The sequence below is a fragment of the Streptomyces sp. NPDC006925 genome (assembly GCF_042869575.1).
GTDB lineage: Bacteria > Actinomycetota > Actinomycetes > Streptomycetales > Streptomycetaceae > Streptomyces.
The window spans coordinates 1,282-113,106 of record NZ_JBIAGB010000020.1 but is presented as its reverse complement, the minus strand read 5'-3'; the positions used below and the strand labels follow the sequence as shown (position 1 = coordinate 113,106).

Annotated in this window: 100 protein-coding genes, 1 tRNA gene and 2 pseudogenes (1 of these 103 only partly in view); 41 read left to right on the top strand and 62 right to left on the bottom strand. The window is 72.3% G+C overall.

The window, feature by feature from the left end; genetic code table 11:
* Together ACFYNS_RS24155 and ACFYNS_RS24150 are read left to right on the top strand one after the other, a co-directional pair.
* Nucleotides 1-432 carry the 3' portion of a MarR family winged helix-turn-helix transcriptional regulator gene (locus ACFYNS_RS24155; RefSeq protein ID WP_388605019.1) on the top strand. 81 nt of this gene lie to the left of the window's left edge, so only the last 432 of its 513 coding nucleotides appear in the window; its start codon lies beyond the left edge, outside the window; its stop codon occupies nt 430-432.
* Nucleotides 429-869 (top strand): MarR family transcriptional regulator, encoded by a 441-nt coding sequence (locus ACFYNS_RS24150; RefSeq protein WP_360299642.1) that lies wholly within the window; start codon nt 429-431, stop codon nt 867-869. Before ACFYNS_RS24155 ends, ACFYNS_RS24150 begins: the two co-directional genes overlap by 4 nt.
* Nucleotides 870-1,024: 155 nt before the next feature.
* Here the strand turns inward: ACFYNS_RS24150 and ACFYNS_RS24145 are convergent, their stop codons facing one another.
* Both ACFYNS_RS24145 and ACFYNS_RS24140 read right to left on the bottom strand, forming a co-directional pair.
* Nucleotides 1,025-1,765, bottom strand: a complete 741-nt coding sequence (locus tag ACFYNS_RS24145; protein WP_360299645.1) for an alpha/beta hydrolase — start codon at nt 1,763-1,765, stop codon at nt 1,025-1,027.
* A gap of 181 nt (nt 1,766-1,946) precedes the next feature.
* Nucleotides 1,947-2,639 carry a TetR/AcrR family transcriptional regulator gene (locus ACFYNS_RS24140; protein WP_360299648.1) on the bottom strand — a complete coding sequence of 231 codons (693 nt, stop codon included), beginning with the start codon at nt 2,637-2,639 and terminating at the stop codon, nt 1,947-1,949.
* Between the two features lie 53 nt (nt 2,640-2,692).
* Here ACFYNS_RS24140 and ACFYNS_RS24135 point away from each other — a divergent pair, with 53 nt between their 5' ends.
* The 3 genes from ACFYNS_RS24135 to ACFYNS_RS24125 all read left to right on the top strand — a co-directional run bounded on the left by ACFYNS_RS24135 (nt 2,693) and on the right by ACFYNS_RS24125 (nt 5,757).
* Complete coding sequence (locus ACFYNS_RS24135) at nt 2,693-3,811, top strand: NAD(P)/FAD-dependent oxidoreductase (RefSeq protein ID WP_360299651.1); 1,119 nt, start codon at nt 2,693-2,695, stop codon at nt 3,809-3,811.
* Nucleotides 3,812-3,916: 105 nt separating this feature from the next.
* A complete protein-coding gene (locus ACFYNS_RS24130) occupies nt 3,917-4,624 on the top strand; it encodes a class I SAM-dependent methyltransferase (RefSeq protein WP_360299654.1) in 708 nt (235 codons plus the stop codon).
* A gap of 149 nt (nt 4,625-4,773) precedes the next feature.
* The gene (locus ACFYNS_RS24125) at nt 4,774-5,757 is read left to right on the top strand and encodes an aldo/keto reductase (protein WP_360299657.1); all 984 of its coding nucleotides are present in this window, start codon (nt 4,774-4,776) and stop codon (nt 5,755-5,757) included.
* 93 nt (nt 5,758-5,850) lie between these two features.
* On the opposite strand, the gene ACFYNS_RS24120 is transcribed toward ACFYNS_RS24125, so the two are convergent.
* Nucleotides 5,851-6,417 (bottom strand): histidine phosphatase family protein, encoded by a 567-nt coding sequence (locus tag ACFYNS_RS24120; protein ID WP_388605016.1) that lies wholly within the window; start codon nt 6,415-6,417, stop codon nt 5,851-5,853.
* A gap of 283 nt (nt 6,418-6,700) precedes the next feature.
* Between ACFYNS_RS24120 and ACFYNS_RS24115 the strand changes: the two genes are divergently transcribed.
* The 4 genes and pseudogenes from ACFYNS_RS24115 to ACFYNS_RS24100 form a co-directional block, all read left to right on the top strand.
* On the top strand, nt 6,701-7,975 hold the full coding sequence (locus tag ACFYNS_RS24115; RefSeq protein WP_360299663.1) for an APC family permease: 1,275 nt from the start codon (nt 6,701-6,703) through the stop codon (nt 7,973-7,975).
* Between the two features lie 196 nt (nt 7,976-8,171).
* Nucleotides 8,172-9,002, top strand: a complete 831-nt coding sequence (locus ACFYNS_RS24110; RefSeq protein WP_388605014.1) for a helix-turn-helix domain-containing protein — start codon at nt 8,172-8,174, stop codon at nt 9,000-9,002.
* An 83-nt stretch (nt 9,003-9,085) separates the two neighbouring features.
* Nucleotides 9,086-9,553 carry a cupin domain-containing protein gene (locus ACFYNS_RS24105; RefSeq protein ID WP_388605012.1) on the top strand — a complete coding sequence of 156 codons (468 nt, stop codon included), beginning with the start codon at nt 9,086-9,088 and terminating at the stop codon, nt 9,551-9,553.
* 78 nt (nt 9,554-9,631) lie between these two features.
* Nucleotides 9,632-9,880: pseudogene (locus ACFYNS_RS24100) on the top strand (SGNH/GDSL hydrolase family protein); the annotation flags it as partial.
* 127 nt (nt 9,881-10,007) lie between these two features.
* Here the strand turns inward: ACFYNS_RS24100 and ACFYNS_RS24095 are convergent.
* Complete coding sequence (locus tag ACFYNS_RS24095; RefSeq protein WP_388605011.1) at nt 10,008-11,468, bottom strand: PLP-dependent aminotransferase family protein; 1,461 nt, start codon at nt 11,466-11,468, stop codon at nt 10,008-10,010.
* Here ACFYNS_RS24095 and ACFYNS_RS24090 point away from each other — a divergent pair.
* The 3 genes from ACFYNS_RS24090 (at nt 11,467) to ACFYNS_RS24080 (ending at nt 13,839) form a co-directional block, all read left to right on the top strand.
* On the top strand, nt 11,467-12,465 hold the full coding sequence (locus tag ACFYNS_RS24090; RefSeq protein WP_388605010.1) for a DMT family transporter: 999 nt from the start codon (nt 11,467-11,469) through the stop codon (nt 12,463-12,465). The two genes, ACFYNS_RS24095 and ACFYNS_RS24090, sit on opposite strands and share 2 nt — an antisense overlap.
* A 25-nt stretch (nt 12,466-12,490) precedes the next feature.
* Nucleotides 12,491-12,697 (top strand): DUF1918 domain-containing protein, encoded by a 207-nt coding sequence (locus ACFYNS_RS24085; RefSeq protein ID WP_019360079.1) that lies wholly within the window; start codon nt 12,491-12,493, stop codon nt 12,695-12,697.
* Between the two features lie 269 nt (nt 12,698-12,966).
* On the top strand, nt 12,967-13,839 hold the full coding sequence (locus ACFYNS_RS24080) for a 3-hydroxybutyryl-CoA dehydrogenase (RefSeq protein ID WP_177214260.1): 873 nt from the start codon (nt 12,967-12,969) through the stop codon (nt 13,837-13,839).
* A 502-nt stretch (nt 13,840-14,341) separates the two neighbouring features.
* Here the strand turns inward: ACFYNS_RS24080 and ACFYNS_RS24075 are convergent.
* The 3 genes from ACFYNS_RS24075 to ACFYNS_RS24065 are packed head-to-tail and all read right to left on the bottom strand — an operon-like array spanning nt 14,342 to nt 15,507.
* A complete protein-coding gene (locus tag ACFYNS_RS24075; RefSeq protein WP_360302222.1) occupies nt 14,342-14,725 on the bottom strand; it encodes a hypothetical protein in 384 nt (127 codons plus the stop codon).
* A complete protein-coding gene (locus ACFYNS_RS24070) occupies nt 14,712-15,086 on the bottom strand; it encodes a metalloregulator ArsR/SmtB family transcription factor (RefSeq protein ID WP_360302219.1) in 375 nt (124 codons plus the stop codon). Before ACFYNS_RS24070 ends, ACFYNS_RS24075 begins: the two co-directional genes overlap by 14 nt.
* A complete protein-coding gene (locus ACFYNS_RS24065) occupies nt 15,073-15,507 on the bottom strand; it encodes an SRPBCC domain-containing protein (RefSeq protein ID WP_360302216.1) in 435 nt (144 codons plus the stop codon). Before ACFYNS_RS24065 ends, ACFYNS_RS24070 begins: the two co-directional genes overlap by 14 nt.
* A gap of 336 nt (nt 15,508-15,843) precedes the next feature.
* Between ACFYNS_RS24065 and ACFYNS_RS24060 the strand changes: the two genes are divergently transcribed.
* The 4 genes from ACFYNS_RS24060 to ACFYNS_RS24045 all read left to right on the top strand — a co-directional run bounded on the left by ACFYNS_RS24060 (nt 15,844) and on the right by ACFYNS_RS24045 (nt 18,366).
* Nucleotides 15,844-17,058 carry a multiprotein-bridging factor 1 family protein gene (locus ACFYNS_RS24060; protein ID WP_388605007.1) on the top strand — a complete coding sequence of 405 codons (1,215 nt, stop codon included), beginning with the start codon at nt 15,844-15,846 and terminating at the stop codon, nt 17,056-17,058.
* A gap of 100 nt (nt 17,059-17,158) precedes the next feature.
* The gene (locus ACFYNS_RS24055; protein ID WP_360302211.1) at nt 17,159-17,455 is read left to right on the top strand and encodes a hypothetical protein; all 297 of its coding nucleotides are present in this window, start codon (nt 17,159-17,161) and stop codon (nt 17,453-17,455) included.
* A 141-nt stretch (nt 17,456-17,596) separates the two neighbouring features.
* Nucleotides 17,597-17,800: a hypothetical protein gene (locus ACFYNS_RS24050; RefSeq protein WP_360302208.1), complete on the top strand. Its 204-nt coding sequence runs from the start codon at nt 17,597-17,599 to the stop codon at nt 17,798-17,800.
* Nucleotides 17,797-18,366 (top strand): hypothetical protein, encoded by a 570-nt coding sequence (locus tag ACFYNS_RS24045; RefSeq protein ID WP_360302205.1) that lies wholly within the window; start codon nt 17,797-17,799, stop codon nt 18,364-18,366. Before ACFYNS_RS24050 ends, ACFYNS_RS24045 begins: the two co-directional genes overlap by 4 nt.
* A 157-nt stretch (nt 18,367-18,523) precedes the next feature.
* On the opposite strand, the gene ACFYNS_RS24040 is transcribed toward ACFYNS_RS24045, so the two are convergent.
* The 8 genes from ACFYNS_RS24040 to infC all read right to left on the bottom strand — a co-directional run bounded on the left by ACFYNS_RS24040 (nt 18,524) and on the right by infC (nt 27,841).
* Nucleotides 18,524-20,275: an MFS transporter gene (locus tag ACFYNS_RS24040; protein ID WP_360302202.1), complete on the bottom strand. Its 1,752-nt coding sequence runs from the start codon at nt 20,273-20,275 to the stop codon at nt 18,524-18,526.
* Between the two features lie 120 nt (nt 20,276-20,395).
* Nucleotides 20,396-22,951, bottom strand: coding sequence for a phenylalanine--tRNA ligase subunit beta (pheT, locus tag ACFYNS_RS24035; RefSeq protein ID WP_388605004.1), 2,556 nt, complete (start codon nt 22,949-22,951; stop codon nt 20,396-20,398).
* Nucleotides 22,951-24,072: a phenylalanine--tRNA ligase subunit alpha gene (gene pheS, locus ACFYNS_RS24030; RefSeq protein ID WP_360303280.1), complete on the bottom strand. Its 1,122-nt coding sequence runs from the start codon at nt 24,070-24,072 to the stop codon at nt 22,951-22,953. Before pheS ends, pheT begins: the two co-directional genes overlap by 1 nt.
* Before the next feature lie 164 nt (nt 24,073-24,236).
* Entirely contained in the window at nt 24,237-25,355 is a 1,119-nt protein-coding gene (locus ACFYNS_RS24025; protein ID WP_360303282.1) for an ATP-binding protein, read from the bottom strand.
* A gap of 103 nt (nt 25,356-25,458) precedes the next feature.
* Nucleotides 25,459-26,262 (bottom strand): RNA methyltransferase, encoded by an 804-nt coding sequence (locus ACFYNS_RS24020; RefSeq protein WP_360303284.1) that lies wholly within the window; start codon nt 26,260-26,262, stop codon nt 25,459-25,461.
* Nucleotides 26,263-26,400: 138 nt separating this feature from the next.
* Entirely contained in the window at nt 26,401-26,784 is a 384-nt protein-coding gene (rplT, locus tag ACFYNS_RS24015) for a 50S ribosomal protein L20 (RefSeq protein ID WP_019360089.1), read from the bottom strand.
* Nucleotides 26,785-26,864: 80 nt separating this feature from the next.
* On the bottom strand, nt 26,865-27,059 hold the full coding sequence (rpmI, locus tag ACFYNS_RS24010; protein WP_019360090.1) for a 50S ribosomal protein L35: 195 nt from the start codon (nt 27,057-27,059) through the stop codon (nt 26,865-26,867).
* A gap of 101 nt (nt 27,060-27,160) precedes the next feature.
* Nucleotides 27,161-27,841: a translation initiation factor IF-3 gene (gene infC / locus ACFYNS_RS24005; RefSeq protein WP_388605035.1), complete on the bottom strand. Its 681-nt coding sequence runs from the start codon at nt 27,839-27,841 to the stop codon at nt 27,161-27,163.
* Nucleotides 27,842-28,229: 388 nt separating this feature from the next.
* On the opposite strand from infC, the gene ACFYNS_RS24000 reads away from it, so the two are divergent.
* Nucleotides 28,230-28,604 carry a DUF1844 domain-containing protein gene (locus tag ACFYNS_RS24000; protein WP_075000409.1) on the top strand — a complete coding sequence of 125 codons (375 nt, stop codon included), beginning with the start codon at nt 28,230-28,232 and terminating at the stop codon, nt 28,602-28,604.
* A 46-nt stretch (nt 28,605-28,650) separates the two neighbouring features.
* Here ACFYNS_RS24000 and ACFYNS_RS23995 read toward each other — a convergent pair whose 3' ends face one another.
* Nucleotides 28,651-29,415 (bottom strand): MIP family channel protein, encoded by a 765-nt coding sequence (locus tag ACFYNS_RS23995; protein WP_360303677.1) that lies wholly within the window; start codon nt 29,413-29,415, stop codon nt 28,651-28,653.
* 130 nt (nt 29,416-29,545) lie between these two features.
* Nucleotides 29,546-30,343: an SseB family protein gene (locus ACFYNS_RS23990; RefSeq protein ID WP_388605001.1), complete on the bottom strand. Its 798-nt coding sequence runs from the start codon at nt 30,341-30,343 to the stop codon at nt 29,546-29,548.
* 69 nt (nt 30,344-30,412) lie between these two features.
* On the opposite strand from ACFYNS_RS23990, the gene ACFYNS_RS23985 reads away from it, so the two are divergent.
* Nucleotides 30,413-31,300 (top strand): serine hydrolase, encoded by an 888-nt coding sequence (locus tag ACFYNS_RS23985; RefSeq protein ID WP_388605000.1) that lies wholly within the window; start codon nt 30,413-30,415, stop codon nt 31,298-31,300.
* On the opposite strand, the gene mycP is transcribed toward ACFYNS_RS23985, so the two are convergent.
* Both mycP and ACFYNS_RS23975 read right to left on the bottom strand, forming a co-directional pair.
* A complete protein-coding gene (mycP, locus tag ACFYNS_RS23980; protein ID WP_388604998.1) occupies nt 31,224-32,450 on the bottom strand; it encodes a type VII secretion-associated serine protease mycosin in 1,227 nt (408 codons plus the stop codon). The genes ACFYNS_RS23985 and mycP overlap by 77 nt on opposite strands.
* Nucleotides 32,447-33,337: a hypothetical protein gene (locus ACFYNS_RS23975; protein ID WP_360303338.1), complete on the bottom strand. Its 891-nt coding sequence runs from the start codon at nt 33,335-33,337 to the stop codon at nt 32,447-32,449. Before ACFYNS_RS23975 ends, mycP begins: the two co-directional genes overlap by 4 nt.
* Before the next feature lie 603 nt (nt 33,338-33,940).
* Here ACFYNS_RS23975 and ACFYNS_RS23970 point away from each other — a divergent pair.
* Nucleotides 33,941-35,155, top strand: coding sequence for an amino acid deaminase/aldolase (locus ACFYNS_RS23970; protein ID WP_388604997.1), 1,215 nt, complete (start codon nt 33,941-33,943; stop codon nt 35,153-35,155).
* 52 nt (nt 35,156-35,207) lie between these two features.
* Here ACFYNS_RS23970 and ACFYNS_RS23965 read toward each other — a convergent pair whose 3' ends face one another.
* The 5 genes from ACFYNS_RS23965 to ACFYNS_RS23945 form a co-directional block, all read right to left on the bottom strand.
* A complete protein-coding gene (locus tag ACFYNS_RS23965; RefSeq protein ID WP_388605033.1) occupies nt 35,208-36,110 on the bottom strand; it encodes a DUF2510 domain-containing protein in 903 nt (300 codons plus the stop codon).
* 87 nt (nt 36,111-36,197) lie between these two features.
* Entirely contained in the window at nt 36,198-37,487 is a 1,290-nt protein-coding gene (locus tag ACFYNS_RS23960) for a haloacid dehalogenase-like hydrolase (protein WP_388604995.1), read from the bottom strand.
* Nucleotides 37,488-37,617: 130 nt separating this feature from the next.
* A complete protein-coding gene (locus ACFYNS_RS23955) occupies nt 37,618-38,412 on the bottom strand; it encodes a 3-oxoacyl-ACP reductase (protein WP_360302575.1) in 795 nt (264 codons plus the stop codon).
* On the bottom strand, nt 38,409-39,812 hold the full coding sequence (locus ACFYNS_RS23950; RefSeq protein WP_360302578.1) for an aldehyde dehydrogenase family protein: 1,404 nt from the start codon (nt 39,810-39,812) through the stop codon (nt 38,409-38,411). The genes ACFYNS_RS23955 and ACFYNS_RS23950 overlap by 4 nt, the downstream gene beginning before the upstream one ends.
* A gap of 12 nt (nt 39,813-39,824) precedes the next feature.
* Complete coding sequence (locus ACFYNS_RS23945) at nt 39,825-41,192, bottom strand: glutamine synthetase family protein (RefSeq protein ID WP_388604993.1); 1,368 nt, start codon at nt 41,190-41,192, stop codon at nt 39,825-39,827.
* A gap of 90 nt (nt 41,193-41,282) precedes the next feature.
* Between ACFYNS_RS23945 and ACFYNS_RS23940 the strand changes: the two genes are divergently transcribed.
* The 3 genes from ACFYNS_RS23940 to ACFYNS_RS23930 all read left to right on the top strand — a co-directional run bounded on the left by ACFYNS_RS23940 (nt 41,283) and on the right by ACFYNS_RS23930 (nt 44,525).
* A complete protein-coding gene (locus ACFYNS_RS23940) occupies nt 41,283-42,011 on the top strand; it encodes an FCD domain-containing protein (protein ID WP_360302584.1) in 729 nt (242 codons plus the stop codon).
* Nucleotides 42,012-42,164: 153 nt separating this feature from the next.
* Nucleotides 42,165-43,628, top strand: coding sequence for an ethanolamine permease (gene eat / locus ACFYNS_RS23935; RefSeq protein ID WP_360302587.1), 1,464 nt, complete (start codon nt 42,165-42,167; stop codon nt 43,626-43,628).
* 174 nt (nt 43,629-43,802) lie between these two features.
* Nucleotides 43,803-44,525 carry a gamma-glutamyl-gamma-aminobutyrate hydrolase family protein gene (locus ACFYNS_RS23930; protein WP_388604991.1) on the top strand — a complete coding sequence of 241 codons (723 nt, stop codon included), beginning with the start codon at nt 43,803-43,805 and terminating at the stop codon, nt 44,523-44,525.
* Here the strand turns inward: ACFYNS_RS23930 and ACFYNS_RS23925 are convergent.
* The gene (locus ACFYNS_RS23925) at nt 44,515-45,435 is read right to left on the bottom strand and encodes a LysR family transcriptional regulator (protein ID WP_360303043.1); all 921 of its coding nucleotides are present in this window, start codon (nt 45,433-45,435) and stop codon (nt 44,515-44,517) included. The genes ACFYNS_RS23930 and ACFYNS_RS23925 overlap by 11 nt on opposite strands.
* Nucleotides 45,436-45,505: 70 nt before the next feature.
* Here ACFYNS_RS23925 and ACFYNS_RS23920 point away from each other — a divergent pair, with 70 nt between their 5' ends.
* Nucleotides 45,506-46,645 (top strand): C4-dicarboxylate ABC transporter, encoded by a 1,140-nt coding sequence (locus ACFYNS_RS23920; RefSeq protein WP_360303044.1) that lies wholly within the window; start codon nt 45,506-45,508, stop codon nt 46,643-46,645.
* Here ACFYNS_RS23920 and ACFYNS_RS23915 read toward each other — a convergent pair.
* From ACFYNS_RS23915 to ACFYNS_RS23905, 3 genes are all read right to left on the bottom strand, one after another.
* Nucleotides 46,572-47,300: a helical backbone metal receptor gene (locus tag ACFYNS_RS23915; protein ID WP_360303045.1), complete on the bottom strand. Its 729-nt coding sequence runs from the start codon at nt 47,298-47,300 to the stop codon at nt 46,572-46,574. The genes ACFYNS_RS23920 and ACFYNS_RS23915 overlap by 74 nt on opposite strands.
* A gap of 200 nt (nt 47,301-47,500) precedes the next feature.
* Entirely contained in the window at nt 47,501-50,125 is a 2,625-nt protein-coding gene (locus tag ACFYNS_RS23910; RefSeq protein WP_388604988.1) for an ABC transporter permease/substrate binding protein, read from the bottom strand.
* Complete coding sequence (locus tag ACFYNS_RS23905; protein ID WP_388604986.1) at nt 50,118-51,215, bottom strand: glycine betaine/L-proline ABC transporter ATP-binding protein; 1,098 nt, start codon at nt 51,213-51,215, stop codon at nt 50,118-50,120. The genes ACFYNS_RS23910 and ACFYNS_RS23905 overlap by 8 nt, the downstream gene beginning before the upstream one ends.
* A gap of 331 nt (nt 51,216-51,546) precedes the next feature.
* Here ACFYNS_RS23905 and ACFYNS_RS23900 point away from each other — a divergent pair, with 331 nt between their 5' ends.
* Complete coding sequence (locus ACFYNS_RS23900; protein ID WP_360299477.1) at nt 51,547-52,452, top strand: 5'-3' exonuclease; 906 nt, start codon at nt 51,547-51,549, stop codon at nt 52,450-52,452.
* 65 nt (nt 52,453-52,517) lie between these two features.
* The gene (locus ACFYNS_RS23895; protein ID WP_360299471.1) at nt 52,518-53,375 is read left to right on the top strand and encodes a siderophore-interacting protein; all 858 of its coding nucleotides are present in this window, start codon (nt 52,518-52,520) and stop codon (nt 53,373-53,375) included.
* Between the two features lie 67 nt (nt 53,376-53,442).
* Here ACFYNS_RS23895 and ACFYNS_RS23890 read toward each other — a convergent pair whose 3' ends face one another.
* From ACFYNS_RS23890 to ACFYNS_RS23840, 11 genes are all read right to left on the bottom strand, one after another.
* On the bottom strand, nt 53,443-54,654 hold the full coding sequence (locus tag ACFYNS_RS23890; protein WP_360299468.1) for a phosphatidylinositol-specific phospholipase C1-like protein: 1,212 nt from the start codon (nt 54,652-54,654) through the stop codon (nt 53,443-53,445).
* Between the two features lie 337 nt (nt 54,655-54,991).
* Entirely contained in the window at nt 54,992-57,811 is a 2,820-nt protein-coding gene (locus ACFYNS_RS23885) for a DEAD/DEAH box helicase (RefSeq protein ID WP_388604984.1), read from the bottom strand.
* A 153-nt stretch (nt 57,812-57,964) separates the two neighbouring features.
* Nucleotides 57,965-58,927 (bottom strand): twin-arginine translocase subunit TatC, encoded by a 963-nt coding sequence (tatC, locus tag ACFYNS_RS23880; RefSeq protein ID WP_360299463.1) that lies wholly within the window; start codon nt 58,925-58,927, stop codon nt 57,965-57,967.
* Nucleotides 58,928-59,035: 108 nt separating this feature from the next.
* Nucleotides 59,036-59,320 (bottom strand): Sec-independent protein translocase subunit TatA, encoded by a 285-nt coding sequence (gene tatA / locus ACFYNS_RS23875; protein ID WP_360299461.1) that lies wholly within the window; start codon nt 59,318-59,320, stop codon nt 59,036-59,038.
* 218 nt (nt 59,321-59,538) lie between these two features.
* Nucleotides 59,539-59,781, bottom strand: coding sequence for a hypothetical protein (locus ACFYNS_RS23870; RefSeq protein WP_360299458.1), 243 nt, complete (start codon nt 59,779-59,781; stop codon nt 59,539-59,541).
* Nucleotides 59,782-59,852: 71 nt separating this feature from the next.
* Nucleotides 59,853-60,821: a WYL domain-containing protein gene (locus tag ACFYNS_RS23865; RefSeq protein WP_360299456.1), complete on the bottom strand. Its 969-nt coding sequence runs from the start codon at nt 60,819-60,821 to the stop codon at nt 59,853-59,855.
* A gap of 14 nt (nt 60,822-60,835) precedes the next feature.
* Nucleotides 60,836-61,846 carry a WYL domain-containing protein gene (locus ACFYNS_RS23860; RefSeq protein WP_360299453.1) on the bottom strand — a complete coding sequence of 337 codons (1,011 nt, stop codon included), beginning with the start codon at nt 61,844-61,846 and terminating at the stop codon, nt 60,836-60,838.
* A 121-nt stretch (nt 61,847-61,967) separates the two neighbouring features.
* Nucleotides 61,968-62,342 carry an FKBP-type peptidyl-prolyl cis-trans isomerase gene (locus tag ACFYNS_RS23855; protein ID WP_075000434.1) on the bottom strand — a complete coding sequence of 125 codons (375 nt, stop codon included), beginning with the start codon at nt 62,340-62,342 and terminating at the stop codon, nt 61,968-61,970.
* A gap of 58 nt (nt 62,343-62,400) precedes the next feature.
* A complete protein-coding gene (locus ACFYNS_RS23850) occupies nt 62,401-63,381 on the bottom strand; it encodes an FKBP-type peptidyl-prolyl cis-trans isomerase (RefSeq protein ID WP_388604981.1) in 981 nt (326 codons plus the stop codon).
* A gap of 187 nt (nt 63,382-63,568) precedes the next feature.
* Nucleotides 63,569-64,930 (bottom strand): Pup--protein ligase, encoded by a 1,362-nt coding sequence (gene pafA, locus ACFYNS_RS23845; RefSeq protein ID WP_360299448.1) that lies wholly within the window; start codon nt 64,928-64,930, stop codon nt 63,569-63,571.
* A gap of 9 nt (nt 64,931-64,939) precedes the next feature.
* Entirely contained in the window at nt 64,940-66,364 is a 1,425-nt protein-coding gene (locus ACFYNS_RS23840) for an MFS transporter (RefSeq protein WP_388604979.1), read from the bottom strand.
* Between the two features lie 84 nt (nt 66,365-66,448).
* Here ACFYNS_RS23840 and ACFYNS_RS23835 point away from each other — a divergent pair, with 84 nt between their 5' ends.
* Nucleotides 66,449-67,723: a LacI family DNA-binding transcriptional regulator gene (locus ACFYNS_RS23835; protein WP_360295996.1), complete on the top strand. Its 1,275-nt coding sequence runs from the start codon at nt 66,449-66,451 to the stop codon at nt 67,721-67,723.
* A 193-nt stretch (nt 67,724-67,916) separates the two neighbouring features.
* On the opposite strand, the gene prcA is transcribed toward ACFYNS_RS23835, so the two are convergent.
* The 9 genes from prcA to ACFYNS_RS23790 form a co-directional block, all read right to left on the bottom strand.
* Nucleotides 67,917-68,675: a proteasome subunit alpha gene (prcA, locus tag ACFYNS_RS23830; protein WP_360295993.1), complete on the bottom strand. Its 759-nt coding sequence runs from the start codon at nt 68,673-68,675 to the stop codon at nt 67,917-67,919.
* A gap of 34 nt (nt 68,676-68,709) precedes the next feature.
* Nucleotides 68,710-69,555: a proteasome subunit beta gene (gene prcB / locus ACFYNS_RS23825; protein WP_360295991.1), complete on the bottom strand. Its 846-nt coding sequence runs from the start codon at nt 69,553-69,555 to the stop codon at nt 68,710-68,712.
* A complete protein-coding gene (locus ACFYNS_RS23820; protein WP_388605031.1) occupies nt 69,507-69,950 on the bottom strand; it encodes an endonuclease VII domain-containing protein in 444 nt (147 codons plus the stop codon). The genes prcB and ACFYNS_RS23820 overlap by 49 nt, the downstream gene beginning before the upstream one ends.
* Nucleotides 69,951-70,144: 194 nt before the next feature.
* Entirely contained in the window at nt 70,145-70,363 is a 219-nt protein-coding gene (locus ACFYNS_RS23815) for a ubiquitin-like protein Pup (RefSeq protein ID WP_019356397.1), read from the bottom strand.
* Between the two features lie 145 nt (nt 70,364-70,508).
* Nucleotides 70,509-72,020, bottom strand: coding sequence for a depupylase/deamidase Dop (gene dop / locus ACFYNS_RS23810; protein ID WP_360295988.1), 1,512 nt, complete (start codon nt 72,018-72,020; stop codon nt 70,509-70,511).
* A 230-nt stretch (nt 72,021-72,250) separates the two neighbouring features.
* Complete coding sequence (gene arc, locus ACFYNS_RS23805; protein WP_360295985.1) at nt 72,251-74,017, bottom strand: proteasome ATPase; 1,767 nt, start codon at nt 74,015-74,017, stop codon at nt 72,251-72,253.
* A 273-nt stretch (nt 74,018-74,290) separates the two neighbouring features.
* Nucleotides 74,291-74,842 carry a hypothetical protein gene (locus tag ACFYNS_RS23800; protein ID WP_360295982.1) on the bottom strand — a complete coding sequence of 184 codons (552 nt, stop codon included), beginning with the start codon at nt 74,840-74,842 and terminating at the stop codon, nt 74,291-74,293.
* Between the two features lie 221 nt (nt 74,843-75,063).
* Nucleotides 75,064-75,969 carry a tRNA (adenine-N1)-methyltransferase gene (locus ACFYNS_RS23795; RefSeq protein WP_360295979.1) on the bottom strand — a complete coding sequence of 302 codons (906 nt, stop codon included), beginning with the start codon at nt 75,967-75,969 and terminating at the stop codon, nt 75,064-75,066.
* A gap of 51 nt (nt 75,970-76,020) precedes the next feature.
* On the bottom strand, nt 76,021-77,307 hold the full coding sequence (locus ACFYNS_RS23790; protein WP_360295977.1) for a site-2 protease family protein: 1,287 nt from the start codon (nt 77,305-77,307) through the stop codon (nt 76,021-76,023).
* A 138-nt stretch (nt 77,308-77,445) separates the two neighbouring features.
* Here ACFYNS_RS23790 and ACFYNS_RS23785 point away from each other — a divergent pair, with 138 nt between their 5' ends.
* Nucleotides 77,446-78,399 carry a RecB family exonuclease gene (locus ACFYNS_RS23785; RefSeq protein WP_360295974.1) on the top strand — a complete coding sequence of 318 codons (954 nt, stop codon included), beginning with the start codon at nt 77,446-77,448 and terminating at the stop codon, nt 78,397-78,399.
* 42 nt (nt 78,400-78,441) lie between these two features.
* Complete coding sequence (locus ACFYNS_RS23780) at nt 78,442-79,113, top strand: response regulator transcription factor (protein ID WP_019356404.1); 672 nt, start codon at nt 78,442-78,444, stop codon at nt 79,111-79,113.
* A 120-nt stretch (nt 79,114-79,233) separates the two neighbouring features.
* Here ACFYNS_RS23780 and ACFYNS_RS23775 read toward each other — a convergent pair whose 3' ends face one another.
* From ACFYNS_RS23775 to metH, 3 genes are all read right to left on the bottom strand, one after another.
* Nucleotides 79,234-80,829, bottom strand: a complete 1,596-nt coding sequence (locus ACFYNS_RS23775) for an ABC transporter substrate-binding protein (protein WP_360295971.1) — start codon at nt 80,827-80,829, stop codon at nt 79,234-79,236.
* Nucleotides 80,830-81,230: 401 nt separating this feature from the next.
* Nucleotides 81,231-81,932 carry an HAD family phosphatase gene (locus ACFYNS_RS23770; RefSeq protein WP_075000446.1) on the bottom strand — a complete coding sequence of 234 codons (702 nt, stop codon included), beginning with the start codon at nt 81,930-81,932 and terminating at the stop codon, nt 81,231-81,233.
* 143 nt (nt 81,933-82,075) lie between these two features.
* On the bottom strand, nt 82,076-85,597 hold the full coding sequence (metH, locus tag ACFYNS_RS23765; RefSeq protein ID WP_388604975.1) for a methionine synthase: 3,522 nt from the start codon (nt 85,595-85,597) through the stop codon (nt 82,076-82,078).
* Nucleotides 85,598-85,840: 243 nt separating this feature from the next.
* Between metH and ACFYNS_RS23760 the strand changes: the two genes are divergently transcribed.
* The 7 genes from ACFYNS_RS23760 to ACFYNS_RS23730 all read left to right on the top strand — a co-directional run bounded on the left by ACFYNS_RS23760 (nt 85,841) and on the right by ACFYNS_RS23730 (nt 94,204).
* On the top strand, nt 85,841-86,611 hold the full coding sequence (locus tag ACFYNS_RS23760) for an IclR family transcriptional regulator (RefSeq protein ID WP_360295965.1): 771 nt from the start codon (nt 85,841-85,843) through the stop codon (nt 86,609-86,611).
* 374 nt (nt 86,612-86,985) lie between these two features.
* Complete coding sequence (locus ACFYNS_RS23755) at nt 86,986-87,750, top strand: MIP/aquaporin family protein (RefSeq protein ID WP_360295962.1); 765 nt, start codon at nt 86,986-86,988, stop codon at nt 87,748-87,750.
* A 49-nt stretch (nt 87,751-87,799) separates the two neighbouring features.
* Entirely contained in the window at nt 87,800-89,344 is a 1,545-nt protein-coding gene (glpK, locus tag ACFYNS_RS23750; RefSeq protein ID WP_360295959.1) for a glycerol kinase GlpK, read from the top strand.
* A gap of 5 nt (nt 89,345-89,349) precedes the next feature.
* Nucleotides 89,350-90,966, top strand: a complete 1,617-nt coding sequence (locus tag ACFYNS_RS23745; protein ID WP_388604973.1) for an FAD-dependent oxidoreductase — start codon at nt 89,350-89,352, stop codon at nt 90,964-90,966.
* 186 nt (nt 90,967-91,152) lie between these two features.
* Nucleotides 91,153-92,313, top strand: coding sequence for a hypothetical protein (locus ACFYNS_RS23740; RefSeq protein ID WP_388604971.1), 1,161 nt, complete (start codon nt 91,153-91,155; stop codon nt 92,311-92,313).
* Nucleotides 92,310-93,002 carry a FadR/GntR family transcriptional regulator gene (locus tag ACFYNS_RS23735; RefSeq protein WP_388604969.1) on the top strand — a complete coding sequence of 231 codons (693 nt, stop codon included), beginning with the start codon at nt 92,310-92,312 and terminating at the stop codon, nt 93,000-93,002. The genes ACFYNS_RS23740 and ACFYNS_RS23735 overlap by 4 nt, the downstream gene beginning before the upstream one ends.
* Nucleotides 93,003-93,217: 215 nt before the next feature.
* Nucleotides 93,218-94,204 (top strand): PAC2 family protein, encoded by a 987-nt coding sequence (locus ACFYNS_RS23730; protein WP_388604967.1) that lies wholly within the window; start codon nt 93,218-93,220, stop codon nt 94,202-94,204.
* A gap of 178 nt (nt 94,205-94,382) precedes the next feature.
* Here ACFYNS_RS23730 and mshC read toward each other — a convergent pair whose 3' ends face one another.
* The 4 genes from mshC to ACFYNS_RS23710 form a co-directional block, all read right to left on the bottom strand.
* A complete protein-coding gene (gene mshC / locus ACFYNS_RS23725) occupies nt 94,383-95,612 on the bottom strand; it encodes a cysteine--1-D-myo-inosityl 2-amino-2-deoxy-alpha-D-glucopyranoside ligase (RefSeq protein WP_388604965.1) in 1,230 nt (409 codons plus the stop codon).
* Nucleotides 95,613-95,911: 299 nt separating this feature from the next.
* Nucleotides 95,912-96,883, bottom strand: coding sequence for an SCO1664 family protein (locus ACFYNS_RS23720; protein WP_388604963.1), 972 nt, complete (start codon nt 96,881-96,883; stop codon nt 95,912-95,914).
* Nucleotides 96,847-97,437 carry a DUF3090 domain-containing protein gene (locus ACFYNS_RS23715; RefSeq protein ID WP_019356417.1) on the bottom strand — a complete coding sequence of 197 codons (591 nt, stop codon included), beginning with the start codon at nt 97,435-97,437 and terminating at the stop codon, nt 96,847-96,849. Before ACFYNS_RS23715 ends, ACFYNS_RS23720 begins: the two co-directional genes overlap by 37 nt.
* A 75-nt stretch (nt 97,438-97,512) precedes the next feature.
* Complete coding sequence (locus ACFYNS_RS23710; protein ID WP_360299034.1) at nt 97,513-98,217, bottom strand: histidine phosphatase family protein; 705 nt, start codon at nt 98,215-98,217, stop codon at nt 97,513-97,515.
* A 106-nt stretch (nt 98,218-98,323) separates the two neighbouring features.
* Here ACFYNS_RS23710 and corA point away from each other — a divergent pair, with 106 nt between their 5' ends.
* Entirely contained in the window at nt 98,324-99,319 is a 996-nt protein-coding gene (gene corA, locus ACFYNS_RS23705) for a magnesium/cobalt transporter CorA (protein ID WP_360299031.1), read from the top strand.
* Between the two features lie 181 nt (nt 99,320-99,500).
* On the opposite strand, the pseudogene ACFYNS_RS23700 reads toward corA, so the two are convergent.
* Nucleotides 99,501-100,282 (bottom strand): annotated as a pseudogene (locus ACFYNS_RS23700) (ferritin-like domain-containing protein).
* 327 nt (nt 100,283-100,609) lie between these two features.
* Nucleotides 100,610-101,662: an LLM class F420-dependent oxidoreductase gene (locus ACFYNS_RS23695; protein WP_388605029.1), complete on the bottom strand. Its 1,053-nt coding sequence runs from the start codon at nt 101,660-101,662 to the stop codon at nt 100,610-100,612.
* An 86-nt stretch (nt 101,663-101,748) separates the two neighbouring features.
* Between ACFYNS_RS23695 and ACFYNS_RS23690 the strand changes: the two genes are divergently transcribed.
* Complete coding sequence (locus ACFYNS_RS23690; protein WP_360299025.1) at nt 101,749-102,795, top strand: aldo/keto reductase; 1,047 nt, start codon at nt 101,749-101,751, stop codon at nt 102,793-102,795.
* Nucleotides 102,792-105,050: a helix-hairpin-helix domain-containing protein gene (locus tag ACFYNS_RS23685; protein ID WP_388604960.1), complete on the top strand. Its 2,259-nt coding sequence runs from the start codon at nt 102,792-102,794 to the stop codon at nt 105,048-105,050. Before ACFYNS_RS23690 ends, ACFYNS_RS23685 begins: the two co-directional genes overlap by 4 nt.
* A 45-nt stretch (nt 105,051-105,095) precedes the next feature.
* On the opposite strand, the gene ACFYNS_RS23680 is transcribed toward ACFYNS_RS23685, so the two are convergent.
* Nucleotides 105,096-105,929 (bottom strand): hypothetical protein, encoded by an 834-nt coding sequence (locus tag ACFYNS_RS23680; protein WP_388604958.1) that lies wholly within the window; start codon nt 105,927-105,929, stop codon nt 105,096-105,098.
* Between the two features lie 47 nt (nt 105,930-105,976).
* On the opposite strand from ACFYNS_RS23680, the gene ACFYNS_RS23675 reads away from it, so the two are divergent.
* The gene (locus ACFYNS_RS23675) at nt 105,977-106,165 is read left to right on the top strand and encodes a DUF5703 family protein (protein WP_276474428.1); all 189 of its coding nucleotides are present in this window, start codon (nt 105,977-105,979) and stop codon (nt 106,163-106,165) included.
* A gap of 248 nt (nt 106,166-106,413) precedes the next feature.
* Here the strand turns inward: ACFYNS_RS23675 and ACFYNS_RS23670 are convergent, their stop codons facing one another.
* The 3 genes from ACFYNS_RS23670 to ACFYNS_RS23660 all read right to left on the bottom strand — a co-directional run bounded on the left by ACFYNS_RS23670 (nt 106,414) and on the right by ACFYNS_RS23660 (nt 109,266).
* The gene (locus ACFYNS_RS23670; protein ID WP_388604956.1) at nt 106,414-107,277 is read right to left on the bottom strand and encodes a chaplin family protein; all 864 of its coding nucleotides are present in this window, start codon (nt 107,275-107,277) and stop codon (nt 106,414-106,416) included.
* A gap of 168 nt (nt 107,278-107,445) precedes the next feature.
* Nucleotides 107,446-107,679, bottom strand: a complete 234-nt coding sequence (locus tag ACFYNS_RS23665) for a chaplin (protein WP_388604954.1) — start codon at nt 107,677-107,679, stop codon at nt 107,446-107,448.
* A 255-nt stretch (nt 107,680-107,934) separates the two neighbouring features.
* Nucleotides 107,935-109,266: a M20/M25/M40 family metallo-hydrolase gene (locus ACFYNS_RS23660; protein ID WP_360299014.1), complete on the bottom strand. Its 1,332-nt coding sequence runs from the start codon at nt 109,264-109,266 to the stop codon at nt 107,935-107,937.
* A 139-nt stretch (nt 109,267-109,405) separates the two neighbouring features.
* Between ACFYNS_RS23660 and ACFYNS_RS23655 the strand changes: the two genes are divergently transcribed.
* Both ACFYNS_RS23655 and ACFYNS_RS23650 read left to right on the top strand, forming a co-directional pair.
* A tRNA-Leu gene (locus ACFYNS_RS23655) sits at nt 109,406-109,490 on the top strand.
* Nucleotides 109,491-109,790: 300 nt separating this feature from the next.
* The gene (locus ACFYNS_RS23650; RefSeq protein WP_388604953.1) at nt 109,791-110,480 is read left to right on the top strand and encodes a DUF2625 family protein; all 690 of its coding nucleotides are present in this window, start codon (nt 109,791-109,793) and stop codon (nt 110,478-110,480) included.
* A 412-nt stretch (nt 110,481-110,892) separates the two neighbouring features.
* Here the strand turns inward: ACFYNS_RS23650 and ACFYNS_RS23645 are convergent, their stop codons facing one another.
* A complete protein-coding gene (locus tag ACFYNS_RS23645) occupies nt 110,893-111,789 on the bottom strand; it encodes an Ig-like domain-containing protein (protein ID WP_388605028.1) in 897 nt (298 codons plus the stop codon).
* Nucleotides 111,790-111,825: the final 36 nt, after the last annotated feature.

Below are 111,825 nucleotides of genomic sequence, written 5' to 3'. Positions count from 1 at the left end.
GCGGTGGCTCCGCTGGGCCTCACCCACGCGCAGTACAGCCTGGTCGCGTCGCTGTACGGCATGCAGCGCGACGGCGAGCGGCCCAGTCAGCGCCGGCTCGCCGACCACACCGGCCTGGAGGCGCTGTACGTCTCGAAACTGGCCCGGGCCCTGGAGTCGGCCGGGCTGATCGAGCGCACCCGCGACCCCCGCGACCCGCGCGCGGTACAGCTCTCCCTCACCGAGCGGGGCCGAGCCGTCACGCGGGAGGCCATCACGGTGGTGCAGCAACTGCTCCACCAGCTGCTGGAGCCGCTCGGCGGCCTCGACGGCCCGCGGACGGAAGCCTTCACCGAGGAGCTGAAGACCCTGCTCGACGTACCCCTCACGCCAGGCGCGCCGCACGACGCCACCGCACCCGGCGACGGCATCACACAGAGGAGAGCACCATGACCACCACAACACCGGCCGACGCCCGCATGCTCGGCCTGGCCCACTACGCCGCCCGCGGCGTCCTGGAACATGTCCTGGCCCGGCACGGAGTCACGTTCCTGCAGCAGGTGACCCTGCGGGCCCTCGTCACCGCCGAGGCCCCACAGACACGGGAGGAGGTCGTCACCCGGGTCCGGGGCTCCCTCAAGGCCGACCCGGTCGAGATCCACGCCACCCTCGACGAACTGCGGGCCGGGCAGCTGGTCCTCGCGGACGACCCGCACCTTCGCCCCACGGACAGAGGCCGAGAACTGCTCGCCGCCGTCGGAGCGGAGACCGCCCCCATTTCCGCCCGCATCTGGGGCGGCATACCGGAAGAGGACCTGGCGGCCGCCGGCCGCGTCCTCACCCTGGTCACCGAGCGCGCCAACGCGCAGTACACGGAGCTGACGGCCTGACCGCCGCTTCGCGGGTGACCCGGAGTGCTTCAGCCGGCGCGTGCCGGCTGAAGCACTCCGTCACGGGCAGCGTCGGCGGAGCACTCCCCGTCGGCCGCGCCGGGACCGCGCAGCGCCCGGCTGCTCATGCCGCCGGATGACCCGCCGCCACTGCCTCACTTCAGGTGGCGGGTGAAGAACCGGGCCGCGGCCTCTCCGGCGAACTGCGGGACGCCGGTGTGGCCGCCCATGTTGGCGTGCAGGGACTTCTCCTGGGAGCCGAAGGCGTCGAACAGGTCCAGGGCGGCCTGCCGGTCGTTGCCCTCGTCGTCCCACTGCAACAGGACGTGCAGCGGAACGGTGACCCGCCGGGCCTCCTCGAACATGACGCGGGGCACGAGGCTCCCGGCGAAGAGGCCGGCGGCCGCGATGCGCGGCTCCACGACCGCGAGGCGGATGCCGATGGAGATCACTCCCCCCGAGTACCCGACCGGGCCGCCGATCCCGGGCAGCGCCAGCAGGGCGTCCAGGGCGGCCCGCCATTCCGGGACGGCCTCTTCGACGAGCGGGAGGACGAGGGCGTCGATGATCTCCTCGTCGACCGGCCGGCCGGTCTCCTTGGCACGGCGCAGGTCGGCGCGGGCCTGTTCGAGGGCGGGCAGGCGGGGCCGGTCGCCGCTGCCGGGGAGTTCGACGGTGGCCGTGGCGAACCCGTCCGCCGCGGCGTGCCGGGCCCGCGCCGCCAACCGCGGGTACATCCTGCGCAGTCCGAGCGTGGGGTGGCCCAGCAGGATCAGCGGGACCGGTGCGGAGGCGACGGCGGTGGCGGGTGTCCACAGGATGCCGGGGATCCCGTCGAGGGTGAATTCGCGTTCGAGGACGCCGTCACCGAGGGGCTGTTCGGAAGTGAAACGCATGGTCGTGCCTTTCGGGAGTGCGCGTGATCGGCGCTCCCGGACGACCTATCGCCCGACCGTGACCCCGGAGGGGAGCACCCATGTCGAAACGTTCACGGGTACCACCTCCTCGCTCCTCGCACGGCCGCCGGAAACATAGCAGCGGCCGCGGCGGGGCCGCCAACGGTTTTCCGGGCCCGCGTCACGCCGGCGGCTGCGGGAGCTTGGCGGCCACGGCGTCGAGGACCCATTCCAGGCCGTTCGCGAAGGAGGTCCCGGCGTCCACCTCCGTGCCGTCGTGCACGGCCTTGGCGAGTGCCGGGAAGCGGCCGGTGGCCAGCATCTTCGTCACGTGCGGTCCGTGGGCGCGCTGCCAGTCGCGGTCGGACAGGCCCGTGGCGCGCTCGGCCCGCAGGTTCGCGACCTCACGCCTGATCGCGCCGGTGGTGTAGTCGCCGACGGTCTCCACGGCCCGCATGACGGTGTCGAGGCCGGCGAGGCCATCGAGCGCCGACAGCCTGGCCTCGGTCACGGCGAGGCCGTTCGGACCGAGAGTCGGACGACCGCCGAGCAGGTCGGCGAGCCATTCGTGGCGGAGCGCTGCCTGTCTGGTGCGGTGGGCGAGGACGCGCAGCGCCTCGCGCCAGTCGCCGGGCTGCTCGTCGGGGAGGATCTCGCCCTGCACCTCGTCCACCATGAGGTCGAACAGCTCCTCCTTGGTGGAGATGTAGCGGTACAGCCGCATCGGACCGGCGTCCAGCCGGGCGGCGACCTTGCGCAACGACACCGCTTCCAGCCCGCCCTCGTCGGCCAGCGCGACGGCGGCGGCGACGATCCGCTCCCGGTCGAGCGGCACGGGGCGAGTCGGCGGTTCCGGCCGGTCCCACACAGTCATGGGGACACCCTACTGTTGCGATACGCCGTATCCTGGCAATACAGTGTATCGACATGAGACACCGCATTGCAGTGGTCGGAGGCGGCCCTGCCGGTCTGACCTTCGCCCGCGTCCTGCACGGCCGCGGCCACCCGGTCACCGTCCTCGAACGCGACCCCGGCCCCGACGCGCGTCCCCCGGGCGGCACGCTGGACCTGCACGAAGGTCTGGGCCAACGCGCGCTGGAGAAGGCGGGACTCCTCGCGGAGTTCCAGCAAGTGTCCCGTCCCGAGGGGCAGGCCATGCGCATCCTGGCCCCCGACGGGACAGTGCTGCGCGACTGGCAGCCCCGCCCCGAGGAGCGGGCCAATCCCGAGATCGACCGGGGGCAGCTCCGCGACCTGCTGCTCGGCCCGCTCGACGTCCGGTGGGGGCAGGGCGTGAGGCAGGTGGTACCCGGGGCCCGGGACGGTGTACTCGTCCGCTTCGAGGACGGGCGGGAGGAGACGTTCGACCTCGTGATCGGCGCGGACGGCGCCTGGTCCCGGACCCGCGCGGCGGTCTCGCCGGTGACTCCGCACTACACCGGTGTCACCTTCGTCGAGACCTCCCTGGACGACGTCGACACCTGCCACCCCGACCTCGCCCGGCTGGTCGGCGACGGCTCCGTGGCCGTGTACGGCGCGAACCGGGCTCTGGTCGCGCAGCGCAACAGCGGCGGCCACGTCAAGGTGTACGCCCAGTTCCGCGCACCGCTGGACTGGCACACGGACCTGGACCTCGCCGACGGAGCGGCGGTACGGGCGCGTCTGCTGGCCCTGTTCGACGGCTGGGCCGCTCCCGTCCTCGACCTCCTCCACCACGGCACCGTTTTCACCCACCGCCCCCTGTACGTCCTGCCGGTCTCCCACACCTGGACGCACGTCCCCGGGGTGACGCTGCTGGGCGACGCCGCCCATCTGATGCCCCCGCTGGGGGCGGGCGCGAACCTCGCGATGCTGGAGGGCGCCGAACTCGCCGAGTCCCTCGCCGCCGGCTCCGGGGATCCGGACGAGGCCGTCCGCGCCCACGAGGAACGCATGTGGGACCGGGCCGGCAGATGGGCGGAGCTGACCGCGGCCGGTCTGGAACGCCTCGTGAGTCCGGACCCCGCCCAGGCCGTCGCCCTCTTCGACGAAGTCCAGCCGTCCTGACCGGCGCGGGCGGGCCCACCGCCCGCGCCGACGGCCGGCCCGCCCCGGCCCCGGCCCTGGAAAATGTCTCGCACCGCGGGCCACCCCGCCGTGATACTGCCCCGCATGCCTTCCTTCTCCGACTTCGACACCCGCGGCTACCGGACCGTGGATGTGGCCACCGGCTACGGCCGGTGGGTCAGCACGTACGAGGACACCGTCGAGGACGTGATGGACCTCGCGCTGCTGGCCGAACTGACGGTGCCCAACTGGAGCGGGGTGCGGCGCACCGCCGATCTGGGCTGCGGCACCGGGCGGACCGGCGCGTGGCTGCGGCAGCGGGGCGTCACCGGCACGCTCGACGGGGTCGACCTCACCCCGCAGATGCTGGAGCGGGCCCGTGCCAGGGGTGCGCACGACCGGCTCCAGGAAGGCGATGTGCGCGCCACCGGGCTGGAGTCGGGCGCCTACGACCTGGTGATCTCCTCGCTCATCGACGAGCACCTGCCCGATCTGCGGCCGTACTACCAGGAGGCCCGGCGGCTGGCGGCCCCGGGCGCGCACTGCGTGGTCGTCGCCTTCCACCCGCACTTCATCATGGCCTCCGGCATGCCCACCCACTTCACCGACGCCTCCGGCGAGGACATCGCCATCGAGACCCACGTCCATCTGCTCAGCGACCACGTGGCGGCGGGGCTGGGCGCCGGGTGGCGGCTCGTGGAGATGCGCGAGGGCATCGTCGACGAGCAGTGGCTGGCCCGCAAGCCGAAGTGGGCGAAGTTCCGCCACCACCCCGTCTCGGCCGCGCTGGTGTGGGCGCGGGAAGACGGCTGAGCACCACGCGGACGGTAAGCCGGACGACGGGCGCGGCGGGGTTTGCCTTGGAGCACGCTCCAGCGCCTAGCGTCCCTGGCGGATCGCACGGAGCACCTGGCCCGGCATCCGTTCACCGCGTTTCTCATTCCCCTTCAGGAGGTACCGACATGACCCTTCCCACCCGCCACCTCGGCGAGCTGGCCGTCTCCGCGCAGGGACTCGGCTGCATGGGGATGAGCCACGCCTACGGCAAATCCGACGAGGCCACCTCCGTGGCCACCCTCCACCGGGCACTCGACCTGGGCGTGAACCTGCTGGACACCTCCGACTACTACGGTGAGGGCGCCAACGAGGAACTTGTCGGCCGCGCCGTCGCGGGCCGCCGCGACGAGGTGGTGCTGGCGACCAAGTTCGGCTTCGCCAACAAGCTGGACGACCCCATCCGCATCCGGGGCGACGCGGCCTATGTGCGCCAGGCGTGCGAGGCGTCGCTGCGGCGGCTGGGCACCGACCACATCGACCTGTACTACCAGCACCGCGTGGACCCCGAGGTGCCCATCGAGGAGACGGTCGGGGCGATGGCGGAGCTGGTTGCCGAGGGCAAGGTGCGCCACCTGGGGCTGTCCGAGGCGAGCGCGGAGACGGTCCGGCGCGCCCACGCGGTGCATCCGATCAGCGCCCTGCAGAGCGAATGGTCGCTGTGGACCCGCGACCTGGAGGACGGCACGGCCCAGGTCTGCCGCGAACTGGGCATCGGGGTGGTGCCCTTCTCGCCGCTCGGCCGGGGCTTCCTGACCGGCCGCTACACCTCGGTCGACGCCATGGAGGAGTCGGACAGCAGGCGCGGCATGCCGCGCTTCGCCGGGGAGAACTTCGACCGCAACCTGGCGATCGTCGAGCGGCTGAACGGACTGGCCGAGCGGCGCGGCGTCACGGCGGGACAGCTCGCCCTGGCGTGGGTGCAGCACCGCGGCGAGACGGTGGTGCCGATTCCCGGCACCCGGCGGCAGAAGTACCTGGAGGAGAACGTGGCGGCGCTCTCGATCTCGCTGACCGAACAGGAGTTGGCCGACATCGAGGCGGCGGCACCGCGGGACCGGATCGCCGGCGCCCGCTACGACGACGGCGGCCTGGCCTTCGTCAACGGCTGAGCGGCCGCCGGCCGGTGGTCGCTCACAGTCCGGCGGACGGGGCCGGCGCCGGGAGGGGGCCACGGCTGCGGACGGGCCCCGGGGCGCCGCGGATCACAGCAGGTCGAGGTGCCAGGCACCGGCGCCGCCCGCGAGGGCGAGGGTGGCGAGCGGAGGCGCCTCGACCTGCCAGTAGGCGTGCGGCGGGGCCTTGAGCACGTAGCAGAGCGCCGCGCGCAGGACGGACGGTTCGGTGACGGCCACCGCCTGGTCGCCGTCGCCCACCGGTCGGGTGTCGAGCCAGCCGCCGATCCGGCGGATGAAGGACAGCAGGGACTCCCCGCCGTGCGGGGCGGAGCACGGGTCGGCGTACCAGCGGTGCACGGCCTCCGGCTCGCGGGCCGCCACCTCGGCGAGGGTGGCACCGCGCCAGCGGCCCATGTCGCATTCGAGCAGCGCCGGTTGGGCGAGCGGGGCGAGGCCGAGCACGGCGCCGGTCTCCCGGCAGCGCGCCGAGGGCGAGCAGTAGCGCAGCTCGGCGGCGGCGAGGTGGGAGAGCCCGGGGGCCCGGCGGACGACCTCCTCCCAGCCGGCGGCGTCCAGGGAACGCTCGTCGTCGAAGCGCACGTTCGCCACGGAGGAGCTGCGGCCCGCGGCGAGTAACGTCATTCGCACGTGCATGCGCCGAGCGTAGAACCGGACGGCCCGGTGTTCGAGAGGCGGACGTCCGGCAGTTGTGTGCGCACTCCGCGTTCGGACGCGGCCACGCGGGCAGAGCACGCGAAGCGGGCGGCGCCGTGGCGGCCGGGCCCACGGCCGAACTCGGAACCGACTCATGCCGGCGAACACCCAACATGCCTCCATGGCACGGGATGCCGGTCGACGGCCGGGTCGGGACTCACGTATCGTCTCCCGATATCGGAGTTCGGTCCCGTCTGCGGCCGTGCCGATCGAGGGAGTGGCCATGAGCAAGCCGTCGCCCCCCGAAGGGACGCCGGACGAGCTGAACCGTCGGCTCGGGGTGCCGGACGCCGTGGTGATCGGTCTGGGGTCGATGATCGGTGCGGGGATCTTTGCGGCACTCGCCCCCGCCGCGCGGTCGGCCGGCTCCGGGCTGCTGATCGGCCTGGCGCTCGCCGCGGTGGTCGCCTACTGCAACGCCACGTCCTCGGCGCGGCTCGCGGCCCGGTATCCGGCGTCGGGCGGAACGTACGTCTACGGCCGGATGCGTCTCGGCGACTTCTGGGGCCACCTGGCGGGCTGGGGGTTCGTGGTCGGCAAGACCGCCTCCTGCGCGGCGATGGCGCTCACCGCGGGCTCGTACGTGTGGCCGGGCCGCGCCCACGTGGTCGCGGTCGCGGCGGTGGTGGCGCTGACCGCGGTGAACTACACCGGTGTGCAGAAGTCCGCCCTGCTGAACCGGATCGTCGTGGCCGTGGTCCTGGCGGTGCTCGCCGCGGCGGCGATCGCCGCGGTCACCTCTTCGGCCTCGGACGCGGCCCGGCTCGACCTCGGGGACGACGCGACCTTCGGCGGGGTGCTCCAGGCGGCGGGCCTGCTGTTCTTCGCGTTCGCGGGCTACGCGCGGATCGCGACCCTGGGCGAGGAGGTCCGCGACCCCGCCCGCACCATCCCCCGGGCCATCCCGATCGCGCTGGGCATCACCCTGGTCGTCTACGCCCTCGTTGCCGCCGCAGTCCTGACGGTGCTGGGTCCGCAGGGGCTGGCGGAGGCCGCAGCGCCGCTGTCGGACGCGGCCAGGACGGCAGGCGCGGAGGCGCTCGTACCGGTCGTGCGCGTCGGTGCCGCCATGGCCGCGCTCGGGGCGCTGCTCGCACTGCTCCTCGGTGTCTCCCGCACCACGCTGGCCATGGCCCGAGACCGACACCTGCCGCACGCCCTGGCGGCGGTCCACCCGAAGTTCGACGTGCCGCACCGCGCCGAGCTCGCCGTCGGCGCCGTCGTGGCCGTCGTCGCGGCGACGGGGGACGTGCGTGCGGCGATCGGCTTCTCCTCCTTCGGCGTTCTCGTCTACTACGCCGTCGCCAACGCCTCCGCCTGGACCCTCACCGCCGCCGAGGGGCGCCCGGCTCGGATCATCCCCATGACCGGGTTCGCCGGCTGCCTGCTCCTGGCGTTCGCCCTGCCGTTGTCCTCGGTGATCGCCGGGACTGCGGTGTCGGCCGCCGGTGCCACCGCCTACGGAGTCCGGCGTGCGGTGGCCGGGCGCACGCCATAACCCGGTGACGGCAGACGGGATCCTGATCCTCAGCCCGTTGACCGCCGGCACCCACTTCAACCGGCCATGGCCACGTTCACCTCCGCGACCGCGCCCGGCTCGTGGTCCGCACCTACGAATCCGGCCCGATCCAGCGGATACGCGCCACCTCCACATGCGGCTCCACCAGTCGAACGCCGGTTCGTACACTGCGAGGGTGGAAGACCATACGGCCACCAGGGCCTCGGCACGTCCGGCGCCCGCCCTGCGGCGGTACGTCGGCTCCTATGTCGGTTTCGATCTTCGTGGGTTCCCGGCGGGGGTGCACTGCGGTCCGCCGGGCCGCGTGCTCACTGCGGTGATCAGTCTGTCCGGCCCTTTGGAGGTGGCGGCGGGCGTCGACGACGGGTCACCGGTCACCCGATTCGACAGCGTGGCCGGCGGTCTGATGCGCCGGTCCGTCGCGATCCACCACGACGGACGCCAGGAAGGCGTGCTGGTGTCACTGACACCGCTCGGGGCCCGGGCCGTCTACGGCATGCCCGCCGCTGGTCTCGCCCACCGACTGGTCCCACTCGACGAGCTTCTCGGAGATCTCGGCGTCGAGCTGGTCGACCGGTTGCGCGCGGCGAGGGCATGGGCCGCGCGGTTCGCCGCGCTGGACGAGTTGCTGCTGCGAGCCGTCGGCCGCGGCGGCGACCCCGTTTCCCGGGTGCGCCCCGAGGTGGCCGAGGCCTGGCGCCGCCTCTTGGCCGCGCGGGGCCGCGTCCAGGTCGGAGGGGTCGCCGCAGAACTGGGCTGGAGCCGCCGGTACCTCACCGAGCGGTTTCGCGGTGAGGTGGGCCTGTCGCCGAAGACCTTCGCCCGGGTTCTGCGCTTCGAGCACGCGCACGAACTGGCCACCCTGCACGACCCGCTTCCGTGGGCCGATGTGGCGACCGTCTCCGGCTACGCCGACCAGGCCCATCTCGTCCGGGACTGGAGCGAGTTCACGGGCCGGTCGCCGACAGCATGGCGTCGCGGCGAAGTCCTGCTCGGGACCGGGTAGTCGCCGACCGGCCGCCCGTCGCGTCGGCTTCCGTTCCCTTTCCTTCAAGACCACCCTCTTGCTCTCCTGTGACGATCGTCGGCATGAGACTCATCGATCACGAACCCGACGCCATCGACCTGCGAACCACCCCCGTGCACCTCGGACTGGGGTCGAGAGCGAAACCCGTCGAGGGCTTCGCCTGGGACCCGGAGGTGCTCCGTGCCTACAGCGCCGCGGTCGCGGCGGACGGCGCCGAGGGCCGGATGGTGACGCTCTTCGACGGCGACGGCCTCGACGACCATTGGGAGCGCCACCCCGCCGGCGACGAACTGGTCGTCTGCCTCAGCGGGTCGGTGACGGTCACCCGCGATCGGGACGGAGTGCCCGACCGGGTGGTGCTCGGGCCAGGCGAGGCCACCGTCAACCCGGCCGGGACATGGCACGCGGTCGACATGGCGGGACCGGCGTCCATCCTGACCATCACCCCTGGCCTCGGCACCGACCACCGCCCCCGGACCGAAACCCTCCCGTCCGAGAACGCCGGCACGTCCGGCCCGCCAACACCATGACGACGCGTGTCGCGTGCCTCGGCGACAGCCTCACCCGTGCGCAACTCAGCGTCGACTACCTGGACCTTCTCGCACGACGCCGACCTCCCGCTCCATGAACGCCAGACCGAGGAACCGCGCCGGGCGGACCCGCCGCCGATCCCCTACCGGGACCCGAGGCCCGCAGCGAGCGTCAGCGTCCTCGCCCGGCGCGCCTTGCTGCGCCGCAGCCTCGACACGATCTCGCGGCGCCGGGGTCTCGTGCTCACGACCGGCCACATCCATCAGAACAGCCGCGGCGCCGCCCTCGTCGCCGAGGTCATCGACACCTGGCTCCCGACCCGGAGCACGGAGCCGGTTCCGGCGGCGGCCCCTTTCCTGGACACTCGGTTCCCACCCCTACCGGGCAGGCAACGACGACCGGACCCTCTCGAACGCACACCCGCTCGGTCTCCGCCCACCGCGCGGCCCGCGGTCAGCCCCGCGTGAGCACCTCGGCACAGGCCGCACCCAGGCGGCGTACGCCCTCCACGATGTCGCCCTCGGCCGCCGCGGGGGCGAAGGTGAGCCGGATGTGCGGGGCCGGGGACTCGGCGGCGAAGTAGGGGCTGCCGGGCGCGACGGCGACGCCGGCGCGGAGCGCGGCGGCGGTCAGCACGCCCTCGTCGGTCCCGTCGGGCAGCCGCAGCCACAGGTGGTAGCCGCCGCGCGGGGCGTGCGCCAGGCCCAGCACGGGCACCTGGTCGGCGAGCGCGGCGAGGGTGAGTTCGCGGCGGGTGCGCAACTCGGCGGCGACGGTGCGCAGATGGCGGGGCCAGGCGGGGGCGCCGACGAGTTCGAGCGCGGCCTCCTGGAGGGGCCGCGGCACGAAGAAGGTGTCGACGACCTGGATGGCGCGCAGCCGCTCCAGCACCGGCCCGCGGGCGGCCAGCGCGCCCACCCGCAGGCTCGGCGAGGTGGCCTTGGTCAGTGAGCAGATGTGCACGACGACGCCGTCGGGGTCCTCGGCGCGCAGCGCGGGCGGCAGCGGCCCGGCGTCCTCGTGGGCGAGGTGCCGGGCGAAGTCGTCCTCGACGAGGAAGGCGCCCGCCTCGCGTACCGCGCGCAGCACCTCGCGGCGGCGGCCGGGGGCGAGGACGGCGCCGGTCGGGTTCTGGAACAGCGGCTGGCAGACGAACACCCGCGCGCCGCTGGCCCGGAACGCGTCCGCCAGCAGGTCGGGGCGTACCCCCTGGGAGTCCATCGGGACCGGTACGGGACGCAGCCCCGAGGCGCGGGCAGCGGCGAGCATGCCCGGGTAGGTGGGGGATTCCACGAGCACGGCGGCGCCCGGGGGCGCGAGGGCGCGCAGCGCGGTGGTGAGCGCGGACTGGCCGCCCGCGGTGATCAGTACGTCCGCGGCGGCCACCGTGCCGCCGGGCCCGCCGATCTCCCGCGCGAACCAGCCGCGCAGCTCTTCGAGTCCATCCAGGGGCGGCCGCAGCCAGGCCCCCGGGCGGCGTCCGGCGCGGGCGAGCGCGGCGGCGAGCGCCTGTGTGGGCTGCAGGCCGGGCGGCAGATAGCCGCCGTTGAGTTCGAGCACTCCGGGCGGGGGCACGTCCAGCGTCGCGGTGACGCCGTTCGCGTCGACGCTGCGGGGCACCTGGTCACCGGAGGCGTCCGCGCTCAGTGCCACCTCCTGCCAAGAGGTGTCGCCCCGCTGGAGCAGCGCGCTGTCCGGGCGCCGGGAAGGGGCGCGGAAGGCGCCGACGCCGGGGCGGGTGACCACCAGCCCCTCGGCCACGAGCACCCCGAGTGCCCGCGAGACGGTCACCGGCCCGGCCCGGAACCGCTCGACCAGCGACCGGCTGGACGGGAGCTTTTCACCCGGAGAGTAGCGGTCCAGCTCCCCTCGAAGGGAAGCGGCCAGTTCGGCAACGCTGCTACGCTCGACCATGAGAGACAACGATAGCGCTATCCGATGCGCACGGATAGCGGACCCGGCCCCGGACCTGACGGCGCCGACAGCGGCCCCGCACTCCGCCGTCCTGGCTCCCGCGCCGGAGCAACCGGTCCCGGCCGGGACCGGCACCCCGGCGACCGGCACCGGCGCGGTCTTCGCCGTGCTGGGCGTCGTGTTCTTCTCCCTCACCTTTCCCGCGACGCGCTGGGCGCTGGACGGGTTCGGCCCGTGGACGGCCGCCGCGCTGCGCGCCCTGCTCGCGGGAGTGGTCGCCGCGGGAGTGCTCGCGGTGCGGCGGGTACCGGTCCCGCACCGGCGGCACTGGGGCGGGCTCGCGGTCGCCGCCTCCGGTGTCGTGATCGGATTCCCGCTGCTGACCACACTCGCCCTGGAGACCTCGACCACCTCGCACGCCGCCGTGATCGTGGGCCTGCTGCCCCTCACGACCGCGCTCTACTCGACCGTACGGACCGGATCACGTCCCGCTCCGCTGTTCTGGGTGGCCGCACTGGCCGGCGCCGCCGTGGTGGTGGCCTTCGCGGTGCAGCAGAGCGGCGGCGCCCTCGCCGTCGGCGACCTGTTCCTGTGCGGGGCACTGCTGGTCTGCGCCGCGGGCTACGCCGAGGGCGGCAGGCTGGCCCGGGAGCTGCCCGCGCTGGAGGTGATCGGCTGGGCCCTGGTCGCCTGCCTGCCGGTGGCCGCGGTCGGCTCCGCCTTCGCGCTGGCCCACGAGCCGGTGGCGCTGACCTCGCATTCCGTGCCGGGACTGGTGTGGGGCGCGGTCGCCTCCCAGTTCGTCGGCATGCTCCTGTGGTACCGCGCGATGGGCCTCGCCGGGGTGGCCCGGACCAGCCAGGTGCAACTCGCCCAGCCGCTGCTTACGCTGGTATGGGCGGTGCTGCTACTCGGTGAGCGCCTGTCCCCCGCCGCACCCGCGGCGGCGCTCGCCGTGCTGGTGTGCATCGTGGTCGTACAGCGCAGCCGCGCCTGACCATTGGTGACAGGAGGGCAAGTCCATGCGAGCGAACACGGGCGACCAACTGCTGATGCACGGAAGGACCGTGGGGCAGCACGACCGTACGGCGGAGATCCTGGAGGTCCTGGGCACCAAGGGTGAACCTCCGTACCGGGTGCGTTTCGACGACGGCCACGAAGCCGTGGTCTCCCCCGGCCCGGACTCGGTCGTGCAGGGCCACCGGGAACCGCACGGTCAGCAGCGCTGATCCCGGCGGAACGATCCTCCGCGGGACGGCCACCGCTCCGGCCCCCGCGCCGGATGCGGCTGCCCGCGTCCGGCGGGCCGGGGCCCCGGCCTCGGCACCCGCCCGCGGCAGGAGCACCCCACTCCGCACATAGGTGACCTTTCGCACCCGCCCCACCCCACCTGTGCCGGCACAGGTAACGTCGGGCGGCGGAGCAACGTGTCCCGGCGGCCCTCACAACACTCGGGACGGGTTCGCTGCGGACCGTGAAGTTCAGCGAAAGGCACGAGGTGACGGAGTCTGTAGCCGACGTAGCACGCGTCGGAGTGGTGGGCTGTGGGCAGATGGGTGCGGGTATCGCGGAGGTGTGTGCGCGGTCCGGCCTCGAGGTGATGGTCGCGGAGACCACCGGTGAGGCCCTGGAGCTCGGGCGCACCCGGCTGGTCAACTCGCTCGGCAAGGCCGCCGACCGCGGCAAGATCAGTCGGCAGGAGTGCGACGAGACGCTGGAGCGGCTCTCCTTCACCACCGACCTGGGCGACTTCGCCGACCGCGACCTGGTCATCGAGGCCGTGATCGAGAACGAGCAGGTCAAGACGGAGATCTTCCAGGTGCTGGACCAGGTGGTGACCCGCAGCGACGCCATCCTGGCCTCCAACACCTCCTCGATCCCGCTGGTGAAGCTCGCCGTGGCCACCTCGCGGCCCGACCAGGTCATCGGCATCCACTTCTTCAACCCGGCGCCGGTGCAGCAGCTCGTCGAGCTGATTCCCGCCCTGACCACCGGCGAGGAGACCGTCAAGCGGGCCGAGTCCGTGGTCGGCCAGGTACTGGGCAAGCACACCATCCGGGCACAGGACCGCTCCGGCTTCGTCGTCAACGCGCTCCTGATCCCCTACCTTCTCTCCGCCATCCGGATGTTCGAGTCGGGGATCGCCAGCCGCGAGGACATCGACAACGGCATGGAGATGGGCTGCGCCCACCCGATGGGCCCGCTCAAGCTCACCGACCTGATCGGCCTGGACACCGTCGCCTCGGTCGCCGACTCGATGTACGCCGAGTTCAAGGAACCGCTGTACGCCGCTCCCCCGCTCCTCCAGCGCATGGTCGACGCGGGCCGCCTGGGCCGGAAGGCCGGCGCGGGCTTCTACGCCTACTCCTGAGCTGCGGAGACATGCTGTCCGACCGTCGAGCACCAGTCGCGGTCCTGGAACAGTGAAGGCCGCTACCGGACGTACCGGTAGCGGCCTTCGAAGGTCATTCATTAGTGCGGCAGTTCGTGGACTCCTGGAACGCCGTGCTGAAGTCGCGTCGCGCCACCAGCAAGGCGATCTCCTGATCGGCTACCTGGTGGCGTCCCTGCGGGCGCGTCGCCACCCCTGGGCGCCGCGTGCCGCTGCGCGCCTCGGCTGCTGCGCTGGGCAGCTCGCCAGGCGGCCCAGAGCCGGTTCTCCCGGTTGCGGACCATGCGCACGACATCGGCACGGAACGCCTGGAGGTAGGGAACCGGCACGGCCACATCCTTCCCGGCTGCCCCGAAGGCAAGCCGGAACAGATGTCACCAGACCATGCAGCAGCCCCAAGCGCTGGTGGTCGGTCGTGAAAGTGCTGGTTGGCGGAGAGTGAATGTGCCGATCCTGAAGGACACGCAATGGGCTGGGCAGCTCAGCCGGATTCTGCGAGCAGGTGAACGACGCCGGCCGGGTTCTTGATCCAGTGGGTTCTGGATTCGAGGTCGTGCAGTGGTTCGACCTCGTCGCACGGGCGGATGCCGGTGCCGGCCAGTGTGGCGGTGGCCGCGTCCAGGTCATCGGTGTGGAGCTGCAACCACAGGTCGGGCTGGCTGTAGTTGTCGACGCAGTCCAGCCACAGCGTGTTGGGGCCGAACCGCACCGAATGAGTTCTTGAGACGGTCGGGGCGTAGGAAACGTCCTCTTCTTTGACGTCGAAGCCCAGGGTGTCGCGGTAGAAGACCACGGTGGCCTCGTACTGCGCCTTGGGGATCTTCATGGCGATGTTCAGACCGGCGGTGAACTCAGGCTGGTTCATTGTCAGGTGGCTCCTTGGTCGGGGTGGCGGTGGCGCCCAGTGCGCGTTCCAGCGCGGTCAGCCGGTCATCCCATCTGTTGGCGAGCTTGGCCAGCCATATCTGGGCCGCGCGGATGGGCGCTGGTTCCAACCGGTAGGGGTGGCGCCGGCCGGCCGGTTCAGCGGAGCTGATCAGGCCCGCTTCGGCGAGCTGGTCGAGGTGCTTGGCCACTGCCTGTCGGCTGATCGGCAGCCGCCGGGCCAGATCGGTGACGGTCGCGGGTCCGACGCGGGCGAGTTCGTCCAGCAGCGCCCGCCGGGTCGGATCGGTGAGCGCCGCGAACACCGCGACGGCCTGTTCCTGTGCATCAGGCCGCCGCATCGAGGTAGGTCTCCAGGTCGCCCAGTTCTGCGGTCCATCCCTGGCTGTTGGCCTGGTGGGCGGACCGCGCAACGTGGTCGGCGGCCTGGGCGAACCCGCTCTCCACCAGACGCAGCCGAGTCCCGTCCGCTACGGGCTCCAGGGTGAAGGTCACCAGCGTCAGGGGCGCGTCGTCCCCCGGCCAGCCCTCGATCGGCCACCTGAACGCCAAACGGTGTGGTGGATCGACGATCGTGATCGTGGCGACGGATTCTTCGTCGAGGCCATCCCAGCGGAAATACGCTCGACCGCCGGGCCGTAGATCGATCTCAGCTACCGAGCCGAACCATTGCGACAGCCCTTCGGCGGTGGTCAGCGCGGCCCACACCCGCTCGGCGGGATGCCGCAGCACCGTCTCGCGTTCGATCCTGTCCGGAACCACACCCCTACCCCTTCGCAACCTTTGAGTTGCCATAATGATGGCAACCTAATAGTTGCGATGAGCATTCCGCAAGCCCGGCCCGGAACGCGCGATCGTCGCACGACCTGCCAACCGTCCGCCGTGGCTCATCAGCTCACGACGCGACCGGCACTTCCCCTGTCCGCGTGTCGGCACCCGCTGTCCGGGGGCTTCTTCTCCCCTCAAAAAGGTCCGGGCCCGAGGCGCACCCGGACCCCAACAGCCCCTGCGCACACGGGAGACCGTGGCGAAGGATCGCCACCCGGGCCCCGCGCGGCGTACCGTTCTGAGTGTCCAGGTCAGAACGAGGAGTCCCGTATGCCCGAGCAGACTGACAGCAGCGAGACGTTCGGCCAGAGGGTCCGCCGAGCGCGCATCCGCAACGGACAGACCAGAGCAGTCGTCGGCGGACTCGTCGGCCGCAGCACCGAATGGGTCAAGGCCATCGAGACCGGCCGCCTCAAATGCCCCCGGCTTCCCCTGCTCCTGCACTTGGCAGACGTACTCGGCGTCACCGATCTCGCCGAACTGACCGGCGACGACCGCGTGACAGCCGCAGCCCATGCGAAGACGGCACACGAAGCTCTTCCGGGCGTCCGCGCGGCCCTCACCTCCTATCGCCTCTCCGGTCATGACGAGGAACCCGAGAGCGCCGACGAGCTGGCGCGCAGGGTCTCTCACGCCTGGCACCTGTGGCACGCACCTGGCGAACACCGCACGCGCATCGCCGTGGTCCTGCCCGACCTGCTCGCCGACGCCCAGCACTCCGCACGAGCTCTCGACGGAGTCGACCGGCGCCGTGCCCTGGCCGCACTCGCGGAGACGTACCACCTCGCCCAGCTCTTCCTCTCGTTCCAGCCCGCGCCCGAGCTGGTGATGCTCACCGGAGACAGGTCGATGGCGGCGGCCCAGGACGCGGACAGCCCCAGGGCGATGGCTGCCGCTGCCTGGTACATGAACCACGTCTTCCGGGACGCGGGAGAGCGGCACGAAGCCCGCGTCGACCTCGCGATGAAGGCCGCCGACCTCCTGCGCCCGGAGGCGTCACGGGACGAGTTGGCCCGCTGGGGACTCCTGCACCTGGCTGCGGCCCTGTCGTATGCGAAGGTCGGCCGCCGCGGTGATGCCGACCGGTTCTGGGACCGTGCCGACGAGGCGGCCCGGCGGCTGGGGCCTGACTACTCGCACCCGTACCTCATCTTCGGCCGGGGCATGGTGGACGCCTACGCGATCACCATGCAGAACGACTTGGTCCGGCCCGGCGCCGCGGTGGAGGCGGCTCACGCCGTGGAGATCGAAGGGACGCCGTCGGCTACACGACGCGCGTTCCATCAGATCGAGTCGGCTCGGGCCTACGCTCTGCAGGGCGAGACCGTGGCGGTGGTGCACCTGCTGAAGCGTGCGTTCGAGACCTCACCGGAAACCGTGCGGTACAACCTGTTCGCTCACTCGACCCTGAGGGAGACGCCCGATCGCGGACTGGTGCGGGACGACGTGAGGTATCTCCGCGCCAAACTGAGGGTGTCCGCGTAGGTACACTCCGTACCTGTCGGGAGGGGGGTACAGACCCTACCTGTAGCCCCCCGCACGGCTTCTTACCGTCTGTGCATTGCCCACTACAGAGGACACGGCGATGACACAGACGACGGAGCGCGCACCCTTCAAGCGCGGTGACTACCTGGTGGACGAGGCCACGCGGCAGCTCGTGCCGCCCGAGCCCGGTTGGGTGGGCCGCGTACAGCAGGTCCTCGGCGGGCCGCCGCCGAGGTACGTCCTGGTGACCCCGACCGGCTACGAGTGGCGGGCCCGTCCGGAGCACGTACGTGCCGCCGCCGCAGGGGAACGCGCGGACTACGAGGCCGCATTGGAACGCAGGCGCCGCGGGCTGCGCGAGCTCGGCCGTCGGCTCGCCGGGAGCCGCCGCGCATGAGCACCCTGAGGATCCGCGTCTCCCGTGACGGCGGCCGGACCTGGAGCCGGTGGCGCACGCTGCGCGGCGGCAAGCGCTGTGCCACGCGTGCCGACTGGGGGCCCTGCCGGTGCCCGCGCTGCCGGGAGGGACGTGACCGCGATGCCGCCTGAACCCGCGACGACCACGCCCCGTGGCGGCACCTGGTACGGCGCCTGCCCCCGCTGCAAGCAGCCCCTGGAGCTGACCAGCGGACGCGACGACGCGGGCCGCGTCGTCAGCGCCCGCTGCCGCCGCTGCCCACCCGCTCACCCGTCAGGAGGACCGCTGATGCCCGGAACCGCCGGACAGGACGGCACACCGTGACCGGCCACGACGCGCCGAGCGGCCTGCTGGAGGTCGTGTCCGGCGGGCTCGGGCGGTACTGGGAGGGCACCGCCGTGACCGCGCCCGCCGCATGGTCGGACGCTGCGCTCGCCGACCGGACCGCGGCCTTCACCCACCTGGCCTGGCAGGCGCGCGGTGCGGAGAGCGCCCATCCGGCCACCCACGCCGCCAGCCGGCTGGCTCTCGCCGCCGCGCAGGAGGCGTGGGCCTGGGGGGTGGCTCTCGCCGCGGGCGCGGACATCCCGCCGTTCCGGCTGCTCCCCCGCTGGCTGGCGCACGATCCGCCGGACGTGCAACTGGAGGCGTGCGTCCGGCTGCTGGCCGCCGCCCGCACCGGCGTACTGCCCGCGGCCCCTTACCGCTGCGCGGTCTGTCCCGCGGACCAGAACCTCCACCTGGTCGTCCACGTCCGCTGCACCGGACCCGGCCTCCAGGAGTGGCGCTGCGGCCTGTGCGTCCGGCTGCCCACCGACCCGGACACCGTCCCCGAACCGATCGACGTCCTGTACCGCTCTCACCTGCGCCGGGACGGCGACGGGCCGTGACCCCTCGCCGTACGGCCCGGCGTCACACGGCGGTGCGCCGGGACGACTTCCGCCGGGCGAGTCGGCGCCGCGCTCCCGGACCGGCCCCGGCGGGTGTGCGCGGCCCCGCGGCGGCACCGGCCGGGCCCGGGAGCAGCCCCGGCCCGGCGGCTCGCCGTCACACGGCGGGGGTGTCGGCGTGCGGCTCGCCGCCCGGCTGGTCCGGGTCGTCGTCGGAGGGGCCGCCCGACGTGTTGGACGTGCCGGAGGAACCGCTCGGCGTTCCGAGCGGCTTGTCGGGCTTGCTGTCGGAGGGGGCGGCCGCGGTCCGGTCCGGCACCTCCAGCGTCGGATCCGGCGCGCCGGGCGGCGCATCCGACGACTGGTCCGACGCGGCCGTCGGCTGGTCGCCGGGCTTCTTGAGCTTCTCGACCGTCCGGCGGCGGGCCGCGTCGACCGAGGTCCGCACCACCGAGAGCGGCATGGCGACCGCCTCCAGGGGTTTGCGCTCGGCGTCCACGCCGAGGAAGGTCTCGGCCAGTCCTCCGATGACCATGATGACCGCGCCGACCAGGAAGCCGATGTAGAGCCTGCCGCGTTCGGTGCCGTCGCCGATGAGCCAACCGTAGAAGTAGGGTCCGGTGGCTCCGGCGGCCTGGCCGATGGCGAAGAAGAGCGCGATGGCCTTGCCGCGCACCTCCAGCGGGAAGATCTCGCCCGCCGTCAGGTAGCCGGAGGAGGCGCCCGCGGAGGCGAAGAAGAAGATGATGCACCAGGCGGCGGTCTGGGTGGTCGCGGTCAGCACGTCGGCGACGAACAGCGTCGCGGTGACGCCCAGCGCGCATCCGGAGAAGAGATAGGTTCCGGCGATCATCCAGCGCCGTCCCACGATGTCGAAGAGCGGCCCCAGAATGATCGGACCCAGCAGGTTCCCCGCGGCGAACGCGAGCAGGTACATCGGGGCGTCCTTGTCCGAGACGCCGTAGAACTTCGTCAGTACCAGGGTGTACGTGAAGAAGATCGCGTTGTAGAGGAACGACTGCGTGATCATCAGCGTGGAGGCGAGCACGGCCCGCTTGGGGTACCGGCGGAAGAGCACCCGCAGCAGCGTGACGTAGGTGCTGTGTGCCGACTCGCTGATCTCGATGGCGTCCTCGTCCTCGACCGGCGGCAGCTTCTTGCCGTGGGCGCGCACGGCGGACTCGATCCGGGCGATGGCGGCCTCGGCCTCGGCCTCCCGCCCGTTCATGATCAGCCAGCGGGGACTCTCGGGCAGATGGCGCCGGACGAACAGCACGGAGAAGCCCAGCACCGGGCCGAGCAGGAACCCGATCCGCCAGGCGACCGCGTCGTCGAAGGAGCTGAGGATCACCAGCTCGGCGACGGTGCCGACCATGGCGCCGGCCCAGTAGGTGCCGTTGACCAGCAGATCGACCCGGCCCCGGAAGCGGGCGGGCATCATCTCCTGGATCGCCGAGTTGATGGCCGCGTACTCGCCGCCGATACCGGTTCCGGCGATGAAGCGGGTCATGTACAGGAAGGCGTCCCAGCCGGGCCCTTGCCCGTAGGTGAGCGCGGTCAGCCCGCTGCCGAACAGGTAGACGCCGAACGTCAGCAGGAAGAGTTTCCGCCGCCCGAAGCGGTCGGCCATCCGGCCGAAGAAGAGCGCACCGGTGACCTGGCCGACCAGGTAGACGGTCGCGATCAGCCCCGCCTCGCTGGAGGAGAGCCCCAGGGTGTCCGAGCGGGTGAGGACCGAGGTGACCGAACTGGCGACCGTGATCTCCAGGCCGTCCAGGATCCACGCACAGCCCAGCGCCGCGATCATCTTCGTGTGGAAGCCGGACCAGGGCATCCGGTCGATACGAGCAGGGATCAGGCTGCGGAGCGGGGTGTCCGCCGGACGGGATGATGAGTTCGCTGCTGCCACGCCGTCACCCGTAACCGCCGCCGACCGTCCATCAGAAGATCGTCCGGGCTTCTCACCCGAAAAGATGAGGGGACATCCGCCGGTGACGGATGTCCCCTCGAACGCCGGGACGAGAATCGGTCAGGCGCCCCGCAGCACCGCGCCCGTCCGCTCGACCGCCTCGGCGACGGCCGCGTCCCGCGCGGCGGACGCCTCCTCGGCCTTGAGCGTGCGGTCCGGAGCCCGGAAGCGCAGCGCGTAGGCCAGCGACTTGCGGCCCGCGCCCAACTGCTCGCCGGTGAAGACGTCGAACAGCCGCAGCGACTCCAGCAGCTCGCCGGCACCGGCCCGCAGCGCACTCTCCACCGCGGCGGCCGGCACGGCCGCGTCCACGACCAGGGCCACGTCCTGCGTGGCCACCGGGAACGTGGACACGTGCGGCGCCCGCACCGGGTCGCCTCCGGCCCGCTCGACCAGGTCGAGGTCCAGCTCCATGGCGCAGGTGCGCTCCGGCAGGCCCAGCGCCTTCAGCACCCGCGGATGCAGCTCCCCGGCATGCCCGGCCAGTACCTGCGCGCCGTCCAGCAGCACATACAGCGCGGCGCAGCGCCCCGGATGCCAGGGCACGAAGGCGGCGCTCTCCACGGTGAGCCGCACCCCGGCCTCGGCGGCCACGGTGCGCGCCGCCTCGACGGCGTCGGCCCAGGTGGCAGGACGGCCCGCGCCCCACCATCCGGCGCGCTCCCGGGAGCCGGCCAGGACGACGGCCACGTGCCGGGGCTGCTCGGGCAGCGCGGCATCCAGCGAGTCCAGCTCCTCCCGGGTGGGCCGCCGGGTGACCGGGGGCCGTCCGGCCGAGTCGCCCGTGCCGGTGGGCAGGAAGACCAGGCCCGTCTCGAACAGCGCCAGGTCGTGGCTGCCCCGCCCGTCGTTGCGGCGCAGCGAGGCCAGCAGACCGGGCAGCAGCGTGGTGCGCAGCCCGGGCTCCTCGTCGGAGAGCGGATTGACGAGCTGCACCGTGCGCCGCCGCGGGTCGCCCGCCTCCAGGCCCAGCGCGTCGAAGGCCGCGGCCCCGACGAACGGGTACGACGGCGCCTCCACATAGCCCGCGCCCGCCAGCGCGCGGCCGACGCGGCGGTGCAGCCGCTGGCGCTCGGTCAGCCCGCGGCCCGGCAGCGGCCTGGGCAGCGTGGCGGGCAGGTTCTCGTAGCCCTCCAACCGGGCGACCTCTTCGGCCAGGTCGTTCGGGTCCGTCAGGTCGGGCCGCCAGGACGGCACGGTGACCGTCAGCTCGTCCGGGGCGCCCGGGGTGCCGGACGGCGCGGTGTTCCCGTAGACGTCGCAGCCGACCTGCTGGAGGCGGCGCACGACCGTCTCACGGCCGTAGGCGACGCCCGCGACGCGGTCGGGGTGGTCGGCGGCCATCCGGACCGTACGCGGCCCCGAGGGAGTGGTGATCTCGGTGACGCCCGGGTCGGCCGTGCCGCCCGCGAGGAGCTTGAGCAGGTCGACCGTGCGCTGCGCCGCCGCTGCCGCGGCCTGCGGGTCGACGCCGCGCTCGAAGCGGCGCGACGCCTCCGAGGAGAGCTTGTGGCGGCGTGCGCTGCGAGCGACGGAGACCGGGTCGAAGTGCGCGGCCTCGATCACCACGTCCGTCGTACCGGCGGCGGTGGCACCGTCCGGGCCGGCGGCCGCGTCGGCGATCTCGGTGTCGGCGCCGCCCATCACGCCGGCCAGGCCGATGGGCCCGCGGTCGTCGGTGATGACCAGGTCACCGGCGTCGAGGGTGCGCTTGACCCCGTCGAGGGTGATCAGCTTCTCGCCGCTCTCGGCGCGGCGCACCCCGATGGTGCCCTGGACCCGGGAGCGGTCGTAGGCGTGCAGCGGCTGGCCCAGTTCCAGCATCACGTAGTTGGTGATGTCGACGGGCAGCGAGACCGGGCGCATCCCGGCCTTCTGCAGCCTGCGCTGCAGCCAGATCGGGGACCGGGCCCCGGGGCGCAGCCCGGAGACGGTGCGCGCGGTGAACCGGTCGCAGCCCAGCGGGTCGGCGACCCGCACCGGGTAGCCGTCCGCGGTCGGCGGGGGCACGTCCAGCAGCGCCGGGTCGCGCAGCGGCAGCCCGTAGGCGGTCGCCGTCTCCCGGGCCAGGCCGCGCAGCGAGAGGCAGTAGCCGCGGTCGGGCGTCACCGCGATGTCGAGGACCTCGTCCACGAGTTCGAGCAGCTCGATCGCGTCGGTGCCGGCCTCGTGCTCGGGCGGCAGCACCAGGATCCCGCCGTGGTCCTCGCCCAGGCCCAGCTCCCGCTCGGAGCAGATCATGCCCTCCGAGACGTGCCCGTAGGTCTTCCGGGCGCTGATCTCGAACCCGCCGGGCAGCACGGCACCCGGCAGCACGACGACGACCTTGTCGCCGACGGCGAAGTTGGTGGCCCCGCAGATGAGGTTCTGCGGCTCCCCGGTGCCGTTGGCCGCGCCCACGTCCACCTGGCAGTGGCGGATGGGCTTCTTGAACCCGGACAGCTCCTCGATGGCCAGGACCCTGCCCACCACCAGCGGGCCCTTGAGCCCGGCACCGGTCCGCTCCACCGTCTCGACCTCGAGCCCGGCCGCGATCAGCCTGGCCGCGACGTCCCGGCCGGTCTCGGAAGCCGGCAGGTCGACGTACTCCCGCAGCCACGAAAGCGGCGCCCGCATCAGATCTCCATCCCGAACGGCAGGGTGAAGCGCACGTCACCCTCGACCATGTCTCGCATGTCCTCGACGTTGTGGCGGAACATCAGCATCCGCTCGATGCCGAACCCGAAGGCGAACCCGCTGTAGCGCTCCGGGTCGACACCGCAGGCCGTCAGCACCCGCGGGTTGACCATGCCGCAGCCGCCCAGCTCGATCCAGCCCTCGCTGCTGCACGTACGGCAGGGGTTGTCCGGGTCGCCCACGGAGGTGCCCCGGCACACGAAGCACACCATGTCCATCTCGGCGGAGGGCTCGGTGAAGGGGAAGTAGGACGGCCGCAGCCGGGTGCCCAGCCCCTCCCCGAACAGCGCCGAGACCATGTGGTCGAGGGTGCCCTTGAGGTCGGCCATGGTCAGCCCCTCGTCGACGGCCAGCAGCTCGACCTGGCCGAAGACGGGGGTGTGCGTGGCGTCCAGCTCGTCGGTGCGGTAGACCCGGCCGGGGCAGATGACGTAGACGGGCAGTTCGCGCTCCAGCAGCGAGCGGATCTGCACCGGGGAGGTGTGGGTGCGCAGCACCACGCCGGAGTCCTCGGCACCGCCCGGACCCCGCACGAAGAAGGTGTCCTGCATGGTGCGGGCCGGGTGGTCGGGGTCCAGGTTGAGCGCGTCGAAGTTGAACCACTCGGCCTCGACCTCGGGCCCCTCGGCGACCTCGTAGCCCATCGCCACGAAGACGTCCTCGATCCGCTCGGACAGCGTGGTCAGCGGGTGCCGCGCGCCGGCCGGACGGCGGTCGTGGGGCAGCGTGACGTCCACGGCCTCCTCGACCAGCACACGCTCGTCGCGCTCCCGCTCCAGCTCCTCCTGCCGGGCCTTGAGGGCCTTGCTGACGGCCCCGCGGGCCTGTCCGACTCGCTTGCCCGCTTCCGCCTTCGCCTGCGGCGGCAGCGCGCCGATCTCGCGGTTGGCCAGCGCCAGCGGGGAGCGGTCCCCCGCGTGCGCCGCCTTGACCTCGCGCAGCGCCTCCAGATCCCCGGCGGCGGCGACGGCGTCGAGCGCCTCGTCCCTGGCCCGGTCGATCGCTTCCGGTTTCAGTGCCTCGACCTCGACTGGGTCGTACGACTTGTTGGGTGCCGACATCTCTTCCCGTGTTTCCGATTGGTGGCTGCGCCCCGCCCGTGCCCGGTGACTGCGTGCCGGGGCCCGAGTCTAAGGGGGGCCGCCCGGTGGCGGACACGCGGAGGCCGCCGGGCCTGCGGTGCCTGGTTGCGGAGTCGGCCCGTGCGCGCCGGTGGAGCTCGGGGTCAGGCCAGGAAGGCCGGGGCGCCCACGGGCAGGATAAATCGGAACCGGGCCCCGCTCGCGTCCGCGCTCTCGGATCCCGCACCGGCCTGAGGCCGCGCGGCGGCCCCGGAGCGGTCGGCGCCCTGCGCCCGTTCGACGGTGATGACACCGCCGTGCGCCTCCACGATGCCCTTGACGATGTAGAGGCCCAGGCCCGTACCGCCGCGCCTGCTGCCGCGCCAGAAGCGGGTGAACACGCGGCTCATGGACTCCTCCGGGATACCTGGCCCCTCGTCGCTGACCGTGACGGCCGTCCCGGCGGTGCCGGGCTCCCGCGGGGACGACGCGGGGCGCACCTCGATGGTGACAGTTCCCTCGCCGTGCCGCACCGCGTTTTCCAGCAGGTTGGCGAGCACCTGCTCGATCTTGTCGGGGTCGGCCCACAGGTCGGGGAGCGAGTCGGCGATCTCCGTGCGGAAGCGGGAGGCGGGCTCGCCCGCGGCGATATGGGCCTCCACGTGCCGCCGCACCACGGCCGGCAGGTCGAGCCGCTGGCGGCGCACCTCCAGCCGCCCGGAGTCGATGCGGGAGATGTCCAGCAGCTCGGCGATGAGCCGTGTGACGCGGTTGGCGTCCGCGTTGACGGTCTCCAGCATCAGCCGCTTCTGGTCGTCGGTGAAGCGCTCCCACTTGGCCAGCAGCGTCGCGGTGAACCCCTTGACTGAGGTGAGCGGCGAGCGCAGCTCGTGCGCGACGGTGGCGATCAGCTCCGCATGGCTGCGCTCGGTGCGCCGTCTGGCCTCGGTGCCGCGCAGCGTGACGACGACCCGCTCGACCGGCCCGCACGGGCGGTCCCGTACATAGCGCGCCGCGACCAGCACCTCGTGGCCGCCGGGCAGCAGCAGGTTCCGCTCGGGCTGCGCGCTGCGGATCGCGAGCCCGCCGTACGGGTCGGTCAGCTGCCACCAGCGGCGCCCGTCCAGGTCCTCCAGCGGGAGCGCGGTGTGCAGCGGACTGCCCAGCGCCTCCTCCCGGGACCGCCCGGTGATGCGGGCCGCCGCGGCGTTGAAGCAGACGACGCGCCCGGCGCCGTCGGCGACCACGAGTCCGTCAGGCAGGTCGTCGGGCTGCACGTCCATGCCGTTCCGCCCCTCCTCCGGCGCCCTCGGTACCCGGCGCCCGGGGGCGACACCCTACTAGCTCTGGGTGACCGCGTGGCACCTCAGCGGGCACGAGGGCACCTCAGCGGGCACGTTGGGCGCGCGCCGAGGCGTAGAGGCAGACGGCGGCGGCCGTCGCGAGGTTGAGGCTCTCGGCGCGGCCGTGCAGCGGCACCCGGACCACGGCGTCCGCCAGCGCCCGCGTCGCCTCCGGCAGCCCCCACGCCTCGTTGCCGAACACCCAGGCGGTGGGCCCGGCCATCGCACCGGCGTCCAGTTCCTCGTCCAGGTCCCGCTCCCCGGTGCCGTCGGCGGCCACCACGCGCACCCCGGCCCCGGTCAGGGCCCGGGCCGCCTCCTCGACGGGGACGCCGACGGCGACGGGCAGATGGAAGAGCGAACCGGCCGAGGACCGCACCGCCTTGGGGTTGTACAGGTCCACCGAGGCGTCGGTCAGCACCACCGCGTCGGCTCCGGCGGCGTCGGCGCAGCGCAGCACGGTGCCCGCGTTCCCGGGGTCGCGCACATGTGCGAGGACGGCGACCAGCCGGGGGCGGGCCGCCACGATCTCGGCGAAAGGCCGGTCGACGAAGCGGCAGAGCCCCACGACGCCCTGCGGGGTGACGGTGTCGGACATCTCCGCGACCACCTCGTCGGAGGCGGTGAGCACCGGGACGCGGGCCGCTCGGGCGGCGTCCAGCAGGTCCGCGTGCCGGGCGGCGGCCTCCGGCGTCGCGTAGACCTCGACCAGGTGCTCCAGCGCCTCCCGCACCGCCTGCGGCCCCTCGGCCAGGAACCGCCGCTCCTTGCCGCGGAAGCTCCGCTTGCCGAGCTTGCGGGCCGTGACGACGCGGGGCGACCGCAGCGAGGTCAACTCGGGGGGCATGGAGGGTGCTCGCTCACTTTCGGAGAGGGGCGGGCAGCATCCGCCGCCGCACACAGTTCTCGCCGCCGCGGCGGAGCCACGGCGGCGAGGGTCCGGCGACAGGGCCGAAGGCGTCGGGTCGAAGGCTCAGCCGGAGGTTCAGGCGGCCTTCGGCGCGTTGACGTCGCTCGGCAGCGCCTTCTGCGCGACCTCGACCAGCGCGGTGAAGGCCGCGGCGTCGTTGACGGCGAGGTCGGCCAGCATCTTGCGGTCGACCTCGACGGAGGCGGCCTTCAGACCCTGGATGAAGCGGTTGTAGGTGATGCCGTTGGCGCGGGCAGCGGCGTTGATCCGCTGGATCCACAGCTGACGGAAGTCGCCCTTGCGCTTCTTGCGGTCGTTGTAGTTGTAGACGTAGGAGTGGGTGACCTGCTCCTTCGCCTTGCGGTACAGGCGCGACCGCTGGCCGCGGTAGCCGCTGGCCTGGTCCAGGATCGCCCGGCGCTTCTTCTGAGCGTTGACCGCCCGCTTGACGCGTGCCACGTGATTACTCCTTGTTGGCGGGTCCGGGAAGGGGCTTCACTGCCCGGCCCGAGTCGATGGGGTCCCGGTCGTGCGGGGACTTACTTGCCGAGAAGCTTCTTGATCTTCTTGGCGTCGGCCGGGGCCGCTTCGGTCTTGCCGGCAAGGCGGCGCGTCAGCGTGGACGGCTTGTGCTCGAGAAGGTGGCGGCGGCCGGCGCGCTGGCGCATCACCTTGCCGGAGCCGGTGACCTTGAAGCGCTTGCGGGCACCGCTGTGCGTCTTGTTCTTCGGCATGTCGCCGTTTCACTCCTCGTCGAGACGCTCCCGGTGCCCGGCGGGCAGGCGGAAGCGCCGTTCGTTCGTTTCGGGTTCCAGGGCGGGTGCCCCGGGAGTGCTCACGCCTCGGCAGGCTCCTCGGCGGACTCCTCAGCGGGTGCGGCCCCCTGCTGGCGCTCCGCCTTGCGGGCGGCCTGCGCCTCGCGGGCCTCGGCCATCGCCTCGGTCTTCTTCTTGTGCGGACCGAGAACCATGATCATGTTGCGGCCGTCCTGCTTCGGGTTGGACTCCACGAAGCCCAGGTCCGCCACGTCGTCCGCGAGCCGCTGCAGCAGTCGGAAGCCCAGCTCGGGGCGGGACTGCTCACGACCGCGGAACATGATCGTGATCTTGACCTTGTCACCCTGCTTGAGGAACCGGACGACATGACCCTTTTTGGTGTCGTAGTCGTGCGGATCGATCTTCGGCCGGAGCTTCATCTCCTTGATGACCGTGTGCGCCTGGTTCTTGCGCGCTTCACGGGCCTTCATGGCCGACTCGTACTTGAACTTGCCGTAGTCCATGAGCTTGCACACCGGCGGACGGGCGTTCGCCGCGACCTCGACCAGGTCGAGGTCGTACTCCTGGGCGAGCTCCAGGGCCTTGGCAAGCGGCACGATGCCGACCTGCTCGCCGCTGGGACCGACGAGTCGCACCTCGGGGACGCGAATGCGGTCGTTGATGCGGGGCTCGGCGCTGATGGGGCCTCCTCGGGTACACCGCGCGAGCGTCTGGCGGACGGCCGCGCATGAATCTGCAATCAGTTGGTGACCACCGCACGCGAACGCGAAAAACGCCCCGGACGGGTCACAGGCGGGGCTCCTCACAGACCGGGAGCACCGCCGCGGAAACCGCGGGGCGCAGCCTGACCTTTGACCCGCGGCCCGAAGGGCCACCAGGTGGGAGAGCGGAGCCTCCACTTGCGGGCTGGAGTCGGTCCCTGTCGCTGGCGGCGGGGACGGACTTCAGCCGGTCGGTGTCCCAGCATAGCAGCAGGGCGCCGGGAACGCCGCCCGGCCCCCGCCGGGGCGCGGCCGGACCTGCCGGGCCCGGCCGTCGCGCCGGCGCCGGAGCCCGGCCGTCCGCGCTGCGGCGGGCCGCGCGGACCGTACGACAATACGGGAGCGGCGGGGGCTTAGGGTGATCCGCATGAGTGACGCCGCAGCCGCCGGGGAGCCCTCCGGTCAGACCCCCGACTTCGACAACCTGACCCGCGACATCGCGGACGTGCCGGCCGTCGAGGTGATCACCACCGTGGCGGTGCACCTGATGAGCTCCGCCGCCGTCAACCTCGGCCTGGCCGAGGAGGGCGCGCAGCACAAGGACCTGGACGAGGCGCGCAAGCTGATCCAGGCGCTGGCCGGGCTCGTCACCGCGAGCGCCACCGAGATCGGCTCGTACCACGCCGCGCCGCTGCGCGACGGCCTCAAGTCGCTCCAGCTCGCCTTCCGCGAGGCGTCCACCGTCCCGGACGAGCCGGGGCAGGGACCCGGCGAGAAGTACACCGGGCCCGTGCACGGCTGAGCAGCGGGACTGCTGCCGCGCGGGGCCGTCCGGGGCCGTGCGCATCTCAGTCGACCCTCGCCTCGCGGCGCGACCGGCGGTTGGGCTGCGGGTGCGTGACCATGTGCACATAGGCCGCCACGGCCCCGCCCACCAGCGGGGCGACGATGAACATCCACAGCTGGGTGAGGGCGGCCCCACCGGCGAAGAGAGCGGGCCCCAGGCTCCGGGCCGGGTTCACCGACGTGCCGGTCAGCGGGATGCCGACCAGGTGGACGACGGCCAGCGCGATACCGATGGGCAGCCCGTCGAAGCCGACCACCGCCACCTTGTGGGTGACCGCGAGCACGGTGTAGACGAACAGGAACGTCAGCACCACCTCGGCGACGAAGGCGCCGCCGGTGTTGATGTGCACCGCCGAGCGGTCACCGAAGCCGTTGCTGCCGAAGCTTCCGCTCGTCTCCAGGCCCGGCACCTGCTTGGCGACCAGGAACAGCAGCGCGGCGCCCGCGATCCCGCCGACCAGCTGCGAGACCCAGTACTTGACCGCCAGCTCCAGATCGAGCCGTCCGGCCAGGAACATCCCCAGCGTCACCGCGGGGTTGAGGTGGGAACCGGAGATCGGGCCGACGGCGTACGCCATGGCCAGCATCACGAAGCCGAACGTGAGCGCGATACCCAGCGAGCCGACGTACTCGGCCGCCAGCACGGCGGCGCCGACGCCGAAGAACACCAGCAGCAGAGTGCCCAGGAACTCCGCGGCGATCGGCTGTGGCTTGTCTTCCAGGTCTCTGATCTGTTCCGGACTGGCCTGGAGCGACTTGACCTGCATGTCGACCTCCCGTGGGGGTCGTCGGAGACGGCCGGGGGTCGGACGTTCCCGGCATTCCTCCTGAGTGTCCGATGCGGCCGCCCGGCCCGCATGTCGAGACGGCCCGCCCGGACGGCACCGGACGCGCCCGTCAGGCCGGGTCGGCGGGGCCGGTCCCGTCGGCGGGGCCGGTCCGGTCAGCGCGGTAGAAAGCCGCCTCGGGCAGCGGGCTGCCCGGTGGCAGGAGCGCCAGGTCGAGTCCCCGCGTCAACCGGGCGCGCAGCGTCTCGTCGGCGGCCAGCGCACCGGCCACCCGCTGGGCGAGGGACTGGAGCTCGGCTCCGGGCGCCGGGGCGAGGGCGAGCACGCCGTCCCCGGAGCCGTCGGCACTCCCGGGTGCCAGATGGGCGCCGAGCACAGCGGGCTCGGCCGCCAGCACCGCACGCAGCGCCCCGGCGACGGCCGGGTCGGCCGAGACCGACGTGTGGACGCGTCCCTCGGCCAGCGCGTGCAGCGCCGCCCCGGTCAGCTCGTAGGGCACCGGACCGGCCAGGTCGAGGAGCAGCGTGTCCGCCTGCTCGTGGGCGACCGCCTGGAGCGCCTGCCCCAGCGGTACGGCCACCGGGCGCGCGTCGGGCCGCCAGCGGGACAGCGCCTCGGTGGAGGTGAAGGCGGGCAGCGCCCGCCGCCCGCCGGGCGCGTTCAGCGTGGGGACGGCCATCTCGCTGGTCTTGTCGCGGCGCAGCCCGTCCTCGCCGGTCTCGGCCTCGGTGAGGACGGCGACGACGGGAACCAGGAGCCGCGCCTCGCGCAGCGCCTCCAGGATCCCGGGCTCGGCCCCCGGTGTCCGGCCCTCGGCCTCCCATGCGGCGAGCGCCTCGGCGAGCGCCGCGTCGGCGGTGCCGTCGTCTCGGGAGAAGGCCGATGCCGGAATGTTCTTGAGCGCCACGCACCGAGCGTATCGGGTGCCGGGAACCATGGGCTGCGGGAGGGGGCGGGCACCGGTAGCGTCGGCGGGATGAACGCGCGAGGAGGGACGGCGGGCGGGGCGCCCGAGCCGGCACGACTGTCGCCGGAACCCGCGCGGACGGTGCCGCGGGACGCGGCACGGCTTCCCGAGCCGGCTCCCCCGGCGCGGCTGTCCCTGGCCGCCCAGCCGCTGGAGGGCGCACCGGAGCCGGTGGCGCGCGGCGCGGAGGAGGTGTTCGTCGCGGCGAGCGTGATGAAGGTGCACATCCTCGCGGCGCTGGCGCTGCGGGCGCAGGGCGCGCTCGGGCATCGGGCGCGGGAGGTGACGGCTCAGGAGCGGGCGTGGGCCGCCGCGATGATCGAGCGCAGCGACAACGCCGCCGCGAACGCACTGTGGCAGGCCGCCGGAGGCGCCGCGGGCGTCACCGCGGCCGGACGGCTGCTGGGGACGGCCCGTACCCGCGCGGCCCCGGACGGGCGCTGGGGGCTGAGCACGACCACGGCCGCGGACCAGCTCGCGCTGCTGCGTGCCGTGCACGGCCGCGGGCCGCGGCGGGAGGTGCTCGCGCCGTGGGCGCGGCAGTGGGTGCGACACCTGATGGGCCGCGTCGTCCCCGGACAGCGCTGGGGTGTCACCGCTGCCGCCGACCCCTGTGACGACGCGCCCGGGGTACCGCAGGGCGAGGTGAAGAACGGCTGGCTGCCGCGCACGGCGACCGGGCTGTGGGTGGTCAGCAGCGTGGGGCGGGTGACCGCGGCGGGCCGCCCCTGGCTGCTGGCGGTGCTCTCGGACGGGCACACCACCCGGCAGGAGGGCGTCGCCGCGGTGGAGCGGGCCGCCCGCGCCGCGGTGCGGGGGCTCACGGACCGGGCGGGCCGGGGCCGGGAACCGATCGCACGGAGCGGCGGAGCAGCCGGGCCGGCTTCCGGGGAGTGAACCCGCGGTGCACGGCGACGGCGGTGCCGATCAGAACCGCACCCGCCGCACCCGCCAGGATCGCGAACCAGCCGGGGCCGCCCTCGTCCCCCGCCCGCGCGGAGCCGAAGTACTCCTTGCGGTACGAGCCCACGGACGGCCGCTGGGCGCGCGGCTCGATGTGGGAGCCCACCTCGATGGCCGCCGCCGGGTCCACCACCCCGGTGCCGACCGCGTCGCTGCGTCCGCCCTCCGGGGTGTGCCCGGCAGTGTCCGAGATCAGCTCCTTGATCTGGGCCGGGCTCAGCTGGGGGTGGGCGGCCCGCACCAGCGCGACGGCGCCGGAGGTGAAGGCCGCGGCGGCGCTGGTCCCCCAGCCCTGGTAGTAGCTGCGGTCGGGGTCGGCGATGAGGATGTCCTGGCCCGGCGCGGCCACGGTGGCGTACCAGCGGCGGGTGGAGAAGGAGGCCCGCGCGCCGTTCCGGTCGACCGCGGCCACGGCGATCACCCCGGGGTAGGCGGCGGGGTAGGAGATGTGGTCGCCGTCCTCCCCTCCGTTGCCGGCCGAGGCGACGACGACGGCGCCCTTGCGCAGCGCGTAGCGGACGGCGGCGTCCTCCCGGGCGTCGGGGTGCGCGGAGTCGCTGTCGTCCCCGAGCGAGAGGTTGATGACGTCGGCGCCGTGGTCGGCGGCCCAGCGGATGCCGTCGGCCAGCGCGGTCTTGCGCCGGTCGCGGGCCTCGGCACGCTGCGGGTCCTTCTCCTCCAGCAGCACCCGGACCGGCAGGATGCGGGCCTCGGGCGCGATGCCGAGCACCCCGTCCTCGCCGTCCTTGCCATGGCCGTGCCCGGCGATGATCCCGGCCATGGCGGTACCGTGCCGGGCCCAGGCGCGGTCGCCCTTCCCGGCGCCCATGCCGACCATGTCCTCGCCGGAGCGGACATTGCGGTGCAGGTCGGGGTGGTCGGCGTCGACGCCGGTGTCCAGTACGGCGACGGTGACGCCGCGGCCCTTGGTGGTCTTCCACGCCTCCCGGGCGTGCAGCGCGTCCAGCGCCCACTCCTTCTCCTGGAGGCCGGCACCCCGCGCGTGGGCCGTTCTCGCGGCGAGCGGACCGAGTGCCAGCACGGTGCAGAGCAGGGGCAGCAGCGTACGCAGCAGAGGCTTCATCGGCTTCCGTCCTCACCGGCACCGTCGTCCCTGCCGCCGCCGTGGCCGTCTCCGTCGGCCCGGTCCCGGTCCTCGGTGTCCCGGCCGCCCTTCGCCGCCGGGTCGGCATCGCCGGACTCCCGCCGGACGGTGGCCTGGCGCAGCCGCCGCTCGATCCGGTCGGCGATGCCCTGGGCCTCGTGGCCGAGTCCGGCCTGCGCCGCGGCCGAGGTCTCGGCCTTGCGGGTGGCGTCGTTCGCCGACTGCGGGTCGGTGACGACGCGGCCGTCGGCGAAACCGGAGACCGAGTAGACCACGACAGGCGCGTCGCGGAGCACGTGCACCGTCCAGCTGGCGCGCTGCGCGTCGCCGAAGTCGGCGGCGACCGTGCCGCGGGCGGCGTACGGACGGGGCATCAGATCGGTGCGCCGGCCGAGGTTCTGGGCGGCGAACCGCTGCCGCAGGTCCCGCATGGCGGCCGGAGCGGCCTTGGTGAACATCAGCCCGACCGTGGTGACGCTGCTGGAGGTCTCGTCGGCGTAGGTGGCCCGCACCAGCCGGGCACAGCCGACCGGGCTGAGCGCCTTGGCCAGCAGCGGGTCGAAGGCGTGCGCGCAGCCGCTGTCGGGGGCCACCGCGATGCGGGTCCAGCCGCGGTCGGCGCCGCCGGGTCCGGCGCCCTTCCCCGCCAGGGTGCGCGGGAACAGGTCGTCGACCGGGATCTCGTGCCAGGCGGCGCGGGCCCCGTCGAACCCGGCGGCCACCGAGTGCCGTCCCGCCTCGTCCCCGGACAGCAGCGTCCCGGCGGCCGCGCCGCCCAGCAGCCCGACACCGAGCACGAGGCAGACGGCGACGACGAGCGAACGCACCGTCAGCGGGGAGGGTCCGAAGGGCGCGGCGGACAGCATCGGGCGCAGCCTGGCGGGTCCCCTCGGTGCGGGCGGCGGCGTGGGTCCCGGGTCGGCAGGCGCGGCGGGCCGCTGGGTCGGCACGAAGGCGGTGCGCTGCGGCCCCGTCCCGGTACCCGGATCGCGGCCCGGACCGGGATCCGGCCGGGCGGGGGCGCTCTCCGGCCCTGCGGCCTTACCGGCCCCCGCGGTGGCAGCGAACGAAGCGGCAGCAGCCGACGGAGCGGCGGGAGGCGGCGGAGCGCCCGGAGGCGGCGGAGCACTCGGTTGCGGCGGGACGCCCGGTTGCGGCGGAGCCGCGGGCCGGGGCGGAGCGGCGGGAGGATCGGGGACGGCAGCGCGGTCGGCGTCGGTGCTCATGTGCCCCCTCCGTGCGATACCGCCCCGCACGAACGCCGGTTCGAGCGAGCGTGTTCGTCGTGGCCGCGGTGAACTGTTCGCCGCGTGCGTACCGTCGCAGCGTGCGGCGTCACTCTACGGTGCGCACCGGGAGGGACGGCAACCCGGCCGAGCTGTGCTGACACGCCCGACGCGAGGGGGCGGCCGGGGTGTTGCGGCGCTCCGGGGCTGTGCGGGCGCGGGCACCTCTGGCAAGCTGCGAGAGTGTTCGATACGACTGCCGCTCCCGCCGCCGACCGTGCCCGGTACGACCGCGCGACCGCCCATCTCGACGCGCCCCTCGCGCTCGTCGACCTGGCGGCGTTCGACGCCAACGCGGACGATCTCGTACGGCGGGCCGGCGGCAAGCCGCTGCGGGTGGCCAGCAAGTCGGTCCGCTGCCGCGCCCTGTTGGAACGGGTGCTGGCAAGGGACGGGTTCCACGGGGTGATGAGCTACACCCTCGCCGAGTCGCTGTGGCTGGCCAGGTCGGGCGTCGAGGACGTACTGCTGGCCTACCCGTCGGCCGACCGCGGCGGTTACGCGGAGCTGGCCTCGGACCCGAAGCTGGCCGCCGCGGTGACCGTGATGGTGGACGACCCCGCACAGCTCGCCCTGATCGACGCGGCACGGGAGGGCGGTGGCGAGCCGATCCGGGTCTGCCTCGAACTGGACACCTCGCTGCGGCTGCTGGGCGGCCGGATCCGGGTCGGCGCCCGCCGCTCCCCGCTGCACTCCCCCGCCGAGCTGGTCGACCTCGCACGCGCCGTGCAGCGGCGCCCCGGCTTCCGGCTGGTCGGCCTGATGGCGTACGAGGGGCACGTGGCGGGCGTCGGCGACGCGGTGCCCGGTGCCGCGCTGCGCTCGCGCGCGGTGCGGCTGATGCAGCGGACGGCCCGCCGCGAGCTGGCGGCGCGCCGCTCGGCGGCGGTGCGGGCGGTCCGCGCGGTGGCGCCGGATCTGGAGTTCGTCAACGGCGGCGGTACGGGCAGCGTGCAGCACACCGCTGCCGAGGAGGCGGTCACGGAGATCGCGGCCGGCTCGGGACTGTACGTGCCGCGGCTGTTCGACAACTTCACCTCCTTCACCGGCCGTCCCGCCGCGCTGTTCGCCATGCCTGTGGTGCGCAGGCCGGGGGTGGGCGTGGTCACCGTGCTCGGTGGCGGCTACCCCGCCTCCGGGGTCGCCGGGCGCGACCGGCTGCCCGAGGTGTACCTGCCCGCGGGACTGCGCTACGACCCGCAGGAGGGGCCGGGCGAGGTGCAGACCCCGCTGCTGGGGCCGCCCGCCGACGACCTGCTGATCGGGGACAAGGTGTGGTTCCGGCACGCCAAGGCCGGTGAGCTGTGCGAGCGGTTCGCGACGCTGCACCTGGTGGAGGGCGACCGGGTGACGGACGCGGTGCCCACCTACCGGGGCGAGGGCATGACGTTCCTGTGAGGAAGTGGGGCGGTGAGGGACCCGGCCCCGGACGGCTGCCCGGGTCGCGCCGTCAGACGGCCTCGCGGTTGCCGTCGTCGGCACCCTCGCCCAGCCCGGTGCGGACCACGCCCTTGCGCAGCTTGTCCAGATCGGAGGCGGGAGGCGCCTTGGGCGCGATGTCGACGCTGCTCCACAGGGCGAGGATCTCGTCCTTGAGGTGCGGTGAGCGGAAGACCACGGCCTCGACGTAGGCGTCCGGCTCCAGCTTGTTCTCCACCCGCCAGCGGACGCGGTACCCCGGCCGGCCGGCGACCGTGACCGTGCCGGACTCGACGACCTCGTGGTCGGTGATGCCGCCGTACGCCTTCTTGGAGTACGACTGCTTCGCGTTCTTGGCCACCTGGAGCTCGGCGGCCTCCTTCAGCGCCTTCTCGCCCTCCCAGCCGCTGGAGACGGGCAGCAGCTTCGCGCCGCCGCGCACACAGTTCGTCTCCTGCCCGGGGCACCGGTACGCGGTGCGGTGCGCGACGAAGCCGGATTCGGGGTCGGGCCGCTCCCATCCCTCGGGGACGGTCAGCCCGACGCCGAGCCCGGGTTCGGGGACGACGTCGCCGGGTGAGCTCTCCGGCGCCGGGGAGTCCTGGTCGCCGTGGTCGCCGGGCGGGTCGTCCTTGCCGTCGGGGCCGGTGGCCTCCGGGGAAGGGGAGGAACTGGAGGCCGCCTTGGGCTCCTCGTCGTCCGAACCGCCCGCCACCAGCACCCCGCCCACGGCGAGGGCGGCGACCAGCACGACCGCGCCGACGATGCCCGCGATGAGCGGACCGCGCCCGGCCTTCCCGCCCCCCGGCCCGGCGGCGGCGCCCGTGGCGGGCCGGGTGTGCCGGGTCCAGGTGGTGCCGTCCCACCAGCGCTGCTGGGGCGGAAGTGGGGGCGTCTGCCCGGGATCGGGGTACCAGCCGGGTGGGGTCGTCATGCTCACGCCCGCACCCTAGGGCACAGGCGTACGAGGCCGCCGGGCGCCCCCGAGGGTGCGGGTCCGCGGACCCGCACCCCGGTGCGCCTACGCGGCGCCGTGGGCGGTGTCGAGCTGGTCCGGGATGATCGAACCGTCGTTCCTGCGCACCGGACCGAGCGAGCCGTCGGGACGCGTGAAGCCCTCGGTGGAGCACGGGTAGGGCTCCCGCTTGCGGGGCAGCGGTTCGATGAACATCGGGTTCACCGCCCAGCGCCCGTCGGCGTCGTCGTAGCCGCGGCACATGATCTCCGGCTTGTTGCGGTTGAGCACCAGGTGGGTGCCCGTCGCGTCGCCGACGAAGGTGACGTCGGTGTCCGCGTCACCGCCGCCGATCGCGATCCGGTGCCGCCGGTCCTGCTTCTGCCAGGCCCGGGGCCCGTGGATACCGAAGATCTCCTGGTTGATCACGCACCGCTTGCCCTCGATGTACGGGATCATCTCCCCCTTGCTGCGGGGCATCCCTCCGCAGCCCTCGGTCCAGGTGGTGATCCGGCCGTGCTCGACCACACTGCGGATGGCGAAGGTGTGCCGGCGGTCGATACCGACACCGCGCGCCCACTCCTCGGCCACCGGCTCGGAGCCCGCCGAGACGATGTAGACCTCGAAACCGGCCTTCTTCAGCGTGCGGATCAGGTCCTGCTGCTGCTCGTAGTAGCGGCTGTAGGCAGGCACGGTGTGCGTGCCCACCCGCTGCGTGCTGCCGACGGGGGCCGCCAGCGCCTCGTCGCGCGCCGCCCTGGCGTAGGAGCGCAGTTCCGGCACGGTGTGGCCCGCGAAGAGCTGCGGCACCCAGGCGTACTGGGGGACGGTGCGCCGGTGGTTCCACTTCCCGGCGAACGCCTCCTCACCGGCCATCGTCTCGGCCTCGCCGCGCACCTGCAGGATCTCGTCGGCGCACGCGTCGTCGGTCGAGGTGGGCAGCGGGTGCCCCACCGGCACGTCGGTGCCGCACGCCTCGGTGAGCGCCCGGTCGGCGGCGTGGGTCAGCCACTTGCTGGTGTCGGACCAGCGCTCGGGGCGCAGGATCTTGTCGTGCCGCAGGGCCCAGGCGATGGTGGCGTCCGTCGAGTCGTTCTTGACGAGGGTGTTGTCCCAGTCGAACGCGGCGACCGGACGGCGGGTGCCGCCGCGCAGGTGCCCGGAGCAGGTGCCGCGCTCGTCGATGGTGCGCTGCAGCTTGGCCCGGTTGGCGCCGTGCCAGGGGAGTTCGGTGGAGAGCTGGGGGCAGTGGCGGCCGCCGCCGTGCCCGGCTGCTGCCTGCGCCGGGACGGGCGAGAGGGTCGCGGCGAGGGCCGCGGCCGCGGTGAGACCGGTCAGGACGGATCTGCTGCGCATGTGGCGCCCCTCCTGGGCTGTCGACAGTGACTCTGTGCACGCTACATCCATGACGGGCGCGTGCTGCTCCGGCCCGCCCGCCGCGCCGCGTCTCCCTCGCCGGGGCGACGGGCGGTGCCGCAGCCGGCCGCTACTGCGGGGTGACGTAGGCGCCCGCGATACCGCCGTCGACCAGGAACTCCGCCGCGTTCACGAACGAGGAGTCGTCGCTGGCGAGGAAGGCGACTGCCGAGGCGATCTCCTCCGCCTCGGCGAACCGGCCCGCCGGCACGTGCACCAGCCGCCGCTGCGCCCGCTCCGGGTCCTTGGCGAACAGCTCCTTGAGCAGCGGGGTGTTCACCGGGCCGGGGCACAGCGCGTTCACCCGGATGCCCTCGCGGGCGAACTGGACACCCAGCTCTCGGGACATCGCCAGCACCCCGCCCTTGGAGGCGGTGTAGCTGATCTGCGAGGTGGCGGCGCCCATCACCGCCACGAAGGAGGCGGTGTTGATGATGGAGCCCCGCCCCTGGGCGCGCATGTACGGCAGCACGGCCTTGCAGCACAGGTACACCGAGGTGAGGTTGACGTGCTGGACGCGCTGCCATGCCTCCAGCCCGGTCTCCAGGATCGAGTCGTCGTCGGGCGGCGAGATGCCCGCGTTGTTGAAGGCGATGTCGACCGAGCCGTAGGTCTCGTGCGCGGTCCGGAACAGCGCCTCGACCTGGTCGGGGTCGGTGACGTCCGCTGCGACGTACCGGCCGCCGACCTCCCGGGCCGCGGCCTCGCCGCGCTCGGCGTCCACGTCGGCGCAGACGACGTTCGCCCCCTCGGAGGCGAGGCGACGGGCGGTGGCGAGGCCGATGCCGCTGCCCGCGCCGGTGACCACGGCCGTACGCCCGACCAGGCGGCGGCACACGGCGGTCTCGTTCTCGGTGGCGCTCACTGGCTCTCCTCGGTGCTGATGAAGACGTTCTTGGTCTCGGTGAAGGCGGCGAGCGCGTCGGGGCCGAGTTCCCGGCCGAGTCCGGACTGCTTGTAGCCGCCGAAGGGGGTGGAGTAGCGCACGCTGCTGTGCGAGTTGACGGAGAGGTTGCCGGCCGCGACTCCGCGCGAGACGCGCAGCGCGCGGCCGCTGTCCCGGGTCCAGACCGAGCCGGAGAGCCCGTAGTCGGTGTCGTTGGCCAGCCGTACCGCCTCGTCCTCGTCGTCGAAGGGGATGACGACGGCGACGGGTCCGAAGACCTCCTCCACCGCGGCGCGCTGCCCCTCGGCGTGCGCCAGCACCGTCGCCGGGTACCAGTAGCCGGGACCTTCGGGGACACTGCCGCGGATGAGCGCGGGCGTCTCCTCGGGGACGTAGCCGCGTACCCGCTCCCGCTGGCGGGCCGAGATGAGCGGGCCCATGGCGGTGGCCCGGTCGGCGGGATCACCGGCCCGGAAGGCGTGCACGGCGGGCTCCAGGAGCTCCAGGAACCGGTCGTGCACGGTGCGCTGGACCAGGATGCGGCTGCGCGCGCAGCAGTCCTGGCCGGTGTTGTCGAGGAAGGAGCCGGGTGCGGCGGCCGCGGCGCGCTCCAGGTCGGCGTCGGCGAAGACGATGTTGGGGCTCTTGCCGCCGAGTTCGAGGGTGACGCGCTTCACGGACTGCGCGCAGCGGGCCATGACGCTCTTGCCGACGGCGGTGGAGCCGGTGAAGACGACCTTGGCCACCCGCGGGTGGTCGACCAGCGCCGTGCCGGTGACGGCCCCCTCCCCCGGCAGCACCTGGAAGAGCCCTTCGGGCAGCCCGGCCTCCAGCGCCAGCTCGGCCAGCCGCAGCGCGGTCAGCGGGGTGTCCTCGGCGGGTTTGAGGAGCACCGCGTTCCCCGCGGCCAGCGCGGGCGCGCTGCCCCAGGCGGCGATCGGCATCGGGAAGTTCCACGGGGCGATCACGGCGACCACGCCCAGCGGTTCCGCGAAGGTGAGGTTCACGCCGCCCGCGACCGGGATCTGCTGCCCCGTCAGGCGCTCGACGCCGCCCGCGGCGTAGTCCAGCAGGTCGCGCACGTTGGCCGCCTCGCCGCAGGCACTGCCCAGCGGGTGTCCGGCCTCGCGCATCTCCAGGACGCCGAGTTCCTCGATGCGCCCGTCGACGGCGGACGCGAACCGGCGCAGCAGCCGGGCCCGGTCGGCGGGCGCCAACGCGGCCCAGGCGGACTGCGCGGCGCACGCGCGTTCGACCGCACGGTCGACCTCCTCGGGCGTGGTGACGGGGACGGTGGTCAGCACCTCCTCCGTCGCCGGATTGACGATGTCGAGCTGCTCGGCTCGGTGCGGGGTGGGTTCTTGCTGTTCGTGCTGCACTCGGTCGATTCCTTACATGCGCTCGAAGGAGCGGTAGCGCTCCCAGTCCGTCACGGCGGTCTCGAAGGCCCGCTGTTCCACCCGGGCCATGTTGAGGTAGTGGTCGACCACTTCGCTGCCGAACGCCTCCCGCGCCGGTGCGCTCCCCTCCCACAGCTCGGCGGCCTCGCGCAGGGTGGTGGGCACGTGCGCGGCGTCGCCGGTGTAGGCGTTGCCGGTGCAGGCGGCCGGGAGCTCCAGTGCGTTGTCGATGCCGTGCAGTCCCGCCGCGATCATTCCGGCGACGGCAAGGTAGGGGTTGACGTCGCCGCCCGGCACCCGGTTCTCCAGCCGGTGGCCCGCGCCGTGGCCGATGACGCGCAGCGCGCAGGTGCGGTTGTCGGGGCCCCAGGCGACGGCGGTGGGCGCGAAGGAGCCGGGCTGGAACCGCTTGTAGGAGTTGATGTTCGGCGCGTACAGCAGCGTGAAGTCCCGCAGGGCCGCGAGCTGTCCGGCCAGGAAGTGCCGCATCAGGGGCGACATGCCGTGCTCGCCCTGCTCGTCGGCGAGGACGGACCGTCCGTCCGCGTCGCGCAGCGAGAGGTGGATGTGGCAGGAGTTGCCCTCGCGCTCGTCGTACTTGGCCATGAAGGTGAGCGCGTGGCCCTGCTGGGCGGCGATCTCCTTGGCGCCCGTCTTGTAGATGACGTGCTGGTCGCAGGTGGTGAGCGCGTCGGCGTAGCGGAAGGCGATCTCGTGCTGGCCCAGATTGCACTCGCCCTTGGCCGACTCGACGACCATGCCCGCGGTCGCCATCTCGTTGCGGATGCGGCGCAGCAGCGGCTCGACGCGTCCGGTGCCGAGGATGGAGTAGTCGACGTTGTACTGGTTGGCGGGGGTCAGCCCCCGGTAGGCGCTGTCCCAGGCCTGTTCGTAGGTGTCCTGGAAGACCATGAACTCCAGTTCGGTGCCCACGTACGCCTGCCAGCCGCGCTCGGCGAGCCGGTCGAGCTGCCGCTGCAGGATCTGCCGGGGCGAGGCGACGACGGGGCTGCCGTCGTGCCAGGCGAGGTCGGCGGTGAGCAGCGCGGTACCGGGGTTCCAGGGGACGCGGCGCAGCGTGCCGGTGTCGCCGTGCATGGCGAAGTCCCCGTAGCCGCGCTCCCAGGAGGACATCTCGTAGCCGTCCACGGTGTTCAGCTCGACGTCGACGGCGAGCAGGTAGTTGCAGCCCTCGCTGCCGCCGTCGAGCACGTGCTCCAGGAAGTAGGGGGCGGCGAACCGCTTTCCCTGGAGGCGGCCTTGCATGTCGGTGAAGGCCAGGACGACGGTGTCGATCTCGCCCGCCTCGACGAGTCTCCTCAGCTCGGAGACGGCGAGCGGTGGTGTGCGGTCTGCCACGGGTGGGCCTCCTGTCGGTCCGCGGAAGCCATAAGGTAGCCGTGCATACCTTTGAAACGGAAGAGGGTCACCGGAAAGGAAGAGGGTGCGATGCCGGAGGACGACAGACTCGCCACGGTGCTGCGTACCGTACACGCGGGCAACGGGTTCGAAGAGGCGCTGGAGCAGATCCTGCAGATCGTCCGCCTGGGCCTGGTCGCCGAGGGCGAGCGGCTGCCCGCCGAACGCGAACTGGCCGAGCGGCTCGGGATCAGCCGCGTCACCCTGCGCGAGGTGCTGAAGGTGCTCGCGGAGCAGGGCGTGGTGGCCAGCCGGCGCGGCCGGTACGGCGGCACCTTCGTCCTCCCGCAGCCGGCCGCCGAGGAGAGCGGCGCCGGGCCGGGCGAGGTGCGGCTGCCCGCCGGGGCGCCGGAGCTGGCGGACACCCTCGTCTTCCGCGAGGTGCTGGAGGCGGGCGCCGCGGAGGTGTGCGCCACCCGCGGCCTGTCCGCGGCGGAGGCGGCCCGGTTGCGGGAGGCGCTGGACGCCACTCGCGAGGCGGCGCTCCAGGACTACCGGCGGCAGGACACGCTGCTGCACCTGACCCTGGTGGAGCTGGCCGGCTCCCCGTCGCTGACCGCCCGGTACGCCGCCGTGCGGGCCAAGCTGAACGAACTGCTCAACCACATCCCGCTGCTGGTGCGGAACCTGGAGCACGCCCAGCAGCAGCACGCGGCACTGGTCGCCGCAGTCCTGGAGGGGGACGGCGAGGGCGCCCGCGCCATCGCCCGCGAGCACTGCGCGGGGACGGCCTCGCTGTTGCGGGGCTTCCTGACCTGAGGCACCGCGGGGGCGGAGAGGGTGCGGAATGCCCGGTGTGCCCCGGGGTGCCGGGGGCGGTTACCGCCCCTTCACGCACGGGGGTTGCGCCCGGCCCCCTCCGGCCACAAAGGTATGCCAGCACACCAATGGCTCACCGCGGGAGTGTGGCACATGACCCAACAGTCCGAGTCCCCCGACCGGGACCGCGCCCCGGCGGCGCGACCCGACCCGGACGCCGCGTACCTCGAACGCCGTACGCTGCGGCGCGGCAGCGCCGGACCGCTGCTGCTGACCGGGCTCGGCGTCGCCTACGTCGTCTCCGGTGACTACTCCGGCTGGAACGCCGGCCTGGCCGAGGGCGGCTTCGGCGGCCTGGCCGTCGCCGCGGTCCTGATGGGGCTGATGTACACCTGCATGGTCTTCGCCCTGGCCGAACTGTCCGCCATCCTGCCCACGGCAGGCGGCGGATACGGCTTCGCACGGCGCGCCCTGGGCCCCTGGGGCGGCTTCCTGACCGGCACCGCCATCCTGATCGAGTACGTCCTCGCACCGGCCGCCATCGTCTGCTTCATCGGCGACTACATCGAATCCCTCGGCCTGTTCGGGCTGGAGTCCGGCTGGCCCGTCTACCTCGCCTGCTTCGCCCTGTTCATCGGCGTCCACCTGTGGGGCGTCGGCGAGGCGCTGCGCTTCTCGCTCGTCGTCACCGCCATCGCGGTCGCCGCGCTGCTGGTGTTCGTCCTCGGCGCCCTCACCGACTTCCACACCAGTGCGCTCGACGACATCCCGGTGGACCACGGCGCCTTCGGCTCCGGCTCCTGGCTGCCGTTCGGCGTGCTGGGCATCTGGGCGGCCTTCCCCTTCGGCATGTGGTTCTTCCTCGGTGTGGAGGGCGTACCGCTGGCCGCCGAGGAGACCAAGGACCCGGCCCGCACCCTGCCCAAGGCCATGGCCTGGTCGATGGGCATCCTGCTGCTGCTCGCGCTGCTGACCTTCGTGACCGCGACCGGGGCCCGCGGCTCGGCGGCCATCCAGGACGTCGGCAACCCGCTGGTGGAGGCCCTGCAACCGGACGGCGAGGCCACGGCACTCTCCCGCGTCGTGAACTACGCGGGCCTGGCGGGACTGGTGGCCTCCTTCTTCTCCCTCATCTTCGCGGGCTCCCGCCAGCTCTTCGCCCTCTCCCGGGCCGGCTACCTGCCCCGCTTCCTCTCCCTCACCAGTCGCCGCAAGGCCCCCTACCTCGGGCTGCTGCTGCCCGGAGCGCTGGGCTTCGGGCTGGCGGCAAGCAGCGGCGACGGCGCCACGATGCTCAACATCGCCGTCTTCGGCGCCACCATCTCCTACGCGCTGATGTCACTCTCGCACATCGTGCTGCGCAAGCGCGAGCCCCATCTGGAACGCCCCTACCGCACCCCCGGAGGCGTGCTGACCTCCTCCGTCGCCCTGGTCCTGGCTCTCGCGGCCCTGGTGGCCACCTTCCTGGTCGACAAGCAGGCAGCATTGATCGCGCTGGCTGTCTACGCGGTGGCGGTCGGCTACTTCGCCTTCTACTCCCGGCACCGTCTGGTGGCGGCGGCACCTGAGGAGGAGTTCGCGGCCCTGGCCGAGGCGGAGGAGGAACTGCGCGACTGACCCTCGCGGGCCGCGTGTCGCGCCCGTCCGGTGCGCCCCGGTCGAACGGCCGGGGCGCACCGGACGGGCGCGGCCCCCGGCGCCACCCGCCCCCGTAGGGGCATCCGCTGTCCGGAGGCCCCGGAACACGGCCGAAGAACCCGGCCGAAGAACGCAGCCGACAGGAGAGACCCCGTGGCACCACCCCTCATCGGCATCACGACCTATCTGGAACCGGTCGCACACTGGGGCGACTGGCAACTGCCCGCCGCACTGCTGCCCGCCTCCTACCACCGGATGGCGCAGCGCGCCGGCGCCCGCGCCGTACTGCTCCCGCCCGACGAGGACCCGGACGCGGCGGCCGACACCCTCTCCCGGCTGGACGGCCTGGTCACCGCGGGCGGTCCGGACGTCGACCCGGCCCGCTACGGCGCCGCACGCGAGCCGCACACCGGCCCCGGGTACCCCGAGCGCGACGCCTGGGAACTGGCCCTCACCCGGGAGGCGCTGGCCCGACGCGTGCCGCTGCTGGCGATCTGCCGGGGCATGCAGCTCCTCAACGTGGCCCGGGGCGGCACCCTCGTCCAGCATCTGCCGACCACGGCGGTCCACCGCGGCGCCCCCGGGGTCTTCGCCCCCCACGAGATCGCACCGGTCCCCGGCACACTGCTCGCCAAGGTGCTGGAGGAGGCGGCGGCCGTGGCCGTGCCGACCTACCACCACCAGGCGGTGGACACGCTCGGCGAAGGCCTGGTGGGCACCGCGCACGCGCTGCACGACGGCACCGTCGAGGCCCTCGAACTCCCGGAGGCCGACCATTTCGTCCTCGGCGTCCAGTGGCACCCGGAGGCCGGTGACGACCTCCGGCTGATGACGGCACTCACCACGGCGGCAGCCGCCACCGGCCTCAACCGGTGAGGGCCAGCAGCTGACGGGCGGGCCCCGCCGGCCGGGCGCCGCGCGGCCAGACCGCCCGCAGCGCCCGGCTCAGCCCGGGTCCCTCCACCACGACCTCGATCAGCCGCCGCGCGGCCAACTCCTCCCGCACCGCCAGCTCGCTGAGCACCGCCGGGCCCGCGCCGCTGACCGCGGCGGCCTTGACGGCCGTGGTGGAGGCCAGCTCCAGCAGCGGCGGGCCGAGCCCGCCGTGTGCGGCGAGCGCCGCGTCCAGGACCTGCCGGGTACCGGAGCCGGGCTCGCGCAGCACCAGTCCGGTGGCGGCCAGTTCGCGCAGCGGGACCGGCTTGCGGCGCCGGGTCCACGGATGCCCGGGAGCCGCGACGACGAGCAGGCGGTCGTGCCCGATGACGGTGCCGTCCAGTCCCGGCGGCACCCCGAGCCCCTCCACGAAGCCCAGGTCCGCCTCCGCGTCCAGGACCGTGCGGGCCACGGCCGCGCTGTTGCCGGCGCGCAGCCGCACCGCGGTGTCCGGCCGCTGGGCACGCAGCGCGATCAGCCAACCGGGCAGCAGATACTCGGCGATCGTCATGGAAGCGGCGACGGTGAGCCGGGAGTCGCGCCGGTCGCGCAGCGCACCGACGCCCGCGTCGAAGGACTCGGCGGACTCCACGATGCGCCGCGCCCAGTCGGTGACCAGCACACCGGCCGCCGTCAGCCGCGAGCCCCTGGGCGAGCGCTCCAGCAGGGTGACGCCGAGCATCCGCTCCATGGAGCGAAGCCGGCCGCTGGCGGCGGGCTGGCTGACCCCCGTCTCGCGCGCCGCGCGGCCCACACTGCCCAGCCGGGCGACAGCCAGCAGCAGCTCCAGCGCGCCCAGATCCGGGACCCGGCGGGCCAGACCGCCGGACACGCCCTCCCTCTCACTCATAGGCCCAGCTTATGCCCCCATAGGGGCACGGCCCCTTCTTCCCGGCCCCGCACCGCGGGAGCGTGGCCGCATGACCGCACCCGCGCACGCGACCACCGGCACCGACGCCCCCGCCTCCGCACCACCGGCAGCCGCGGGGCCCCCGCCCGGGCCGCGGCTGCGTGCCCTGGGCCCGAACTGGTACGCGGCGGTGATGGGGACCGCCATCGTGGCCACCGCCGGAACGGTGCTGCCGCTGCATCCACCGCGCGCCCTGCTGGACGGCGTCTGGGCACTGGCCGCAGCAGCACTGGCGGTCCTGCTGGTGGCCCGCGGAGCGCACTGGCTGCGCCACCGCGACCGGGCCCGCGCCCACCTGCTCGACCCCGCCGTCGCCCCGTTCCACGGCTGCCTGGCGATGGCGCTGCTGGCGGTCGGCGGCGGCGCGTCGGCACTGGACATACCGGGGGCCGCCGGGCTCGACGCGGCGCTGTGGACGTCCGGGACGGCGGTCGGGCTGGTCACCGCAGTGGCCGTGCCGTATCTGATGATCACCCGGCACCGGGTGGAGCAGGGCAGCGCCGCCCCGGCCTGGCTGCTGCCGGTGGTGGCCCCGATGGTCTCCGCCGCGCTCGGCCCGCCGCTGGCCGCACACCTGCCCGCGGGCCCGGCACGGCAGACCCTGCTGCTGGGCTCCTTCGCGCTCTTCGGTGCGAGCCTGCTGGCGACGCTGCTGTTCCTGCCGCTGATCCTCTCCCGGCTGCTGCACCACGGCCCGCTGCCCGCGGCGCTGACGCCCTCGCTCTTCCTGGTGCTCGGGCCGCTGGGGCAGTCCACGACCGCGCTCGGCAACCTCGCGGACGCGCAGCCGGGCACGTTCGGTGCGCTGTCGGTGCTCTACGGCGTACCGGTGCTCGGCTTCGCGCTGCTGTGGCTCGCGCTGTCCTCGGCGCTGGTGGTGCGCGCCGCACGCCGGGGCATGGCCTTCTCACTGACGTGGTGGGCGTTCACCTTCCCGGTCGGCACCTGTGTCACGGGAGCCGCGGCGGTGTGGCGGCACACCGGAGCGGCCGCGTTCGGCTGGCTGGCGGTGGGCCTCTACGCCCTGCTGACGGCCGCCTGGGCGGCCGCCGCCACCGGGACGGTGCGCGGACTGCTCAGCGGAGCGCTGCTCGCAGCGCCGCACCGAGCACCTGCGGCGCCCGCACCAGCGACGGCCCGTACCAGGTGAGGTGGCGGCCGCTGCACAGCGCGGCCGGAGTCCCCGGAAACGCCTCGGGCCCGTCCTCGGCGGTGAACCGGTAGGGCTCGTCCGGCAGGACGACCACCTCGGCACGCCCCGGCGCGGACAGCTCCGCGAGCGGCACCCGCGGATAGCGCTCCTCGTGCCCGGCGTAGCGGTTGCGCACCCCGAGGTGGGCCAGCAGATCACCGGCGAAGGTGTCCCGGCCCAGCACCATCCACGGCTTGCGCCACACCGGTACGACCGCGCGGACGTCGAACTCGGCCCGTGCCCGGGCCCAGGCCTCCTCGGCCTCGTCGAGCCAGGCCGGGCGGGAGAGCCCACAGCCCTCGGTGAGCACCCGGTGCAGTTCCGCGAAGCCCTGCTCCAGCGTCCGCACCTCGGTCACCAGGACCCGCAGCCCGGCCTCCCGCAGGGCCCGCAGATCCGCGGGCCGGTTCTCCTCCTCGTTGGCGAGCACCAGGTCCGGAGCCAGTCCTGCGATGGCCGGAACGTCCGGGTTCTTGGTGCCGCGCACGCGGGTGACGGCCAGGTCCCCGGGGTGTGAGCACCAGTCGGTGGCCCCGACCAGGAGTTCGGGAGCGGTGGCCGCCACCGCCTCGGTGAGGGACGGCACGAGCGAGACAACGGACCTGCACGGCATGTGCAGCACCCTATGCCGCGGCTCCGGCCGGCTCCCACCCCTTGGGGCCCGCCCCGCTGCCTCAGCGGGCCGACGGCCTACGCCACCGGTCCGGCGGCGCGCCCGGACGCCGGGTGCGCCGGACCGGGGACCGGGGACCGGGGGCCCGGGACCGGGGGCCGGGGACCCGCACCAGCGGCACCCCTCCGACCGGCGCCCCCTCACTCGACGGGCGCCAGCTCGTCCTCCAGACCCGGGTGGGCGTCCAGCCACTTGCGGGCGGACTTCTTCTCCTTGCCCTTGCCCTTGCCGCCCTTCTGGACGGCCGCCTCCAGGGAGCCGAGGTCCTGCTCGGACATCGTGAAATCCTTCAGCCAGCCGTACAGCTCGGGGAAGTCCTCCTTGAACCCCTTCCGCGCGGTGACGTGAATGTGGTCGCCCTTGCCCCAGGCGCTCTTGGGGTCCTTGAGCTTCTTCATCGGATACGTGCTGTAGACCCAGTGCGGCGTCCAGGTGGTGGCCAGCACCGGCTTCTTCCGCGCCACAGCGCGGTCCACGGCCGAGAGCATGGAGGAGGTGCTGGAGGAGACCACCTTGTACTCGCCCTCCAGGCCGTACGCCTTGAGGACCTTGTCCTTGAGGATCTTCATCTCGCCCGCGCTGGACTCGATCCCGATGATCTTCCCGTCGAACTCCTTGCCGCGCCCCTTGAGATCCGCCAGCGAGTCGACGCCCTTGACGTAGGACGGCACGGACAGCTCCAGCGAGGTGGGGCCGTACCAGGAGCCGACGTCGGTGAGTCTGTCCCGGTACTTGCGCCAGTACTGCTCGTGGGTCGTGGGCAGCCAGGCGTCCGTCTGGACGTCGATCCGGCCCTGCGCCATGGCGGTGAACAGCGGACCGGGGTCGAGCTGCTCGACCTTCGGCTTGTAGCCGCGGTCCTCCAGGATGTTCTCCCACAGGTAGGTGGTCGCGACCGCCTCGTCCCAGGGGAAGTAGGCCATGCTGACCGACTTCCCCGCGTCCTTGCCCCGCTTCTTCTCACCGCCGGGCACCGGCACCATCTTGTCCAGGAACCCCGGGCGGGCGTTCAGCCACTTGGCGGCGGCCTGCTGCTCCTGGCCCTTGGAGGCGTCCTGGATCGCCGTCTCCAGCGAGGTGAGCTGCTGCTCCGTCAGATGGAAGTTCTTCAGCCAGCGGGCCACGACCGGGTCGTCCTGGGCAAAGCCCTTGCGGGCGACGTTGTAGAGCTTCTCCCCCTTGCCGAAGGCACCCTTGGGGTCCTTGAGCTTGGTCAGATCGTATTTGGCGTACGCCCAGTGCGGGGACCAGAGCGTGACGACGACCGGCTGCTTCTGCTGGATGGAGCGCTTCAGCTCGGCCAGCATCGAGGAGGTGCCGGAGGAGACCACCTTGTACTCACCCTCCAGGCCGTACGCCTTGAGGACCTTGTCCTTGAGGATCTTCATCTCGCCCGCGCTGGACTCGATCCCGATGATCTTCCCGTCGAACTCCTTGCCGCGCCCCTTGAGGTCCGCCAGGGACCGCACCCCCTTGACGTAGGAGGGCACGGTCAGCTCCAGCGAGGTGGGGCCGTACCAGGAGCCCAGCTTCTCCAGCTCGGAGCCGTACTTGTCCCAGTACTGCTGGTGCGTGGTGGGCAGCCAGGCGTCCGTCTGGAAGTCGGTCTCGCCCTGCGCGAGGGAGGTGTAGAGCGGGCCCGGGTCGAGCTGCTTGAGCTGGGGACGGTAGCCGCGCTGCTCCAGCGCCTCCTTCCACAGATAGGAGGTGGCGATGGCCTCGTCCCACGGGATGTACCCCATCTTCAGCTGCTTGCCCTTGCCCACGTCGGTGCCACCGGCGGACGGCGCGGAGGAGCCGGACTCGGCCAGGCTCAGCCCGCCCGCCGCCAGCGCCAGTGCCAGGACGCCGGCGAGCGCGGCGAGCGTGCTCGGCCGGTAGCGGACGAACCGCATCCGGCCCATCATGGCGGTGGTCCGGGCCGCGGCGCGGCGGCCGAGCGGCGAGACGCGCATGCTCAGGGCACCGGTCATCCGGTCCAGGTAGATGGCGAGGATGACGACGGCGATGCCCGCCTCGACGCCGAGGCCGATCTGGACCTGGGTGACGGCGGCGTAGATGCGCTCCCCGAGCCCCGGTGCTCCGGCCAGACCGGCGATGACGACCATCGACAGGGCCAGCATGATGACCTGGTTGATCCCGGCCATCACGGTCGGCAGCGCGAGCGGGAACTGCACCCGGGTGAGGGTCTGCCGGGGACCGGTGCCGAACGCGTCGGCGGCCTCCACCAGCTCGCTGTCGACCTGCCGGATGCCCAGCTCGGTCATCCGGACGCCCGGCGGCATCGCGAAGATGATCGTCGCCAGCAGCCCGGGAGTGGTGCCGACGGAGAAGAAGATCACGCCGGGGATGAGGTAGACGAAGGCGGGCATCGTCTGCATCACGTCGAGCACCGGGCGCACAGCGGCGCTGACCGCCTTCTTGCGCGCCGCCAGGATGCCGATCGGTACCGCGAAGAAGATGGTGATGACCGCGGCGGCCAGGACGAGCGACAGCGTGGACATCGCGTCGTCCCACAGTCCGAAGGAGTCGACCAGCACGAAGCCGGCGAAGGCGACGACGCCCGCGAGGAGTCCGCGCAGCCAGAAGGCGATGACGGCGAAGATCCCGGCCAGCAGCAGCGGCTCGACGCTGCCGAGGATCATGTTGATGCCGTCGTAGAGGCCGGTCAGCACCGTGTTGATGGCGTCGAACAGCCAGCTCAGATGGGTCTGGAGCCAGTCGACCGCGCTCTCGGCCCAGTTGCCCGGATGGAATTCAGGCATCCGCGCTCACCCCGTTCCCATCCTCCTCTGCGGGGGGCGACTCCACCCGCGGCTCCTCGGCCAGTGCGGCGAGCAGCAGCTCGCGGTCGACGACACCCACGGGGGTGCCGGACCCGTCCGTGACGGTCAGCGGGTGCTCGCTGGTGGAGAACGGGGTGAACAGTTCGGCCAGCGGCGTCTCGGCCGTGACCGTCGGGACGACGGCGCTCGGCGGACCGCCGTCGGGCGGGGCCGCCCCGCCGCCGTCCGCCTCCCGCATGATCGCGCCCGCGGTCAGCACCCGGGAGCGGTCCACGTCCTGGGTGAAGGAGGCGACGTACTCGGTGGCGGGCCGCAACAGGATGTCCTCCGCGGTACCGATCTGCACGATCCGGCCGTCGCGCATCATCGCGATGCGGTCGCCGACACGCATGGCCTCGTTCAGGTCGTGGGTGATGAAGACGATGGTCTTGCGCAGCGACTGCTGCAGCTGCAGCAGCTGGTCCTGCATGTCGCGGCGGATCAGCGGGTCCAGCGCGCTGAAGGACTCGTCCATGAGCAGCAGGTCGGCGTCGGTGGCCAGCGCGCGGGCGAGCCCGACGCGCTGCTGCATGCCACCGGACAGCTCGTCGGGCCAGGAGTGCTCCCAGCCCTGGAGCCCGGCCAGGTGCAGGGCCTCGGTGGCGCGCTGTTCCAGTTCCTCGCCCGGGACGCCCTGCACCCGCAGACCGTAGGCGGCGTTCTCCAGCACGCTGCGGTGCGGGAAGAGCGCGAAGTGCTGGAAGACCATGCTGATCCGGTGGGAGCGCAGCCCGCGCAGCTCGCGCGGGCCGAGCGCGGTCAGGTCCTCGCCGTCGAACAGGACCCGTCCCGAGGTGGGGACCAGCAGGCCGTTGAGCATCCGCAGCAGCGTCGACTTGCCCGAGCCGGAGAGGCCCATGACGACGAATACCTGCCCTTCCGCCACCTCGAAGGAGGCGTCGATCACCGCGGCGACCGTGCCTTCGGCCCGCAGCTCCTCGCGGTCCGCGTCGGCGCGCAGCCGGGCCACGGCCTCATCCGCTTGTCTCCCGAACACCTTGTACAGGTGTTCGGCTCTCAGCCTGGACACATTCACCCTCTTGACTGCGACAACAGTTACCCCGGCCTGCCATCCGTCTCGCCATGGAGCGCTGTAGATCGCTGCAACCGACGCACCAGAAAGATGAACCGCACATGAAACTTTTGTCGGACTCGTCCTGCTCCATGAGCGTGACCCCGAATCGGCCCTCCCGCTCCCCACGGCGTCCAAAGGGGTGGAAAAGCGACCCGAGTGACACTCGGGCCCAGCGCGCGACCACCCGGCGCCACCTGTCGGTCCGGTACGGCATCATCGGCTCGTGACCACCACAGCGAACGCAGCGCACACCGGGACAGGACACACCGCGAACGGCCGCAGGCTGATGCTCCTGGACACCGCCTCGCTCTACTTCCGCGCGTACTTCGGCGTCCCGGACACCGTCCGCGCGCCGGACGGAACCCCCGTCAACGCGGTACGCGGCCTGCTCGACTTCATCGCCAGACTCGTCCAGGACCACCGCCCCGCCGCGCTGGCCGCCTGTATGGACGCCGACTGGCGCCCCGCGTGGCGGGTGGAGCTGATCCCCTCCTACAAGGCGCACCGCGTCGCCGAGGAGGTCCCGGGCGGCCCGGACCAGGAGGAGACCCCCGACACCCTGGGCCCGCAGGTGCCGGTGATCGAGCAGGTGCTGGACGCGATCGGAGTGGCCCGGCTCGGCGCCGCGGAGTACGAGGCGGACGACGTGATCGGCACCCTCGCCACCCGCGCCACCGGCCCCGTCGACGTCGTCACCGGCGACCGCGACCTCTTCCAGCTCGTCGACGACGCGCGCGCCGTGCGGGTGCTCTACCCCGTCAAGGGCGTCGGCAGCCTGGACGCCTACGACGACGCGGCCCTGCGCGCCAAGTACGGGGTCGACGGAAGGGGGTACGCCGACCTGGCGGTGCTGCGCGGCGACCCCAGCGACGGACTGCCCGGGGTCCGCGGCGTCGGCGAGAAGACGGCCGCCAAACTGCTGGCCGAGTACGGCGACCTGGCGGGCATCCGCGCCGCGGCGGCCGACCCGGTCTCCCGGCTCACCCCCGCCCAGCGCACCAAGTTCGCGGAGGCCGCCGACTATCTGGACGTCGCGCCCACCGTGGTGCGGGTGGCCCGGGACGTCGCCCTCCCGGACGCCGACCTCTCCCTGCCGCGCAGCCCGCGCGACCCGGAGCTGCTGGAGCAACTGGCCGAGCGCTGGGGGCTGGGCGGCTCGCTGCGGCGGCTGCTGGAGGTCCTGGCGGACTGATCCGCCCCGGAGGCCGATCTGCTAGCTTAGGTATACCTAAGTTACTCTGTGTCCAGGGAGGCCCCGTGCCCGAAAGCCCGGCCCGTCCAGCCCGCAAGAAGCCGCAGCTCCACCACGCGCGCGTGGTCCGCACCGAGCGACTGACGCCGCACATGGTGCGCGTGGTGCTCGGCGGCGACTCCCTTGCGGGTTTCCCGGCCGGTGAGTACACCGACCACTACATCAAACTGCTCTTCCCGGTCCCCGACGTGCAGTACCCGGAGCCCTTCGACATCGCGCAGATCCGCTCCGAACTGCCGCGCTCCCAGTGGCCCGCAATGCGCACCTACACCGTGCGCGCCTGGGACCCGGCCGCGCGGGAGATGACCGTCGACTTCGTCGTGCACGGCGACGAGGGACTGGCCGGCCCCTGGGCCGCCTCCGCCGCCGCAGGCGACGAGATCCGCTTCCTGGGGCCCGGCGGCGCCTACGCGCCCGCGCCGGAAGCCGACTGGCATCTGCTGGCCGGCGACGAGAGCGCGCTGCCCGCCATCGCGGCCTCCCTCGCCCGGATGCCGTCCGGCGTCCCGGTCAGAGCCTTCATCGAGGTCGCCGAAGCCCAGGAGGAGCAGCCGCTGGAGGCACCGCCCGGCGCCGAGGTGCACTGGCTGCACCGGGGCCCGGCTCCTCTGGGCGAACGACTCGTCGCGGCCGTCCGCGCCCTGGAGTTCCCACCGGGCCAGGTGCAGGCGTTCGTCCACGGGGAGGCCGGGTTCGTCAAGGAACTCCGCGGCCATCTGCGGCTGGAGCGAGGCGTCGCGCGCGAACAGCTCTCCATCTCCGGCTACTGGCGGCTCGGCGCCGACGAGGACAACTGGCAGGCGTCGAAGAAGGAGTGGAACGCCCGCGTCGAGGCCGAGCAGGAGCAGCGCCCCGCCGCATGAGGACGGCCACGCGCGCGTGACGCCCCACCGGGGCCGCCGCACAGCGGAGCCGCCCGCGGACGGGGGGTCAGCGCGGCTCCAGCGGCCCCCTGGGGCAGTGCCGCGGCCCCGTCACGGGATTGCACCGCACGGCACGGTCCCGCGGCCCCGGCAACTCGGCCACGTAGTCGGAACCGTACCGGGCGGCCAGGCCGGGGACCGGGAAGTCGGTGCTCACCATCTGCGCGCCCGACGAGAGCGCGTCGCGCAGCATCCCGGTGCTGCCGCTGCGCGCCTGCTCCAGCGGCACGTCCGAGCGGGTCCGGACATAGAACCCGCGCCGCACCAGGTCGCGGATGACGGCCTTGCCCCCGCCGGTGGGGTCGTTCACTTTCATGAAGGCGGCGTCGGGCCGGCCCGGCTCGGAGTCGGTGAACAACACCCGCCCCTGCAGGCTCTCGCGCCCTCCGGCCCGGTAGGCGTCCTGGATCTCCCGGCCGTCGTTGTCCATGAAGAACATGACCTGCCCCCGGGTCTCACGCACCTTGGGCCAACCGTGCCGGAGCACCGACTGCTCCAGCGTGCTCCCGGGGCGCCGGATGTCGTCCGGCGTCAGCGTCGCCTCGTCGGGGAAGACGGACCGGATCTCCTCGTCCAGCGCGTCGAGCATCGCCGTGTCCCAGGGCGGGCTCTCGGCGCCGCCCTGCTCCTCCAGCCGCGGGTCGGTCTGCTTGAGTTCCAGCAGGATCGGTACCGCGACATGACCGGGGCGGCTGTCGGACCACTGCTTGACCCGGCGCAGGCAGCTGCGCAGGGTGGCGCAGGTCGAGCGGTAGTCGAAGTCCGCCCAGTGCAGCACCTTGAAGCCTGGCTTCCGCAGCTCCGGGTCGTCCAGCGGCGGCAGTCCGGCCCGCTTGCGCAGCAGCGGATCGGCGTAGAGGCCGCCCTCGGGGTCGGGGAAGACGTCGAGTTCGATGCCGCGGGCCCGCTGCCGGGCGAACTGCTCGGGCAGCGAGGAGTGGCTGTAGAGCAGGTTCTGCCAGTTGGGGTCGTAGCGGGACATCAGGTTCTGCTCGGCGAGCGAGGTCGTCTCGCGGTGATAGCTGTTGTGCGTGGCCATGGCCTGGAGCTGGGTCAGCCGCAGGTTCCCGGCCGGATCGCGGTGACCGCCCCGTCCGGCGGCACTGTCCGGCTGGGCCGCGGCGGAGGTGGAGGTGAGCGCCGCGACGGCGGCGACGGCGGTCATGGCGCAGATCCAGCGGCGGATCGCGGATCCGGCTCGGGATCGGGTGCTGCTCATACGCACTGAGCCCCCTGTCGGGTACGGGAAGCGCGCGGGACACGCGCGCCGGACGGAGCCTGCCGGGCCCGTGCGGCCGCCCGGTGCCCGCCGGTTGACGCACGCCTGAACATCCCGCCCCCGGGCCCGCCCGTCAACACCGCCTCGTCCGGGCGCAGTTCGGCGGAGCGCTAGGACCGGGGCGGCGCTCCGCGGAGGCACGGCCTTCTCCGGGGCGCCCGTTCCGCGAAAGCGTGGCACCCCGGAGAAGGGAACTCCCCTGTGTCCGCGGACAGCGCGGACAGCCGGCCCCGGGCTCGCGGCGAGCGGCCGGCCGCCAGCCGTCAGCCGTCAGCCGTCAGCGCACGCTGGTGTACGCCACCACGCCGCGCAGCATGCCCTCGATGGCCCTGCGCGCGTTCCGGGTCACCGTGCCGCCGTCCGGCGCCGCGGCGGCCAACTGGCCCAGGACGTCGATGACCTGCTTGCACCAGCGCACGAAGTCACCGGCGGGCATGTCGGCCTCGCGCAGCACATCGTCGAGGCCGTAGCCGTCCGCCCAGCGGAAAGCCGCCCAGGCGAAGCCCAGGTCGGGCTCGCGTTGGCCGACGCCCTCCGTGGCGGTGATCCGGTGCTCCTCCTCCAGCGCGTCCAGCCGCCCCCAGATCCGCACCATCTCCCCCAGCGCGGCACGGGCCCGGCCGCCGGGGAGCTTGGGAGGCAGCGCATCGTCGTTGCTGCGGGCCTCGAACACCAGCGCGGAGACGCAGGCGGCCAGCTCGGCGGGGGGCAGCCCCTCCCACACGCCCTCGCGCAGGCACTCCGACGCGAGCAGGTCGAGTTCGCCGTAGAGCCGGGCCAGCACCCGGCCGTCGTCGGTGACCTCGTCGCCGGAGAGATAGCCGAGCTCGGAGAGCAGCGCGTACACCCGGTCGAAGGTGCGGGCGATGGTGTTCGTACGGCCCTCGATGCGGCGCTCCAGCTGGCGGGTGTCGCGGCGCAGCCGGGTGTAGCGCTCGGCCCACCGGGCGTGGTCCTCCCGCTCGTCGCAGCCGTGGCAGGGGTGCCGGCGGATCTCCGTGCGCAGCCGCTCGATCTCCGGGTCGTCGGCGGCGGCCGAGCGCTGCCTGCGGTGCCGCTCGGGCACATAGTGGCCCGCCTTGCTGCGCAGCGCGGAGGCCAGGTCCCGGCGGGACTGCGGACTGCGCGCGTTGAAGGACTTGGGGATGCGCATCCGCTCCAGCGGCTCGACGGGCACCGGGAAGTCGATCGGACCGAGCCGTTTGACCTGCCGCTGCGCCGTCAGGACGAGCGGCCGCGGCCCCTCCTGGCCGGTGCTCCCGTCGTACCCCCTGCGCGCGCCCGACCCGCGGCCGCCACTCACCCCGGCGTCCAGCACCAGCGCCAGCCCCGCGTACTTCCCGGTGGGCACATGGATGACGTCACCCGGCCTCAGCTTCTCCAGGGCCGCCGCGGCCTGCGCCCGGCGCTGGTTGGCGCCCTGCTTGGCCAGCTCCGTCTCGCGGTCCTTCAGCTCCCGGCGCAGCCGCGCGTACTCCTCGAAGTCCCCCAGATGGCAGGTCATGGAGGCGCGGTAGCCCGCCATGCCCTCCTCGTTCTTCTGCACCTGCCGGGAGATGCCGACCACCGAGCGGTCGGCCTGGAACTGCGCGAAGGACGTCTCCAGCAGCTCGCGCGAACGGTGCCTGCCGAACTGCGCGACGAGATTGACGGCCATGTTGTACGACGGCTTGAACGACGAGCGCAGCGGATAGGTGCGCGCACCGGCCAGACCCGCCAGCGCGGCGGGGTCCATGCCGCGCTGCCACAGCACCACGGCATGCCCCTCGATGTCGATGCCGCGCCGCCCCGCACGCCCGGTGAGCTGGGTGAACTCACCGGGGGTGATGTCGGCGTGCTGCTCGCCGTTCCACTTGACCAGCTTCTCCAGCACCACCGAGCGGGCCGGCATGTTGATGCCCAGGGCGAGTGTCTCGGTGGCGAAGACGGCCTTGACCAGGCCGCGCACGAACAGCTCCTCGACCACCTCCTTGAAGGTGGGCAGCATGCCCGCGTGGTGCGCCGCGATGCCCCGCTCCAGGCCCTCCAGCCACTCGAAGTAGCCCAGGACGTGCAGATCCTTGTCCGGGATGTCGGCGGTGCGCTCCTCGACGATCTCCCGGACCCGGCCGCGCGCCGCGTTGTCGTTCAGCCGCAGACCCGAGTAGAGGCACTGCTGGACGGCGGCCTCGCACCCCGCCCGGCTGAAGATGAAGGTGATGGCCGGGAGCAGCCCTTCCGAGTCCAGCCGGTCGATCACCTCGGGCCGGCCCGGCGTCCAGATCCGGGCCCGCTGCCGGCGCTCCCGCTCGCGGTCGGCCTCCCGCTGGGGGCGTCCGCCCCGGCGCCGGTCGCGGCCGCCTCCCACCCGGCTGTTCTCCATCCGGGCCATCCGCATCAGGTCGGGGTTGACCTCGCGCTTGTCGCCCGACTCCTCGAACAGGTCGTACATCCGGCGGCCGGCCAGCACGTGCTGCCACAGCGGCACCGGGCGCTCCTCGGAGACGATCACCTGGGTGTCGCCGCGGACGGTGTCCAGCCAGTCGCCGAACTCCTCCGCGTTGGAGACGGTGGCCGAGAGCGAGACCAGGGTGACCGACTCGGGGAGGTGGATGATCACCTCTTCCCAGACGGCGCCCCGGAAGCGGTCCGAGAGGTAGTGCACCTCGTCCATGACCACGTAGCCCAGGCCCAGCAGGGACTTCGAGCCCGCGTAGAGCATGTTCCGCAGCACCTCGGTCGTCATCACGACGATCGGCGCCTCGGAGTTGACGCTGTTGTCACCGGTCAGCAGTCCGACCTTGGCGGCTCCGTACCGCTTGACCAGGTCGTTGAACTTCTGGTTCGACAGCGCCTTGATGGGAGTCGTGTAGAAGCACTTGCGGCCCTGGGTGAGGGCCAGGTGGACGGCGAACTCGCCCACGATGGTCTTGCCGGAGCCGGTCGGCGCTGCGACCAGCACACCCTTTCCCGCTTCGAGGGCTTGGCACGCCTCGATCTGGAAGGGATCCAGAGCGAAGTCGTACAGGTCACGGAAGGGCGCGAGAGCGGTGGCCTGCTCGGCGGCACGCTCGCGCGCCGCCACGTACCGCTCCGCGGGGGACAGATCCTCGGTCATCGTGTCTACGAGCCTACCGGCCGACTCCGACAGACTCACGATCTTTACCGGCCCCCGCGGCGAATCCCGTGGTCAGCGAGGTGCGGGCACCTCGCTGACGGCCCGCGCAGCGGGCCGGGGTGCGGGATGGGCCGGACCCGGCGACGGACTCGCTCAGGTGGCGTCGTCGAAGCCGCCGGGCGCGCGCCCGCCGCCGTCCCGGCGGTCCTCGCCGTCGTGGCGCGGTCCGGGCAGGCCCTCGGCGGTGCCGATGGCCTCCGGCGTCAGGTCCAGCGGGGCCGCCTCCTCGTCGTCGAGCCCGGCGTCGGGGTTGCGGCGGCCGCGGCGGCGGTCGTTGAAGAGGCTGATGCCCACGGCGCTGAAGTACAGCAGCACGATGGGGGCCGCCAGCGCGCACATCGTCAGCGGGTCACCGGTCGGGGTGGCGACCGCCGCGAAGACGGTGATGCCCACGACCATCCCCCGCCACCAGCCCAGCAGCCGCTTGCCGGTCAGCACCCCGCCGAAGTTGAGGAGCACGAGCAGCAGCGGCAGCTCGAAGGCGAGGCCGAAGACGATGACCAGCCTGGTGACGATGTCGAGGAAGTCGTCCAGCGGGATGAGGTTGCCCGTGTTCTCCGGGGAGAAGTCGAGCAGCGTCTTGGCGGCCTTGGGCAGCAGCACGTAGGCCAGGAAGGCGCCCGCGAGGAAGAGCGGCACACCGGCGGCCACGAAGGAGCGCGCGTAGCGCTTCTCGTGGCGGTGCAGACCGGGGGCGAGGAAGCCCCACAGCTGGTAGAGCCAGACCGGGGAGGCGATGACGACGCCCGTGGTCAGCGCCACCTTCAGCATGATCGTGAAGGGCGCGATCAGGCCGTTGATGGTGATCTCGGCGCAGGTCTCGCCTTCCGCCGCGGTCTCGCCGAAGCCCTTGGTGCAGCCGACCGAATCCCGTACCGGATCCATCAGGAAATCGGCGATCTGCTTGTAATACACCATCGCCACGATGGTGACGACGAGGATGGCCAGCACCGACTTCATCAGACGGTTGCGCAGCTCCCGCAGGTGGTCCGCCAGAGGCATCCGCCCCTCGGGGTCCTTCTGCTGCTTACCCTGGTTCCGGGCGGACTTGAGCAACCCTCGTCCTCGGTCTCGAAGTGTCGGTTACGGCCTGCCGGGCCGCCGCCGCGGCTCGGTGTGCCACGGAGCGGACGGCGGACACGGCCGGTGGTGCGGCCGGGCTGCTCAGCTCTGCTTGGGCTGGTCCGCCGGTTCGGCGACGGGGCGCGAGGTCGCGACGTCGCCGGGGGCGGCCTGGATTGTCCGCGGGGCCGACTGCTGCGTCTCTCCCGACTTGTCCGCCTCGCCGTCGGAGGAGCCTTCCTTCTTCATCTGCTTGGCTTCGCTCTTGAGGATCCGGGCCGACTTGCCGAGCGAACGGGCCATGTCCGGGAGCTTCTTGGCGCCGAACAGCAGCAGGATGACAAGGAGGATCAGGACGATCTCCATGGGCCTCAAACCTGCGATCATGTGCCACTACCTTCTCGCCGGGGCGGCGTGTTCCGTGCCTGCCGGATGAATCGGACTGGCTGCATCGTGCGGACGTGCCGACATCGATCGTAACCCTGCGGAGTGAACGCCAGGCAATCCCCGTGCATCCGCCCGCTTGCGTACTGAGGCGCTCGTCGACGCGGCACCTGGCAGCCTACCGCTCCCGGATCCGGAGCCGGAGACCGGCCGTACGTCGGCTATGTCTCGTTCTGCCCTTGTGTACGGCCGGGGGCGCGACCGGGCGCCGTCTCCCGGCCGGTGCGCGCGGCCAGCGGCACCGCCGCCCGCTCCAGGCTCTCCGCCGCCTGCGTGATCCGTTCGGAGCTGTCGCCGACAGCCCGGGAGAAGCGCCGCACCTCCAGCCCCACCCGTACGGCGAGCACCCCGAGCACGGCGATCCCGCAGAAAGCGAGCGCCAGGAAGAACATCGGCCAGAGCATGCGGCCAGCCTAGTGCCCCCGGTGCCGCCCGCTCAGCCCGGCACTCCCGGCTCCCGGGGGGCGCCGGCGGCCTACGCGCCGGCCCCGTAGGCGGCCAGCGCCTCCCGCGCCGCCTCCCGCGCACTGCGGGCAAGCTCCTCCGGGGCCGTGATGCGGCCGTCCGCACCCAGGCGGAGCGCCAGCCGCCGCAGCGAAGCGGGGTCGGGGGTGCGCAGTGTGATGCGCAGGCCACCGTCGGCCAGCTCCTCGGCACTGTCGTGCGGGTAGTACTCCGCGACCCAGCGCCCACCGGGGCCGACCTCCACCACGACCTCCGGATCCGTGGCCGCGGGCTGCACCAGACCGGCACTGAGATCACGCGGCTCTATCGGCGGCGGGTCGGAGCGCTCGTCCAGCAGCTTGATCTCGGCGACCCGGTCCAGCCGGAAGGTGCGCCGCGCCTCGGAGAGCCGGCACCACGCCTCGACATAGGTGTGGCCGACGGCGAACAGCCGGATCGGGTCCACCTCGCGCTCGGTCAGCTCGTCCCGGGCAGGCGAGTAGTACCGGATCCACAGCCGGCGGCGCTCGGCGATGGCCCGGTCCACGTCGGCGAAGACACCGCCCTCCGACTCGAAGGTGACCGAGAGCCGCGAGCTGGCGCCCGCGCTCTCCCCCGCCGCCGTCTCCAGCTTGGCGGTGGCCCGCTGCAGCGCCTCCCGGTCGCTCTCCCGCAGCCCCGGCAGCGTGGCCACGGCACGGGCCGCGACCAGCAGTGCCGTCGCCTCGTCGGCGGCGAGCCGGAGGGGCTGCGCCGTGTCGCTGCCCAGCGCCTCGGAGTTGCGCCACCAGATGCGCTCCCCGTCGGTGTCGATCTCCAGCAGGTCCCCGCCGCGGAAGCTGGTGCCGCACATGGGCAGCACGTTCAGGTCGGAGATCAGCTCGTCGTCGGAGATCCCGAAGGCGCGGGCCACCTCCTCGACCCGGGCGCCCGGCCGGTCCCTGAGGTAGGTGACCAGCGACAGCATCCTGCGGGTCTGATCGATGGCGTTGACCGCCATGTTCCGCTCCTCCCTCAGCCCTGCGCCACGGCGCGCAGCCGGTCGATCACGTCCGCGCGCAGCTCGGCGGGCTCCAGCACGACCACGTCCGGTCCGAACTCCACCAGCCAGGCGTCCAGCCCGTGCCCGTACGGGATCTCCAACTCGTCCCAGCCGTCGCCGAGTTCCCGGGTGTGCAGGGCGCGGGAGCGCAGCGGATAGCCCGCACCGGCGCGCAGCCTGACGCGGGCCGTGCTGGTGGCGCCCTCCCCCGCCCAGCGCTCGACGGTCTCGCGCACCGTCACCTGATCGGGTACCGGCGCGGTGAAGGCCCCGGTCCGGGAGCGGACCGGGCCGGTGATCCGCGAGAGCCGGAAGACCCGCTCGGCCTGCCGCTCCCGGTCCCAGCCGGCCAGATACCAGTGCCCGCGCCAGCACTCCAGAGTCCAGGGCTCGACCTGGCGCTTCTCGGACCTGGCGGCGTTGGACTTGCGGTAGTCGAAGACGACGGGGCGGCGGTCGCGGCAGGCCAGCATCAGCGGCTCGAACGCGGCCTCCCGTGCGGGAATGTGCGGCTCCAGAGTGCTGAGCTGCCGCTCCCCGCCCTGCTCGGGCAGTGCGCCGGGCGGCATCCCGCCGGCGGCGTGCAGCTTCTGCAGGGCCCCGCTGGCCGCGGCGGCGAGGCGGGCCTGCTGCCAGACCCGGGCCGCGAGACCGAGCGCGGTGGCCTCGGCGGCGTCCAGGATGATGGGCGGCAGCCGGTTGCTGTCCCGGCGGGCGACATAGCCGGTCTCCCCGTCGAGATTGTCGACGGTGTCGATGACCAGGCCCAGCTCGCGCAGATCGTCCTTGTCGCGCTCGAACATCCGGCTGAAGGACTCCTCGGTCCCGGTGGACCCCTCCCCGGGGCCGGATGCCGAGCCCGAGCCGAAGGCCTCGACGTAGGCCTCGATGGAAGCGCGCAGCTCGCGCTTGGTGAGTGGGCGGCGGGCCCCCAGCAGGCACAGCGCCAGATTCATCAGCCGCTCGGCCTTGGCAATCGCCATGGGTTCCCTCGTGCCCTCTCTGATGCTGTTCTGGACCCTCGACCGTACCGCCGGCGCGGCGCGAGGCAAAAGCCGGGAGCCCCGCGGTCGGCGGGGCTCCCGTCGGGCATGCTGGGCGTCGTCAGACCGACACGAGGTCGCAGACGAAGATCAGCGTCTCGCCCGGCTTGATCCGGCCACCGCCCGCGCCGCGCTCGCCGTAGGCGAGGTGCGCGGGGATGGTCAGCCGACGGCGGCCGCCGACCTTCATGCCCTGGACGCCCTTGTCCCAGCCGTCGATGACCTGGCCGGCGCCGAGCTGGAACTGGAGCGGCTTGCCGCGGTTCCAGCTCGCGTCGAACTCCTCACCGGTGGAGAAGGAGACGCCCACGTAGTGCACGGAGACGTTGTCCCCGGCCTTGGCCTCGGGACCGTCGCCCTCCCACAGGTCCTGGATCTCCAGGTCGGACGGCGGCTCGCCCTCGGGGAAGTCGACCTCGGGCTTGTCGATGCTCACGAAATTGCTCCTACGAACGTATCTGCGGGACAACCGCGCCAGTCTGCCACGGACGCGGTCACTTCACGTCGAGCACGTCCACCGAGAAAACGACCCCGTCCTTGAACTGCTTGCGCTGCTCCTTGGGGAACTCGTCCTGCGGCACCGAGATCACCACGCGGCTGCCCGCCTTGACGCCCTTGAGCCCTTCCTTCCAGCCCGGGATCTGGGCGACGGGGATCTCCTGCGGCGCGCCGTTCTGCGCCCAGGTGTCGTCCAGCTGCTTGCCGCCCTTCCACGCCTTGGCCGTGAAGTGGGTCAGGATCGTGCTGTCCGCACCGACCTCCTTGCCGCTGCCCTGCACGATGGTCTCGCTGACCAGTTTGTCCGGCGCCGAGTCCTTGCCCTCCGGCATCTTGATCGAGGGGGCCTTGTTCTTCTCGACCTTGGTGCTCACCTCGGGAAGCTGCGGGTTCTGCGGCTTGTCCACCGGCTTGCCGTCGATCTCGCTGGGCGCGATCTTCTCCAGGTCGACGACGAAGACCAGCGTGGAGTTGCCGGGGATCGTCGGCGGCTGCCCCTTCTTGCCGTACGCCTTGTCCGGCGGGGCGACGATCTCGACGCGGCTGCCGGTCTTCCTGCCGACCAGCGCCTCGTCCCAGCCCTTGATGACCTTGCCGGTACCGATCTGGAAGGTGGCGGGCATCTTCCGCTTCCAACTGCTGTCGAACTCGTCGCCGTTCCACAGCTGGCCCACGTAGTGCGCGCTGACGGCGTCGCCCTTGCGCACCTTCTGCCCGTCGCCGCTCTTGAGCACCTTGGTCTTCAGGTCGGAGGGCGGGTCGCCCTCGCCCTTTTCGATCTTGGGCTTCTTCCCCCAGGATCCGCTCACCGCCGGCGGGCTGCCCTTGGAGTCGGAGGAGCTGTCGTCACCCCCGCAGGCCGCCGCCGACACGGCCAGCAGCGGAACGACCAGGAGAGCGGCGGTACGACGCGCGGCGCGCGGGGTCCGGAAGGCTCGCGGGGTACGGGGGGTCGAGCCCCCGGAGAAATACAACATGAGTCCCACTCACGGGTATAGGGATGGTCCTGCGGAGATGACAGCCTACGACCCAGCAACGAGGGCGCCACCGCCCACGACACGGCACCGCACGCCGATGGTCAACTCACGCTGACACACGCCGAGGGCGGCCCCGTCGCACGGGACCGCCCTCGGCGACACGTCCGGCCGACGCACCGGGCAACCGTCACATGCCCGCGATCAGCTTCTCCACCCGCTCGTCCACCGACCTGAACGGGTCCTTGCACAGCACCGTGCGCTGCGCCTGGTCGTTCAGCTTGAGATGCACCCAGTCGACGGTGAAGTCCCGGCGCTGCTCCTGGGCCCTGCGGATGAAGTCGCCGCGCAGCCGGGCACGGGTGGTCTGCGGCGGCACCGACTTGCCCTCGAAGATCTTGACGTCGTCACAGATCCGGGCGGCCCTGCCACTGCGCTCCAGCAGGTAGTAGAGGCCGCGGCGGCGGTGGATGTCGTGGTAGGCGAGATCTATCTGCGCGATCCGCGGGTGCGACATGGTGATGTTGTTCTTGTTCCGGTACCGCTCGATGAGCTGGTACTTCATCACCCAGTCGATCTCAGTGTTGACCTTGTCCAGCTCCTGGGTGCGCACCGCCTCCAGGGCCCGCCCCCACAGCTCCAGCACCTGCTCGACCCGGCCGGTGCGGATACCGCGCCGGTCGCAGAAGTCCAGCGCCTTGTCGAAGTACTCCTGCTGGACCTCCAGCGCGGACGCCTCCCGGCCACTGGCCAGCCGCACCTTGCGCTGGCCCGTGATGTCGTGGCTGACCTCGCGGATCGCCCGGATCGGGTTCTCCAGCGTCAGGTCCCGCATCACCGTGCCCGCTTCGATCATGCGCAGCACCAGGTCGGTGGCGCCGACCTTGAGCAGCATCGTCGTCTCCGACATGTTGGAGTCGCCGACGATCACGTGCAGCCTGCGGTACCGCTCGGCGTCCGCGTGCGGCTCGTCCCGGGTGTTGATGATCGGCCGCGAGCGGGTGGTCGCCGAGCTGACGCCCTCCCAGATGTGCTCGGCACGCTGGCTGACGCAGTAGACCGCACCGCGCGGAGTCTGCAGCACCTTGCCCGCGCCGCACACCAGCTGCCGCGTCACCAGGAACGGGATGAGCACGTCGGCGAGCCGGGAGAACTCTCCGTGCCGGGCCACCAGATAGTTCTCGTGACATCCGTAGGAGTTGCCGGCCGAGTCGGTGTTGTTCTTGAAGAGATAGACGTCGCCCGCGATCCCCTCCTCGTGCAGCCGGCGCTCGGCATCGACGAGGAGGCCCTCGAGAATGCGCTCACCCGACTTGTCGTGCGTGACCAACTCGGTCACGTTGTCGCACTCCGGAGTGGCGTACTCCGGGTGCGAGCCCACGTCCAGGTAGAGGCGCGCGCCGTTCCGCAGAAACACATTGCTGCTGCGGCCCCATGACACAACACGGCGGAAGAGGTACCGCGCCACCTCGTCGGGGGACAGCCGGCGCTGGCCCCGGAACGTACATGTGACGCCGTACTCGTTCTCCAGCCCGAAGATTCGGCGGTCCATGCCTGAACATTACGCCTGCGGGAAGGATCTGAAACCGGGTTCGCCGCAGCCGTTCCGATCAGTTTCCGCACCTGGCAGGCGTTCCGCAGGCGCGCCCGCGGGACGCGACTCCCCCGTCCGGGCCCCGCTGTGCGGGTCCGCGCCCAGCCGTGCCGGTGCGGCCACCGGGTCGGCCGGCCGCGCCGCCGCGGAAGCGGCAGGCGCCCCGCCGGACGCCACCGCACCGCCAGACGCCACCGCACCAGCGGACGGCGCCCCCTGCGGGGGTGCCAGGAACCGCCGCGCCGCCACGACGACGGCCACCGCCGCCACCCCGCCGGCCCCGGCCAGCGCGAAGCCCGCCCCCGTGCCGCCCCACTCGATGACCGGGCCGACCGCGGCCGTGCCCGCCGCGGCACCCACCCCGAACGTCGTCACCAGCCAGGAGAACGCCTCGGTCACCGTCCCCGACGGAGCGTGCCGGTCCACCACCACGAAGGCGCACGCCAGGGACGGGGCCAGGAAGAGCCCGGAGAGCGCGCCCAGCACCGCCATCACCGGAAGCCCCGGCACCAGCGCCAGCGGCAGGTTGCCCAGCGCGAAGAGGCCCACCAGCACCCGCAGCCGCCCCTCGTGGCTGCCCGGCCAGCCGCGGGCGCCGTAGCTGATCCCGCCCACGAGCGCTCCCGTGCCCTGGGCCGCCAGCAGATAGGTGGAGATCAGCTTGTCGGAGCGGTCGTCTGCGTAGGAGACCGCGGCCAGCGCGAAGGTCCCCAGCGCCAGCCCCACGAAGAAGAACGAGGCCAGCAGCACCTTCAGCCCCGGCGAGCGCAGCGCCCCCAGCCAGTGCGGCTTGCGCGGTGCGGAGCGCCAGCGGCGGGACGGCGGTGAGAGGACCACCGAGACGGCGCCCAGCAGCCCCAGTCCGTTGACCACCAGCAGCGCCGCGGCCTCGCTCCATCCGGCGACCAGCAGCGTCACCAGCAGCGGGCCCACCGCGAACATCACCTCCTGGGCGACCGCGTCCAGCGCGTAGGCGGTGTGCACCTGCTCCTGGCGCCGCAGCACACTGGGCCACAGCGCCCGCAGCCCGCCCTCCAGGGGCGGGGTGAACAGGCCGAAGACGAGCACGCAGCCGAGGGCGAGCGGCAGCGAGCCGGTACCCGCCAGTGCAAGCGTGCCGGCGCCCGCGGCGGACGCCGCCGCGGCGGGCAGCATCACGCGCGGCTGCCCGAACAGGTCCACCAGCCGCCCCAGCATCGGCTGCCCGAACGCGGTGGCGAGGCCGTAGCCCGCCGACAGCGCCCCCGCGAGGGCCATGCTGCCGCCCTCGGCGCGGACGAACAGCGCGATGGCGATCGGTCCCGTGGCGTTCGGCAGCCTGCCCACCAGTGTCCCGGCCAGCAGCCGCATCGCGTGTCTGGCCCGCAGCACATCGGCGTAACCCGTCGCCATCCGCCCCACCCCTCGCTCCAGTTTTACGTATAACTACCGCGCTATACGTACCATGCCCAGGCAGCAGCGGTGAAGGAGTTTTCCGTGCCAGGACAGCAGTCGGCCGCCGGCCGCGAGCGCGGCACCGGAGGGCGCCCCGCGGCGGGACGCGGCGCCTCCCGCCGCGGCGCACCCGACCGGGACGCCGCGGAGCGGCCGACCGCGGACCGGGGCCCGGGCCGGAACCGGCCCACCGGACACGACGTCGCCGGTGCGGCAGGCGTCTCGCAGGCCACGGTCTCGCTGGTGCTCGGCGGCAAATGGGAGGGCAGAGTGTCCGCCCGGACCGCCGAGGCCGTCCGGGCCGCGGCCCGCGAGCTCGGCTACCGCCCCAACCTGGCAGCGCGCACCCTGCGCCTCGGCCGCACCCGCACCGCGCTCCTGGTGGTACCGGCGCTGACCAACGAGTTCTTCGCCACCGTGCACCGCGGAGCGGCCGAAGTCGCCGGAGCCCACGACTTCGGCATCGTCCTCTACCCCTCCCCCGAGGGAGTCGACACCGCCCCCGACCCCTTCGCCTCGGCCCGCACCGCACTCGACGGCGTCATCGCCTCCTCCATGGCCCCCGAGGCCCTCGCGGCGCTGCGCGGCGAAGGACTGCCCGTGGTGATGCTGGACAGCGACGAGCGGACCTGCGACGCCACCGTCAACGTCGACCTGGCCGACGGCATGCGGCAGGTGGTGGCCCACCTGCTCGGACTCGGCCACCGCAGGATCGCCCACATCGCCGCCGACGTGGACTCCTGGACCTTCGCGGAACGGGCGCGGGCGCTGCACGAGGAGCTGGCCGCGGGCGGCGCCACCCTGGTGCGCACGGAGCATGCGGCGCTCGGCGTGCCGGACGGCCTGGAAGCGGCGACCCGGGCACTGACGGCGCACCGGGGCGGCGCGGCGGACGGCAGCGTCGCCCGTCACGACGCTGCGGCGGACGGAAGCAGCCCGGCCCGCGGGGGCGGCGCGGACGGACCGCCTACGGCACTGGTGTGCGACGACGATCTGCTGGCCGCGGGAGCCCTGAAGGCCGCGCGGCGGCTCGGGCTGCGGGTGCCGGAGGACCTCTCGGTGACCGGATTCGACGACCTGGCCCTGGCGACCGCCGTGGAACCGGAGCTGACGACCGTCCGGTTGCCCGCCGAACGGGTGGGAGCCGCGGGCATGCGGACCCTGCTGGACATCCTGGAGGGGCGGGAGCCGGAAGCCGTGCGGCTGCCGGTGCGGCTGGTGGCACGCGGTTCCACCGGCCCCGCTCCCTCCCCTGGCCTGTCCCGGACGGGACCGCGTCAGGCGCCCGGCACAGGTACCGGCGCCCGGGACGCGTGACAGGGCCGGCCGCCGGCCGGAGGACGGCGCTCCGGACCCCTCGGGCCCGGATGCGGTCCGGGCCCGTGCCGCGGCCGCCCCGACCTGGCGGCGCAGCAGGACTCGGCCGATCCGGCCCGGTCAGACCCGCGCAGCCCTGTTCCGCCCCGCGGTCACCCTGCCGGGCGGCCGCGGGGCGGAGCAGGGCCGGGGACTACTCCTCCTCGCCGCCCTCGGCTTCGCCCTCCGCCTCGCCGGTGGCCTCCGGGGCGGGGGTCTCCTCCAGGAGACGGGCCACCTGCCCGGCCGGGACGCGCTTGAACTTGCGCCGCTGGGTGCGCTCGCGGTCCAGGACGGCCACCTCCAGCTGCTCGGCGGTCAGCGTCCGCTCGCTGCCGTTGCTGTCCCGCCTGAGCGCCTCGACAGCGAGCTTGAGGGCCTCGCCCAGCGACATTCCCTCCCGGTGCCGCTGGTCCATGTAGCTGCCGATCTGGTCCGAGTTGCCGCCGACCGCGACCGAGCCGTGCTCGTCGACGATCGACCCGTCGTGCGGCAGGCGGTAGATCTGGTCGTCCTCGGGCGCCGCGCCCACCTCGGCGACGATCAGCTCGACCTCGTAGGGCTTCTCCGCGTTCGCCGAGAAGATCGTGCCCAGGGTCTGGGCGTACACATTGGCCAGCCCGCGTGCCGTGACGTCCTGTCGGTCGTAGGTGTAGCCGCGCAGATCGGCGTAGCGGACACCGCCGATCCGCAGGTTCTCGAACTCGTTGTACTTGCCGACCGCGGCGAAGGCGATCCGGTCGTAGATCTCGCTGACCTTGTGCAGCGCGCGGGAGGGGTTCTCGGCGACGAAGACGATGCCGTCCGCGTACTGCAAAACGACCACGCTGCGTCCGCGCGCGATGCCTTTGCGGGCGTACTCGGCGCGGTCCGCCATCGCCTGCTGGGGTGACACATAGAACGGCGTCGACACCGGCTATCCGTCCCTTCCTGTCCGAATGAGTGCTCTAGGAGACGGGGGCCTGCGGCCCGTTGGGCAACCGGAGGCGGCCGTCGTGCACCGTCTGCGCCAGCCCGGAGACCTCTTCCTCGCCCAGCCTGCGGTAGCCGTCCTCCGTGATGGTCACCACCACCGGGTAGATGCGGCGCGTCATGTCCGGACCGCCGGTGGCCGAGTCGTCGTCGGCGGCGTCGTAGAGTGCCTGGAGGACCACGGTGGCGGCCTGTTCCTGGGTCATCTCGGCCCGGTAGAGCTTCTTGAGCGAGCCGCGGGCGAAGACCGAGCCGGAGCCGACACCGGCGAAGCCCAGCTCCTCGGAGCGGCCGCCCGTCACGTCGTAGGAGAAGATCCGGCCCGCGCCGCGGTCCAGATCGAAGCCGGCGAACAGCGGCACCACGGCCAGCCCCTGCATGGCCATGCCCAGGTTGCCGCGGATCATCGTGGAGAGCCGGTTGGCCTTGCCCTCCAGTGAGAGGGTGGAGCCCTCCACCTTCTCGAAGTGCTCCAGTTCGAGCTGGAACAGCTTCACCATCTCCACCGCCAGCCCCGCGGTGCCCGCAATGCCCACGGCGGAGTGCTCGTCTGCGGGAAAGACCTTCTCGATGTCCCGCTGCGCGATGACGTTGCCCATCGTCGCCCGCCGGTCCCCGGCAAGCACCACACCGCCGGCGAAGGTCGCGGCCACGATCGTGGTGCCGTGTGGCGCCTGCACGGCACCTTCCACGGGAGGCAGCGGCCGGCTTCCCGGCAACTGCTCCGGCGCGTGGTCGGACAGGAAATCCATGAACGACGACGACCCTGGCGTCAGGAAGGCAGCAGGTAGACGCCCGGTGCTACGAATTTCGGCTTCCACACGTTTCCTTCCACGTAGGCGACCGTACGCCGCATGACGTCCGGCCGATCCCTGAACTGCCCCAGTGCGGCATTGCAGCTGAAGCACAGTACGTCCCGGACCCTACCCGTCTCATGATCGTGGTCCACATGCTCAGGAGCATGCTCGGGAGCGGGCCTGAGACAGATCGGGCAGATGCCGAACTGGCCATCCAGCGGACTTTGGCGCTGCTCGACGGTCGTACCGTAGGTGCGTTTGAGGTGTCCGGCCCGTCCGTCAACTGCTCGGCGCTTCTTGCACCGAGTGGAGAGAGCATCCGAAGCAGTCGTATTGCGATGCCCTTCGCTGAACGACTTCACCTCCCCACGTGAACGGCACGGTTGGGAACCAGTCGGCACCGGGGGGTACTTCAGCATGCGCCGCTCGCGCCGCTTCCGCTGGTCCCACTGCTGTGCGTACGCACGAGCGCACGGTCGGCAGTGGTCCTGCAAACCGTCGGTCCGCCCCCGGTGACGCCCGAACGCCGCCGGGAACAGGCAACGCTCACAACGCGGGCAGTTCTTGATTTCCTCTTCCTTCACGAGGATCACCCTTCACTTTGAAGGGGATGTCATTGTCCACCCTTTTGGACAAAGGAACGCACAAAGTCTTCTGCGTTCTCCTCGAGCACGTCGTCGATTTCGTCCAGTACGGAGTCCACGTCGTCGGAGAGTGCCTCCTGGCGTTCCTTGAGGTCCTCGGAGACCTGTGCGTCCTGGGTCTCCTCCTCGGTCTCCTCGGTGTGACGCGTGGACTTCTGCTGTCCGCCGCCGCTGTCCTTGGTCGCCATATCCCTCACCCCGCTCGGTTCGGTGGTGTACGCGGAACGTACAAGATCAGACCCTACAAGCCGGGACCGGCTTCGGCTCCTTCGTTGTGACAACGTCCGGCAACCACCTCGATGATTCCCGGACCGGGCACCGAATAGCCGCGATTCAGCCGCCCGAAAGCACCTTCACCAGCTCTTCCGCGGTGCGGCAGCGGTCCAGCAGCTCCTTGACGTGGTTACGGGTACCCCGCAGCGGCTCCAGAGTGGGGACCCGCTGCAGAGAGTCACGGCCGGGGAGATCGAAGATGACCGAGTCCCAGGAGGCGGCGGCCACGTCGTCGGCGTACTGCTCCAGACAGCGGCCTCGGAAGTAGGCCCGGGTGTCCTCAGGGGGCTTGAAGGCGGCCTCCTTGACCTCCTCCTCGGACAGCAGCCGCTGCATGCTCCCGCGGGACACCAGGCGGTTGTAGAGGCCCTTGTCGGAGCGCACGTCCGCGTACTGGAGATCCACGAGATGCAGCCGGGGCGCATCCCAGTCGAGGCTGTCGCGCCGCCGGTAGCCCTCCATCAGCTCCCGCTTGGCGACCCAGTCCAGCTCGCCGGCCAGGCTCATCGGGTCCCGCTCGAGCCGCCCGAGCACGTCCTCCCAGCGGGTCAGCACGTCGCGGGTCTGCTCGTCCGCGTCGGTGCCCCAGCGCTCCTCGACGTACTTGCGGGCCAGCTCGTAGTACTCCATCTGGAGCTGTACCGCGGTCAGTGTCCGACCGTTGCGGAGAGTGATCAACCGTTCGAGTGTCGGATCGTGTGAGACCTGGTGCAGGGTGCGGACGGGCTGGTCGACGGCGAGGTCCACGGCGATGAACCCGTCCTCGATCATGGACAGCACCAGGGAGGTCGTGCCCACCTTGAGGTAGGTGGAGATCTCCGAGAGGTTGGCATCCCCGATGATCACGTGCAGCCGCCGGTACTTCTCGGCATCGGCGTGCGGCTCGTCCCGGGTGTTGATGATCGGCCGCTTGAGTGTCGTCTCCAGTCCGACCTCGACCTCGAAGTAGTCGGCTCGCTGGCTGAGCTGGAAGCCGTGCTCGCTGCCGTCCTGGCCCAGCCCCACCCGTCCCGCACCGCACACGACCTGCCGGGACACGAAGAAGGGCGTCAGATGGCGGACGATCTCCGAGAAGGGGGTCTCCCGCTTCATCAGGTAGTTCTCGTGCGTGCCGTAGGAGGCGCCCTTGTTGTCGGTGTTGTTCTTGTAGAGGTGGATCGGGTGGGTCCCCGGGACCTCGGCCGCCCGCTCGGCGGCCTCCGCCATCACCCGCTCGCCAGCCTTGTCCCACAGCACCGCATCCCGCGGGTTGGTGACCTCGGGCGCGCTGTACTCGGGGTGGGCGTGGTCGACGTAGAGCCGCGCGCCGTTGGTGAGGATGACGTTGGCCAGCCCGATGTCCTCGTCCGTGAGCTGGCTGGCGTCGGCCGACTCGCGGGCCAGGTCGAAGCCGCGGGCGTCCCGCAGCGGGTTCTCCTCCTCGAAGTCCCAGCGGGCGCGCCGCGCCCGGTGCATCGCCGCCGCGTAGGCGTTGACGACCTGGGACGAGGTGAGCATGGCATTGGCGTTGGGGTGACCGGGCACGGAAATGCCGTACTCGGTCTCGATGCCCATTACGCGCCGTACGGTCATGCTTCCCTCCTTGCCTGACGGCCGCCCGCCGGTGGACAGCCGTTCAAGTCCCGCTGCGCATCCGTCCCGTGTGCGGCCCCCTCCTGCGCACTGCGCGTCGCGGCAGTGGGGAAAGCCTATGACGCACGGAGAGGAGTGGGGAGATCACTCTGCGGAATTCCTCTTCGCTCCGGGAAACAATCCGGCTGCGGGTACCCCGGGCGGGGACCCGCAGCCGGAACCGGATCTCGCTACAGGTACTGACCGGTATTGGCGACGGTGTCGATGGACCGGCCGGTGTCCGCGCCCTGCTTGCCGGTGACGAGGGTGCGGATGTAGACGATCCGCTCCCCCTTCTTGCCGGAGATGCGCGCCCAGTCGTCCGGGTTGGTGGTGTTGGGCAGGTCCTCGTTCTCCTTGAACTCGTCCACGCAGGCCGACAGGAGGTGGGAGACGCGCAGACCCTTCTGGTTGTGGTCCAGGAACGCCTTGATGGCCATCTTCTTGGCCCGGCCGACGATGTTCTCGATCATCGCTCCGGAGTTGAAGTCCTTGAAGTACAGGACCTCCTTGTCACCGTTGGCGTAGGTGACCTCGAGGAAGCGGTTCTCCTCCGACTCCGCGTACATCTGCTCCACGACCGACTGGATCATCGCAGCGCAGGCGGCCTCCACGTTGCCACCGTGCTCCGCGACGTCGTCGGCGTGGAGCGGCAGGTTCGAGGTGAGGTACTTGGAGAAGATGTCCTTGGCGGCCTCGGCGTCCGGACGCTCGATCTTGATCTTCACGTCCAGCCGGCCGGGACGCAGGATCGCCGGGTCGATCATGTCCTCGCGGTTCGAGGCGCCGATGACGATGACGTTCTCCAGCCCCTCCACGCCGTCGATCTCGGAGAGGAGCTGCGGGACGATGGTGTTCTCCACGTCCGAGCTCACCCCCGAGCCGCGGGTGCGGAAGAGGGAGTCCATCTCGTCGAAGAAGACGATGACGGGTGTGCCCTCGCTGGCCTTCTCCCGGGCCCGCTGGAAGACGAGGCGGATGTGCCGCTCCGTCTCGCCCACGTACTTGTTGAGCAGCTCGGGGCCCTTGATGTTGAGGAAGTAGCTCTTGCCCTGGGGCTTGCCCGTCACCTCGGCGACCTTCTTGGCCAGGGAATTGGCCACCGCCTTGGCGATGAGCGTCTTGCCGCAGCCGGGCGGGCCGTAGAGCAGGACGCCCTTGGGCGGACGCAGTTCGTGCTCCCGGAAGAGGTCCGGGTACAGATAGGGAAGCTCGACCGCGTCCCTGATCTGCTCGATCTGGCCGCCGAGGCCACCGATCTTGGTGTAGTCGATGTCCGGGACCTCTTCGAGGACCAGCTCCTCGACCTCGCTCTTGGGCACGACCTCGAAGACGTAGCCGGAGCGGCTCTCCAGCAGCAGGGCGTCGCCGGCCCGCAGCGTGGCGTTCAGCAGCGGCTCGGCGAGGCGCACCACACGCTCCTCGTCCGTGTGGCCGACGACCAGGGCGCGCTCTCCGTCCTCCAGGACTTCCTTGAGGGTGACGATGTCACCCGCGCGCTCGAACTCCATGGCCTCGACCACGTTGAGCGCCTCGTTCAGCATGAGCTCCTGGCCGCGCCGGAGCGACTGGAGGTCGACGCTCGGGCTGACGTTCACCCGCAGCTTGCGGCCGCCGGTGAAGATGTCGGCCGTGTCGTCCTCGTTGGCCTGCAGGAAGACGCCGAAGCCCGCGGGTGGCTGGGCGAGTCTGTCGACCTCTTCCTTGAGGGCCACGATCTGGTCACGCGCCTCGCGGAGCGTGGTGGAGAGCCGCTCGTTCTGGGCGGACACACCGGCCAGGTTGGTCTGCAGCTCGACGATCCGCTCCTCGAGAATACGAGTGTGCCGCGGAGAGTCGGCGAGCTTGCGGCGCAGGACGGCGATCTCCTGCTCAAGGTAGGCGACCTGGCCGGACGGGTCTTCGGAACCCCGACCGGGCCGGGCGCCGCGGTTGGTGTCGTCGTCGTGGGCTGCCACGGTCCTCACCTCCTCCAGGGGGAGCTGGACGCTTCGACCCTACCTGGGCCGGTGCGGGTTGAAACCCCTAGATCACAAAGACGGTCGGGGTGTGTCCGATCTTCACCCTTGCGCACTCCCTCAGGACTGGGAATACCCACCCACAACCATCTGAAAGCGACCGGTTGCGGTGTCGAGACGTTCAACACCCGTCCAGTACGGCGCTGTTTCGGCCCGAGCGGGACCCGAGCAGGATTCGAGGCGGCGGGCCCGGCCGACGGCGCGCGGAACCCCTCAGACGCGGACGCCGCCGCCCGCCACGGGGCCGGGACGGAGGGCGAACTTCCCCTCGTGCCACTCCCACTTGACCTTGCGCCGCCGGTCGGGGCAGCAGCGCGGCACGTCGGCGGAGGAGTAGCCGAGGAGGGTGGCGGAGACTGTGGTGCCGCGCACCGCCAGATCCTGGACCGACATGCCCTCCCGCTGCTCGACGAGGGCGGCGGCGAGCCGCGGCGGCCGGTCGGCGGCGGAGCCGGCGAGCACGTAGACGGCGCTGGGCGGGGTGCCTCCGTGGGCCCGACAGCGGACCACGGCGACGGTCTCGGTGACGCCGTCGCCGTCGAAATCGGCGGAGGCGGTGTCCAGCACCTCCGGCTTCGCCGCGCCCCGGCCGCAGTCCAGCGGGTAGTGGGCGCGGGCCGGGTCGGGGGCCCGGCCGGTGCCGGTGGGGACGGGGGTGGCGGTGGCGGGTCGCAGGAGCGCCGTGCCGCCGAGGACCGCGGCGAGTGCTGCGGCGGTGGCGAGCCAGTGGGCCGTGCGGGTACGGGTGTGCGGCAGTTCCGTCACTCGGGGTGACTCCTGGAGCGGTGCGAGGCGGACGCGGGGAGGACGCGAAGAGGAGGTGTCTCGCATGGTGCCACAGGTCACACCGTCGCGGAACGGCTGGGTCCCCTTGATCCTGCCGGGCCGCTCAACGCGGCTGCCCCGCACCCGGGTTCGGTCCGGGTGCGGGGCAGCGGGCGTGTCGCGCGGGCGCCGCCGGGCAGACGGGGCTTTGAAGACCCGGCCTAGGAGGCGCGGCCCCCGGACTGGCTGCCGGGACCGGTGTAGTCCTCGCCGTAGGCGCCCTTGGCGGGGCGGCGACGGCGCAGCGGCGGCTCGACCCCGTCGGCCAGTCGGCGAGCGGTGAGCAGGAAGCCGGTGTGGCCGATCATGCGGTGGTCCGGGCGAACGGCGAGGCCCTCGATGTGCCAGTTGCGCACCATCGTCTCCCACGCCTGGGGTTCGTTGAAGGTGCCGAACTCGCGGATCGACTCGACCATGCGCGCCATCTGCGTGGTGGTGGCGACGTAGGCGCACAGGATGCCGCCGGGCACCAGGGCCTTGGAGACGGCCTCGAGGCACTCCCAGGGGGCGAGCATGTCGAGGATGACCCGGTCGACGTCGGGGTCGGCGAGGTTGTCCTGGAGGTCGCCGACGGTGAGGGTCCAGGCGGGGTGGGGGCTGCCGAAGTAGCGCTCGACGTTCTGCCGGGCGATCTCGGCGAAGTCGGCTCGGCGCTCGTAGGAGTGGAGCATGCCCTGGTCGCCGATGGCGCGGAGCAGGAAGGTGCTCAGCGAGCCGGAGCCGACTCCCGCCTCGACGACGCGGGCGCCGGGGAAGATGTCGGCCATGGCGAGCACCTGGCCGGCGTCCTTGGGGTAGACGACGGCGGCTCCCCGGGGCATGGACAGGACATAGTCGGGGAGCAGGGGGCGCAGCGCGAGATAGGCGACGTTTCCGGTGGTACGGACGACACTCCCCTCGGGCGCACCGATCAGCTCGTCGTGGGGAAAGGCTCCCTTGTGGGTGTGGAAGCTCTTCCCCTCTTCGAGGGTGATCGTGTAGTGGCGTCCCTTGGGGTCGGTGAGCTGGACCTGGTCCCCGACCTTGAAGGGCCCGCGACGGCGGGCGGCACCGGTCGGTTCGGACATGCGCACAGCCTAGCCGGTCCGCGGAGCGCTGCCGGGGGGAGGGCTCGGGGGTCAGCCGGGCGGTCCGGCCGGGGTGTGGTCCGGGCGCTTGGACATGGCCTCCACGAAGGCGCGCTCGACGTCGGCGGTGGAGAGCACCCCGTAGATCTCGCCGGTCTCCTCCACGACCAGGTACTCGGTGGCCGGGGTGGCGCGGAGCCATTCCAGCAGGTCTTCGCCGGCGAGCTCGGCGGGGACCCGCATGCCGTCCCTGAGGTCCTGCGCGAGGGTGCTGACGGCGACCCAGGGGCGGCGGTGCTCGGGGACGGAGCCGATGGCGGCCTCCCGTACCAGGGCGAGCGGATCGCCCCGGCCGTCGACGACGACCAGGGCGCGGGCCCCGGCGGCGTTGGCGCGGCGGAGCGCTTCGGAGAGCGGGGTGTCGGTCTCGACGGGGACGGCGCGCCGGGTCAGGGTGCGGGCGCGGAGCCGCGGGAGGCGTTCGCGCAGCCGGGCCATCCGCAGGCTGTTGCCGGCTCCGGTCCAGATGATGGCGGCGAGGATGGCGGCCAGCAGCGCGTCGGTGAGGGAGTCGACCCCGCTGACGCTGCCCCGTGACAGGCCGCCGGCGTGGGTGGCCAGCGGCAGGCCGATCAGGACGGTGACGGCGAGCGCGCGGCCGACCCATGCGGCGGCGACGGTGCCGGTCATCGGCTTGCCGCTGATTTTCCAGACGACGGCGCGCAGCATCCGGCCGCCGTCCAGGGGGAGGCCGGGCAGCAGGTTGAAGACGGCGACGAGGAGGTTGGAGATCATCAGGCCGGCCAGCAGTACGCCTGGCACGGTGCGGGGTTCCACGGCGCGCATCGCGACGTAGAAGACGCCGGCCAGGACGAGGGAGAGCAGGGGGCCCACGAAGGCGAGGACGAATTCCCGGCCGGGGGTCTCGGACTCCTTCTCGATCTCGGAGACGCCGCCGAAGAACTGGAGCTGGATGCGGCGGACGGGGAGCTTGAAGCGGAGTGCGGCGACGGTGTGGGCCAGCTCGTGGACCAGGACGGACGCGTAGAAGGCGACGGCGAAGAAGAGCGCGATCAGGTAGCGCACGGCGCCGAGCCCGGGCAGCACCCGGTCGAGCTGGCCGCCGAAGACCCAGGTGATCAGGATGGCGACGAGGAACCAGGAGGGGGCGACGTAGACGGGGACGCCGAAGGGGCGGCCCATCAGGATGCCGCCGCCCGGCGCATCGGGGCGTACAGGTGTGCGAGGGAGTGCCCGGCGGGGCTCCGGCCCCCCGGGACCGTTCCCCTCGCCGGAGCCGCCGTACCGCGGCTTCCCGTCGTTGTCCTCGTCCGCCACGGGTTCCCCTCTGCTGCTTCCCTCGCCTCGCGCCGTGCGGCTGCCGCAGCGTTCTCCGTGCGGCGATCATCCGGCGCGAGGGGTCTGCCGTCGATGGTAAGTGTCCGGTGTCGGTGGTGGGCCGTAGGGTCGTCCCCCATGAGAACCAGCGCGGCCACACCGCCGACCTCGCTGTCGCCCTCCCGGGCGGGGGACTTCATGCAGTGCCCGCTGCTCTACCGCTTCCGGGTGATCGACAAACTGCCGGAGAAGCCCTCCGCCGCCGCCACCCGCGGGACGGTGGTGCACGCGGTGCTGGAGCGGCTCTTCGACGCGCCGGCGCCGGAGCGCAGCGCGCGGCGGGCCCGCTCGCTGGTGCCCGGGGAGTGGAAGCGGCTGCTGGCCAAGCGGCCCGAGCTGGCCGAGCTGTTCGCGGAGGACACCTCGGACGGGGCCCGGTTGGCGGAGTGGCTGGCCGAGGTCGAGTCGCTGGTGGAGCGGTGGTTCACCCTGGAGGACCCCACCCGGTTGGAGCCCGCCGAGCGGGAGCTGTTCGTGGAGGCCCGGCTGGATTCGGGGCTGCGGCTGCGCGGGATCATCGACCGGGTGGACGTGGCGCCCACCGGCGAGGTGCGGATCGTCGACTACAAGACGGGCAAGGCGCCGCGCCCGGAGTACGCCGAGGGCCCGCTGTTCCAGATGAAGTTCTACGCCCTGGTGCTGTGGCGGCTGCGCGGCGTGGTGCCGCGGCGGCTGCAGCTGGTCTTCCTGGGCAGCGGCGACGTCCTGACCTATGACCCGGACGAGGGCGATCTCCAGGCCACCGAGCGCAAGCTGCTGGCGCTGTGGGACGCGATCGGACGGGCGACGGAGACGGGCGACTGGCGGCCGCGGCCGAGCAAGCTGTGCGGCTGGTGCGACCATCAGGCGCACTGCCCGGAGTTCGGCGGCACTCCCCCGCCCTATCCGCTGACGATCCAGCCGCGGCTGCCCGAGCCCCGCCCGGCCGCCGAGGAGGGCGGCACCGGCGAGTCGGCGGCCGGCAGCGGTGCGGTGCCCGGCCCGGGCGAGGTGCGGGGCGCGGGGCCAGCGGACGGGCAGCGGGGCGGCTGAGTGAGAATGGGGCGACCGCTGCCGTCCTGTTGAGGAGTTCCTGTGGCAATCCGCGTACTGCTGGTCGACGACCAGCCGCTGCTGCGCACCGGCTTCCGGATGATTCTGGAGGCCGAGCAGGACATAGCGGTGGTCGGTGAGGCGGGGGACGGTCTGCAGGCGCTGGACCAGGTGCGGGCCCTGCAGCCGGATGTGGTCCTGATGGACATCCGGATGCCCCGGATGGACGGGGTGGAGGCCACTCGCCGAATCACCGGGCCGGCCAAGGACGGCCCGGCCAAGGTCCTGGTCCTCACCACCTTCGACCTGGACGAGTACGTGGTGGAGGCGCTGCGGGCCGGTGCCAGCGGATTCCTCCTGAAGGACGCACCCGCCGGTGAGCTGGTGCAGGCCATCCGGGTGGTGGCGGCGGGCGAGGCGATGCTGGCGCCGAGCATCACCCGCCGGCTGCTGGACAAGTACGCGGGGAAGCTGCCCTCGGGCGAGGAGCCGGTGCCGGACACCCTGCACCAGCTGACCGAACGCGAGGTGGAGGTGCTGAAGCTGGTGGCGCGGGGGCTGTCCAACGCGGAGATCGCGGCGGATCTGTTCGTGAGCGAGACGACGGTCAAGACACATGTCGGCCACGTGCTCACCAAGCTGGGGCTGCGGGACCGGGTGCAGGCCGCGGTGTACGCCTACGAGAGCGGACTGGTCCGGCCCGGGTCGGCCTGACGGCCGCACCGCGGATCAGCCGCCTGCCGAGCGGCCGGGTGCGGGCCGCGGTGCCCCGGCGGGGCCTCGCGGCCCGCGCCGGTGGCGCCGTGCTCGCCGACTGCCGCGCGGCGGCCGGGGTCAGGAGTCGCGGCCGCGGCCCAGCTCCCACAGCTGGAGCACGGAGGAGGAGTTGAGGGCCCATTCGACGCCGGTGATGTCGTCGCGGGCCGCGAGGTACTGCTTGCCCTGCCAGAGCGGGAGCAGCGGCACGTCCTTGGCGACGATGTCCTGGACCCGGCCGAAGGTGCCGGTGGTGGCGGAACGTTCGGTCTGGCGGCGGCTCCTGGGCACGAGCTTGTCGCGGATCTCGTGGTTGGTGTAGGGCGAGCCGAGGAAGTTGTCCTTCTCGAAGAAGGGGGCGACGAAATTGTCGGCGTCCGGGAAGTCCGGGTACCAGCCGTAGCCCCACACCTGGTACTTGCCGTTCGTCGCCGCCGGGCGGAAGGTGTCCCACTTGACGCCCTTGGTGCGCACGTCGAACAGTCCGCTGCTGTTGAGCTGCTTCTTGAGGACGGCGAACTCGTCGGCGGTGGCGCCGCCGTAGTGGTCGGTGGTGTAGGTGAGGGTGAGCTTGACGGGCTTGTCAATGCCCGCGTCGCGCAGGGTCCGTTCGGCCGCGGCCTTGCTGGGTTCGCCGTAGGTGTTGAAGAACGAGTTCCGGTGCGCCGGGAGTCCGGCGGGCACGATGCTGTAGAGCGGCTCGGTGCTGCGGTCGTAGGCGTCCCGCACGATCTTCTTGCGGTCGACCAGCTGGGCCATGGCCTTGCGGACGGCCTTCTTGCCCGCGGTCGGGTCGTCGGTGTCGAAGGCGAGGTAGCGGATCTCCTGGCCGGGCTGCTCGACCAGCTCGACGCCCTGCTCCTGGGCCCCGTCGAGCCGGCTGACCTGGTCGGGAGAGATGGTCCTGCCCATGACATCGATGTCGCCGGCCTTGAGCGCCTTCTCCATGCCCTGTGCGGCGTCGAAGAAGCGCATCTCGATCCGACTGTTCCGCAGCTCCAGTTCCCCGCTGTAGTGCGGGTTCTTCGCCAGCACGGCCGACTCGGCGTCGATGTGCTCGAGCGCGTAGGGACCCGAACCGACCAGCGCGTCGCCCTTGGTGAGGGCTTCGGCCGGGTAGGTCTGGCTGTCCACGATGGCGGCGGCCGGGGTGGTCAGCTTGTACGGGAAGGTCGCGTCGGGCCGCTTGAGGTGGAAGACGACGTGGCTCTTGCCGTCGGCCTCGACGCGGTCGAGGTTGCTGAAGAGGACGGCGGGGCCACCCTTGTGGTTGATGCGCTTGACCCGCCGCAGTGAGAACTCCACATCCTCGGCGTCCAGCGTATGCCCGTTGGAGAACGTCTGGCCCTTGCGCATCGTGCAGCGGTAGACCTTGTTCGCCACGTCGGTGAAGCCGCACTTTGCGGCGGCGTCCATCACCGGCGAGGTGCCGGTGCGCGGGAAGCGCAGCAGCGTCTGGAAGGTGTTGCGCATGACGCCCCAGGCCGCGACGTCGTAGGCCGCCGCGGGGTCGAACGGGGCCGGCGCGTCCTTGCCGACCGCGAAGTGGTCCGTCGTGCCGACGACGATGGCGTCGCCACCCGCGCTCCCGCCCTTCTCGGACCCGCATCCGGCGAGCAGCGGCGTGAGCATTCCCGCGGCAAGCACGGGCAGCACCACAGTTTTACGGTTCATGGTCGACGATCTCCTCGGCCGGCCGGGGTTTGCTGCAGGGAGGAATGGCCGGTACACCGACATTAATCGTCCGCTGCGGCAACTTTCGAAGCGCAGGCCACGGAGCCGGTTTCACGCACCGGAACCAGCACCTTCCTGTCCGCTATCCGAACGCGGGAACGTTTTCCGCGTCACTCCATCAATACGGACACAAGGGAAGGACATTCTTCCCTCCCGCCCCAGGGGCACCACAGCCCCTGCCGCGGGTCGAGGGGTTCGCGCGTGATGAACGTCACTGGACCAATCTGCGCACCGGACACCGGAGTTCGACATTCTGCCGAGCCCGGGACAACGGATTCCGGCGCCCCGCGGGTACGCATTCTCCGCCCCGAGCGGAATGACACCGCCGCGGAAAGATCCACTCAGCGCGCGACCATGATCCGCGAACGGAGGAATTCGAGATCGACTTCTTCGAGTGAACTCACAATGCTGCGACCGGACTTGGGCTCGATCGGCGCGATGGACGGTACGGCCACCACATGGCAGCCGGCGGCCTCCGCGGCGGCGACCCCGGTCGCGGTGTCCTCCAGCACCGCGCAGCGCACCGGATCGGCCCCCAGCCGGCGCGCGGCGGTCAGATACGGGTCGGGGTGCGGCTTGGTGCGGGCCAGCTCGTCCCCGGCCACCGTGAAGGCGAAGTGCTCGTGCCCGATCCAGGTGAGCATGCGGTCCACGACGGTGCGGTGCGAGGCGGAGACCAGCGCCGCGGGGATCCGGTGCGCGGACAGCTCCGCGAGCAGCCTGCGGGCACCGGGCATCAGCGGGACGCCGCGCTCCAGCCGCTCGGTGAACCTGGCGTTCAGCAGCACGCTGAGCTCCTCCAGGCCGATGTCGGCGGCGGTCGCCTCGATCAGGAAGCCGGCGCTGCGCGACATGGGGCCGCCGACGACGACGCTGCGCCACTCGTCGCGCAGCTCGTGCCCCAGCTCGGCGAAGACCGCGACCTCCGCGTCCCACCAGAAGTCCTCGGTGTCGACCAGCGTGCCGTCCATGTCCAGCAGTACGGCCTGCAGCTCGGGCTCCTCACCCGTGAGCGTGGTGACAGCGGGGGATGGACCGGCCATCCGCGAACACCTCCCGAAAGCGACGACTCCACAAGGGACGACAAGGCCGGTCGTCCCTTCCGCCGGAACCCCGGAGGGCTCCGGTTTCCGGCGGAAGCGGACGACCGGCCTGTACCGGACCGATCAGTATATGACCTGTGCCCTCATCGGGCGTTGAAATACTTCGCCTCGGGGTGGTGCAGCACGATGGCGTCGGTCGACTGCTCGGGGTGGAGCTGGAACTCCTCGGAGAGCTCGACGCCGATCCGCTCCGGCCGCAGCAGCTCAGCGATCTTGGCGCGGTCCTCCAGGTTCGGGCAGGCGCCGTAGCCCAGCGAGAACCGCGCTCCCCGGTACTTCAGATCGAACATGCCCTGCATCTGGTCGGGGTCCTCGCCCGAGAAGCCCAGCTCGCTGCGGACCCGGGCGTGCCAGTACTCGGCGAGCGCCTCGGCCAGCTGGACGGAGAGGCCATGCAACTCCAGGTAGTCGCGGTAAGCGTCGCCCGCGAACAGCTCGGCCGTCTTCTCGCCGATCCTGGAACCGACGGTGACCACCTGCAGCCCGACCACGTCCGTCTCGCCGGAGTCCTCCGGACGGAAGAAGTCCGCCAGGCACAGCCGACGGCCGCGCCGCTGCCGGGGGAAGGTGAAGCGGGTGCGCTCATTGCCCTGCTCGTCGAGCAGGATCAGGTCGTCGCCCTTGGAGTAGCAGGGGAAGTAGCCGTAGACGGCGGACGCCTCCAGCAGGTTCTCCGTCTGCAGCCGCTCCAGCCAGCCCCGCAGCCGGGGGCGACCCTCGGTCTCCACCAGCTCCTCGTAGGACGGCCCGTCGCCCTTGCGGGACTCCTTGAGCCCCCACTGGCCCTTGAAGAGGGCACCCTCGTCCAGCCAGGACGCGTAGTCCTGCTGCCGCAGGCCCTTGATCACGCGGGTGCCCCAGAAGGGCGGCTCGGGGACGGGATTGTCGACGGCCACGTCGGAGCGGACGGAGCCGTCGTTCTCCTCCGGCTCGGGGATGTCGAGGTCCCGCTTGGGCACCCGGCGCTGCTTGAGCGCGGGCAGCTCGGCACCCGGCACGCCGCGCTTGACGTCCATCAGGGCGTCCATGAGGCTCAGCCCCTCGAAGGCGTCCTTGGCGTAGCGGACCTCGCCCTCGTAGATCTCGTGCAGGTCCTGCTCGACATAGGCCCGGGTGAGCGCGGCACCGCCGAGGATGACGGGGAAGTCGGAGGACATCTTGCGCTGGTTGAGCTCCTCCAGGTTCTCCTTCATGATCACCGTGGACTTCACCAGCAGCCCGGACATGCCGATCACGTCGGCCCGGTGCTCGGCCGCGGCGTCCAGGATGGCGCTCACCGGCTGCTTGATGCCGAGGTTGACCACCTGGTAGCCGTTGTTGGACAGGATGATGTCGACCAGGTTCTTGCCGATGTCGTGGACGTCGCCGCGGACCGTGGCCAGCACGATCGTGCCCTTGCCCGCTTCGTCCTCGGACTTCTCCATGTGCGGTTCGAGGTGGGCCACGGCGGCCTTCATCACCTCGGCCGACTGCAGCACGAACGGCAGCTGCATCTGTCCGGAGCCGAACAGCTCACCGACGACCTTCATGCCCGCCAGCAGCGTGTCGTTGACGATGGCGAGCGCCGGGCGCTCCTCCAGCGCGGCGTCCAGGTCCGCCTCCAGCCCGTTGCGCTCGCCGTCGATGATGCGCCGCTGGAGGCGCTCCTCCAGCGGGAGGGCGGCCAGCTCCTCGGCCTTCCCGGCCTTCATCGACTTGGCCGTGGCGCCCTCGAACAGCTCCATCAGCTTCTGCAGCGGGTCGTACCCCTCGCTGCGCCGGTCGTAGACCAGGTCGCGGGCAACGGTCACCTGCTCCTCGTCGAAGCGGGCGATCGGCAGGATCTTGCTGGCGTGCACGATCGCGGAGTCCAGCCCCGCCTTGACGCACTCGTCGAGGAAGACGGAGTTGAGCACGATCCGGGCGGCCGGGTTCAGGCCGAAGGAGATGTTCGACAGGCCCAGCACGGTCTGCACGTCGGGGTGCTTGTGCTTGAGAAGCCGGATGGCCTCGATCGTGTTGATGCCGTCCTTGCGGGACTCCTCCTGGCCGGTGCAGATGGTGAAGGTGAGGACGTCGATGAGGATGTCCGACTCGTGGATGCCGTAGTTGCCGGTCAGGTCCGCGATGAGGCGTTCGGCGATGGCGACCTTGTGCTCGGCGGTGCGGGCCTGGCCCTCCTCGTCGATGGTCAGCGCGATCAGCGCCGCCCCGTGCTCGGCGGCCAGCTTGGTGACCTTCGCGAACCGGGACTCGGGGCCGTCGCCGTCCTCGTAGTTGACGGAGTTGATGACGGCGCGGCCGCCCAGCTTCTCCAGACCGGCCTGGATGACGTCGATCTCCGTCGAGTCCAGCACGATCGGCAGCGTGGAGGCGGTGGCCAGCCGTCCCGCCAGCTCGGTCATGTCCGCGACGCCGTCCCGGCCGACGTAGTCGACGCACAGGTCGAGCATGTGGGCGCCCTCGCGGATCTGCTCCCGGGCCAGCTCGACGCAGTCGTCCCAGCGCGCCTCCAGCATCGCCTCGCGGAACTTCTTCGAACCGTTGGCGTTGGTCCGCTCCCCGATGGCCATGTACGAGGTGTCCTGGCGGAAGGGGACCGCCTGGTACAGCGAGGCGGCGGCCGGCTCCGGCTGCGGGGTGCGTGCGGCGGGCTCGCGGCCGCGCACCCGCTCCACCAGCTGGCGCAGGTGCTCGGGTGTGGTGCCGCAGCAGCCGCCCACCAGGGACAGGCCGTAGTCGCCCACGAAGGTGTCGTGCGCGTCCGCCAGCTCCTCGGGGGTGAGCGGATAGCTGGCGCCGTCCTTGCCCAGCACCGGCAGGCCGGCGTTCGGCATGCAGGAGAGCGGGACGCGGGAGTGCTGGGCCAGATAGCGCAGATGCTCGCTCATCTCGGCGGGGCCGGTGGCGCAGTTCAGCCCGATCATGTCGATGCCCAGCGGCTCCAGGGCCGCGAGCGCCGCGGCGATCTCGGAGCCGAGCAGCATCGTGCCGGTCGTCTCCACCGTGACCGAGCACAGCAGCGGCAGGTCGGCGCCGACCGCCTCCATGCCGCGGCGGGCGCCGATGACGGCGGCCTTGGTCTGGAGCAGGTCCTGGGTGGTCTCCACCAGCAGCGCGTCGGCGCCACCGGCGATCATGCCCTCCGCGTTCTGCTGGTAGGCGTCCCGCAGGGTGGTGTAGGGGGCGTGGCCGAGGGTCGGCAGTTTGGTGCCCGGGCCCATGGAGCCCAGGACCCAGCGCATCCGCCCGTCTCCGGACTCGAACTCCTCGGCGACGTCGCGGGCGATGCGCACGCCGGTCTCGGACAGTTCGAAGATGCGCTCGGTGATGTCGTACTCCCCCAGCGCCGCGTGGTTGGCGCCGAAGGTGTTGGTCTCCACGCAGTCCACGCCCGCGGCGAAGTACTCCTGGTGGACCGCGCGGATGATGTCGGGGCGGGTCACGTTCAAGATCTCGTTGCAGCCCTCGAGCTGTTCGAAATCCTCCAGCGTCGGATCCTGCGCCTGGATCATCGTCCCCATCGCTCCGTCGGCGACGACCACGCGCGAGGCGAGTGCGCTGCGGAGCGCCTCGGCCCGGGTGGGGGACGGAGTTGCGGACGTGCTGCTCGGCGACGAGGCCATGGAAGAGGCTCCCTGGGTTGCGACGGCTGTCGGCTTTGCGCGCCGGTGAGGCAGCGCACCCGGTCAGCGTAGCGGGCGGACGCAAGAGCGCAGGTCGACATTCCGACCATCGGACACTCCGGCGCTCGATCCGGGCTCGATCCCGACTACCGTCGCGTCGACATCAAGCGATACCGTTCGACATTGTCGAATCGGCGTCGAATCGGCATGTCGAATCTCAAGGCAGCAGGTCAGGGAGGACCGATGGCCCGGACCATCCAGTCGCTGGAACGAGCGGCGGCCGTACTGCGGCTGCTGGCGGGCGGCGAGCGGCGGCTCGGACTCTCCGAGATCGCCTCGGCGCTCGACCTGGCCAAGGGTACGGCGCACGGGCTGCTGCGCACCCTCCAGCAGGAGGGCTTCGTGGAACAGGAGGCGGTCACGGGCCGCTACCAGCTCGGGGCCGAACTGCTGCGTCTGGGCAACAGCTACCTGGACGTGCACGAGCTGCGGGCCCGCGCCCTGGTGTGGACGGACGACCTGGCCCGCTCCAGCGGGGAGAGCGTCTATCTGGGCGTGCTCCACCAGCAGGGCGTGCTCATCGTGCACCACGTCTTCCGGCCGGACGACAGCCGCCAGGTGCTGGAGGTCGGCGCCATGCAGCCGCTGCACAGCACGGCCCTGGGCAAGGTGCTGTGCGCGTTCGACCCGGTGGCGCACAGCGAGGCGCTGGACGGGCGGCGGACGGACTTCACCGAGCGCACGATCACCGGCGAGGACCGGTTCGAGACGCTGCTGGAGACCGTCCGGGCGCGCGGCTGGGCGGCGGACGTCGAGGAGACCTGGGACGGCCTCGCCTCGGTGGCCGCGCCGATCCACGACCGGCGCCGGATGCCGGTGGGCGCGGTGGGGATCACCGGGGCCGTGGAGCGGGTGTGCGAGGGCGAGGGCGAGGAGCTGCTTCCGCGGCTGGTGGCGGCCGTGCGGGACACGGCGCGGGCGGTCTCCCGGGATCTGGGGGCGCTGCGGTTCTGAGCCCCGGCGGGGCCCCGGAAGGACTCCGGGAGGAGAGCTCCAGAAAGGCCCCGGAAAGGCCCCCGGAAAGGACTCGGAAAGGACTCGGAAGAGCCTCGGAACGGTCTCGAAATGCCTCGCCGCCAACCGCCCTGAGCCGCCCGGAGGGCCTCGCGCACCGTCTGGCCCTCCCGAGGTGCCGCCACCGCTGCGTGGCCGCAGGATGACAGCCAGGAGTCATCGGTCACAGCCCCTTGACGGGACTCTTACGAAGGAGAAAAGTTGCCGTTCGGCGGTCGACATTGTCGAACACCGGACGATCATCAACCGGTCCGCCCATCCCCTCGGCCTCCGGCCGGGAGGTGCCCCCATGGACAAGGACAAAGGAGTCGCGGGTGTCCAGCCTCGACATCTTCACGAGTGAGGTCACCGGCACGATGGTGCTGATCCTCCTCGGTGGCGGCGTGGTCGCCGCAGTCAATCTCAAGCGCTCGAAGGCGTTCGCGGCCGGCTGGGTCGCCATCGCCTTCGGCTGGGGCTTCGGGGTGCTCACCGGTGCCTACATCGCCCAGCCGTCCGGCGCCCACCTCAACCCGGCGGTCACCCTGGCGCTCGCCATCAAGGGCGACACCCCCTGGAGCGACGTCCCGCTCTACATGGGCAGCGAACTGCTGGGCGCCATCCTGGGCGCCGTACTGGTGTGGGTCGCCTACTACAGCCAGTTCCAGGCCACGCTCCGCGAGCCGGACATGGTCGAGATGAAGCACGCGAACCCCGGCCCCGTGCACGGCGTCTTCTTCACCTCCCCCGAGGTGCGCAACGGCCTGCTGAACTTCCTCACCGAGGTCATCGCCACCTTCGTGCTGATCTTCGCGATCCTCACCCAGGGCCTGGTCAAGGACGCCGACGGCACCATCGGCCTCGGCAGGATGGGCGCCTTGATCACCGCACTGGTCGTCGTCGGTATCGGTCTCTCGCTCGGCGGGCCCACGGGCTACGCCATCAACCCGGCCCGTGACCTCGGTCCCCGGCTGGCCCACGCGGTGCTGCCGCTGCCGAACAAGGGCGGCAGCGACTGGAGCTACGCCTGGGTCCCGGTGGTGGGGCCGCTGGCCGGCGCCGCCATCGCCGCGGGGCTCTACAACCTCGCATGGGCCTAGCACGCCCCGCCGCCGAGACGACCCGATGACGCAAGGGAGCACACACACCATGAGCGAGACCCACAGCACCCACGCCTCCGCGCACGGCGGCGGGCCCTTCATAGCCGCGATCGACCAGGGCACCACCTCCAGCCGCTGCATCGTCTTCGACAAGGACGGCCGCATCGTCGCGGTCGACCAGAAGGAGCACGAGCAGATCCTGCCGAAGCCGGGCTGGGTCGAGCACGACGGCGCCGAGATCTGGACCAACGTCCAGCAGGTGGTCAAGGGCGCGCTGGAGAAGGCCGGCGTCACCAAGGACGACGTGCTGGCCCTGGGCATCACCAACCAGCGCGAGACGACGATCCTGTGGGAGAAGGCCACCGGCAAGCCGGTGCACAACGCCATCGTCTGGCAGGACACTCGCACCGACGCGCTCTGCAAGGAGCTGGGCCGCAATGTCGGCCAGGACCGGTTCCGCCGCGAGACGGGCCTGCCACTGGCCGCGTACTTCGCCGGCCCGAAGATCCGCTGGCTGCTGGACAACGTCGACGGCCTGCGCGAGCGTGCCGAGAACGGCGAGATCCTCTTCGGCACCATGGACTCCTGGGTCATCTGGAACCTCACCGGCGGCCCGGACGGCGGCAAGCACGTCACCGACGTCACCAACGCCTCCCGCACCATGCTGATGAACCTGCACACCATGGCGTGGGACGAGAAGATCTGCGCGTCCATCGGCATCCCGATGGCGGTGCTGCCCGAGATCCGCTCGTCCTCCGAGGTGTACGGCGAGGCCACCGGCGAGCTGGCGGGGCTGCCCGTCGCCTCCGCGCTGGGCGACCAGCAGGCGGCGCTGTTCGGCCAGACCTGCTTCGAGCAGGGCGAGGCCAAGTCGACCTACGGCACCGGCACCTTCCTGCTGATGAACACCGGGCACGAGCCGGTCAACTCCTACAACGGCCTGCTCACCACGGTCGGCTACCGGATCGGCGACCAGCAGCCGGTCTTCGCGCTGGAGGGCTCCATCGCGGTCACCGGTTCGCTGGTGCAGTGGATGCGCGACCAGATGGGGCTGATCAACAGCGCGGCGGAGATCGAGACCCTGGCCAGCTCCGTCGAGGACAACGGCGGCGCCTACTTCGTCCCGGCGTTCTCCGGCCTGTTCGCCCCGTACTGGCGCTCGGACGCACGCGGTGTCATCGCGGGCCTGACCCGCTACGTCACCAAGGCGCACCTGGCCCGCGCGGTGCTGGAGGCGACGGCCTGGCAGACCCGGGAGATCGTCGACGCGATGCAGAAGGACTCGGACGTCGAGCTGGCCGCGCTGAAGGTGGACGGCGGCATGACCGCCAACAACCTGCTGATGCAGACCATCTCGGACGTCCTGGACGCGCCCGTCGTGCGCCCGATGGTCGCCGAGACCACCTGCCTCGGCGCGGCGTACGCGGCCGGTCTGGCCGTCGGCTTCTGGTCGGGCACCGACGAGCTGCGGGCCAACTGGAAGCGCGCCGCGGAATGGACCCCCCGCATGGACGCAGAGACGCGTGAGCGGGAATACCGGAACTGGCTCAAGGCCGTGGAGCGGACCATGGGCTGGATCGAAGAGGAGAACTGAGAGCGATGAACACCTCGCAGAGCGTCCCCACCCTCGGGACGCACCCGACTGCCGGCAGCAACCCTGGCCGCGCAGAGACCAGAGGGCTGCTCGCGAACGCGACGTGCGACCTCCTGGTCATCGGCGGCGGCATCCTGGGCACCTCGGTCGCCTGGCATGCGGCGCAGTCGGGACTGCGGGTGGCCATGGTGGACGCCGGCGACTTCGCCGGCGCCACCTCCTCCGCGTCCTCGAAGCTGGTGCACGGCGGTCTGCGCTACCTGCAGACCGGCGCGGTCAAGCTCGTCGCGGAGAACCACCACGAGCGGCGGGTACTGGCCAAGGACGTGGCCCCGCACCTGGTCAACCCGCTCACCTTCTACCTGCCCGTCTACAAGGGCGGCCCGCACGGCGCCACCAAGCTCGGCGCGGGCGTCTTCGCCTACTCGGCACTGTCCGCCTTCGGCGACGGCGTCGGCCGGGTGATCTCCCCGGCGAAGGCCGCCGCCGACAACCCGGCGCTGCGCACCGACAACCTCAAGGCGGTCGCGGTCTACGGCGACCACCAGATGAACGACTCGCGGATGGCCGTGATGACCGTCCGCGCGGCCGTGGAGTCGGGCGCCGTGGTCCTCAACCACGCGGAGGTCACCGGGCTGCGCTTCACCCGCGGCCGGGTCACCGGAGCCGAGCTGCGGGACCGGACCGACGGTGCCGAGTTCGGCGTGGACGCGCGGCTGGTGCTGAACGCGACCGGCCCGTGGGTGGACCACCTCAGGACGATGGAGGACAGCGGCGCGGCGCCCTCGATCAGGCTGTCCAAGGGTGCGCACCTGGTCCTCAAGCGGAAGTCGCCGTGGGGCGCGGCGATGGCCACCCCCATCGACAAGTACCGCATCACCTTCGCGCTGCCGTGGGAGGACCAGCTCCTGCTGGGCACCACGGACGAGGAGTACACCGGCGACCCGGCCGACGTGCGGGCCACCGAGGCCGACATCCAGCAGATCCTGGACGAGGCCGCCTTCTCGGTGCGGGACGCCGATCTGGACCGCGACCTGATGACCTACGCCTTCGCCGGGCTGCGGGTGCTGCCCGGCGGCCCCGGCGGCGTGGAGTCGGCCAAGCGGGAGACCGTCGTCACCGAGGGCCGGGGCGGGATGCTGTCGGTCGCGGGCGGCAAGTGGACCACCTACCGGCACATCGGCCGCACGGTGATGGACAAGCTGGAGAAGCTGCCCGGTGGGGCGCTCGCCGCGTCCATGGAGAGCACGGTCCCGGTCAAGGACCTGGTGCGGCGGACGCCGCTGCCGGGGATCGCGAACCCGAACGCGGTCGCGCACCGGCTGCTGGTGGACCGGGAGCCGGGCGTGCGGATGGATCCGCTGACTGCCCGTCAGCTGGCCACGCACTACGGTTCGCTCTCCTTCGACATCGCCCGGCTGGTCAACGAGGACCCGTCGCTGGGCGAGCGCATCCACCCCGACGGCCCGGAGATCTGGGCCCAGGTGGTCTACGCACGCGACCACGAGTGGGCCGAGACGGTGGACGACGTGGCGCGCCGCCGCACCACCCTGACCATCCGCGGCCTGGACGACGAGAAGGTCCGCGGCCGGATCGAGGAGCTGCTCGAGCAGCGCGGCTGACACCGCGCCGAGCGCACCGATCGGGGGCGTACGCCGTTCGACGGCGTACGCCCCCGTGCTGCTGTCCGGGTGCGATCCGCACCGGGTCCCGTGACGTTGTACGTATTGGATCACCAGTTCGGCAAGTTCGTAACGAGCGGGTTCCCACCGCCCGTTCGCGCGGCGCTACGTGACACTGTCCTCCGCATGAAAGGCGAGACGAACGCGGGCAGCGGGACGCCCGCGGCGAGACCCCCGCGCCGCCGCCTGCGGATGCCGGGACGCACCCGGGCACGGCGGGCAGCAGGGTGGACGGTACTGGCGCTCGTGGTCCTCCTCGTCCTGCCGACCGCGGGCGCGGCGGCGGCGCTCCGCGCCTGCTACGCGGGAGAGGTGTCCGCCGAAGCGCGCTCCCGGGGCCGGGACGCGCTGTGGCTGGGCCACGCCTGGGTGGACGGGCGCCGGGACGAGGCGGACCTCGCGGCGCTCAAGCGGCGGACGGCGGGTACCGGCATCCGCGACCTGTACGTCCACACCGGGCCGCTGGCGCACGACGGCTCGCTGCCGAAGAACCGGTACCCGCGTGCGGAGTGGCTGCTGAAGGCCGTCGAGCGGGAACTGCCCGGAGTGCGGGTCCAGGCATGGCTCGGGGACCGGCTCGCCTACGGCCCGGACGCGGAGGGCGGCCTGCGCACCGCCGACCCGAAGACGCGGCGCGCGGTGGTGGCGAGCGCCCGGCAGGTGCTGGCGGCGGGCTTCGACGGGGTGCACTTCGACCTGGAGCCGCTGCGCTCGGAGGACGCCGGCTATCTGCGGCTGCTGGAGCGGCTGGGCCCGGCGGTCCGGGCGCACGACGGGGTGCTGTCGGTCGCCGCGCACCAGATCGACCCGCTGCCGGGGCTGCACCACGTCTCCGGCAGCGTCTTCGGACACGGCAAGTGGTGGTCGCAGGAGTACTTCGGCAAGGTCGCACGGCGAGTGGACCAGATCGCGGTGATGTCCTACGACACGGCGCTGCCCGCCGAGAGCCTGTACGGCGGCTATGTGGCGCAGCAGACAGCACTCGCGCTGGAGGCGGCGCCCGCCCGGGTGGACGTACTGATGGGGCTGCCCTTCTACCACACGGACGAGATGGGCCATCATGCCGCGGCCGAGACCGCGGCCGCGGCGGTGCGAGGGGTGCGGCTCGGGCTCGGCCGCGAGGACCGCGACCGTGCGCGGTTCGGCGTCGCGCTCTACGTCGACTTCGCGGCGACGGAGCGGGACTGGCGCGCCTACCGGCGCGGCTGGGGCGCACCGGCTACACCGGCGACACCGGCCGGAGCACGGCACACACAGACTTCGGATGCCCAGGGGAGGCAGCGTTGACCGTCACGGACGAGGCGATCGAGAAGATCAAGGGGATGATCGTCTCAGGGGCGCTGGGCCCCGGCGACCGCCTGCCCAGGGAGAGCGAACTGGCCACCGAGCTGGGCCTGTCGCGCAACTCGCTGCGAGAGGCCGTCCGCGCGCTGGCACTGATCCGGGTGCTCGACGTACGCCAAGGCGACGGCACCTATGTGACGAGCCTGGATCCGCAGGTGCTGCTGGCGGCGATGAGCTTCGTGGTGGACTTCCACCGCGACGACACCGTCCTGGAACTCCTGGCCGTACGCCGCATCCTGGAGCCGGCGGCCACCGCGCTGGCGGGCACCCGGATCGCGGCGGCCGAACTGGACGCGCTGGAGTCCGAACTGGACGCGCTGGAGTCGGAGCTGCACGCCCCCGCTCCGGAACCGTCCGTGGGGCAACTGGTCGCCGCGGACCTGGAGTTCCACCGGCGCATCGCCGCCGCCTCCGGCAACTCCGTACTGGGTTCGCTGCTGGACGGCCTCTCCGGCCCGCACACCCGGGCCCGGGTCTGGCAGGGACTGACCCGGCAGGACGCGGTCAGCCGCACCCTGCACGAGCACCGGCAGATCCTCGCGGCCCTGCGTACCGGCGACGCGGAGGCGGCACGCTCCTGGTCGACCGTGCACATCGCGGGCGTGGAGCAGTGGCTGCGCTCGGCGCTGTGACGCCGGACACCGCCGCCTCCCCGGGGCCGGCGCGCCCGCGGGACCTGCCGGGTCGGGCGCGCGACGAGTCCGGATCGGGGGTGTGCGGGGGCTGCGGGTCGCATGCCGGCACGCCGTAGGCTGGGCCTCGCACGAAACGGTCGGCGGCGGTCCGGGTAACGGAGCCCGCAGCGGTATCGCCGGCCGCAGGCGACAGCGAGCTGAGGAGGCACTGGGTGATCGAGCTGGAGGGGGTTCCCGAGCTGGTCGACCCAGTCATGGTGGCCGCGTTCGAGGGGTGGAACGACGCGGGCGACGCCGCGTCCGGCGCGGTCGCGCACCTGGAACGGGAGTGGAAGGGCGAGGTGTTCGGCGCGCTGGACGCGGAGGACTACTACGACTTCCAGGTGAACCGCCCGCAGGTCTTCCTGGAGGACGGTGTCCGCAAGGTCACCTGGCCCACCACGCGGCTGTCCGTCGTCCGGGTCGAGGACGCGGACGGCAAGGGCAGGCGGCGCGATCTGGTTCTGGTACGCGGCATCGAACCGAGCATGCGGTGGCGCTCCTTCTGCAACGAGATCCTGGGGTTCGCGCACGAGCTGGGGGTCGAGCTGGTGGTGGTGCTGGGCTCGCTGCTCGGTGACACTCCGCACACCCGGCCGGTCCCGGTGACCGGCGTGACCTCGGACTCCGATCTGGCCCGCACGATGAACCTGGAGGAGTCCCGCTACGAGGGCCCGACCGGGATCGTCGGCATCCTCCAGGAAGCCTGCACCCATGCGGGCGTGCCGGCGGCCAGCCTGTGGGCGGCCGTACCGCACTACGTCTCGCAGCCGCCCAACCCCAAGGCGACGCTCGCCCTGCTCAACCGGCTGGAGGACCTGCTCGGGGTGCGCGTCCCGATGGGTGAGCTGACCGAGGACGCCCGGGCCTGGCAGATCGGTGTCGACCAGCTCGCGGCGGAGGACAGCGAGGTGGCCGAGTACGTCCAGTCGCTGGAGGAGGCCCGGGACACCGCCGAACTGCCGGAAGCCTCGGGAGAGGCCATCGCCAAGGAGTTCGAGCGCTACCTGCGGCACCGCGACGGCTCCGGCTCCGCCGACGGCGGCTCGGCGCCCGGCACGTCCCCCTCGCTGCGGGACCCGGGGCACCAGTCCCCTCCCCCGCCGCCCAAGCCCGGCGGCGAGCCGCCGCGACCCGGTGAGCCGGACGAGGACGAGTGACCCTCGGCCCGCCGCGATGGAGCGGGCTGCCCGCGCCCGGCGGCGCGGGGTGCGCAGGTGACGAGGCTCCGGGTATTGAGGTGACGGCGGCTCCGGGTGCTGAGGTGACGGCAGGGACCCGGGGGTGAGAGGCCTCCCGGCCGCGGAACACGGCCGGGAGGCGGGAAACAGGGGACGGTTACAGCGCGACGCCCAGCAACGCGTCGACCGTGCGGGAGACCAGTCCGGGAGCGCCCTCGTCGGTGCCGCCCTGCTCGGCCTGCTGCTCGGCCCACGCGTCGACGGCGGCCAGCGCGGCGGGGGTGTCGAGATCGTCCGCGAGCGCGGTCCGCACCGCCTCCAGCATGGCCTCGGCGGGCGGGCCGTCCGGCCGCGAGACGGCAGAACGCCAGCGGTCGAGCCGCTGCTGTGCCGCCTCCAGCACCGCGTCGGTGTACTCCCAGTCGGCGCGGTAGTGGTGCGCCAGCAGGGTGAGCCGGATGACGGCCGGGTCGACGCCGTCCTTCCGCAGCTGCGAGACGAAGACGAGATTGCCCTTCGACTTGGACATCTTCTCGCCGTTCAGAGCGACCATCCCCGCGTGCACATAGCTGCGCGCGAAGGGGAACTCGCCGGTCAGCGCCTGCGCGTGGGAGGCGCCCATCTCGTGGTGCGGGAAGGCCAGATCGGACCCGCCGCCCTGGATGTCGAAGCCCATGCCCAGGTGTTCGAGCGCGATCGCCACGCACTCGATGTGCCAGCCTGGGCGTCCGGGGCCCAGCGTGCCGCCGTCCCAGTGGGGTTCGCCCTCCCGGGCCGCCGTCCACAGCTGCGGGTCGAGCGGGTTCTTCTTGCCGGGGCGCTCGGGGTCGCCGCCGCGCTCGGCGGACAGCAGCCGCATCGTTTCGGCGTCGTAGTGCGAGACGGCTCCGAAGTGGGCGTCGGACTCGACCGAGAAGTAGATGTCGCCGTCGAGTTCGTAGGCGGCTCCCATGTCCCGCAGCCGCTCGACCAGCGGCACGATGTGCGGAATGGACTCCACGGCACCGATGTAGTGCTTCGGCGGCAGCATCCGCAGGGCCGTCATGTCCTCGCGGAACAGCGCGGTCTCGCGCTCGGCGAGCGCCGTCCAGTCGATGTCCGTCGCGGCCGCCCGTTCCAGGAGTGGATCGTCCACGTCGGTGACGTTCTGTATGTAGTGCACCTGGCGCTTGGTGTCGAGCCACACGCGCTGCACGAGGTCGAACGCGTTGTAGGTCGCCGCGTGTCCGAGGTGGGTGGCGTCGTAGGGGGTGATGCCACACACATAGAGGCGGGCGACAGGACCGGGGGTGAGGGTCACTCGGCCACCGGTCGCGGTGTCGTGGATGTCGAGGTCGCGGCCCTGTCCAGGCAGGACGGGGACCTCGGTAGCGGGCCAGGCATGCATGCCCTGAGCCTAACCCGGACTGGTGTTCCGTATCCGTCCGGATGGACGCCGTTCGAGGTCGACGGGATCGTGCGGAACCCGCACGATCGTCCGGGGTCGGTCGGGCACGGAGGGGGCGGGTGGAGGGAGACCTCGGCCGAAGCGGCCCGCAGGCGCCCACCGGCCGTTCGGCCCCCGCGCCGGGCCGGGGGGCGGGGAAGAGACGGCGGCCGGAACGGGAGGGCAACGCACGCCCCGGCGGGCAGCCCGGCGACGGGGGCCGGACCGGTACGGCCCGGCCCGGCGCGGCCGGCCGGGGGTCAGACCGGTGGCCAGGGGATGGCGGGCCACTCGCCGCTCGGCAGCGGATGCCGTCCGGAGCTCAGCAGCGCCTCCACCCGCTTGCCCACGGCCTGCACCTCGGCCTCGGTGAGCAGCTCGGCCAGCCGCGCCGCCAGCGGAGCCTCCGCGGCCTCCGCGCCGTCCGCGGGGCCGCTCGCGTCGGCGCAGAGCGCGGTGGAGAGCCGGCGCAGCGCCTCGACGGCCTCGCCGGTCAGCTCCTCGCCGGCCCAGCCCCACAGCAGGGTGCGCAGCTTGTCGTCCACGTGGAAGGTGACGCCGTGGTCGATGGCGTACAGCGCGCCGTCGGGCCGGGGCAGCAGATGGCCGCCTTTGCGATCGCCGTTGTTGAGCACGGCGTCGAGCACCGCAAGCCGGCGCAGCCGGGGGTCGTCTGCGTGCACGAGCAGCGCGGTCCGACCGCCGCCGACATCCGCGAAGCCGACCGCCTTCCAGCCCTCGCCAGGCTCCTCGCCGTCGACCAGCGCGAGCAGCGGTGCCGACTCCTCCTCCGGCCCGCTCTCCGGTCCGTTGCCCGGCGCGGCCCCGGCCGCCTGCGCGGAGGGTGCGTCCTCGTCGTCGTGATCGGCGGCGTCCGGCGGCTCGCCCACCCACGCCTGGCACATACCCGGGCCGTAGGGGCCGTCGCGCAGCACGGTGGCGGGTATCAGATCCCAGCCGGTGGCGCGGGAGACCTCATAGGCCGCGACCTCGCGCTGGGCGAGGTTGCCGTCGGGGAAGTCCCACAGCGGCCGCTCACCGGCCACGGGCTTGTAGACGCAGGGCAGACTGCTCCCCGCGTGTTCGACGGTGCCGAACAGCACCGTGTTGGACGCGGCAGTGATCTGTCCCCGCACGGTGAGCGCGCCCTGCCGGAGCAGCTCGCGGGTGGCCTCGGCGGCCGGTGCCGTGCCGCTCATTCGCCCCGGCGGTATCCGTTCTGGCGCGGACATACGTGTCCCTCCGGATCGAGCGGCAGGCTGCACAGCGGGCACGGCGGCCGGCCCGCGTTGACGACCTCCATCGCCCGCTTGGCGAAGGCGCGGGCCATGTTCCCGCTGATCCGCACCCGGAGCATCGGGGGCCCGTTCTCGTCGTCCTGGAGCAGCCGCTCCTCCGCGTCGGCCAGGTCCTCGTCCTCGCCGGGCTCCAGCTCCACGATGGCCTGCGCCTCGACGACCATCCGCTCGCCGTCGCCGTCCCAGGCCAGGGCCATGGTGCCGACCCGGAACTCCTCCTCGACGGGGCTCTCCAGCGGCCCGGTGTCATCGACCTCGGAGGGCGCGACGGCAGGCACGGGCGCGCTGCCGCCGGAGCGGCGCACCACCTCGTCCAGCAGCTCGTCGATCCGTTCGGCGAGCGCTTCGACCTGCGCCTTCTCCAGGGCCACGCTGGTGGTGCGGCCCCCCGCACTGGCTTGGAGGAAGAAGGTGCGGCGGCCAGGCAGACCGACGGTACCGGCGACGAACCGGTCCGGCGGATCGTACAGAAATACCTGACGGGACACGTTCTGCTCCGTTGGGTTCGACAGCTTGAGTGGCTTCGGACATCCGCACCCTACTGTGCGTTCCGATCATCGTGCTCATGCGCTTCCGCCGACGGTCGCGTCGCCCTCCCCCGCGCTCGCGGCACCGCCCTGCCCGCCCGACTTCTGCGGTGGCGCGAGGGAGGCCAGTTCCCCGGTGTCACCGAGCCGCAGCACGAAGGGGCGCAGCGGGGTGTAGGTGAGGGCCGTGGCCGAGCAGGGGGAGACGGATATCCGCTGGAAGAGGTCGAGGTGCATGCCCAGCGCGTCCGCGACGATCGACTTGATGATGTCGCCGTGCGAGCACATCAGATAGACGGCGTCCGCGCCGTGCTCGGCCTCGATGCGGGCGTTCCAGTCGCGGACCGCGTCCACGGCCCGTGCCTGCATGGCCCGCAGCGACTCACCGCCGGGGAAGGCGGCGGCGGAGGGGTGGCCCTGGACGGTGGCCATGAGGGGCTCGTCGTTCAGTTCGGCGAGCTTGCGGCCCGACCAGTCGCCGTAGTCGCACTCGGTGATGCGGTCCTCGGTGTGCACGGGCAACTCGGGGCGGGCAGCGGCCAGCGGCGCGAGGGTCTCCTGGCAGCGGCGCAGCGGACTGCTGACCGCGGCGGCCAGCGGGAGGTCGCGGAGCCGGTCGGGCAGACCGGCGGCCTGCCGCTGGCCGTGTCCGTCCAGGGCGACTCCGGGCGTGCGGCCGGCCAGCAGTCCGTCGGTGTTCGCTGTGGACCTGCCGTGGCGTACGAGGATCAGCGTCGGCATGCCGCAACCCTAAGCGAGGCGCCGTCGGCGGCGCCGCGTGGATCTCGCGGCGGCCCCTTGGTCCTCGTGGCGGCCTCCGGTTGTGCGACGGTCCGGACACGGCAGAATGCGAGAAGTGATCGTCGACTGCGCGCTCTACCGGCAGGGGCGCCGAGCCGAGCGCCCGCAGGACTTCTCGGCGGCGCTGCGGGAGGCCCGGTCCGCGGCCGAGACGTTTCTGTGGATCGGTCTGCACGAGCCGACCGAAGCCGAGTTCGACCGCGTGACCCGGGATTTCGGGCTGCATCCGCTGGCGGTCGAGGACTCACTGCACGCGCATCAGCGGCCGAAGTTGGAGATCTACGCGGACTCGCTCTTCCTGGTGCTCAAACCGGTGGACTACGACGAGGGGGACAGCACGCTCAGCACCGGTGAGCTGATGGTGTTCGTGGGCGACTCGTTCGTGCTGACCGTCCGGCACGGCCGGACCAACCCGCTCGGATCGGTGCGCGCCCGGCTGGAGGGTGATCCGGAGGTGCTGCGGCACGGTCCGACAGCTGTGATGTACGCGGTCAGCGACACCGTGGTCGACCACTACCTGGAGGTCGCAGCAGCGCTGCACACCGACCTGGAGGAGCTGGAGGCCGCGGTCTTCGCCAGGAACGCCCGGGCGGGCAGCCGGGACACGGCGAGCCGGATCTACGAGTTCAAGCGGCGGGCACTGGACTTCCGACGGGCGACGACGCCGCTGACCGACCCGATCACCCGGCTGACGGGCGCCCGGGTCCCCTTCGTGCACAAGGACGCGCGGGTCTTCTTCCGGGACGTGGCCGACCACCTCTCGCGGGTGAACGAGCAGGTGGAGTCCATCGACCGGCTGCTGACGGACATCCTGTCAGCGTATCTGGCGCAGATGGGGGTGCGGCAGAACGACGACATGCGCAAGATCTCCGCCTGGGCCGCGATGTTCGCCGTGCCCACGGCCCTCGCGGGGGTGTACGGAATGAACTTCGCGCACATGCCGGAACTGCACCAGGTGTGGGGCTATCCGGTGACCCTGCTGCTGATGGTGACCATCTGCGTGGTGCTCTTCCGGATCTTCAAGCACCGCGACTGGTTCTAGGGGCCTGCCGCGACTGGGCTTGCCGCGTCTGGTTCCAGGGGCTTCGCGGATCGGCAGACCGGCGGATCGGCGGATCGGCAGATCGGCAGATCGGCGGATCGGCGGATCGACGTTCCCGCGGCTCCGGTCCCCGGTTCGGGCTCCCCCGGGTGGCGTGCACCGACGTGCGCCGGTGCGGGGCTCAGACGTACTCGGCCGCCGCATCCGCCTGACCGGTGCCCAGCGCGTCGCGCCGCTCGGGCATCCGCAGAGCGACCAGCCGGCGCCAGCCGCCCAGCCGTACCGGCCGTGGATCCCCAGCGCGACGAGACCGTAGCGGAGCCCGGACCAGCCCAGGATGCGCGCCATCCGGCTCATGACGGCCAGGCTGACGTCCCGGTAGACCTTGATCTCGGCGAGCGCGCTCTCGTGCAGCAGGGCGCGGATGGTGCGGGCGTGCCCGGCGCGGGCCAGCCGCAGCAGTTCCTCGTGGCAGTAGGCGAGGTGGTTGTCCTCGTCCCGGGAGATCATCCGTACCGCCCGGCCGAGCTCCGGGTGGTCGCCGACCGCCTTGGTGAGCAGGGCCATCTCCTCGGAGGCCCGCTGCTCGGTCACCCGGCTGTGGGCCAGATAGGCGAGCACGTCGTGCTCGGTCAGCGGCTCGTCCCGGCGCAGCTTCTCGTGCGCCAGGCCGATCCCCAGGCCCTCCAGGATCATCGTGTAGTCGGTGTCGTCGGGGATCTCGGCCGCCTCCAGGCCGCGCTTGTTCAGCAGCGCGAGGAAGATGCGGCCGTGTTTGTCCTCGTCGGCCCCGTGCCGGACGATCTTGGGCGCGAGGCGGCGGGCGCCCTCGGGCACGAGCGCGGCGATGCGGGCGTTCTCCCAGCCACCCTGCGCCTCGCCGCTGGCCGCGATCGAGCAGAAGAGCCGGAAGGACTCGTCGTTGTCGAGGATTTCCTGGAACAGACTCCTGGCCGAGAGCATCGCCGCCACCTCCGTGCACGCGTTCCCATACAGCACGACATCCGCGAAGAACGAGTCAAATGCCGCGTACGCGAACAGGCAACACGTGAGCGGTCCGGCTGCGCCGAACGCAGGGGCCCCGCGACCCGCCCGCGTAACCGCACCGGCCGGGCCGCGTTGTGCTCCATGACGGCCGTGGCGGGGTCGCCCCCGAGCCCCCACCACGGCCGCAGAATTCTTCGGGCGCGTTACGCCTTCGGGCTGTACCGCGCCCTTGCATCCGAGCGCGAGGTCGGATGCCGCTCGGATCCGGCGAAGCGGCCCGGGCGGGATGCCGGCACGCTGCTCCTAGGCGGCGGCCCCGGCCTGCTCCAGCGCGTCGACCCCGGCGCGCAGCCCGGCCAGTCGCTCCTCCAGCGAGAACCCGGCAGGGGCCAGCGAGAGCGTCGTCACCCCGGCGTCCGCGTAGGCCCGCATCCGCTCGGCGATCCGCTCCACGGGGCCGATCAGGGTGGTGGAGTCGATCAGCTCACGCGGGATCGCCGCCGCGGCCCCCTCCTTGTCCCCGGCCAGGTACTTCTCCTGGACCTCGGCGGCCTCCTTCTCGTAGCCCATGCGCTGGGCGAGCTTGTTGTAGAAGTTCTGCTTGCGGCTGCCCATGCCGCCCACATAGAGCGCGGTGTAGGGGCGGAAGAGGTCGGCGAGTGCGTCGATGTCGTCGCCGACCGCCATCGGGACGGTCGGGCACACGTCGAAGCCCTCCATGGTGCGGCCCGCGGCCTCCCGGCCCGCCCGCAGATGCTGCAGCGTGGTCTCCTCGGCGTGCTCCGGGGAGAAGAAGACCAGCAGCACACCGTTGGCGATCTCGCCGGTCTGCTCCAGGTTCTTGGGGCCGATCGCCGCGATGTAGAGCGGGATCTCCTCGCGCTCCGGGTGGACGGTCAGCTTGATCGGCTTGCCGGGTCCGCCGGGCAGCGGAAGCGTCCAGTGCTGCCCCTCGTAGGACAGCCGCTCCCGGGACATGGCGCGGCGGATGATCTCGACGTACTCGCGGGTGCGGGCCAGCGGCTTGTCGAACTTCACCCCGTACCACCCCTCGGACACCTGCGGGCCCGAGACACCCAGGCCGAGCCGGAAACGGCCGCCGGAGAGCGAGTCGAGCGTGGCGGCCGTCATGGCGGTCATGGCGGGCGCCCGGGCCGGGATCTGGAAGATCCCGGAGGCCACGTCGATCTGCTCGGTGTGGGCCGCCACCCAGGTGAGCACAGTGGCAGCGTCCGAACCGTACGCCTCGGCCGCCCAGCACACGTCGTAGCCGAGCCGGTCGGCCTCCTGTGCGACGGCGAGGTTGTCCGCATCCATCCCGGCACCCCAGTAGCCGAGGTTGATGCCCAGTCGCATCCCCATCCCGCACCCACTTCCCTTACTGATCAGTAATGTCCCTGACCCCCGGACTCTAACGCCTGCCACAACTACGCTCAACGCCCATGGAGCGAAGGCACCTCGGCCGCACTGGCCTGCGCGTATCCCGGATCGGACTGGGCACTCTGGGTTGGGCGCGCGGCGGCGGGAGCGACCGCGCGGAAACCGGCGCGGGACACGAGGCGCACCCGCAGCACGACCAGCACGTACGCAACGCCGCCGACCAGCTCAAGATCTTCTGGGAAGCGGGCGGCACACTCGTGGACACCGCGGACGTGTACGGAGACGGCGAGGCCGAGTACCTCCTTGGACGGCTGATGCAGGACCTGGTGCCGCGCCGCGACCTGGTGATCGCCACCAAGGCGGGCGGCGTGCCCGACCCCGAGCGCCCCTTCGACTGCTCGCGCGGCCACCTCCTCGGTGCGCTGGACGCCTCCCTCGACCGGCTGGGCACCGACCATGTGGACCTGTGGCAGGTGCACGCCTGGGACCCGTACACACCGCTGGAGGAGACACTCCAGGCACTCGACACGGCCGTCGGCAGCGGCCGCGCCCGCTACGCCGGAGTGTGCGACTTCTCCGGCTGGCAGCTCGCCAAGGCGGGCACCTGGCAACGGGCCGCACCCGGAGTACGGCAGCCACTGGCCGCCACCCAGATGGAGTACTCGCTGCTGCAGCGCGGCGTCGAGCGGGAGGTGCTGCCCGCCGCACAGGACCTCGGCATCGGACTGCTGCCCTCCTCGCCCCTGGGGCGCGGCGTGCTGACCGGCAAATACCGGGAGCCCGGCCCGCCGCCGACCGGATCGCGCGGCGCCTCCGAGCGGCTGGCCGCCTTCGTGGAGCCCTATCTGGACGGGACCGCGGCCCGGATCACCGACGCGGTGGCCACCGCGGCCGACGGGCTCGCACTGCCGCCGCTCCAGGTGGCCCTGGCCTGGGTACGCGACCGGCCCGGGGTGGTGGCACCGATCGTCGGCGCACGGACGGCGGAGCAGTTGGCGCAGGCGCTGTCGGTGGAGGGCCTTAGTCTTCCAGACGAGATCCGCGCGGCCCTGGACGACGTCTCGGCCCCCGTGCACCGCTACCCCGACCATGACTGGAGCGAGCTGTGAGCAACGAGAAGGCAGCCGAACTCCTCGCGGCCGTCCGCGCGGTGGAGAGCGGCGAACGCTCCGCCACCTCCTTCTTCAACGAGCCCGCCGCCCGGCCGCCTTCCAGCAGCGGGCCCCGGGCGCAACCGGGCGGCCCGGAGTCCGGAGCCGCCGGCGGCCGTACCGGTGCCCGCGCCGCAGCGGTGCCCCCGCCGGGGCGTACGGAGCGCTCCGGACGGCAGGACGGCCCGGTCACCGTCCCGGAGGGGGTGCGCGCCCTGCTGGCGGAGGGCGGGGCTCCGGAGGGGCTGGCCCAGCGGGTGACCGAGACGCTCGGGGAGGGCGCGGAAAGCGTGCTGCGCGCCGACCCGTGGCAGCTCCTCGCGGTTCCCGGGGTGCTCCCCGAGCAGGCCGACGGCTTCGCCCGGGCACTGCTCGGCGACGAGGCGGGGCCGGGCGACCCGCGGCGAGCGGTGGCGCTGGTGGTCCGACTGCTGGAGCGCGCGGCGCTGCGGGGCGACACGGTGCTGACCCCGGACGCCCTGGGCAGGGGCCTGGCCGGACACGCGGTACCGGACCCGGAGGAGGCCCTACGGCAGGCCGTGGACGCAGGGGCCGTCCTGGTCTTCGAGGACGCACTGGACGCGGGGCCGGTGCCCTCGGCCATGAGCGAGAGCGACGTCGAGGAGGAGGAGCGCCCGGTCACCCTCCTGGTGGGCCTGGACCGGTACGCACTCGCGGAGGAGAGCCTCGCGGACGGGCTCGCCCGCATCGCGGGGACGTTCGGGTCCGCGGAGACGGCGGGCGGCCGGGCGGGGGGTACAGCGGACGCGGCGGACCCCGCGGAAGCGGCGGATGCGGAGGACTCCGCGGAAGCGGCGGACGCGGAGGACCGCGCTCGGGCCGGAGCCGCGGGGACCGACGACGGCTGGGCGGCTGTCGCCGAGAGTGCCCCCACCTCCTCGGCGCGCGAACTGATCCGTGCGGTGGCCGGAAACGGGCTGGTCACCCATACGGGTGGTGAGGCGTCCCGCGCGGAGGTCGCCGCCGTGGTGGTCGCGGCGCGGGCGCTCGGGCTGCGTGCCGCACTCCTCACCCACACGGATGAGGGTCGGGAGCGCATGGCCCGCCTCATCGCCGACCACCCGGCCTCCCGCCCGGACAACCACCCGGACAGCACCCCGGACGGCGACGGTCCGGACGACGGCGGTTCGGACGACGGCGGTCCGGAGAACGGCGCTCCGGACAACGACGCTCCGGCCCCGGACTGCGCCACCGTCGCCGCGGTTCTCGCGGGCACGGAAGGGCCGGAGCGGGACGCGGACGGGGCGCTCCTCGTCGACCTGCTGGCCGTCTGCGACGCGCCGCAGTTGGACGCGGAGACGGCCGCGGCACTGCTGGAGGCCCTGCCGGACGGGTCACGTCTGCTGCTCAGCGGAGACCCGGGCGTGCTGGGCGCCGCAGGCCCCGGAGAGGTGTTCGGGGACCTGCTGGCGGCCCGGTACTGCCCGCACGTCGCCTCCCGCACCCCGGACCCCGGGCCGATCGGCGAGCTGGTCTCGGGCGTCGGCATCGGAGAGCTGAACCAGGTGGCGGCACCCGGCAAGGAGGTGGTGATCGTCCCCGTCGCCGACCCCGGCGAGGCCGTCCACCGGACGGTGCAGCTCGTCAAGGACTCGGTGCCCCGTGCCCTCGGCGTCCCGTCCGCCGAGACCCAGGTGATCACTCCGGGGCACGGCGGCTCCGCGGGCACACGGGCGCTCAACGCCGCCCTCAAGGAGCAGCTCAACCCGGGCCCGGGCCGCTTCGGCGGCTTCGACCCCGGCGACCGGGTCGCCCACTCCCCGGCGCCGGGTCGCACGCGCATCGGCACGGTGGCCTCGGCCGACGCGGACGGCCTGCGGCTGGCCTGCGGGGACCACCGGGTGACGGTCCCACCCGAGCGGGTGCCCGAAACGGTGCGGCACGGCTGGGCCGTGACGGCCCACCAGGCCGCCGGAATCCGCTGGCCCGCCGCCGTCGTGGTGCTGCCCGGCGACGCCACGAAGGCGCTGACCCGGGAGTGGGTCTACACGGCCTTCGGCCGGGGCGAGCGCCATCTCTCGGTCGTGCACGGAGCGGGCGACGCGCTCCCCCGCGCGGTGGCCTCGGCCGCGGCGCGGGAGCGGACGACCCGTTTGCGGACCCTGCTGACCGAGTCCGCCCGCGCCGCCGAGGCGGCGCGGGCGGCGGAGACGGCAGAGACGACAGGAGCGGCGGAGGCGGCCGACGGCTGAGCCGGGGCGGCCACGACGCCGGGGCGGTCCGCCGTGCTGCCCGCGCTACCTGCGGCGGGCGGCGGACACACCGCTGCCTGCGCCGTCACCGTCCTCGTCGTAGCCGTCCTCGTCGAAGCCGTCGTAGCCGTCCTCGGCGTCGTCCTCGCCCTCGCCCTCGCCGCGGGCCTCGAGGACCAGGTCCTCCTCGTCCTCGTCGAAGACGGAGGAGACGTCGAAGCGGCAGACCACGCGCTGCGGGTCCGCCTGGTCGAACGGGGTCGACAGCCACTCACCGGGCTCGGTGGGCTCGTCGACCGCCGTGACCCAGAGGGTGGAGTCGCCCTCCTCCAGGCCGAACTCCTTGTGCCGGGTGGCGATCTCGTCCGGCTCGAACTCGCCGAAGAGCACCCCGAGCGCCGCGTGCACACTGTTGCTCGGTGCCGCGCCCTCGAACCGCTCGTCCTCCGCGGAGTCCGGGTCCAGCTCCGTGATCCGCTCGGCCTGGGCCTGCAGCCGGTGCGGCTCGGAGATGACATAGTCCCGCCGGATCAGGACGCTCAGCGCAGTGGGCACATCGGGTCCGGTGTAGGCCGGCAGGCTCTCGCTGCTGGGGATCTCGAACGGGGTGACCTCGTCATAGACCTCGTACAGCAACTCGTCGTAGGTCTCCCCCGCGGCGGCCAGCGCGTCGAAGGCGGCATAGACGGCGGAGTCGAGTTCGGCGGCGTACTGCTCAGCCGACGACGCGTCCCGCTCACCCGCACCGCCCGCTCCGGCAGGCACCCGGGACTCCCCCGCGCGGCGCTCGACGGCTTCGAGGTGCCGGTCCAGCGCGGCTTTGACCGCTTCGGCGGCGGCGCGTACGTCGGCAGCGGTGGGCTGCGCAGCATCAGACATAGTGCAGACGCTATCGGCAGACGGGGTCCGCACGCACAATAGAGACGATGCCGGAATACGAATTTCGCGATGTGTACGTCCCGCGGGACGTCTCCCGTAAGGCCGCGACCCAACTGCTGACCGACCAGGCGGAGTACGGGCACTGGGAACTGGCCCGTACCCGGCTGTATCCGGACGGCAGCCGCCGGGTACGGCTCCGCCGCCGCATCATCCGCCAGCTTCGCCCGACCTGGTGACGGCCGGTCGCTGGTACCTCGGCAGTCGCGGGTGGCCGCATGGTGCGGGGTGACCGTCGCCGCGAAGCGGAAGAGCCGAGAGAGGAAGTCGGCAAGAGAGCCGAGAGGGAGCGAGCCCGGCGGTGCGGGGCCCGCTCCCTCGGCTTGCCCGGCGCGGCGGCCACGGCTGCGGCGCCGGAGCACCGGCCCGCGCGTCAGGTCGCGGCATGCCGGTCGATCACGGCGCCGGGGTCAGCACTGCGCCCCGATCAGCGCTTGGCGGCGGGCCGGGAGCGCCGGTAGAGCACGTATCCCCCGGCGAGCATGCCCAGGCTGACCGGCGCGGCGATGCCGAGCTGCGAGCCGGCACCGGTGTGCGCGAGCTCCCCGCCGTCTTCCGGGGTGTCGGAGACCTGGGCCACAGCAACGGTCTCCGGCGTGGACGGAGCGTGCACCTCACCGGAGCTTCCCGGCTGGGTGGGCGTCTGCGGAGTGGACGGCTCACCGGGCGTGGTGGGCTGCTCGGGCTCGTCCGGGTTACCGGGCTCATCGGGGTTACCGGGCTCATCGGGGTTCCCCGGCTCGTCCGGGTTACCGGGCTCATCCGGGTTACCGGGCTCGTCCGGGTTCCCCGGCTCATCGGGGTTCCCCGGCTCGTCGGGCTCCTCCGGGGACCCGGGATCGGTGGGCCCCGGGTGCGACGGGTTGGCGCAGCCGTTGCCGTGCGCCGGGTTGAGCGCGCCGACCACGTCCACGGTGTTGCCGCAGACGTTGACCGGCACGTCGACCGGCGCCTGTACGTCGTTGCCCGAGCCCACGCCGGGCGAATCGTGGGCGGTGCCCTGCGCGTGGGCCCCGCTTCCGCCCTGCTGGCTGCCGCCGCCGTTTCCGGTGCCGTTCCCGCAGCTGTTGCCGGACGCCGGGTTGAGCAGCCCGAGGACATTGACGGTGTTGCCGCAGATGTTCACCGTGACGTTCACCGGCGCCTGGGCGGTGTTGCCCGAGAGCACTCCCGGTGAGTTCGCGCTGGCGCCCTGGGCGCCCGAGTCGGCGAACGCGGTCCCCCCGGAGACCGCGAGGAGACCGCCGGCGGCGGCCATGGTGATCAGGCCCTTTCTGGTGCCCTGACGCATGATGTTGGAATCCCCTGCCTAGTGGTGGCTGTTGGTGACCGGCCAGGGGGAGGCGCACCTGTGCACCCTCCCACCCCCCGAGACCCGAGGGCCCCGGAGCGCGTGGCGCGTGCTCCGGGGCCGCTCAGGTGCACGTGCCTCACCGATCGCGTCGGATGAGGCGTGACGTCACTGGTTGACGCAGGTGTTGCCGAAGGCCGGGTTCAGCAGCCCGATCACGGAGATCGTGTTGCCGCAGGCGTTCACCGGCACGTGGACCGGGGCCTGGACGGTGTTGCCGGACACGACGCCGGGGGAGTTCACGGCGGCGCCCTGCGCACCGGAGTCGGCAACGGCCATACCCGCACCAGCCAGCACAAGACCGCTGGTGACAGCCGCGGCGGCGATGACCTTCTTGATCATTATTCCTCCTAGTTGGCAATACGACCCCAGCAGGGGGTCGCACTCCCTGTAACGAGGATGGAGGAATGAGGCTACGAACTGACTAGATCATTCACCCGTCCCGGTTACTTCCGCACAGGCTGCCGATTCCAGGCCCCGCCGCATCCCCCCTTCGGAGGAACACCACCGGGGAGCCGTGCGAGGATCCGGACGTTGATCAGAAAAGCGCCGGTCACAGCAGCCGATCAACGCCACACACCGGCACCCCGGTGGGCGTCACGCCTGATCCAGGAACCGGTCCAGCACCCGGACACCGAACTGGAGCCCGTCGACCGGGACGCGCTCGTCCACCCCGTGGAACATGCCCGCGAAGTCGAGCTCCGGCGGCAGCTTCAGCGGCGCGAAGCCGAAGCAGCGGATCCCCAGGTCGTCGAAGGACTTGGCATCGGTACCGCCCGAGAGCATGTACGGCACGGCGCGCGCGATCGGGTCCTCCGCCCGCAACGAGGACTGCATGGCGTCCACCAGCGCACCGTCGAAGGTCGTCTCCAGCGCCCGGTCGGCGTGCACGTCCTCGCGCCGCACCCGCGGCCCCAGCAGCCGGTCCAGATCGGCCAGGAACTCCTCCTCGTGCCCGGGGAGGAAGCGCCCGTCCACATGCGCGGTCGCCTGCCCGGGAATGACGTTGACCTTGTAGCCGGCCCCGAGCTGGGTGGGCGCGGCGGTGTTCTGCAGCGTCGCACCGATGATCTTTGCGATGCCGCCGAGCCGGGCGAGCGTCTCCTCCATGTCCTCCGGGTCCAGCTCGACGCCGAGCGCGTCGGAGAGCTCGTCCAGGAAGGAGCGGACGGTCTTGGTCACCCGCACCGGGAATTTGTGCCGACCCAGCCGCCCCACGGCCTCGCACAGCTCGGTGATCGCGTTGTCGTCGTTGGTCATGGACCCGTGGCCGGCCGTGCCGTCCACGGTGAGCCGCATCCAGTGCATGCCCTTCTGCGCCGTCTCGACCAGATACAGCCGCAGGTCCTCGTTGACCGTGAAGGAGAATCCGCCGACCTCCCCGATGGCCTCGGTGACTCCCTCGAAGAGGTCGGCGTGGTTGTCGACCAGGTGCCGCGCCCCGTAGACGCCGCCCGCCTCCTCGTCCGCGAGGAAGGCCAGCACGACGTCGCGGGGCGGCTTGCGCCCGGCCCGCATCCGCTCCCGGACCACCGCCAGCGTCATCGCGTCCATGTCCTTCATGTCGACCGCGCCGCGCCCCCACACGCAGCCGTCCGCGATCTCCCCGGAGAAGGGATGCCGCGTCCAGTCGTCGGCATTGGCGGGCACCACGTCGGTGTGCCCGTGGATGAGCAGGGCCGGGCGGGACGGGTCCTCGCCCGTGATCCGCGCCACGGTCGAGGCGCGGCCCGGGCTGGACTCGATGATCTGCGGCTCCAGCCCGACCTCGGCCAGCTTCTCGGCGACGTACTCGGCCGCCGCCCGCTCCCCGGGACCCTCGTTGTTGCCGTAGTTGCTGGTGTCGATCCGGATCAGCTCGCGGCAGAGGTCGACGACCTCGCTCTCGGCGCTAGCGGCACTCGCGGTAGCGGCACTGTCGGCACTCACGCTGCCTCCTCTTCTCGCAGGTAGACCCCCATCCTCCCGCCCGCACCCCGGCGTCCCAAGAGCCGGGTGATCGCAGTCCTCATCGGGTGCTAAGGTTTAACCCGTCGCAAGGCCACTCACCGGCCAGGCGGCACACCCGGTCGGGGTGGCGGAATGGCAGACGCGCTAGCTTGAGGTGCTAGTGCCCTTTACAGGGCGTGGGGGTTCAAGTCCCCCTCCCGACACGTACCATATGCACACGCGGCGGCAGGACGTGACCGAACGGTCACAGCCTGTCGCCGCGAGTCGTATGTGAGGTGGCCGAACGCTTCGCAGATCGGCCGCTTGGCTCCGGGGGTCGGCCGCGAGGAGTCGGCCTTTCATGTCGCCGAGCGTGCGGATCATGGTTTCCAGCTCTGCTTGGGATACAGCGCCCCTGGGTCGGCCCGTGTGAGCAGCGCGCGGTGGACAGCCGGAACCGAACGCGGCGGGGTTCCCAGAGCCTCGCGCCCGAAGGACCGCCCAGCCCGGCCGAGATCAACGCCATGCCCTCAGTGCTCGATCCCGCTCGGCGGCCGGACCCCGGACTGGTGGTGGCGCACCACCTGCTGGGCCGGATTCTCGCGCTCAACGGTGGCAGCCCTCGTGAGGCCGGCCGACCCGGCGAGCCGGGCGAGACCGTCTATTTCGCTCCCGATTCCTTGTCTGGGAGCCGCTGGCGCGGGCCACTCAGCATGGCTCTCGTGGATTCCCTCCGGGGACTCGGTCGGTTCCACGAGGGACTGCGGTGGACCGGATGGCGCGGCGAGGTCTCCGCGCCCAAGAGCAGGCAGGGCCTGTCGTTCTTCCCTCCGCCGTGGTCGGCCGAAGCCCGACGACGTGCTCTCTCCGAGACCAGCCGCCGCGCCGGGGCCATGGCAGAACTTCTGGGTTTGAGCCGCAACTCACACCTTCTGCTCGACGGTGTCGATCCGGGTTCGCCTCGGGGTCGCACGACGTCTCTTCAGCCCGATCGCCGACAGCGGATGAGGATGGCGGCGACGCGACGTCGGCGAAGGCCAGGAAGTATGCGGCCGCGCGCTCGTAGCGGCGGTGGAGACGGTGGCCACCCGGACGGCCAAGCCACCGTCCGCTCCACGGTCCGACGAGGATGGCTCAGCCGCTGGGAGGACTCAATGCTCTTGCAGGCAATGCGGAGGATGAGGTTCCGGGGCCGGATCCATCGGCGCAGGTAGTCGTAGCGAACCCGTTAGGCCCCTCTCTGTCGCGGCCCACGTGGTGACTGCGTCGATCGCGCACCGCGACCAGTGCAGGCCGCTGCGGGCGCCGAACTCGTCCAGGACCAGGCGGCGGAGCTCGCCCCACGCCAGGGCCCGGCTCCACTCGGCGCATCGCCGGTGCGCGGTCGGCCGGAGGGGACGCGGTCGGTTCAACTTCGCCTTGAAGGTCGGGCTCGGGAGGTGCACGTCGATGTTCGGAGTACGGGCCTCGAGAACGGAGCCTGTCAGGCATAGAGGTCTGACGACCCTCCCCCGAAACGGGCCTGAGATCAGGTACTCAGGAGTGAGTAGGACGAACGCATGGCCCGCGTCGGGCCGCTGTTGGGCGGCTCGACGCGGGCCCGAGGGTGAGCGGTGTCGCGACCGGTTACGGCACGGGCGGGATCGGCACGAAGGTCAAGGCTGCCGTGGCCGAGGACGAGGCGTAGCACCCCGATCCCACGAAGGACGCGGTGTAGGTGGGTGCGGTGACCGCGGTGGCGGGAACCGTACGGGTGGGCGGGGCGAGGGTCGCCACGCCGTTGGCGTCGGTGACCGCCGTACCGAGCACGATCGGGCCGACGACCGAGTTGGCCCGGAAGGTCACCGTCATACCGGGGATCCCGGCGTTGGTGGTGGAGTTCTTGAGTGTGGCGCTCATGGTCTGGATCACGAGGGTGCCGTTCAGGCGAACCCGGATCTGTGCGGGTGCGGCGGTCATGGTGGTGGAGACGGTGGTCGAGGTGATGGCCACCGTGCCGGTGGAGGCCGTGAAGCAGGCCGCGCCGTTGTAGTGGGCGGTGATGGTGCCGGAGGTCAGCGATGTGCTGGAGAAGCACGCCTTACCGGTGGCGTCCAGTGCCACGGTCACGTTCACTCCGCCGGGTCCGGTGAAGGTCACGGTGCCGGTTGGCGTGCCCGAGCCAGGTGCGTTCGTGGTCACCGTCGCGCACACCGTCACCGACTGGCCGCACACCGACGGATTCGGCGACGCGGTCACCGCTGTGGTGGTAGCGGCCGGGTTGACCGTGACCGTGGCAGTACCAGTCGACGGATTGAAGCACGCCGCCCCGTTGTACTGGGCGGTGACAGTGCCGGAGGCCAGGGACCCAGTGGCCAGACACGCCTTGCCCGACGCATCCAGTGCCACAGTCTGATTGAGCCCACCAGGCCCGGTGAAGGTCACCGTCCCGGTCGGCGTGCCCGAACCAGGAGCGTCCGTCGACACCGTCGCGCACACCGTCACCGACTGGCCGCACACCGACGGATTCGGCGACGCGGTCACCGCTGTGGTGGTAGCGGCCGGGTTGACCGTGACCGT

What these genes read in the sequence shown, in the direction of transcription:
- ACFYNS_RS24050 (WP_360302208.1), top strand. Translation starts at nt 17,597, where the DNA reads ATGCCGCCTGAACCCGCGACGACCACGCCCCGTGGCGGCACCTGGTAC.
- ACFYNS_RS23650 (WP_388604953.1), top strand. Translation starts at nt 109,791, where the DNA reads ATGCCCTCAGTGCTCGATCCCGCTCGGCGGCCGGACCCCGGACTGGTG.
- ACFYNS_RS23975 (WP_360303338.1), bottom strand. Translation starts at nt 33,337, where the DNA reads ATGCTGTCCGCCGCGCCCTTCGGACCCTCCCCGCTGACGGTGCGTTCG.
- pheS (WP_360303280.1), bottom strand. Translation starts at nt 24,072, where the DNA reads ATGTCGGCACCCAACAAGTCGTACGACCCAGTCGAGGTCGAGGCACTG.
- ACFYNS_RS23740 (WP_388604971.1), top strand. Translation starts at nt 91,153, where the DNA reads ATGAAAGGCGAGACGAACGCGGGCAGCGGGACGCCCGCGGCGAGACCC.
- ACFYNS_RS23710 (WP_360299034.1), bottom strand. Translation starts at nt 98,217, where the DNA reads ATGCCGACGCTGATCCTCGTACGCCACGGCAGGTCCACAGCGAACACC.
- ACFYNS_RS24135 (WP_360299651.1), top strand. Translation starts at nt 2,693, where the DNA reads ATGAGACACCGCATTGCAGTGGTCGGAGGCGGCCCTGCCGGTCTGACC.
- ACFYNS_RS23775 (WP_360295971.1), bottom strand. Translation starts at nt 80,829, where the DNA reads ATGAACCGTAAAACTGTGGTGCTGCCCGTGCTTGCCGCGGGAATGCTC.
- ACFYNS_RS24055 (WP_360302211.1), top strand. Translation starts at nt 17,159, where the DNA reads ATGACACAGACGACGGAGCGCGCACCCTTCAAGCGCGGTGACTACCTG.
- ACFYNS_RS24090 (WP_388605010.1), top strand. Translation starts at nt 11,467, where the DNA reads ATGAGAGACAACGATAGCGCTATCCGATGCGCACGGATAGCGGACCCG.
- ACFYNS_RS23915 (WP_360303045.1), bottom strand. Translation starts at nt 47,300, where the DNA reads ATGCCGTGCAGGTCCGTTGTCTCGCTCGTGCCGTCCCTCACCGAGGCG.
- ACFYNS_RS23745 (WP_388604973.1), top strand. Translation starts at nt 89,350, where the DNA reads ATGAACACCTCGCAGAGCGTCCCCACCCTCGGGACGCACCCGACTGCC.
- ACFYNS_RS24150 (WP_360299642.1), top strand. Translation starts at nt 429, where the DNA reads ATGACCACCACAACACCGGCCGACGCCCGCATGCTCGGCCTGGCCCAC.
- ACFYNS_RS23860 (WP_360299453.1), bottom strand. Translation starts at nt 61,846, where the DNA reads ATGGCGATTGCCAAGGCCGAGCGGCTGATGAATCTGGCGCTGTGCCTG.
- tatA (WP_360299461.1), bottom strand. Translation starts at nt 59,320, where the DNA reads ATGATCGCAGGTTTGAGGCCCATGGAGATCGTCCTGATCCTCCTTGTC.
- glpK (WP_360295959.1), top strand. Translation starts at nt 87,800, where the DNA reads ATGAGCGAGACCCACAGCACCCACGCCTCCGCGCACGGCGGCGGGCCC.
- ACFYNS_RS24070 (WP_360302219.1), bottom strand. Translation starts at nt 15,086, where the DNA reads ATGCGGCGGCCTGATGCACAGGAACAGGCCGTCGCGGTGTTCGCGGCG.
- ACFYNS_RS23865 (WP_360299456.1), bottom strand. Translation starts at nt 60,821, where the DNA reads ATGGCGGTCAACGCCATCGATCAGACCCGCAGGATGCTGTCGCTGGTC.
- ACFYNS_RS23900 (WP_360299477.1), top strand. Translation starts at nt 51,547, where the DNA reads ATGCTCCTGGACACCGCCTCGCTCTACTTCCGCGCGTACTTCGGCGTC.
- ACFYNS_RS23885 (WP_388604984.1), bottom strand. Translation starts at nt 57,811, where the DNA reads ATGACCGAGGATCTGTCCCCCGCGGAGCGGTACGTGGCGGCGCGCGAG.
- ACFYNS_RS23965 (WP_388605033.1), bottom strand. Translation starts at nt 36,110, where the DNA reads ATGACGACCCCACCCGGCTGGTACCCCGATCCCGGGCAGACGCCCCCA.
- ACFYNS_RS23785 (WP_360295974.1), top strand. Translation starts at nt 77,446, where the DNA reads ATGAGAACCAGCGCGGCCACACCGCCGACCTCGCTGTCGCCCTCCCGG.
- ACFYNS_RS24145 (WP_360299645.1), bottom strand. Translation starts at nt 1,765, where the DNA reads ATGCGTTTCACTTCCGAACAGCCCCTCGGTGACGGCGTCCTCGAACGC.
- ACFYNS_RS23760 (WP_360295965.1), top strand. Translation starts at nt 85,841, where the DNA reads ATGGCCCGGACCATCCAGTCGCTGGAACGAGCGGCGGCCGTACTGCGG.
- eat (WP_360302587.1), top strand. Translation starts at nt 42,165, where the DNA reads ATGACCCAACAGTCCGAGTCCCCCGACCGGGACCGCGCCCCGGCGGCG.
- ACFYNS_RS23870 (WP_360299458.1), bottom strand. Translation starts at nt 59,781, where the DNA reads ATGCTCTGGCCGATGTTCTTCCTGGCGCTCGCTTTCTGCGGGATCGCC.
- ACFYNS_RS23680 (WP_388604958.1), bottom strand. Translation starts at nt 105,929, where the DNA reads ATGTCTGATGCTGCGCAGCCCACCGCTGCCGACGTACGCGCCGCCGCC.
- ACFYNS_RS23985 (WP_388605000.1), top strand. Translation starts at nt 30,413, where the DNA reads ATGAACGCGCGAGGAGGGACGGCGGGCGGGGCGCCCGAGCCGGCACGA.
- ACFYNS_RS23960 (WP_388604995.1), bottom strand. Translation starts at nt 37,487, where the DNA reads ATGCGCAGCAGATCCGTCCTGACCGGTCTCACCGCGGCCGCGGCCCTC.
- rpmI (WP_019360090.1), bottom strand. Translation starts at nt 27,059, where the DNA reads ATGCCGAAGAACAAGACGCACAGCGGTGCCCGCAAGCGCTTCAAGGTC.
- ACFYNS_RS24095 (WP_388605011.1), bottom strand. Translation starts at nt 11,468, where the DNA reads ATGGTCGAGCGTAGCAGCGTTGCCGAACTGGCCGCTTCCCTTCGAGGG.
- ACFYNS_RS24120 (WP_388605016.1), bottom strand. Translation starts at nt 6,417, where the DNA reads ATGCACGTGCGAATGACGTTACTCGCCGCGGGCCGCAGCTCCTCCGTG.
- pheT (WP_388605004.1), bottom strand. Translation starts at nt 22,951, where the DNA reads ATGCGGGCGCCGCTTTCGTGGCTGCGGGAGTACGTCGACCTGCCGGCT.
- ACFYNS_RS24075 (WP_360302222.1), bottom strand. Translation starts at nt 14,725, where the DNA reads ATGAACCAGCCTGAGTTCACCGCCGGTCTGAACATCGCCATGAAGATC.
- ACFYNS_RS23670 (WP_388604956.1), bottom strand. Translation starts at nt 107,277, where the DNA reads ATGCGTCAGGGCACCAGAAAGGGCCTGATCACCATGGCCGCCGCCGGC.
- ACFYNS_RS23925 (WP_360303043.1), bottom strand. Translation starts at nt 45,435, where the DNA reads ATGAGTGAGAGGGAGGGCGTGTCCGGCGGTCTGGCCCGCCGGGTCCCG.
- ACFYNS_RS24000 (WP_075000409.1), top strand. Translation starts at nt 28,230, where the DNA reads ATGAGTGACGCCGCAGCCGCCGGGGAGCCCTCCGGTCAGACCCCCGAC.
- ACFYNS_RS23695 (WP_388605029.1), bottom strand. Translation starts at nt 101,662, where the DNA reads ATGCGACTGGGCATCAACCTCGGCTACTGGGGTGCCGGGATGGATGCG.
- ACFYNS_RS24140 (WP_360299648.1), bottom strand. Translation starts at nt 2,639, where the DNA reads ATGACTGTGTGGGACCGGCCGGAACCGCCGACTCGCCCCGTGCCGCTC.
- ACFYNS_RS23995 (WP_360303677.1), bottom strand. Translation starts at nt 29,415, where the DNA reads ATGCAGGTCAAGTCGCTCCAGGCCAGTCCGGAACAGATCAGAGACCTG.
- ACFYNS_RS24115 (WP_360299663.1), top strand. Translation starts at nt 6,701, where the DNA reads ATGAGCAAGCCGTCGCCCCCCGAAGGGACGCCGGACGAGCTGAACCGT.
- ACFYNS_RS24125 (WP_360299657.1), top strand. Translation starts at nt 4,774, where the DNA reads ATGACCCTTCCCACCCGCCACCTCGGCGAGCTGGCCGTCTCCGCGCAG.
- mshC (WP_388604965.1), bottom strand. Translation starts at nt 95,612, where the DNA reads ATGCATGCCTGGCCCGCTACCGAGGTCCCCGTCCTGCCTGGACAGGGC.
- ACFYNS_RS23840 (WP_388604979.1), bottom strand. Translation starts at nt 66,364, where the DNA reads ATGGCGACGGGTTACGCCGATGTGCTGCGGGCCAGACACGCGATGCGG.
- ACFYNS_RS24085 (WP_019360079.1), top strand. Translation starts at nt 12,491, where the DNA reads ATGCGAGCGAACACGGGCGACCAACTGCTGATGCACGGAAGGACCGTG.
- ACFYNS_RS23920 (WP_360303044.1), top strand. Translation starts at nt 45,506, where the DNA reads ATGACCGCACCCGCGCACGCGACCACCGGCACCGACGCCCCCGCCTCC.
- ACFYNS_RS23720 (WP_388604963.1), bottom strand. Translation starts at nt 96,883, where the DNA reads ATGTCCGCGCCAGAACGGATACCGCCGGGGCGAATGAGCGGCACGGCA.
- metH (WP_388604975.1), bottom strand. Translation starts at nt 85,597, where the DNA reads ATGGCCTCGTCGCCGAGCAGCACGTCCGCAACTCCGTCCCCCACCCGG.
- ACFYNS_RS24105 (WP_388605012.1), top strand. Translation starts at nt 9,086, where the DNA reads ATGAGACTCATCGATCACGAACCCGACGCCATCGACCTGCGAACCACC.
- ACFYNS_RS23910 (WP_388604988.1), bottom strand. Translation starts at nt 50,125, where the DNA reads ATGCCTGAATTCCATCCGGGCAACTGGGCCGAGAGCGCGGTCGACTGG.
- ACFYNS_RS24020 (WP_360303284.1), bottom strand. Translation starts at nt 26,262, where the DNA reads ATGCCCCCCGAGTTGACCTCGCTGCGGTCGCCCCGCGTCGTCACGGCC.
- ACFYNS_RS23820 (WP_388605031.1), bottom strand. Translation starts at nt 69,950, where the DNA reads ATGCTGAAGTACCCCCCGGTGCCGACTGGTTCCCAACCGTGCCGTTCA.
- ACFYNS_RS23690 (WP_360299025.1), top strand. Translation starts at nt 101,749, where the DNA reads ATGGAGCGAAGGCACCTCGGCCGCACTGGCCTGCGCGTATCCCGGATC.
- ACFYNS_RS24025 (WP_360303282.1), bottom strand. Translation starts at nt 25,355, where the DNA reads ATGGACGTGCAGCCCGACGACCTGCCTGACGGACTCGTGGTCGCCGAC.
- ACFYNS_RS23675 (WP_276474428.1), top strand. Translation starts at nt 105,977, where the DNA reads ATGCCGGAATACGAATTTCGCGATGTGTACGTCCCGCGGGACGTCTCC.
- ACFYNS_RS23795 (WP_360295979.1), bottom strand. Translation starts at nt 75,969, where the DNA reads ATGTCCGAACCGACCGGTGCCGCCCGCCGTCGCGGGCCCTTCAAGGTC.
- pafA (WP_360299448.1), bottom strand. Translation starts at nt 64,930, where the DNA reads ATGGACCGCCGAATCTTCGGGCTGGAGAACGAGTACGGCGTCACATGT.
- dop (WP_360295988.1), bottom strand. Translation starts at nt 72,020, where the DNA reads ATGACCGTACGGCGCGTAATGGGCATCGAGACCGAGTACGGCATTTCC.
- ACFYNS_RS23770 (WP_075000446.1), bottom strand. Translation starts at nt 81,932, where the DNA reads ATGGCCGGTCCATCCCCCGCTGTCACCACGCTCACGGGTGAGGAGCCC.
- ACFYNS_RS23890 (WP_360299468.1), bottom strand. Translation starts at nt 54,654, where the DNA reads ATGAGCAGCACCCGATCCCGAGCCGGATCCGCGATCCGCCGCTGGATC.
- mycP (WP_388604998.1), bottom strand. Translation starts at nt 32,450, where the DNA reads ATGAAGCCTCTGCTGCGTACGCTGCTGCCCCTGCTCTGCACCGTGCTG.
- ACFYNS_RS24130 (WP_360299654.1), top strand. Translation starts at nt 3,917, where the DNA reads ATGCCTTCCTTCTCCGACTTCGACACCCGCGGCTACCGGACCGTGGAT.
- corA (WP_360299031.1), top strand. Translation starts at nt 98,324, where the DNA reads ATGCGAGAAGTGATCGTCGACTGCGCGCTCTACCGGCAGGGGCGCCGA.
- ACFYNS_RS23815 (WP_019356397.1), bottom strand. Translation starts at nt 70,363, where the DNA reads ATGGCGACCAAGGACAGCGGCGGCGGACAGCAGAAGTCCACGCGTCAC.
- ACFYNS_RS23665 (WP_388604954.1), bottom strand. Translation starts at nt 107,679, where the DNA reads ATGATCAAGAAGGTCATCGCCGCCGCGGCTGTCACCAGCGGTCTTGTG.
- ACFYNS_RS23940 (WP_360302584.1), top strand. Translation starts at nt 41,283, where the DNA reads ATGCCGGAGGACGACAGACTCGCCACGGTGCTGCGTACCGTACACGCG.
- ACFYNS_RS24060 (WP_388605007.1), top strand. Translation starts at nt 15,844, where the DNA reads ATGCCCGAGCAGACTGACAGCAGCGAGACGTTCGGCCAGAGGGTCCGC.
- ACFYNS_RS23850 (WP_388604981.1), bottom strand. Translation starts at nt 63,381, where the DNA reads ATGTTGTATTTCTCCGGGGGCTCGACCCCCCGTACCCCGCGAGCCTTC.